The 111617-nt window shown below is 67.1% G+C and carries 112 protein-coding genes, 4 tRNA genes, 1 pseudogene and 1 riboswitch (1 of these 118 cut by a window edge); of the genes and pseudogenes, 66 read left to right on the forward strand and 51 right to left on the reverse strand.

What is annotated here, in order from left to right:
* The 4 genes in view from NDI86_RS07580 to NDI86_RS07595 are tightly spaced (each overlapping or abutting the next) and all read right to left on the reverse strand, a layout consistent with a single transcriptional unit that may run on beyond the window.
* On the reverse strand, positions 1-64 hold the 5' end (the start) of the coding sequence (locus NDI86_RS07580) for a HEAT repeat domain-containing protein (protein ID WP_310899812.1). The gene continues 1169 nt to the left of window position 1, outside the view; 64 of the gene's 1233 nt are visible here — the first part of the coding sequence; the start codon lies at positions 62-64; its stop codon lies beyond the left edge, outside the window.
* Positions 61-867 (reverse strand): CheR family methyltransferase, encoded by an 807-nt coding sequence (locus NDI86_RS07585; protein ID WP_310899813.1) that lies wholly within the window; start codon positions 865-867, stop codon positions 61-63. The genes NDI86_RS07580 and NDI86_RS07585 overlap by 4 nt, the downstream gene beginning before the upstream one ends.
* Positions 864-2807 carry a chemotaxis protein CheA gene (cheA, locus tag NDI86_RS07590; protein WP_310899814.1) on the reverse strand — a complete coding sequence of 648 codons (1944 nt, stop codon included), beginning with the start codon at positions 2805-2807 and terminating at the stop codon, positions 864-866. Before cheA ends, NDI86_RS07585 begins: the two co-directional genes overlap by 4 nt.
* A complete protein-coding gene (locus NDI86_RS07595) occupies positions 2807-3880 on the reverse strand; it encodes a protein-glutamate methylesterase/protein-glutamine glutaminase (protein ID WP_310899815.1) in 1074 nt (357 codons plus the stop codon). The genes cheA and NDI86_RS07595 overlap by 1 nt, the downstream gene beginning before the upstream one ends.
* Before the next feature lie 170 nt (positions 3881-4050).
* Between NDI86_RS07595 and NDI86_RS07600 the strand changes: the two genes are divergently transcribed.
* The 19 genes from NDI86_RS07600 (at position 4051) to NDI86_RS07690 (ending at position 21611) form a co-directional block, all read left to right on the forward strand.
* A complete protein-coding gene (locus tag NDI86_RS07600) occupies positions 4051-4485 on the forward strand; it encodes a chemotaxis protein CheW (RefSeq protein ID WP_310899816.1) in 435 nt (144 codons plus the stop codon).
* Between the two features lie 71 nt (positions 4486-4556).
* The gene (locus tag NDI86_RS07605) at positions 4557-5282 is read left to right on the forward strand and encodes an RAD55 family ATPase (protein WP_310899817.1); all 726 of its coding nucleotides are present in this window, start codon (positions 4557-4559) and stop codon (positions 5280-5282) included.
* Between the two features lie 149 nt (positions 5283-5431).
* Complete coding sequence (locus tag NDI86_RS07610) at positions 5432-5767, forward strand: helix-turn-helix domain-containing protein (protein WP_310899818.1); 336 nt, start codon at positions 5432-5434, stop codon at positions 5765-5767.
* A 103-nt stretch (positions 5768-5870) separates the two neighbouring features.
* Positions 5871-6146, forward strand: a complete 276-nt coding sequence (locus tag NDI86_RS07615; protein ID WP_310899819.1) for a DUF7521 family protein — start codon at positions 5871-5873, stop codon at positions 6144-6146.
* A 275-nt stretch (positions 6147-6421) separates the two neighbouring features.
* Complete coding sequence (locus tag NDI86_RS07620; RefSeq protein ID WP_310899820.1) at positions 6422-7063, forward strand: archaellin/type IV pilin N-terminal domain-containing protein; 642 nt, start codon at positions 6422-6424, stop codon at positions 7061-7063.
* A gap of 239 nt (positions 7064-7302) precedes the next feature.
* Positions 7303-7944: an archaellin/type IV pilin N-terminal domain-containing protein gene (locus NDI86_RS07625; RefSeq protein ID WP_310900167.1), complete on the forward strand. Its 642-nt coding sequence runs from the start codon at positions 7303-7305 to the stop codon at positions 7942-7944.
* A 76-nt stretch (positions 7945-8020) separates the two neighbouring features.
* The gene (locus NDI86_RS07630; protein WP_310899821.1) at positions 8021-8578 is read left to right on the forward strand and encodes a DUF7500 family protein; all 558 of its coding nucleotides are present in this window, start codon (positions 8021-8023) and stop codon (positions 8576-8578) included.
* Between the two features lie 41 nt (positions 8579-8619).
* Complete coding sequence (locus NDI86_RS07635) at positions 8620-9087, forward strand: hypothetical protein (RefSeq protein WP_310899822.1); 468 nt, start codon at positions 8620-8622, stop codon at positions 9085-9087.
* Positions 9084-11111 carry a hypothetical protein gene (locus NDI86_RS07640; RefSeq protein ID WP_310899823.1) on the forward strand — a complete coding sequence of 676 codons (2028 nt, stop codon included), beginning with the start codon at positions 9084-9086 and terminating at the stop codon, positions 11109-11111. The genes NDI86_RS07635 and NDI86_RS07640 overlap by 4 nt, the downstream gene beginning before the upstream one ends.
* Before the next feature lie 84 nt (positions 11112-11195).
* On the forward strand, positions 11196-11555 hold the full coding sequence (cheY, locus tag NDI86_RS07645; protein ID WP_220588638.1) for a chemotaxis protein CheY: 360 nt from the start codon (positions 11196-11198) through the stop codon (positions 11553-11555).
* Entirely contained in the window at positions 11556-12773 is a 1218-nt protein-coding gene (locus NDI86_RS07650) for a chemotaxis protein CheC (RefSeq protein ID WP_310899824.1), read from the forward strand.
* Entirely contained in the window at positions 12773-13294 is a 522-nt protein-coding gene (locus NDI86_RS07655; RefSeq protein ID WP_310899825.1) for a chemotaxis protein CheD, read from the forward strand. The genes NDI86_RS07650 and NDI86_RS07655 overlap by 1 nt, the downstream gene beginning before the upstream one ends.
* A gap of 253 nt (positions 13295-13547) precedes the next feature.
* Positions 13548-15140 (forward strand): FlaD/FlaE family flagellar protein, encoded by a 1593-nt coding sequence (locus NDI86_RS07660; RefSeq protein ID WP_310899826.1) that lies wholly within the window; start codon positions 13548-13550, stop codon positions 15138-15140.
* Positions 15124-15552, forward strand: coding sequence for an archaellum stator protein ArlF (arlF, locus tag NDI86_RS07665; protein ID WP_310899827.1), 429 nt, complete (start codon positions 15124-15126; stop codon positions 15550-15552). Before NDI86_RS07660 ends, arlF begins: the two co-directional genes overlap by 17 nt.
* A 1-nt stretch (position 15553) precedes the next feature.
* On the forward strand, positions 15554-16003 hold the full coding sequence (gene arlG / locus NDI86_RS07670) for an archaellum stator protein ArlG (protein WP_310899828.1): 450 nt from the start codon (positions 15554-15556) through the stop codon (positions 16001-16003).
* Positions 16000-16761: an archaellum protein ArlH gene (gene arlH / locus NDI86_RS07675; RefSeq protein ID WP_310899829.1), complete on the forward strand. Its 762-nt coding sequence runs from the start codon at positions 16000-16002 to the stop codon at positions 16759-16761. Before arlG ends, arlH begins: the two co-directional genes overlap by 4 nt.
* A 14-nt stretch (positions 16762-16775) precedes the next feature.
* A complete protein-coding gene (locus NDI86_RS07680) occupies positions 16776-18449 on the forward strand; it encodes a type II/IV secretion system ATPase subunit (protein ID WP_310899830.1) in 1674 nt (557 codons plus the stop codon).
* 2 nt (positions 18450-18451) lie between these two features.
* Complete coding sequence (gene flaJ / locus NDI86_RS07685; RefSeq protein WP_310899831.1) at positions 18452-20200, forward strand: archaellar assembly protein FlaJ; 1749 nt, start codon at positions 18452-18454, stop codon at positions 20198-20200.
* Positions 20201-20288: 88 nt separating this feature from the next.
* On the forward strand, positions 20289-21611 hold the full coding sequence (locus NDI86_RS07690; protein WP_310899832.1) for an ATP-grasp domain-containing protein: 1323 nt from the start codon (positions 20289-20291) through the stop codon (positions 21609-21611).
* 118 nt (positions 21612-21729) lie between these two features.
* Here NDI86_RS07690 and NDI86_RS07695 read toward each other — a convergent pair whose 3' ends face one another.
* Positions 21730-23703 (reverse strand): aconitate hydratase, encoded by a 1974-nt coding sequence (locus NDI86_RS07695; RefSeq protein ID WP_310899833.1) that lies wholly within the window; start codon positions 23701-23703, stop codon positions 21730-21732.
* 136 nt (positions 23704-23839) lie between these two features.
* On the opposite strand from NDI86_RS07695, the gene NDI86_RS07700 reads away from it, so the two are divergent.
* The 4 genes from NDI86_RS07700 to NDI86_RS07715 all read left to right on the forward strand — a co-directional run bounded on the left by NDI86_RS07700 (position 23840) and on the right by NDI86_RS07715 (position 26059).
* Positions 23840-24304 carry a deoxyuridine 5'-triphosphate nucleotidohydrolase gene (locus NDI86_RS07700; RefSeq protein WP_310899834.1) on the forward strand — a complete coding sequence of 155 codons (465 nt, stop codon included), beginning with the start codon at positions 23840-23842 and terminating at the stop codon, positions 24302-24304.
* Between the two features lie 258 nt (positions 24305-24562).
* Positions 24563-25225: a helix-turn-helix domain-containing protein gene (locus tag NDI86_RS07705; RefSeq protein WP_310899835.1), complete on the forward strand. Its 663-nt coding sequence runs from the start codon at positions 24563-24565 to the stop codon at positions 25223-25225.
* Positions 25226-25363: 138 nt separating this feature from the next.
* Positions 25364-25630: a HalOD1 output domain-containing protein gene (locus NDI86_RS07710; protein ID WP_310899836.1), complete on the forward strand. Its 267-nt coding sequence runs from the start codon at positions 25364-25366 to the stop codon at positions 25628-25630.
* A gap of 45 nt (positions 25631-25675) precedes the next feature.
* A complete protein-coding gene (locus NDI86_RS07715) occupies positions 25676-26059 on the forward strand; it encodes a methylglyoxal synthase (RefSeq protein WP_310899837.1) in 384 nt (127 codons plus the stop codon).
* Positions 26060-26062: 3 nt separating this feature from the next.
* Here NDI86_RS07715 and queC read toward each other — a convergent pair whose 3' ends face one another.
* From queC to NDI86_RS07730, 3 genes are read right to left on the reverse strand one after another with little or no spacing between them, the layout of a single operon-like run.
* Entirely contained in the window at positions 26063-26764 is a 702-nt protein-coding gene (queC, locus tag NDI86_RS07720; protein WP_310899838.1) for a 7-cyano-7-deazaguanine synthase QueC, read from the reverse strand.
* Positions 26765-26775: 11 nt separating this feature from the next.
* Positions 26776-27561 carry a 7-carboxy-7-deazaguanine synthase QueE gene (locus tag NDI86_RS07725; RefSeq protein ID WP_310899839.1) on the reverse strand — a complete coding sequence of 262 codons (786 nt, stop codon included), beginning with the start codon at positions 27559-27561 and terminating at the stop codon, positions 26776-26778.
* Complete coding sequence (locus tag NDI86_RS07730) at positions 27561-28010, reverse strand: 6-pyruvoyl trahydropterin synthase family protein (protein ID WP_310899840.1); 450 nt, start codon at positions 28008-28010, stop codon at positions 27561-27563. The genes NDI86_RS07725 and NDI86_RS07730 overlap by 1 nt, the downstream gene beginning before the upstream one ends.
* A 98-nt stretch (positions 28011-28108) precedes the next feature.
* Between NDI86_RS07730 and NDI86_RS07735 the strand changes: the two genes are divergently transcribed.
* On the forward strand, positions 28109-28801 hold the full coding sequence (locus NDI86_RS07735; RefSeq protein WP_310899841.1) for a hypothetical protein: 693 nt from the start codon (positions 28109-28111) through the stop codon (positions 28799-28801).
* A gap of 1 nt (position 28802) precedes the next feature.
* On the opposite strand, the gene NDI86_RS07740 is transcribed toward NDI86_RS07735, so the two are convergent.
* From NDI86_RS07740 to gnd, 5 genes are all read right to left on the reverse strand, one after another.
* Entirely contained in the window at positions 28803-29507 is a 705-nt protein-coding gene (locus NDI86_RS07740) for a DICT sensory domain-containing protein (protein WP_310899842.1), read from the reverse strand.
* Positions 29507-29905: a winged helix-turn-helix domain-containing protein gene (locus NDI86_RS07745; RefSeq protein WP_310899843.1), complete on the reverse strand. Its 399-nt coding sequence runs from the start codon at positions 29903-29905 to the stop codon at positions 29507-29509. The genes NDI86_RS07740 and NDI86_RS07745 overlap by 1 nt, the downstream gene beginning before the upstream one ends.
* 829 nt (positions 29906-30734) lie before the next feature.
* Positions 30735-30807: transfer RNA gene (locus NDI86_RS07750), tRNA-Arg, on the reverse strand.
* 40 nt (positions 30808-30847) lie between these two features.
* Positions 30848-31429 (reverse strand): 2Fe-2S iron-sulfur cluster-binding protein, encoded by a 582-nt coding sequence (locus NDI86_RS07755; RefSeq protein ID WP_310899844.1) that lies wholly within the window; start codon positions 31427-31429, stop codon positions 30848-30850.
* Positions 31430-31503: 74 nt separating this feature from the next.
* Entirely contained in the window at positions 31504-32403 is a 900-nt protein-coding gene (gene gnd / locus NDI86_RS07760; protein WP_310899845.1) for a phosphogluconate dehydrogenase (NAD(+)-dependent, decarboxylating), read from the reverse strand.
* Positions 32404-32521: 118 nt separating this feature from the next.
* On the opposite strand from gnd, the gene NDI86_RS07765 reads away from it, so the two are divergent.
* Together NDI86_RS07765 and rimI are read left to right on the forward strand one after the other, a co-directional pair.
* Positions 32522-33604, forward strand: a complete 1083-nt coding sequence (locus NDI86_RS07765; protein ID WP_310899846.1) for an aminopeptidase — start codon at positions 32522-32524, stop codon at positions 33602-33604.
* A gap of 309 nt (positions 33605-33913) precedes the next feature.
* On the forward strand, positions 33914-34405 hold the full coding sequence (gene rimI, locus NDI86_RS07770; protein WP_310899847.1) for a ribosomal protein S18-alanine N-acetyltransferase: 492 nt from the start codon (positions 33914-33916) through the stop codon (positions 34403-34405).
* A 122-nt stretch (positions 34406-34527) separates the two neighbouring features.
* Here rimI and NDI86_RS07775 read toward each other — a convergent pair whose 3' ends face one another.
* Complete coding sequence (locus tag NDI86_RS07775) at positions 34528-35232, reverse strand: hypothetical protein (protein WP_310899848.1); 705 nt, start codon at positions 35230-35232, stop codon at positions 34528-34530.
* Positions 35233-35544: 312 nt separating this feature from the next.
* Here NDI86_RS07775 and NDI86_RS07780 point away from each other — a divergent pair, with 312 nt between their 5' ends.
* From NDI86_RS07780 to NDI86_RS07805, 6 genes are read left to right on the forward strand one after another with little or no spacing between them, the layout of a single operon-like run.
* Positions 35545-35973, forward strand: coding sequence for a DUF5810 domain-containing protein (locus NDI86_RS07780; RefSeq protein WP_310899849.1), 429 nt, complete (start codon positions 35545-35547; stop codon positions 35971-35973).
* 24 nt (positions 35974-35997) lie between these two features.
* Positions 35998-36411: a DUF5809 family protein gene (locus tag NDI86_RS07785; protein ID WP_310899850.1), complete on the forward strand. Its 414-nt coding sequence runs from the start codon at positions 35998-36000 to the stop codon at positions 36409-36411.
* Positions 36411-36917, forward strand: a complete 507-nt coding sequence (locus NDI86_RS07790) for a hypothetical protein (RefSeq protein ID WP_310899851.1) — start codon at positions 36411-36413, stop codon at positions 36915-36917. Before NDI86_RS07785 ends, NDI86_RS07790 begins: the two co-directional genes overlap by 1 nt.
* Complete coding sequence (locus NDI86_RS07795) at positions 36914-37456, forward strand: NUDIX hydrolase (protein ID WP_310899852.1); 543 nt, start codon at positions 36914-36916, stop codon at positions 37454-37456. The genes NDI86_RS07790 and NDI86_RS07795 overlap by 4 nt, the downstream gene beginning before the upstream one ends.
* Complete coding sequence (locus NDI86_RS07800) at positions 37453-38130, forward strand: NUDIX hydrolase (RefSeq protein WP_310899853.1); 678 nt, start codon at positions 37453-37455, stop codon at positions 38128-38130. The genes NDI86_RS07795 and NDI86_RS07800 overlap by 4 nt, the downstream gene beginning before the upstream one ends.
* A gap of 39 nt (positions 38131-38169) precedes the next feature.
* Positions 38170-38595, forward strand: a complete 426-nt coding sequence (locus NDI86_RS07805) for a rhodanese-like domain-containing protein (protein ID WP_310899854.1) — start codon at positions 38170-38172, stop codon at positions 38593-38595.
* A 107-nt stretch (positions 38596-38702) separates the two neighbouring features.
* On the opposite strand, the gene NDI86_RS07810 is transcribed toward NDI86_RS07805, so the two are convergent.
* Positions 38703-39485 (reverse strand): HpcH/HpaI aldolase family protein, encoded by a 783-nt coding sequence (locus NDI86_RS07810; RefSeq protein WP_310899855.1) that lies wholly within the window; start codon positions 39483-39485, stop codon positions 38703-38705.
* Between the two features lie 235 nt (positions 39486-39720).
* On the opposite strand from NDI86_RS07810, the gene lpdA reads away from it, so the two are divergent.
* The gene (lpdA, locus tag NDI86_RS07815) at positions 39721-41136 is read left to right on the forward strand and encodes a dihydrolipoyl dehydrogenase (protein WP_310899856.1); all 1416 of its coding nucleotides are present in this window, start codon (positions 39721-39723) and stop codon (positions 41134-41136) included.
* A 90-nt stretch (positions 41137-41226) separates the two neighbouring features.
* Positions 41227-42246: a type I glyceraldehyde-3-phosphate dehydrogenase gene (gene gap / locus NDI86_RS07820; RefSeq protein WP_310899857.1), complete on the forward strand. Its 1020-nt coding sequence runs from the start codon at positions 41227-41229 to the stop codon at positions 42244-42246.
* A gap of 24 nt (positions 42247-42270) precedes the next feature.
* Here the strand turns inward: gap and pyk are convergent, their stop codons facing one another.
* The 5 genes from pyk to NDI86_RS07845 form a co-directional block, all read right to left on the reverse strand.
* Positions 42271-44022: a pyruvate kinase gene (pyk, locus tag NDI86_RS07825; RefSeq protein WP_310899858.1), complete on the reverse strand. Its 1752-nt coding sequence runs from the start codon at positions 44020-44022 to the stop codon at positions 42271-42273.
* 1 nt (position 44023) lies between these two features.
* Entirely contained in the window at positions 44024-45220 is a 1197-nt protein-coding gene (eno, locus tag NDI86_RS07830) for a phosphopyruvate hydratase (protein ID WP_310899859.1), read from the reverse strand.
* A 352-nt stretch (positions 45221-45572) separates the two neighbouring features.
* Complete coding sequence (locus tag NDI86_RS07835) at positions 45573-46799, reverse strand: FAD-dependent oxidoreductase (protein WP_310899860.1); 1227 nt, start codon at positions 46797-46799, stop codon at positions 45573-45575.
* A gap of 270 nt (positions 46800-47069) precedes the next feature.
* Positions 47070-47477 carry an HVO_A0114 family putative DNA-binding protein gene (locus NDI86_RS07840; protein WP_220589411.1) on the reverse strand — a complete coding sequence of 136 codons (408 nt, stop codon included), beginning with the start codon at positions 47475-47477 and terminating at the stop codon, positions 47070-47072.
* 23 nt (positions 47478-47500) lie between these two features.
* Positions 47501-47797 (reverse strand): toxin-antitoxin system TumE family protein, encoded by a 297-nt coding sequence (locus NDI86_RS07845; protein WP_310899861.1) that lies wholly within the window; start codon positions 47795-47797, stop codon positions 47501-47503.
* A 517-nt stretch (positions 47798-48314) separates the two neighbouring features.
* Between NDI86_RS07845 and NDI86_RS07850 the strand changes: the two genes are divergently transcribed.
* Entirely contained in the window at positions 48315-49580 is a 1266-nt protein-coding gene (locus NDI86_RS07850; RefSeq protein ID WP_310899862.1) for a Fic family protein, read from the forward strand.
* Positions 49581-49739: 159 nt separating this feature from the next.
* Here NDI86_RS07850 and NDI86_RS07855 read toward each other — a convergent pair whose 3' ends face one another.
* The 3 genes and pseudogenes from NDI86_RS07855 to NDI86_RS07865 all read right to left on the reverse strand — a co-directional run bounded on the left by NDI86_RS07855 (position 49740) and on the right by NDI86_RS07865 (position 52315).
* Complete coding sequence (locus NDI86_RS07855; RefSeq protein WP_417936250.1) at positions 49740-50147, reverse strand: HVO_A0114 family putative DNA-binding protein; 408 nt, start codon at positions 50145-50147, stop codon at positions 49740-49742.
* A 23-nt stretch (positions 50148-50170) separates the two neighbouring features.
* Positions 50171-50466, reverse strand: a pseudogene (locus NDI86_RS22095) (toxin-antitoxin system TumE family protein).
* A gap of 214 nt (positions 50467-50680) precedes the next feature.
* A complete protein-coding gene (locus NDI86_RS07865; protein WP_310899864.1) occupies positions 50681-52315 on the reverse strand; it encodes an alpha-amylase family protein in 1635 nt (544 codons plus the stop codon).
* 549 nt (positions 52316-52864) lie between these two features.
* Between NDI86_RS07865 and NDI86_RS07870 the strand changes: the two genes are divergently transcribed.
* The 6 genes from NDI86_RS07870 (at position 52865) to NDI86_RS07895 (ending at position 60102) form a co-directional block, all read left to right on the forward strand.
* Complete coding sequence (locus NDI86_RS07870) at positions 52865-53941, forward strand: substrate-binding domain-containing protein (protein WP_310899865.1); 1077 nt, start codon at positions 52865-52867, stop codon at positions 53939-53941.
* 51 nt (positions 53942-53992) lie between these two features.
* Positions 53993-55114: a phosphate ABC transporter permease subunit PstC gene (gene pstC / locus NDI86_RS07875; protein WP_310899866.1), complete on the forward strand. Its 1122-nt coding sequence runs from the start codon at positions 53993-53995 to the stop codon at positions 55112-55114.
* Positions 55111-57759 (forward strand): phosphate ABC transporter permease PstA, encoded by a 2649-nt coding sequence (pstA, locus tag NDI86_RS07880; protein ID WP_310899867.1) that lies wholly within the window; start codon positions 55111-55113, stop codon positions 57757-57759. Before pstC ends, pstA begins: the two co-directional genes overlap by 4 nt.
* A complete protein-coding gene (pstB, locus tag NDI86_RS07885; RefSeq protein ID WP_310899868.1) occupies positions 57752-58684 on the forward strand; it encodes a phosphate ABC transporter ATP-binding protein PstB in 933 nt (310 codons plus the stop codon). Before pstA ends, pstB begins: the two co-directional genes overlap by 8 nt.
* 5 nt (positions 58685-58689) lie before the next feature.
* Positions 58690-59745: an AbrB/MazE/SpoVT family DNA-binding domain-containing protein gene (locus tag NDI86_RS07890; protein WP_310899869.1), complete on the forward strand. Its 1056-nt coding sequence runs from the start codon at positions 58690-58692 to the stop codon at positions 59743-59745.
* A gap of 234 nt (positions 59746-59979) precedes the next feature.
* On the forward strand, positions 59980-60102 hold the full coding sequence (locus tag NDI86_RS07895) for a hypothetical protein (RefSeq protein WP_310899870.1): 123 nt from the start codon (positions 59980-59982) through the stop codon (positions 60100-60102).
* 658 nt (positions 60103-60760) lie between these two features.
* On the opposite strand, the gene otsB is transcribed toward NDI86_RS07895, so the two are convergent.
* Both otsB and NDI86_RS07905 read right to left on the reverse strand, forming a co-directional pair.
* Positions 60761-61561 (reverse strand): trehalose-phosphatase, encoded by an 801-nt coding sequence (gene otsB, locus NDI86_RS07900; RefSeq protein ID WP_310899871.1) that lies wholly within the window; start codon positions 61559-61561, stop codon positions 60761-60763.
* A complete protein-coding gene (locus NDI86_RS07905; RefSeq protein ID WP_310899872.1) occupies positions 61558-63108 on the reverse strand; it encodes an alpha,alpha-trehalose-phosphate synthase (UDP-forming) in 1551 nt (516 codons plus the stop codon). Before NDI86_RS07905 ends, otsB begins: the two co-directional genes overlap by 4 nt.
* 197 nt (positions 63109-63305) lie before the next feature.
* Here NDI86_RS07905 and NDI86_RS07910 point away from each other — a divergent pair, with 197 nt between their 5' ends.
* The 4 genes from NDI86_RS07910 (at position 63306) to NDI86_RS07925 (ending at position 65933) form a co-directional block, all read left to right on the forward strand.
* The gene (locus tag NDI86_RS07910; RefSeq protein WP_310899873.1) at positions 63306-64052 is read left to right on the forward strand and encodes an MBL fold metallo-hydrolase; all 747 of its coding nucleotides are present in this window, start codon (positions 63306-63308) and stop codon (positions 64050-64052) included.
* Positions 64053-64127: 75 nt separating this feature from the next.
* Positions 64128-64526: a CBS domain-containing protein gene (locus NDI86_RS07915; RefSeq protein WP_310899874.1), complete on the forward strand. Its 399-nt coding sequence runs from the start codon at positions 64128-64130 to the stop codon at positions 64524-64526.
* 91 nt (positions 64527-64617) lie between these two features.
* Positions 64618-65358 (forward strand): cyclase family protein, encoded by a 741-nt coding sequence (locus tag NDI86_RS07920; RefSeq protein WP_310899875.1) that lies wholly within the window; start codon positions 64618-64620, stop codon positions 65356-65358.
* Between the two features lie 305 nt (positions 65359-65663).
* Positions 65664-65933 (forward strand): hypothetical protein, encoded by a 270-nt coding sequence (locus NDI86_RS07925; protein ID WP_310899876.1) that lies wholly within the window; start codon positions 65664-65666, stop codon positions 65931-65933.
* A gap of 42 nt (positions 65934-65975) precedes the next feature.
* Here NDI86_RS07925 and NDI86_RS07930 read toward each other — a convergent pair whose 3' ends face one another.
* The 4 genes from NDI86_RS07930 to NDI86_RS07945 all read right to left on the reverse strand — a co-directional run bounded on the left by NDI86_RS07930 (position 65976) and on the right by NDI86_RS07945 (position 72129).
* The gene (locus tag NDI86_RS07930; RefSeq protein WP_310899877.1) at positions 65976-67265 is read right to left on the reverse strand and encodes an eIF2B alpha/beta/delta subunit family protein; all 1290 of its coding nucleotides are present in this window, start codon (positions 67263-67265) and stop codon (positions 65976-65978) included.
* 59 nt (positions 67266-67324) lie between these two features.
* Positions 67325-68317: a ribonucleotide-diphosphate reductase subunit beta gene (locus tag NDI86_RS07935; protein ID WP_310899878.1), complete on the reverse strand. Its 993-nt coding sequence runs from the start codon at positions 68315-68317 to the stop codon at positions 67325-67327.
* A 2-nt stretch (positions 68318-68319) separates the two neighbouring features.
* Entirely contained in the window at positions 68320-70719 is a 2400-nt protein-coding gene (locus tag NDI86_RS07940; protein WP_310899879.1) for a ribonucleoside-diphosphate reductase subunit alpha, read from the reverse strand.
* 294 nt (positions 70720-71013) lie between these two features.
* Entirely contained in the window at positions 71014-72129 is a 1116-nt protein-coding gene (locus NDI86_RS07945; RefSeq protein ID WP_310899880.1) for an aminotransferase class V-fold PLP-dependent enzyme, read from the reverse strand.
* 83 nt (positions 72130-72212) lie between these two features.
* Positions 72213-72294: riboswitch (Fluoride riboswitch) on the forward strand.
* A gap of 8 nt (positions 72295-72302) precedes the next feature.
* Between NDI86_RS07945 and NDI86_RS07950 the strand changes: the two genes are divergently transcribed.
* The 3 genes from NDI86_RS07950 to NDI86_RS07960 all read left to right on the forward strand — a co-directional run bounded on the left by NDI86_RS07950 (position 72303) and on the right by NDI86_RS07960 (position 73565).
* Positions 72303-72689 (forward strand): CrcB family protein, encoded by a 387-nt coding sequence (locus tag NDI86_RS07950; protein WP_310899881.1) that lies wholly within the window; start codon positions 72303-72305, stop codon positions 72687-72689.
* Positions 72683-73048, forward strand: coding sequence for a fluoride efflux transporter CrcB (gene crcB / locus NDI86_RS07955; RefSeq protein ID WP_310899882.1), 366 nt, complete (start codon positions 72683-72685; stop codon positions 73046-73048). The genes NDI86_RS07950 and crcB overlap by 7 nt, the downstream gene beginning before the upstream one ends.
* A 70-nt stretch (positions 73049-73118) precedes the next feature.
* Positions 73119-73565: a DUF7382 domain-containing protein gene (locus tag NDI86_RS07960; RefSeq protein WP_310899883.1), complete on the forward strand. Its 447-nt coding sequence runs from the start codon at positions 73119-73121 to the stop codon at positions 73563-73565.
* Between the two features lie 77 nt (positions 73566-73642).
* Here NDI86_RS07960 and NDI86_RS07965 read toward each other — a convergent pair whose 3' ends face one another.
* Together NDI86_RS07965 and NDI86_RS07970 are read right to left on the reverse strand one after the other, a co-directional pair.
* The gene (locus tag NDI86_RS07965) at positions 73643-74371 is read right to left on the reverse strand and encodes a protein-L-isoaspartate O-methyltransferase family protein (protein WP_310899884.1); all 729 of its coding nucleotides are present in this window, start codon (positions 74369-74371) and stop codon (positions 73643-73645) included.
* A gap of 70 nt (positions 74372-74441) precedes the next feature.
* Positions 74442-75095 carry an HVO_0476 family zinc finger protein gene (locus tag NDI86_RS07970; RefSeq protein ID WP_310899885.1) on the reverse strand — a complete coding sequence of 218 codons (654 nt, stop codon included), beginning with the start codon at positions 75093-75095 and terminating at the stop codon, positions 74442-74444.
* Positions 75096-75209: 114 nt separating this feature from the next.
* On the opposite strand from NDI86_RS07970, the gene NDI86_RS07975 reads away from it, so the two are divergent.
* Positions 75210-75629, forward strand: coding sequence for a DUF1648 domain-containing protein (locus NDI86_RS07975; protein WP_310899886.1), 420 nt, complete (start codon positions 75210-75212; stop codon positions 75627-75629).
* Positions 75630-75911: 282 nt separating this feature from the next.
* Here NDI86_RS07975 and NDI86_RS07980 read toward each other — a convergent pair whose 3' ends face one another.
* Positions 75912-76868 (reverse strand): aminopeptidase, encoded by a 957-nt coding sequence (locus NDI86_RS07980; RefSeq protein WP_310899887.1) that lies wholly within the window; start codon positions 76866-76868, stop codon positions 75912-75914.
* Positions 76869-77022: 154 nt separating this feature from the next.
* Here NDI86_RS07980 and NDI86_RS07985 point away from each other — a divergent pair, with 154 nt between their 5' ends.
* On the forward strand, positions 77023-78093 hold the full coding sequence (locus NDI86_RS07985; protein WP_310899888.1) for a type II glyceraldehyde-3-phosphate dehydrogenase: 1071 nt from the start codon (positions 77023-77025) through the stop codon (positions 78091-78093).
* A gap of 454 nt (positions 78094-78547) precedes the next feature.
* On the opposite strand, the gene NDI86_RS07990 is transcribed toward NDI86_RS07985, so the two are convergent.
* Both NDI86_RS07990 and NDI86_RS07995 read right to left on the reverse strand, forming a co-directional pair.
* Entirely contained in the window at positions 78548-79162 is a 615-nt protein-coding gene (locus tag NDI86_RS07990) for a DUF309 domain-containing protein (protein WP_310899889.1), read from the reverse strand.
* A gap of 43 nt (positions 79163-79205) precedes the next feature.
* Positions 79206-80744, reverse strand: coding sequence for an alkaline phosphatase family protein (locus tag NDI86_RS07995; protein WP_310899890.1), 1539 nt, complete (start codon positions 80742-80744; stop codon positions 79206-79208).
* 96 nt (positions 80745-80840) lie between these two features.
* Here NDI86_RS07995 and NDI86_RS08000 point away from each other — a divergent pair, with 96 nt between their 5' ends.
* The 5 genes from NDI86_RS08000 to NDI86_RS08020 all read left to right on the forward strand — a co-directional run bounded on the left by NDI86_RS08000 (position 80841) and on the right by NDI86_RS08020 (position 84242).
* The gene (locus NDI86_RS08000) at positions 80841-81518 is read left to right on the forward strand and encodes a glycosyltransferase family 2 protein (RefSeq protein ID WP_310899891.1); all 678 of its coding nucleotides are present in this window, start codon (positions 80841-80843) and stop codon (positions 81516-81518) included.
* A gap of 2 nt (positions 81519-81520) precedes the next feature.
* The gene (locus NDI86_RS08005) at positions 81521-81877 is read left to right on the forward strand and encodes a DUF2304 domain-containing protein (RefSeq protein ID WP_310899892.1); all 357 of its coding nucleotides are present in this window, start codon (positions 81521-81523) and stop codon (positions 81875-81877) included.
* Complete coding sequence (locus NDI86_RS08010) at positions 81870-82748, forward strand: polysaccharide deacetylase family protein (RefSeq protein ID WP_310899893.1); 879 nt, start codon at positions 81870-81872, stop codon at positions 82746-82748. The genes NDI86_RS08005 and NDI86_RS08010 overlap by 8 nt, the downstream gene beginning before the upstream one ends.
* Position 82749: 1 nt before the next feature.
* On the forward strand, positions 82750-83760 hold the full coding sequence (locus NDI86_RS08015; RefSeq protein WP_310899894.1) for a lysylphosphatidylglycerol synthase transmembrane domain-containing protein: 1011 nt from the start codon (positions 82750-82752) through the stop codon (positions 83758-83760).
* Positions 83761-83879: 119 nt separating this feature from the next.
* Positions 83880-84242, forward strand: coding sequence for an SHOCT domain-containing protein (locus NDI86_RS08020; RefSeq protein WP_310899895.1), 363 nt, complete (start codon positions 83880-83882; stop codon positions 84240-84242).
* A gap of 1 nt (position 84243) precedes the next feature.
* On the opposite strand, the gene NDI86_RS08025 is transcribed toward NDI86_RS08020, so the two are convergent.
* The 3 genes from NDI86_RS08025 to NDI86_RS08035 all read right to left on the reverse strand — a co-directional run bounded on the left by NDI86_RS08025 (position 84244) and on the right by NDI86_RS08035 (position 87351).
* A complete protein-coding gene (locus NDI86_RS08025; RefSeq protein WP_310899896.1) occupies positions 84244-86022 on the reverse strand; it encodes an ArnT family glycosyltransferase in 1779 nt (592 codons plus the stop codon).
* 112 nt (positions 86023-86134) lie between these two features.
* Complete coding sequence (locus NDI86_RS08030; RefSeq protein WP_310899897.1) at positions 86135-86959, reverse strand: DUF7537 family lipoprotein; 825 nt, start codon at positions 86957-86959, stop codon at positions 86135-86137.
* Between the two features lie 319 nt (positions 86960-87278).
* A tRNA-Arg gene (locus tag NDI86_RS08035) sits at positions 87279-87351 on the reverse strand.
* A gap of 134 nt (positions 87352-87485) precedes the next feature.
* Here NDI86_RS08035 and NDI86_RS08040 point away from each other — a divergent pair.
* The 4 genes from NDI86_RS08040 (at position 87486) to NDI86_RS08055 (ending at position 91040) form a co-directional block, all read left to right on the forward strand.
* Positions 87486-87971 carry a hypothetical protein gene (locus tag NDI86_RS08040; protein ID WP_310899898.1) on the forward strand — a complete coding sequence of 162 codons (486 nt, stop codon included), beginning with the start codon at positions 87486-87488 and terminating at the stop codon, positions 87969-87971.
* 126 nt (positions 87972-88097) lie between these two features.
* Positions 88098-89540 (forward strand): single-stranded DNA binding protein, encoded by a 1443-nt coding sequence (locus tag NDI86_RS08045; RefSeq protein ID WP_310899899.1) that lies wholly within the window; start codon positions 88098-88100, stop codon positions 89538-89540.
* Between the two features lie 54 nt (positions 89541-89594).
* On the forward strand, positions 89595-90032 hold the full coding sequence (locus NDI86_RS08050; protein ID WP_310899900.1) for a histone: 438 nt from the start codon (positions 89595-89597) through the stop codon (positions 90030-90032).
* A complete protein-coding gene (locus tag NDI86_RS08055) occupies positions 90033-91040 on the forward strand; it encodes a histone deacetylase family protein (protein ID WP_310899901.1) in 1008 nt (335 codons plus the stop codon). It abuts the gene before it with no gap.
* Here NDI86_RS08055 and cca read toward each other — a convergent pair.
* Positions 91019-92476 carry a CCA tRNA nucleotidyltransferase gene (gene cca / locus NDI86_RS08060; protein WP_310899902.1) on the reverse strand — a complete coding sequence of 486 codons (1458 nt, stop codon included), beginning with the start codon at positions 92474-92476 and terminating at the stop codon, positions 91019-91021. The genes NDI86_RS08055 and cca overlap by 22 nt on opposite strands.
* Before the next feature lie 93 nt (positions 92477-92569).
* Here cca and NDI86_RS08065 point away from each other — a divergent pair.
* From NDI86_RS08065 to NDI86_RS08075, 3 genes are all read left to right on the forward strand, one after another.
* A tRNA-Asn gene (locus NDI86_RS08065) sits at positions 92570-92642 on the forward strand.
* Between the two features lie 314 nt (positions 92643-92956).
* Positions 92957-93031, forward strand: a tRNA-Ile gene (locus tag NDI86_RS08070).
* A gap of 325 nt (positions 93032-93356) precedes the next feature.
* The gene (locus NDI86_RS08075; protein ID WP_417936251.1) at positions 93357-94598 is read left to right on the forward strand and encodes a hypothetical protein; all 1242 of its coding nucleotides are present in this window, start codon (positions 93357-93359) and stop codon (positions 94596-94598) included.
* A gap of 27 nt (positions 94599-94625) precedes the next feature.
* On the opposite strand, the gene NDI86_RS08080 is transcribed toward NDI86_RS08075, so the two are convergent.
* The 12 genes from NDI86_RS08080 to NDI86_RS08135 form a co-directional block, all read right to left on the reverse strand.
* Entirely contained in the window at positions 94626-95489 is an 864-nt protein-coding gene (locus tag NDI86_RS08080) for an SDR family oxidoreductase (RefSeq protein ID WP_310899904.1), read from the reverse strand.
* Between the two features lie 108 nt (positions 95490-95597).
* The gene (locus tag NDI86_RS08085) at positions 95598-96833 is read right to left on the reverse strand and encodes a P-loop NTPase (RefSeq protein ID WP_310899905.1); all 1236 of its coding nucleotides are present in this window, start codon (positions 96831-96833) and stop codon (positions 95598-95600) included.
* Positions 96830-97681, reverse strand: a complete 852-nt coding sequence (locus NDI86_RS08090; protein WP_310899906.1) for a HEAT repeat domain-containing protein — start codon at positions 97679-97681, stop codon at positions 96830-96832. Before NDI86_RS08090 ends, NDI86_RS08085 begins: the two co-directional genes overlap by 4 nt.
* A complete protein-coding gene (locus NDI86_RS08095; protein WP_310899907.1) occupies positions 97678-98502 on the reverse strand; it encodes a DUF8068 family protein in 825 nt (274 codons plus the stop codon). The genes NDI86_RS08090 and NDI86_RS08095 overlap by 4 nt, the downstream gene beginning before the upstream one ends.
* A complete protein-coding gene (locus NDI86_RS08100; RefSeq protein WP_310899908.1) occupies positions 98499-99167 on the reverse strand; it encodes a molecular chaperone TorD family protein in 669 nt (222 codons plus the stop codon). The genes NDI86_RS08095 and NDI86_RS08100 overlap by 4 nt, the downstream gene beginning before the upstream one ends.
* Positions 99167-99988 (reverse strand): ethylbenzene dehydrogenase-related protein, encoded by an 822-nt coding sequence (locus NDI86_RS08105; protein ID WP_310899909.1) that lies wholly within the window; start codon positions 99986-99988, stop codon positions 99167-99169. The genes NDI86_RS08100 and NDI86_RS08105 overlap by 1 nt, the downstream gene beginning before the upstream one ends.
* On the reverse strand, positions 99981-101072 hold the full coding sequence (gene narH, locus NDI86_RS08110; RefSeq protein ID WP_310899910.1) for a nitrate reductase subunit beta: 1092 nt from the start codon (positions 101070-101072) through the stop codon (positions 99981-99983). Before narH ends, NDI86_RS08105 begins: the two co-directional genes overlap by 8 nt.
* Positions 101069-103984 (reverse strand): nitrate reductase subunit alpha, encoded by a 2916-nt coding sequence (gene narG, locus NDI86_RS08115; RefSeq protein ID WP_310899911.1) that lies wholly within the window; start codon positions 103982-103984, stop codon positions 101069-101071. Before narG ends, narH begins: the two co-directional genes overlap by 4 nt.
* Positions 103977-104159, reverse strand: coding sequence for a DUF8120 family protein (locus NDI86_RS08120; protein ID WP_310899912.1), 183 nt, complete (start codon positions 104157-104159; stop codon positions 103977-103979). The genes narG and NDI86_RS08120 overlap by 8 nt, the downstream gene beginning before the upstream one ends.
* Positions 104152-105525: a cytochrome b gene (locus tag NDI86_RS08125; protein ID WP_310899913.1), complete on the reverse strand. Its 1374-nt coding sequence runs from the start codon at positions 105523-105525 to the stop codon at positions 104152-104154. Before NDI86_RS08125 ends, NDI86_RS08120 begins: the two co-directional genes overlap by 8 nt.
* Positions 105525-106196, reverse strand: a complete 672-nt coding sequence (locus tag NDI86_RS08130) for a QcrA and Rieske domain-containing protein (RefSeq protein ID WP_310899914.1) — start codon at positions 106194-106196, stop codon at positions 105525-105527. The genes NDI86_RS08125 and NDI86_RS08130 overlap by 1 nt, the downstream gene beginning before the upstream one ends.
* Positions 106197-106198: 2 nt before the next feature.
* Entirely contained in the window at positions 106199-106780 is a 582-nt protein-coding gene (locus NDI86_RS08135; protein WP_310899915.1) for a hypothetical protein, read from the reverse strand.
* Positions 106781-106887: 107 nt separating this feature from the next.
* Here NDI86_RS08135 and NDI86_RS08140 point away from each other — a divergent pair, with 107 nt between their 5' ends.
* From NDI86_RS08140 to NDI86_RS08155, 4 genes are all read left to right on the forward strand, one after another.
* A complete protein-coding gene (locus NDI86_RS08140; RefSeq protein ID WP_310899916.1) occupies positions 106888-107589 on the forward strand; it encodes a helix-turn-helix domain-containing protein in 702 nt (233 codons plus the stop codon).
* 6 nt (positions 107590-107595) lie between these two features.
* On the forward strand, positions 107596-107874 hold the full coding sequence (locus tag NDI86_RS08145; RefSeq protein ID WP_310899917.1) for a hypothetical protein: 279 nt from the start codon (positions 107596-107598) through the stop codon (positions 107872-107874).
* 241 nt (positions 107875-108115) lie between these two features.
* A complete protein-coding gene (locus NDI86_RS08150; RefSeq protein ID WP_310899918.1) occupies positions 108116-108559 on the forward strand; it encodes an SRPBCC family protein in 444 nt (147 codons plus the stop codon).
* Between the two features lie 447 nt (positions 108560-109006).
* Positions 109007-109849, forward strand: a complete 843-nt coding sequence (locus NDI86_RS08155; RefSeq protein ID WP_310899919.1) for an alpha/beta fold hydrolase — start codon at positions 109007-109009, stop codon at positions 109847-109849.
* Positions 109850-109911: 62 nt separating this feature from the next.
* Here the strand turns inward: NDI86_RS08155 and NDI86_RS08160 are convergent, their stop codons facing one another.
* Positions 109912-111306 (reverse strand): TIGR00341 family protein, encoded by a 1395-nt coding sequence (locus NDI86_RS08160; RefSeq protein ID WP_310899920.1) that lies wholly within the window; start codon positions 111304-111306, stop codon positions 109912-109914.
* Positions 111307-111617 lie beyond the last annotated feature (311 nt).

Raw genomic sequence — 111617 nt, forward strand, 5'->3', positions numbered from 1 at the left:
TCTCGCGCAACACGCGGATGAGCTCCTGGACGTCGCCGTCCCGTTCCAGTTCGTAGAGGCTCATACCCGGCGGTAGATTCGGTGTTGCTTGTCGACGGGCTCGAAGTCGCCCCGGCACTCCGCGGGCAGCGTCTCGGTCATCCCTATCATGAGGTAGCCGCCCTCGCGCAGCGACCCGCGGATGGTCTCGAAGATGGGCACCTTGAACTCGGCGTCGATGTAGATGAGCAGGTTCCGACAGAACACGAGGTCGAAGTCCCGCTTAGGCCGACCGCGGATGAGGTCGTGCCGTTCGAACGTGACCATGTCTCTGACGCTCTTCTTGACGGTGAAGGTGGTCCCGTCCTCCTCGACGTAGTTCGCGTAGTCGTCGAGCGGCGCGAGTTCCTCGGCGATGTCGGTCGTGTGGGACGTCTCGTAGGTCGCCTCGCGGGCCACCTCGAGGATGTCGGCGTTGATATCGGTCCCGAGTATCTCGACGCGCCGGGCCTCTATCTCCGGGTCGTCGAGGGCCAGCATCGCCGCCGAGTAGGGCTCGCGCCCGTCGGCGCTGGGGGCCGACCAGAGCCGCACCCGGCGGTTGTTCGCGGTCAGCTCCCGCAACACCGGTCGCAGCGCCTCCCACGCCTCCGGGTTCCGGAAGAACCCGGTGACGTTGATAGAGAGCGAGTCGAGCAGGGCCTCGCGCTCGTCGCCCTCGCGCTGGAGCAACTGCTTGTACGCCCGGTAGCTGTCGGTGTCGGTCCGGCGCATCCGCGCGGTGATGCGCCGGTCGAGGTAGGCGTCGTTGTAGAAGCCCGACTCGAAGTCCATCTCGGACTCGATGAAGCCGAGCAGCCGCTGGAACTGCCGGCTCTCGGCGCTCATAGGGTCACCACGTCGAGGATGTGGACGATGTTGCCGTCGCCCAGCACCGCGGTTCCCGACAGGCCGGGCGTCCCCGAGAGGATGCCCTCCAGGGGTTTGACGACCACCTCCTCCTGGCTGTTGACCGAGTCACAGTGCAGCGCGACCTGACGCTCGGACTCGCGGATGCGCACGAGCATCCCGTCGCCATTGGCGGTCTCGCCGGGCACGTCGAAGGTATCGTCCAGGTGAATCACGGGGTAGATGTCGTCGTTGTGCTTGATGACCTCGGTCCCGTTGACCTGCTTGACCGACGACGTGGCGGTTATCTCGTCGACGTTCTTGATGGGGACGCCGTACTCCTCGTCGCCGACCTCCACGAACAGCACCTTCACGATGGCCATCGTCACCGGCAGGCGCAGCGCGACGGTCGTTCCCTGTCCCGGTTCGGAGTCGACGTTGACCGAGCCGTCCAGTTGCGTGACGGTGTCGTGGACGACGTCCATCCCGACGCCCCGGCCGCTGGTGTCGGTCACCTCGTCGGCCGTCGAGAAGCCCGGGTGGAAGATGAGGTCGTAGATGGCGGAGTCGTCCATCGCCTCCAGCTCCTCGGGCGAGCGGACGCCCTTCTCTATGGCCTTGTTCTTGATGCCCTCGACGTCCAGGCCCGCGCCGTCGTCTTCGACCTCGATGATGACGTGGTCGCGTTCGCGTGAGGCGCGCAGGGTGATGTGGCCGGTCGGCTCCTTGCCGGCCTGCTGGCGCTCAGCCGGCGACTCGATGCCGTGGTCGACGGAGTTCCGGAGGATGTGCATCAGCGGGTCGGAAATCTCGGTGAGAATCGTCCGGTCGAGCTCGATGTCCTCGCCCTCTATCTCGAACTGGATGTCCTTGTCCAGCTCGCGGGCCAGGTCCCGGACCAGCCGGGGGAACTTCCCGACGACTTTCTTCAGCGGGATGAGCCGCATGTCCATCACCGTGTTCTGGAGGTTCGCCGTTATCTTGTCCAGTTCGTTGAGCGTCTCGCCCGCCGAGTCGAGGTCCTCGGTCTCGACGGAGCGGCGCAGCTTGATACGGCTGGTAACCAGTTGCTCGACCAGCCCGTGTAAGTCGTCGAGTTGGTCGACGTCGACGCGGACCGACTTTATCTCGTCGACGCTGTGTTCCTCCTCGCCGCCGTCGCTGTCGCCGGCACCGCCGGTCGCGGCCGCGTCGGTCGTCGACGGGGTGAGGCTGTCGGTGACGTCCGTCGCGGTGAACGACGCTATCTTGCCGACCGACCCCAGCTCCGCGTCGACCGTCGCGGCGTCGCCAGCGTCGAGATACAGCTCGAACGTGTCCTCGAACGCGCCGTCCTCGATGTCGGCCCGGCTCGGCTCGAAGACGAGGATATCGAAGACGTCCTCGACCGCCTCCAGCGCCAGCATCGCGTCCACGCCGAGCATGTCGGAGTCGCCGATGTCGACGGTCGCGTGAACCACGCGGCCGTCGGCCTCGCTCGCGTCGATGTCGACGTCGATATCACCGCCGCCTCCCGCGGCCGACTCCGTGGCCGCCCCGCCGCCACCGCCGGCGGCGTCGGCCCCCTCTTCGAGGACCGTTCGCAACTGGGCCACGAGCTCGTCGGAGTCGCTGGTCGACTCGCCCTCGGCCTCTATCTCGTTGACGATGACCTCTATCTGGTCGACGCCCGCGAAGATGAGGTCCATCACGTCCGGGTTCACCCCCATCTCGCCCTGTCGCATGGCGTCTAGCAGGTCCTCCATCGCGTGCGCGAGGTTCGCCGCGTCGTCGAAGCCCATCGCGCCGAAGTTCCCCTTCAGCGTGTGGGCCGTCCGGAAGATGGAGTCCATCGCCGCCTCGTCGGCGGGGTCCGATTCCAGGTCCAGCAGGGAGTTGTTCAGCTCGGTTATCGCCTCCTCGCTCTCGCGGATGAATGCGTCGAGATACTGGTCGTCCATTATGAGGTCACCTCAGTCGTTATGGTGTCGAGAATTCCGTTCGGAATCTCGTCGATGGGCAGCACGCTGTCCACACAGCCGGTCTCGACCGCTCGCTTGGGCATCCCGTACACCGCGGACGTGGCCTCGTCCTGTGCGATGATGCGGGCGCCCGCGTCCTTCATTCGCACGACGCCGTCGGCGCCGTCCCCGCCCATCCCCGTGAGGATGACGCCGACCAGCGGGTCGTCGACGACGGCGGCGGCGGTCCGCATCGTCACGTCGACGGCGGGCCGGACGCTGTTCTCGGGCGGGTCCCGTGTCAGTTTCACCCGGAGCCGGCCGTTCCGGTAGTTCTTCACCGACATGTGTCGGTCGCCGGCGGCGACGAGCGCCTCTCCGCCGGCGAGTCGGGCGCCGTCGGCCGCCTCCCGCACGTCGTAGTCGCTCCGGTTGTCGATGCGTTCGGAGAACCGACCGGTGAAGCCCTCCGGCATGTGCTGGACGATGAGGACGCGCAAATCCGCCTCGATTGGGAGTTCGGCCATCACCTGCTCGACCATCTTCGGTCCGCCGGTCGAGGAGCCGATGACGAGCGTCGGGTCGCCGACGTACGACCGGCTCTCGGTCCCCGCACCGCTCGCTGGCCCGCCCGCTCGGGACGGCGACGACCGCGTGCCCCGCTTCCCGACGTCGACCTTCGCGACCGACGTGACGATGTCGACGAGCTGGTCTTTCAGTCGCGACATCTCCATCGACACCTCGCCGCCCGGTTTCCGGAAGAAGTCGACAGCGCCCTTGTCCAGCGCCTCGAAGGTCACGTCCGCGTTCTCGTCCGTGTGCGCGGACAGCATGAGGACGGGCGTCGGTCGCTCGGCCATTATCATCTCGGTGGCCTCGATACCGTTCATCTCCGGCATCTCGACGTCCATCGTCACGACGTCGGGTTCGTGTGCGAGGACGGCATCGACGGCCTCCCGGCCGTTCCTGGCCTCTGTGGCGACCTCGATACCCCCCTCTTCGAGGATGTCCGAGATGACACTCCGCATGAAATGCGAGTCGTCGGCCACCACGGCACGCGTCCCACCGGGCATCGTCAGCTCGGTCCCTGCGGGGTGGCTCTCGTCTGCGAGCGGAACATCTGCATAGCTACGCCGAACTCCCAACTGGCCCAAAATAAAGACTCCGCCCACGTAATCAAAGTTGATAGCCCAGCACACAGCCTTTTATAGACATACCGACCACGTTCGGGTATCCGGCAGCCATGTCAGCCCAGTCAACCACAACCGGCCAGGTGCTCGAATTCAAGCTCGGCGAGGAGACGTACTGTGTCAGTATCGGCTACGTGACCGAAATCGTCGACGTCGGCGAGCTGACCCAGGTGCCAAACGCGCCGGCTCACGTCGAAGGTGTGATGGACCTCCGCGGGCGGACGACCTCCATCGTCGACCCGAAGACCGTCTTCGGCATCCGAGCCGACACCGACGGCCAGCGAATCATCGTCTTCGACCCGGACATCGTCCAGGACCAGGGCGCGGCCGGCTGGCTCGTCGACGAGGTGTACCAGGTGGTCCAGGTCTCGCCCGAGCAGATAGACCAGTCGCCGGCCAACGACTCGGGCTCGATTCGCGGCGTCGTCAAGCGCGACGACGAGTTCGTCATCTGGGTCGACCCGGCTATCGTCCACAGCACCCAGTAACGCGGAGCGCCTGTCGGGCAACAAGAGTTTTTAACAACCGAGGACGACCAAGAGGTACCTAACTGACCATTATGATACAGCTAACCAAAACCGGCATCGACGGTCTCGACGACATCCTCAACGGTGGCATCGTGACGGACTCCACGACGTTGATAAGCGGCAATCCCGGCGCGGGGAAGTCCATTCTCTGTCTCCAGTACATCTACAACGGCGTCGAGATGTTCGACGAGAAAGGCATCTACCTCTCCTTCGAGGAAAACGAGGAGGACCTCCGGCAGGCCGCCGAGTCCATCGGCTTCGACAAGTGGCCCGAGTACGTCGACAACGGCGACATCAAGGTGTACGACAAGCAGGTGCTGCTGCGGGAGAACGACTTCTCCTCCTCGCTCGAAATCCTGCTGGAGGACCTCGAAGACGACGATTACGACCGGCTCGTACTCGACTCGCTGGCGATGTTCCAGCTCTTCTTCGAGAACGAGAAGGAGAAACGCACCTACCTGCTGAAGCTGACCGACATCCTCCGGGCCAACGGGTTGACGACGCTGATGACGAACGAACAGGGCGCGGTCTTCCCCGACACCGAAATCGGGCTGGAGAACTACCTCACCGACGGGAACATCTACCTCATCCAGACGCCGACCGACTCCGGTGTCAGCCGGTACGTCTGGGTCGCCAAGATGCGCAAACAGAACATCGAGACGGACATCTACCCGATGGAGATTGACTGGGGTGGCCTCAAGGTCCATCAGAACGCCAGCGCGTTCTCGATGATGAGTGAAGAGGAGTCGCCGATATAGATAGTTGGTCGTTATTGCGAGCTGAAATAGCGCCGAGGGCGCTCGTAAACTTTGATATCACTGCTTCGGCGAAAATTCTATCGTCGTCAAAATCGGGTAGTATCATCGCCGATAGCTTTATTAAAGTCTGAATTTATGATTTGATAACGATGGCATCCGCGGAGCTTCTCCAGACGCTGGGAAACAAATACAGCGCCGAGATACTCGACGCGACCGACGAGCCCATCTCGGCACAGGACCTGAGCGACGAGCTCGAGATTCCAATCGCGACGTGCTATCGGCGGATCGACGAACTCACCGAACACGACCTGCTCGAACTCCACGACAACATCCTCTCCGACGACCGCCGACGTATCAAGGTCTACCGGCGCAACGTCGACGAGGTCAGGGTCGATTTCGACGACGGGCTGACGGTCGACGTCGAGGAGCGCTCCGAGGTCACGAACAAACTCGACGAGGCCTGGCGGACGCTTTCGGACAGATAGGGCCGCCCGAGCCTGATTATCAGCTTTTGCGACCCCGTTATCAGCAGGGATATTTTCGAGCGTGGATTTAATACAGGTGTTCGTCTACCTACTCACAGCGCCGATGATAGAACTTATCTACGCCATCTCGACGCTGGTCTTCGTCGTCGCCGGACTCACTATGGTCGGGATGGCGATGCGGGCGTACGTCCAGACGTCACGACAGGCGATGCTCTACCTGTCGATCGGGTTCTCGCTCGCTGTCGCGGGCGCCGCCGCAACGATGATCAGTGCCTTTATCAACGACTTCGAAGGGGTCCGGTCGCTCCTGCTGGTCAACAGCGGCCTGACGACGTTTGGCTTCCTGTTCGTGATGTACAGTCTCGTCACCTACGAGTAACCACCCCGAAGCAGCTTGCTACCGGGGCCACATTTCCCGCTGTCGATTCTGACTACTCAGTCGGTTCGATAGCCATCCGATGGGTCCAGTGGGAATCACAGAGGTCCGACACGGTAGCGGCCCAACGTTTGCTGGCCGACTCTCTATCGCTTCCTTTCTCGGAAATAGGGCTCAGAGGCTCTCAGACGCTCGTTATCAGTAGAGATATTTCGGGGAGAGGTATTATTACTCACGAAAAACAGCTTCCGATAGGGTCAGACAGACCTGGAATATCCATGTTCGACGAATTCAACCGAGACGACGACCGCGGACAGGTCGGTATCGGCACGCTCATCGTGTTCATCGCGATGGTGCTGGTGGCGGCCATCGCGGCGGGCGTCCTGATCAACACGGCCGGGTTCCTGCAGAGCGGTGCCGAGGAGACCGGCCAGCAGAGTAGCGACCAAGTGACCAACCGACTCCAAGTCGTCAGCGCCGTCGGTGAGGACATCGGCTCGAACGGCGTCGATACCGTGCGGATTACGGTAAAGAAGGCGCCAGGTGCGAACAACATCGACCTGAGCACGACGACGCTGCAGTTCGTCCACACGAGTGGCTCCTATGACTTGGTGTTCGGTGACTACAATACCGATGCCGGCTCGATCGCTTACGGTACTGTAGGCGGAAGCGATGGATCCGACTCGTTCGGTGTGGTTGACGTTCAGGACGAGGATGATTCAATCGACGCGGATACCAACGTCGTACTGAACGACCCTGCCGACCGAGCGCAGATCATCCTCGATACCAGCAGTATCACTGGCGGTCTGGAAGAAGGTGACACGGCGACGATCCAGATCAACACGCAGTCAGGTGGGAACACCGAACTCCGACTCGTTGTCCCCGAGACCCTGTCTGGTACGTCTGCGGTCAACCTCTAAGCCCGCACACCTTTCTCTCTCATTCTCCACCCCGGTTAGCGACAGCGGCGTACCGCCTCTCGGCTGTCCGCAGTTGTTCGTGATATCACCCGCTCTCAGAGCGAACGATACCTGACAAATAGAGAAACTCGGAGATAGAACGACTGAAACGTCTGTTATCAGCAGAGATATTTTGGGGAGAGGTATTATTACTGGTGAAAAGTAGACTGGGAGTAGGGTCAGACAGACCTGGAATATCCATGTTCGACGAATTCAACCGAGACGACGACCGCGGGCAGGTCGGTATCGGCACGCTCATCGTGTTCATCGCGATGGTGCTGGTGGCGGCCATCGCGGCGGGCGTCCTGATCAACACGGCCGGGTTCCTGCAGAGCGGTGCGGAGGAAACCGGACAGCAGAGTAGCGACCAAGTGACCAACCGACTCCAAGTCGTCAGCGCCGTCGGTGAGGACATCGGCTCGAACGGCGTCGATACCGTGCGGATTACGGTAAAGAAGGCGCCAGGTGCGAACAACATCGACCTGAGTACGACGACGCTGCAGTTCGTCCACTCCACGGGTTCCTCTGACTTGGTGTTCGGTGACTATGCCACCGATGCTGACTCGGTTACTTACGGTACTGTAGGCGGAAGCGATGGATCCGACTCGTTCGGTGTGGTTGACGTTCAGGACGAGGATGGTTCAATCGACGCAGACTCCAACGTCGTACTGAACGACCCTGCCGACCGAGCGCAAATCATCCTCGACACCAGCAGTATCACCAGCGGCCTGTCAGAGGGTGACACGGCAACGATCCAGATCAACACGCAGTCAGGTGGGAACACCGAACTCCGACTCGTTGTCCCCGAGACCCTGTCTGGTACGTCTGCGGTCAACCTCTAAGCCTGCGCGCCTTTCTCTCCCGTTCTCCACCCCGACCAGCGACGGAATTATACCGTTTCCTCTCACACAGTAGGGTATGGACGGGGGCCCCGACGACCCGAATCCCGAGGACGGCAAGATTCTCTCCCCCGAAGAGCTCGACTTGGAAGACGACGAACACGTCACCCAGATCGACGAGGGCCGATTCGTCGTCTCGCCGGACGTGCGCGAGAACGATGACACCTACGGCGGGCAGCCGTCGATGCCCGAACCGGAGTCCGACCCGGAACCTGCGACGCCTGAGTTCACCGACGGGACGGTTCACGAGTGGCTCGCCGAGCAGATGGCCGATTCGAACGCCCGCTACGGCTTCGACGTGACCGCGAAGTTCGACGGCGAGGTCGACCAGCAGCGGCTCACCTCCAACGACATCGTCACGGTCTTCGAGACGCTCATGCTGTGGTACGGCCGCCAGATGGACGGTTCGACCGACGTCCAGGACGTGCTGGGCATCCTGCTCTCTGAGTCGAACGTACCGGTGAAGTACCCGCCCGGCAGCATCAAGTCCCTGGCCCGGTCGGCCGGGCTCAGTCCGGACGACTCCATCTCGGACCTCATCGACGCCGTCGAGGACCGCGACGGCGCCAGGCTGTAACGGCGGGGGGTTTAAGCCACGCGACGGTCGTTGGTAACCCGATGGACCGCTGGGTGCTCTTTGCCGGCCTCTTCGTCGTCTTCGCCCTCGTGGGAACCGGACCGCTTTCGGGCGTCGACGTGACGAGCGCCTCGGCGTCGACGTTTGGCGACGGTAACGCGACGGTCTCAGAGGTCACTGTCGACCGCTCGGGGCTGGCGCTTTCGCCCGGCCGCTTCGGGACCAACGTCACCTACCTCCGCGTCCCGACGGTCACGGCCACCGTCGATAGCGTCACCGACCGGCCGCAACTGCTCTACGTCGTCTCGGTGCCGGGGCTGGACATCGAACTGGTCGAGACACAGGTCGTGACCGGGGCCGGAACGTACCGCTTCGCGCCCGACGACCGGGCGATGCCGCCGGGGCGGGTCGAGGGGCCCTACGACGCCACGCTGTCGGTGCGCGTCCAGAGTTTCACGACCGACCGGACGCTGGCCCGAACGACCGTCACCGTGGGGGACGGACGGTGAGCGACGGCCTTCGGCGCCGACTGGTCGCCGTCGGGCAGTGGTGTTTCGGTGACCGGCCCGGGCTGGTGCTGTGGCTCGGGCTCGTCTGCTGGTTCGGCCTCACCTGGCGGGTCGGCTTCTTCATTCAGGACACCTACGCGATGGGGAACACGCTCGTCGCGCTGGCGGACGGACAGCTCCACGTGACCGAACTGCGCTACTCGCTGACCTTCGGCTCACAGCCGGGGTTGTATCAGTACCAGGGGCGGGCGTACGGTCGGAACTACGGGATGCTGGCGCTTGCGGTGCCGCTGGTGTGGGCACTGGAGACCGGAGCGACAGTCGTCGCTCCACGGTTGTTGCTGGCCGGACTCTGGACCGGGCTCGGTCTCGCGCTCGTGACGCAGGTCGCCGAGTTCGACCGGTTCGACCGCGACCGGACCCGTGCCGTGGGCTCGCTCCTCGTCGCGTTGCTGTTCGTCGCGAGCGTGCTGACGGCGACCGACCTCCCGGCCGACCGGCTCGCGCTCGCGGCGCTTCAGCTCTCGACGATGCTTGCGGCGGCGACGGCCGGACTGGTGCTGTACCGACTCGTCGACCGGTTCCACGGCCGTCGGGCGGGGCTGGCCGCCGGTCTCGCGCTGGGCATTGCTACACCTCTTGGCTTCTGGGCGACGCTGCCCAAGCGACATACGGTCGTCGCCACGCTGGTGCTGGGGGTCGTCTACGCCTTCGCTGTGAGTCGGACCCGCGAGGGTGACGCTGCGCTTCGGGCCCGGGCGGGGGCCTACGCGCTGGCCGGTTACATCACCTGGATACACGCCTTCGAGGCGCTGTTCGTGGTCGCCGTCCTCGCGGCCGTCGACCTGCTGACGGCGCGGGACCGGAGCGTCCGGACCCTGGCCGTCGTCGGACTCGTCCTCCTCGTCGCGTCGACGCCGATGCTGGCGACGAACTACGCCATCAGCGGGAACCCGGCTCAGCCCCCGCGACTGCTGCCCGGTATCGACTACGACGCCGAGTTCGCACCCGAGCAGGCGGACCCGGGTAGTGGCCCCGCAGACGGGGCCGGAGCGACGCCTGCGGGCGGCGGGACGCCGGTCAGAACCGAGACGGCCGCCGGGGGCCGGACCAACACCACGACGGTCGGGGGCGGCGCCAGTCCGAGTGAGACATCCAGTGGGACGGCGACTGGTGGGGCCGGCGGGCCGGCCCCGCCGTCGCCGCTGGACATCCTCGGGGGCGCCGTCGGAACGGTGTCGGCCATCGCAGCCACGGTGTCAGCGTTCGCCGGTGAGGCTATCGTCGGTGGGCTCGCGGTGCTCACCCAGCCCCAGCGGCTCTGGCACACGTTCGTCCGCAGCGGGACGATTCCCAGCGTCAACTACGCGAAAAACGGCTACGAAGTCATCGACCTCTCGGTGCTCGAAGCGATGCCGTTACTGGGTGCGCTGGTCGCGCTACCGGCGCTGGTGGGGCGTCGGCTCCGGTCGCTGGACACGCCATCGCTGGGCGCGTTCGACCCGCGGCGCTTGTCGGCGGTCCGCCAGACCGACCTGCTCGTCGTCTCGCTGGCCGCGGTCATGACCGTCGCCTACCTTCCCCGGCTCCCCCTGTTCAGCACGCTCACGGTCCGGTATCTCCACCCCGTCTTCGCCCTCGGTGCGTACGGTGTCTGGCGCGTCCCGGCCGTTCGCGCCGCCGTCTCGGACAGCCGGTGGGCCGTCGGCTCGTATCTCGGCGCCCTCGCTTTCGCGCTGGCCGTCCTGGTGGGCGGAACTGTCCGTCTCGACCTCGCGGTCGGCGAAGCGGTCCAGTACAACGCGCTCTGGAACCTGGCGGCCGCGACGGTGTGTGGGGCCGCGGTCCTCGGGCGGACCGCCGGCGTCGACCGCATCTCGGACCGTGTCGTCGCGGTCGCCGTCGCCTTGCCGGTCGGGTTCGCCAGCGCCTCTCTCCTCCTGTCGGCGCTGGTCTACTTCCGCTACGGCACGTACGCGCTCGACCTCGTCCGTGTGGTGGCCGACCTCTTGCCGGCGCTGTGACCCATTCAACCGGTCGCAGTCGGTGGTATCACACGCGATAATTTACGGGTCACATTTATCCCAGTCATTACGGTAGTAGCGCTCATGCCAGACGTACTGATTGCCGACGACTCGGAGTTCATGCGGAACCTCCTGCGGGAGATACTCGAGGAGGACCACACCATCGTCGGGGAAGTCGAGAACGGCGTCGAGGCGGTCGAAGTGTACAAGGAGCAGACCCCGGACCTGGTGATGATGGACATCGTGATGCCCATCCGGGACGGTATCGAGGCGACCAGCGAGATAAAGTCCTCGAACCCGAACGCCAACGTCATCATGTGTACGAGCGTCGGGCAGGAAGAGAAGATGAAGGAGGCCGTCAAGGCCGGCGCCGACGGCTACATCACCAAACCCTTCCAGAAACCGAGCGTCATGGAGGCAATCGAGGACGTCGTCCCCTCATAGATGAACGTCGATATCCAGTCGCTGGGTACGTTCAACCAGCTCGCCCACGAGGGGGCCAAGCAGGCCACGCAGTCGCTTGCCCAGATGACCGGCATCGACGCGGCCGTCGACGTGACCAAGATTACGCTGCTGGACCGTACCGACGTCGGTGAGGACCTCGCGGGGCGGGACTTCGTCGGCGTCCAGTTCGAGTACGAGGGCGTCCTGGAGGGCGACACCGTGCTGGTGTTCGAGGACGACTCGGCCGACACCATCGCCGACTCCCTGATGCCCGGTGCCAGCGACGACCCCGGGATGGCCCAGAGCGCCGTCAAGGAGATCGGCAACATCATGATGAGTGGCTTCATCGACGGCTGGGCCGACTACCTGGACTCGACCATCGACCACTCGCCGCCCGAGTACATCGAGCGGTCGGGGGCCGACGTGTTGCCGGAGGCCCCCGCGGCCGACGACCACCGGCAGGTGTTCGTCTTCAAGTCCGAAATCGAGTGGGTCGGGGAGTCCGTGAACTTCTACATCTACATGCTCCCCGAGTACGAACCGCTCGCGGACGCGATGGTCGACAGCGTCGACACCGAGGGCGACGCCATCCCCATCGACAAGCTCCAGACGTTCAACGAGATGACGACGAAGGGGACCCAGCAGGCCGCGGGCAACGTCGAGATGATGACGGGCATCCCGACCGAGGCCGAGGTGACCCAGATAAGCTTCGCGCCAATCGAGGACGTCCCGAAACAGATCGGGACGGAGACGTACGTCGGCACGGTCGTGGAGTTCACCGGAACCCCGAGCGGATACCTGATGGTGCTGTTCGACGAGGTGTCGGCGGTGAACGTCGCCGAGGCGATGATGCCCGTCGAGATGGACGGCGAGGAGCTGACCCCCCAGCACGAGGCCGCTATCGAGGAGCTGGGTAACATCATGACCAGCGGATTCGTCGACGGCTGGGCGAACGTCCTCCAGACCTCCGTCGACCACACGCCGCCCAAACTCGTCCACGACATGGGCCGGGCCATCGTGGACCCGCTGGCGGCACAGGTCGGCCAGCACCAGGAGCACGCCTTCATCATCGATTCGAAGATGCGGACCGAAGACATCGAGTTCAGTGCCGAGATTCACGCGCTGCCCAACGAGCGGGAGCTCCGGGCGGCACTCGACGACCTCGACGTCGAGCGCGCCGACGAGACCGAGGCCGACGTCGAACAGATATTCGAATAATGAAAGTCTACGACGGCAGCCAGACGGAGGACGGCCAGGAGACCGAGCCCGAGCGCCTGAAGGTCGGTATCGCGGAGTACGAGGTGACGACCGACGCGGCGGTGTTGACGACCAGCGGGCTGGGCTCCTGTATCGGTATCGCGCTGTACGACGAGCCGACGGGCGCGGCCGGACTGGTCCACATCATGCTCCCGACTGCCGAGGACGTGGAGGGCGGCAACAGAGCGAAGTTCGCCGACACCGGCGTCACCGAACTCGTCGAGGCGCTCGAAGCCGTCGGCGCCTCGCCGGCGACGATGCAGGCGAAGATAGCCGGCGGCAGCGATATGCTCGACTTCTCGGAGAACGGCTCCTCTATCGGCTCTCGCAACCTCGACCAGGTGCGAGCGACGCTGGGGGAGTTCGACATCCCCATCACGGGCGAGGACGTGGGCGGGGACCACGGCCGGTCCCTCCGGCTTGAGGCCGACTCCGGTGACCTCGTGGTCAAGAGCGCCAACACCGAGTCGGTGGTCCTCTGATTCCCGATATTGAAACTCACGCGGCGCCGTCGCGCCGGCACCGCGTCAGACAGATGGCAGTCGCCTGTCTGCCGCGAGCGCGCGTTTCAGGATCTCTATCGCCAAATCTCCAGTCGAAATCGGGGCCTGCGTAGCAGAACCGCCGGCACGGGACTTGATTTAACAAATACGGCATTTTAAATAACGTTCTTGTTATCAACCATGATAGGCTAGACGGAATATTCAAGGGTATCTGTGGGTATCATCTAAGACGATGAGTAGTTTCGCTCTCGTGCCGACGCTACAGGCGCTCGCGCCGGACGTGGCCGCGCTGGTTCCAGCGCTCGTCGTGCTGCTGTCCGGGGGCCTGGTCGGAATGAGCATCAAGAACATGTTCGACTCGATAATGTCGGACGACGAGAGCGACGAGGACGACGGCGGCGGTGACGACATGGGCGGTGGCGGGCTGATGGGCGACGACGGCGGCGGTGGCGACGACGGCGACGACCTCGGCGGGCTCGGCGGACTGGACGGCGACGACGACATGGGTGGCTTTGGCGACGACGAGTTCGGCGACATGGAGGACGCCACCGGCCCCGACACCGACGAACTGGAACACCGGCTCGACGAACTGGAAAACGAGGTCGGGAGCCTCTCCTCGACGGTCAACACCGTCCGCACCGAAAACGAGTCTATCTCCGAGTCCGTCGACGAGGTCCAGGAGAACGTCCGGAAGCTGCTGGATATCTACGAGATGGTCACGCGCGGCGTCAACCCGTTCGCCGACGACGTCGACGCCGGGATGGGCGGCGGCGGCATGGGGGATGGCTCTTTCGGCCTCTTCGACGACGACGGCGGCGACGACGGCGGCGAGGACATCGACGACGACGTCGCCTCGGCCGACGCCGAGGGCTTCTTCGACGAGGACCTGGTCGAGGACGACGGGATGTCGATGGACGACGGGATGTCGATGGACGACGGCGACGACATGTTCGGTGACGACCTCGACGACGGGTTCGAGGACGACGGCGGTTCGTTCGACGAGGAATTCGAGGAGGACGACGACATGAGTATGGACGACGGGCTCGATATGGACGACGAGAACAGCGACGACGGAGACTCGGACGGCGGCAAGTCCTTCGCCGAGCTGAAAGACGAGTACGAGTCGGGCGACGCCGAGTGGGCCGACGGCGAGGAAGAGGGCGAGGACCTGCTCGAAGACGACGGTGACGAGTTGATGGAGGGCGACGGTGAGGACCTGCTCGAGGACGACGGCGCCGATGACGACGAGATGCTCGACGGCGACGGCTTCGACGCCGACGAGGGCGCCCTCGAGGACGACGACCTCTTCGACGAGGTCATCGAGGACGAGGGCGACGAGGCCGACGCGGGCGCCGTCGAGGCCGAGCCAGAACCGGAACCCGTTTCGGAGCCGGAACCCGAGCCAGAACCGGAACCCGTGGCCGACCCGGAACCGGAACCCGAGCCGGCGACCGAGGGCACGGCGGACGCGACCGCCGAGAGCGACGACGGCAAGCCCTACCTGGCGACGATGCCGGAGGGCTTCGCCGCGGACCTGATAATCATCGAGTGGCTGGAGTTCCTGGTGAGTCAGGCCGGCTACCGCGAGGCGTCCCGCGCGATAGACTACTACGAGACCATCGGCTGGATAGACGCCGCCGTCGCCGACGACCTCGCGGACTACCTCCGCGGGTTCGACGACGTCGCTGATTCGGGCGACGGTCTCACCATCGACCACCACACCGAGAGCCTGCGCTACATCTCGCAACTCGACGAGGACAGCGGGGCGGAGGCCGTCGCGCTCTCGAAGCTCGTGGGAGGTGGCTCGGATGGGATTCAGCGTTAGCGGCTCGGCCGCCCTCATCTTCGTGGCCGCCTTCATCGGCTTCGGGATGTTCTACTCGGCGGCGGCAAACAGCACCGAGCTGGTCAACGACGCCCGCGAGGACCGCTCGGACCGACAGCTCGAACGGACCAACACCGAAATCGACGTGACCGACGTGACCTACAACGCCATAGCGCAGTACGTCAACCTCACCGTCGAGAACACCGGCGCTACCGAACTCACCGTCAGCGACGTCGACGTCCTCGTCGACAACAGCTATCAGACGGGCTATCGGACGGCCGTCGAGGGCGACACCGCGACGGACCTCTGGCTCCCGGGCGAGACGCTGACTATCAACGTCACGGTCGGTGGGACGCCCAGCCGCGTGAAACTCGTCACGGGGCCGGGCGTGGCGGCGACGGAGGTGGTCTGACGTGGCGAGCGTCTCGGCCTCCCATCTCATCCTCTTTATCGCCTCGATGATGATAGCCGCGAGCGTCGCCGGCGTGTTCACCGACAGCATCGGCCAGCTCAGCGGCGCTATCTCCGAGCAAGGGTTCGACGTCAGCAGCGAAGTTCGGACCGACGTGGAGATAATCTCCGACAGCGGCAGCGACGCCGTCTATCAGAACGGCAATATCACGCTGTACGTCAAAAACACCGGGACCGAACGGCTGGCCGCCGAATCCGGACAGCTCGACATCTTCGTCAACGGCCAGTTCGCGACGGCCTACGAGGTCACCCGGGCGGACGGCGACGGGGCCTGGCAGCCCGGCACCGTCGTCCGCGTCGACATCGACCCGCCACAGTCGTCGCTGAGTGGCGACGTGCGGGTCCAGCTCACCGTCAACGGTGACGAGGAGGTGTTTAACTTCCGAGTATGAGCATCGCAAGCACCGACCTGTTCTCGCTCGGACTGGACGACCACGACCGGCTGAACAAGGAACTGGGCGGCGGCATCCCGCCGGGCAGTATCATCCTCGTCGAGGGCGACTACGGGGCCGGCAAGTCCGCCATGAGCCAGCGGTTCACCTACGGGCTCTGCGAGGAGGGCCACGACGTGACCTACCTCTCGACGGAGCTTACCGTGGGGAGTTTCCTCGACCAGATGCACTCGCTGTCATACGACATGGTCGACCACATCCTAGACGAGAACGTCCTCTTTCTCCACGCCGACATCGGCGATTCGAACACGTTCTCCGGGGGCAACGAGGAGACGGAGCGCAAGGAACTGCTCCGCCGGCTGATGGAGGCCGAGGTGATGTGGGACGCCGACGTCGTCGTCATCGACACCTTCGACGCCATCCTCCGGAACGACCCCAAGTTCGAGGCGCTGGTGCGCCAGAACGACGAGCGCCAGGCCGCCCTGGAGATAATCTCCTATTTCAGGGACATCATCTCGGAGGGCAAATGTATCATGATAACCGTCGACCCGTCGACGCTGGACGAGGAGGCCATCGGCCCCTTCAGGGCTATCGCCGACGTGTTCATCGAACTGGAGATGATAGAGGTCGGCAACGACACCCGCCGTCAGATAAACGTCCTGCGCTTTGCCGGCATGGGCGAACAGGTGGGTGACACCGTCGGCTTCTCGGTGCGCTCGGGCACTGGCATCGTCATCGAATCGCGGAGTGTTGCCTGAGGAGGACTCAAGATATGACCGACCACGGACGCGCGAAACCATCGGACGAACTGCGCCAGATAGCGGCCCGGCGGCCCCACCTGCGGGACCACCTCAAGAAGTTCAAGCAGATTACCGGGGAGTTCCCGATGCTCATCGACGAGGCCGACGGCGACTACGAGTCCGACCGACCGAACGTCCTCTACCCGGTCGGCGGCCCCATCTTCTGTCACGTCTACGGCGACATCGGCCAGGACACGAAGTACTACGCCATCGAACCGGAACTCGACGAGGACGAGAGCGTCGTCTTCGACAAGGTCCGGAATCGCCTGCTCCAGAAGAGCGTCAACAAGCCCGCCCCCGAGAGCGAGTCCGAGTACGACGACCGCATCGAGGAACTGCTCCAGGAGACCACCCGCATCCGCAACGAGGACAGCGACAGCGGCGTCCTCACCCGTCTCCAGAACATCACCGACGTGGGCAGCGTCGAGGTGACCGAGTCCACGTACGAGAACATCCTCTACCGACTGAATCGGGACATCGTCGGGCTCGGTCCCCTGGAGCCGGTGATGCGCGACCCGGCCAACGAGGACATCCACGTCATCGGGCGAAGCGAGTGTCACGTCGACCACGGCGTCTACGGGATGCTCGAAACGACCGTCGAGTGGCAAAGCGAGGAGGCGTTCGACCAGTGGCTGCGCAACATGGGCGAGCGGATGGGTGACCCGGTCAGCGACTCCGACCCCATCGTCGACTCCACGCTGCCGGACGGCTCGCGTCTCAACCTCATCTACTCCGACGACGTGAGCCTGAAAGGCCCCTCGCTCACCATCCGTCAGGGCGACGAGATTCCACTCTCCATCTTCCAGATTACGAAGTGGATGACCCTCTCGCCGGAACTGGCGGCGTATCTGTGGCTCTGTCTGGAGAACGAGCAGACCGTCTTCGTCGTCGGGGAGACCGCGTCCGGGAAGACGACGACGCTGAACGCCATCACCTCGTTCATCCCCGACGACGCCAAGATATACACCGCGGAGGACACCGCCGAGGTGTTGCCCCCACACAACACCTGGCAGCAACTGCTGACCCGTGAGGGCGAGGACGAGGGGACGAGCATCGACATGTTCGACCTGGTCGCGGCCGCGCTGCGGTCTCGCCCCGACTACATCATCGTGGGCGAGGTTCGTGGGGAGGAGGGGCGGATGGCGTTCCAGGCCGCCCAGACCGGCCACCCGGTCATGCTGACCTTCCACGCGAGCGACATCGTCTCGATGATTCAGCGCTTCACCGGCGAACCCATCAACGTCCCGGAGACGTTCATGGACGTCGCCGACGTGGCGCTGTTCCAGAATCGCGTCAAGCAGGGCGACCAGGTCCTGCGCCGCGTGACGAGCGTCCAGGAGATAGAGGGGTACTCCAAGGAGATGGACGGGGTCGTCACCCGGCAGGTGTTCAACTGGGACCCCGTCGAGGACGAAATCGTCTTCCAGGGGATGAACAACTCCTACGTCCTCGAAGAGCAGATCGCGACGCTACTCGGCTACGAGGACACGCGTGACATCTACGACGACCTCCGGTTCCGGGCCGACATGATAGAGCGGGCCATCCAGGAGGGTATCCTGGGGTACCACGAGGTCAACGACTTCATCCGGGACTTCCAGCGCGACGGCGTCGAAGGCATCCCGTTCAACATCGCCCGCCCGGACTGATTATGGCACAGAGCGAGGCCGACAGCGCGATAGAGCTGACGATTACCGAGACCGTCCAGGGGCTCGTCGAGTCGTACCGCCAGATGACGATTCCGCTGGAGCGGTATCTCCTCTTCATCCTCGTCCCCTCCGTCGCGTTCTTCCTCCTCTCGACGGTGGCGGCCCTGCTGCTCGACCTCCCGATGATGATTCGGGCCCCCATTCCGCTGCTCGGTTTCCTGGCGATGACCTCGGCCATCTTCTACCCCAAGATTCTGCTCTCCCAGCGCAAGCGCGAACTCAACAACCGCTTTCACCTCATGATAACCCACATGACGGTGCTGGCGACGACGAAGATAGACCGCATGGAGGTGTTTCGCACCCTGGCGAAAGAAGACGAGTACGGCGAACTCGCCATGGAGATGCACCGCATCGTCCAGCTCGTCGACACCTGGAACCAGAGCCTGGACGACGCCTGCCGGCGCCGCGCCAAGCAGGTGCCAAGCGACGCCTTCGCCGACTTCCTCGACCGCCTCGCCTACACGCTCGGGGCCGGCCAATCGCTGGAGGACTACCTCCTCTCGGAGCAGGAACAGATTATCCAGCACTACACCACGGTGTATCGCTCCTCGCTGGACTCGCTGGAGGTCATGAAAGACCTCTACCTGTCGATGATTCTCTCGATGACGTTCGCGCTCGTGTTCGCCGTCGTCCTCCCGGTGCTGACGGGGACGAACCCGACGATGACCGTCAGCGCCGTCATCGTGATGTACATCTTCGTCCAATCGGGCTTCTTCCTCGCTATCCGGTCGATGGCCCCCTACGACCCGGTGTGGTTCCACCCCGAGGAGTACCCCTCCCCCGTCGAGGAACGCCTCGACAGGTCGATGTACGCCGGTGTCGCCCTCTCGGGTGTCCTGCTCTTTATCACGCTGGGGGGGATGTTCGGCGTCTCGCCGATTACGCTGAACGACATCTTCTTTTTCGCCGAAACGGTCCCACTGCCGTTCTACGCCGTCGTCCCCATCACCCCGATGCTCATCCCGGGCCTCGTCTTCCGGCAGGAAGAACAGAAGATAAAGGGTCGCGACGACGAGTTCCCCAGTTTCATCCGTGCGCTGGGGGCGACCGAGGGCGCCAAACAGTCCACCACCGGTCAGGTGCTTCGGACCCTCCGGAAGAAGGACTTTGGCTCGCTGACCCCGAACATCGACGACCTCTACAAGCGGCTCAACATGCGAATCGAACCCGTCGCAGCCTGGCGCTTCTTCACCGCCGACTGTCGCTCCTACCTCATCCAGACGTTCTCCGAGATGTATCTCATCGGCCGCGAGATGGGCGGCTCGCCCAAACAGCTCGGCGAACTCATCGCCGCCAACATGAACCAGGTGCTGCAACTCCGACAGAAACGCAAGCAGGCGACCACGACGATGGTCGGGCTGCTGTACGGGATTACGGCGGCCTCGACCTTCGCCTTCTTCATCGGCCTGCAGGTCGTCAACATCCTCGCGGACATGTCCTTAGACCTCAACGCCGGGAGCCGACTGGATGTCAACTCGCTCATCAACACCAGCGTCTACAACATCCCGCTCATCGAGTTCCTGCTCGTCGTTATCATCATGTTCTCGGCCATGCTGTCGGCGCTGATGATTCGGACCATCGACGGCGGCCACAAAGCGAATACGTATCTCCACTTCGTAATGTTGGCCTGGATTGGCGGCGTCACCGGCACCTTCACGAAGTGGCTGGTGACGCAGTTCCTGCAAATCTGAGACCACCGCGGGACTGCACCGGACAGGGTCAGGTTGCAAGTTCAAGCCGAAGCTTGTAACGCCCGAGCCGAGAACACAGCTGGACGACATGGAGAGTAGACGTGCGCCCGTTCGGGTAGGTGTCCTCAGTTTTCACAACAGCAAAGAGACGAAGGCGCTCTGTAACGCCGTCGCCGACCTCGGTCACGAGCCGGCCTGGCTCCGGCCGGAGAACACGAACATCCACGCCGCCGCCGACGGGTTGACGGTCGACCCCGACGTCGACGTGGTGATCAACAGACTGCTCCTCTCCCGTGCAGACCGACCGCTCGAGGAACTCGAACTCGCGAACTCGATCGCCTCGCTCCGCCCGATGGTGAACGAACCGCCCGCGGTGCTGACGGCGATCCACAAGTTCGCCACCGCCACGCGACTCTCGGCGAACGGAATCCCGACTCCCGAGTCGTATCTCGCTCTCACCGGGCCGGAACTGGAGGCGGGGAGAGAGCACTTCGACCAGGCCATCCAGAAGGCCGGAATCGGCACGCACGGCGAGACGATTCGACAGATTCGCGAGGGCACCTCGTTGCCGCCCAAGTTCGGGACGAAACGCACCTTCCTGCAGGAGTACATCGACCAGGAGGACAACCAGTCGGACCTGCGGGCGTACGTCGTCGGCGGCGACGTAATCGGTGCGATGGAGCGTGCCACCCCGGACGACGACTGGCGGGCGAACGTCGCCCGCGGCGGAACGACGAGAGACGTCACGGACGAGATTCCGTCGCCAGTCCTCACACTCGCGGCCGAAGCGACCGACGCGCTCGGGCTCGACGTCGCGGGCGTCGACTTCATGGAACACGAGGGTGACTGGAAGGTCCTCGAAGTCAACCCCACTGCGGGGTTCAAAGGCCTCTTCGGCGCGACTGGTCACAGTCCGGCCCCCTCCATCGCTCAACTGGCAATCGAACGGGTCGGCGGGCGGGTCGACGCGGACCGCGTCGCGGCGCTTGCCACCCAGCTCGACGACAGCGTTCCCGACTGCAAACCGACCCGGCGGGCGGCGTCGGGCCAGCCGACGGTCGGTCTGACCGAAGAGGTCGTCGTGAACGGCCAACAGTCGTCGACGACCACGACGGCGAAGGTCGACACGGGGGCGAAACGGACGAGCATGGGTATCGACCTCGCGAGCGATATCGGCGCCGGCCCGATTCAGAGCAGCACCAAGGTCCGGCACAGCAGCCACAGCTCGAGCAAGACGCGGCCGCTCGTCGACGTCGAGGTGCTCCTCGAAGACCGCTGGCACACGCTCACCGTGAGCGTCGAGAACCGGAGCCACATGAGTCACCAGCTGTTGCTGGGTCGGGACCTCCTCACGGACTACGAAATCGACCTCTCGGGAGACGAGGACGCGACGCCCACGAGCGAGGAGTGAGGCAGTCGGCTCACGGGGCGTGCGACACGCCGCAGTTCGTCACGGGCGTATAGCGCACCGGCGGCTAGTCCTCCCGCTCACGGACGCTGCAAAAGAAAATCGCGGTTAGATTACCCGATCAGTCGTCTGCCGGAGCCGCGCCACCCTCGTCGTGCTGGGCCTTCGTGTGGGGCAGCTTGCCGCCGGCGGCGAGAATCTCGCGCTCTCGGGCGGAGGCGTCCAGCGTCGCGGTGGCTTCCCAGTCGTCGTTGATGGAGATGGTGAACTCCTCCTGACCGGACTCGACGGCGTCGGCCACGTCGTCGACGATCTGGATGTCGTCGCCCTGCTCTATCTTCTCGTAGGTCTCCTCGTCGATTTCGAGCGGGACGATACCGAAGTTGAACAGGTTCGCCTTGTGGATGCGGGCGAAGCTCTGTGCGCAGACGGCCTCGATACCGAGGTACATCGGACACAGCGCCGCGTGTTCGCGCGAGGAGCCCTGTCCGTAGTTCTCGCCGGCGACCAGCACCCCGCCGTCGCTGTCGAGCGCGCGCTGGGCGAACGTGTCGTCGACCCGGGAGAGCGTGAACTCCGAGAGCTTCGGGACGTTCGACCGGTACATCAGGATGTCCTGCGTGGCCGGGATGATGTGGTCCGTGGTGATGTTGTCCTCCATCTTGAGGAGGGCCTCACCGCCGACCTCGGCCTCCAGCGGGTCCTTCAGCGGCACGTCGCCGATGTTCGGGCCCTTGATGAGGTCCTCGTCGACGGCCTCGTCGGGCGCGATGAGGTCCGACTCGGAGTTGCCGATGTACGTGTCGGGCATCTCCAGGCCGGGGGCCTCGAGGTCGCCCAGTTCCTCGGCGAGGTCGCGCGGGTCGACGATTTCGCCGGCGATGGCGGCGGCGGTGGCGACCTCCGGCGAACAGAGGTAGACGCTGTCGTCCTCGATACCGGAGCGACCCTCGAAGTTACGGTTGAACGTCCGCAGCGACACCGAGTCGCTGGCGGGGACGTGGCCGATGCCGATACAGGCGCCACAGGTCGCTTCCGAGAAGTTGACGCCGGCGGCCATCATCTCGGCGGTCCAGCCCTCGCGGGCCAGCATCTCGGAGGCCTGCTTGGAGCCGGGGGCGACAATCATCTCGGTCTTCTTGTCGATGTTCCGGCCTTCGAGCATCTTCGCGCTCGGGAGGATGTCCTCGTAGGCGCCGTTCGTACAGGAGCCGATGATGACCTGCTCGACGTCCGTGCCCGCGGCTTCGGAGACAGGGACGACGTTGTCGGGCATGGAGGGCTCGGCGATGAGCGGCTCCAGTTCCGAGAGGTCGACGACGATTTCGTCGTCGTACTCGGCGTCCTCGTCGGGGCCGATTTCGACGTACTCGTCGGCGCGGTCGAGACGTTCGAGGTAGTCCTTGGTGTTCTCGTCGGTCGGGAAGATAGAGGAGGTCGCGCCGAGTTCGGTCCCCATGTTGGTGATGGTGGTCCGCTCCGGCACGGAGAGCGTCTCGACGCCGGGGCCGGTGTATTCCAGCACCTTGCCGACGCCGCCCTTGACCGTGAGGCGACGCAGCAGCTCGAGGATGACGTCCTTGGCGGTGGCCCACTCTGGCAGTTCGCCTTCGAGGCGGACGTTGACGACCTCGGGCATGTCGATGTAGTAGGCGCCCCCGCCCATGGCGACGGCGACGTCCAGCCCGCCCGACCCGATGGCGAGTTCACCGAGGCCACCGGGCGTCGGCGTGTGAGAGTCCGAGCCCAGCATCGTCTTGCCGGGCGCGGCGAAGTTCTCCTTGTGGACGTTGTGACAGATACCGTTGCCCGGGCGCGAGAAGTGCGCGCCGAACGTGCCGGCAGCGGAGCGGAGGAACCGGTGGTCGTCCGTGTTCTTGAAGTCGAACTGGTAGGTCTGGTGGTCACAGTACTGGGCGGCAAGCTCCGTCTGAACCTCTTCGAGGCCCAGCGCTTCGAACTGCAGCCAGACGAGCGTCCCCGTCGTGTCCTGTGTGAGCACCTGGTCGATCTCGATGCCGATCTCCTCGCCGGGGGTAAGCTCCCCTTCGACGAGATGGTCGTCGAGAATCTTTTCCGTGAGCGTCTGTCCCATAACGTTCGACAATCGACGGTGCGCGGGTATAAATCCCGCGTATCCCGCCCTATTTTTCATCATCCGACAGGCCGCGACGGCCGGGCCTTTCAGGGTGGAACGGCAGCGTTTTCGCGGTGGCGCTCCGAGCGCGGCCATGTTCAAGAGCGGACGGTTCGTTGCCGACAGGCTCGACGACCTCACCGACGCACAGCTGCAACCGAACGGTGTCGACCTGACGCTCGGCGCGGTGTACGAACAGGTCGAGCCCGGCCGCATCGAACGGGACGGCAAGACCATCGGCGAACGCCGCGAGGTCGAGCCGACAGGGGGCGTCTACACGCTGGAGACGGGCGGCTACATCGTAGAGTACGGCGACCGGGTCGTCATCCCGGAGGGCCACGTCGGCTTTCTCTACCCGCGCTCGTCGCTGCTGCGAAACTCCTGTATGCTGGATACGGCGGTCTGGGACGCGGGCTACGAGGGCCGGGGCGAGGGGCTACTGGAGGTCCACCACCCTGTCGAACTCGAAGCCGGCGCGCGCATCGCCCAGCTCGTCCTCGCCGAGGCGGCCCACGAGGGGACCTACGAGGGGAGTTATCAGGGAGAGAACCTGGAGTAGACGGTCCAGTGTGCGACGTGGGACACCCAACCGACCGATGACAGCGCCCTGAACTGTCCGAGCGCGCGGCGTCTGACAGGCGTGTGACACTACGTCCCGATACCGGCTACGTATTTAAGTAGTAGCCGCGAGTAGAAGCCGGTGGTGGTGGTGCGGGCGAGCGATTGGTGCCTCTGACAGCCCGGGCTCGCGTCACACCACCCGATAACCGACGCCGTTTGCCAGAGTTTTATATAAGTTGCAGTCGCAATCTGTTACGTGATAGTCACATTTCACATAGAGACAGGGTTCCTTCGAGAGGCCGCGGGGCGACTGCCCGACGGCGCCGTCTCGATACAGCGACTTCACCGCGTCGACGGTGGCTGTCGGGTCGCCGTCTGGGTCGACGTCGCCGACCGCGACACCGTGGACGCGGCGCTGGCCGGCGACGACACCACCGGGCCGACGTCGCATCTGGGGCCGGAAGCAGAGGGTCACTGGTACGTCATCACGACGGTCGACGAGCCGCTGGACGCGATGAGCCGCGGGCTGCTCACCGCGAACGGCATGCTGGTTCGGGCCGACCTGGTCGAGGACGAGTGGGTCGTCCAGGCCCGGTTCCCCGACCGTAGCGCCTTGCTCACGTTCCGCGAGGACCTCGTCGCCGACGGCTTCGACGTGGAGGTCAAGCGGATGCGCCAGGACGAGGACGAGTCGTCCACGCAGTTCGGTGTGACCGACCCACAGCGGGAGGTCCTGTTGCTCGCGCTAGAGCGGGGCTACTACACCGTCCCGCGTAACGCCTCCCTCTCGGACCTGGCCGCACAGCTCGACATCTCGAGTCAGGCCGCCTCCGAGCGGCTCCGTCGGGGCACCCAGACGCTCGTCGCGAACACGCTCGCCGCACCCGCGCGCCCGTCTATCGGGTCGCGACAGCACTGAACCGGGACAGACGAGGGGTCGTCGCTGTCGGCGAGCGGCCTCAGGGGGGTCAACAGCCACTGCTGTGGGTCGCGGGGTTGCTTCACGTTCTGAAAGCGCTCGTAGGCGGTTATATGAGTAAGCTGTGTATATCTGCACATGAAATCGGACAACGGGACAGTGTACATGATACGGGGTCACGACGCGGACGAGTGGGTCAGCCCCGAGCCCGCCGAGGCCGTCATCACCGAGGCGCTGTTCGACGCCACCGACCTCACCGAGGACGACATCGACTACATCGGGTCGTACGTCGATGCGGCGCAACTCCGCGCGGTCGTCGGCGACGGCGACGACGACACCATCTCCTTCGACGTCGAGGGCAACGAGGTCACCGTGACGGCGGGCGGCGACGTGACAGTCGTCTGAGCGCCATCCAGTAGCGATATATCTCCCCGCGGTGTCGCGACAGGTGTGACACGAGTCGCACTCATCGCCCACGACGACGAGAAGCCGACGATGATAGACCTCGTCGAGGAGTACGAGGCCGTCTTATCGCAGTTCGACCTCGTCGCCACCGGGACGACCGGGCAGCGAATCAGGACCGAGACCGGCCTCGACGTCGAGCGCAAGGAGAGCGGCCCCGTCGGCGGGGACACGCAGATAGGTGCGGAGGTCGTCGACGGCGAGGTCGACGGCGTCGTCTTCCTGCAGGACCCGATGACCGCCCAGCCCCACGAGCCCGACATCGGCGCGCTGGTGCGCATCTGTGACGTCCACGACGTGCCGCTTGCGACCTGTCGGTCCGCCGGCGAGTACGTCATCGAGGGGCTCGCCCGCGACGCCGAGGAGAACTGACGTTCAGTCGGCGTAGTCGGGGCGTTGCTCGTACTCGATTGGGTCGCGCTCGCCCAGCGCCTGGAACGCCCCCAGCCGGAACGCGCAGGCGTCACAGGTCCCACAGGCGGGCTCGTCGCTCCGGTAACAGCTCCACGTGTCCGCGTAGGGCACCCCCAGTTCCAGGCCGCGCTCGGCGATGTCGGTCTTTGTCCACTCGACGAACGGTGCGACCAGCGAGACGTCCGTCTCCGGTTTCGTCCCCACGTCGACCACCCGCTGGAATGCCTCGAAGAAGGCGGGCCGGCAGTCCGGGTACCCCGAGAAGTCCTCGCTGTGGGCGCCGATGAACACCGCCCCGCAGTCGTTGGCCTCGGCGTAGGAGACCGCCATCGCGAGCAGATTGGCGTTCCGGAAGGGGACGTAGGAACTCGGAATCTCGTCGCTCTCGGTGTCGGCCTCGGCGACGGCCATCCCGGAGTCGGTCAGCGACGAGCCGCCTATCTGCTGGAGGTGGCTCGTCTCGACGTGACAGAAGTCCGCCGCGTCGACGTGGTCGGCCAGCGCGCGAGCACACACGTACTCGCGCTGTTCGGTGTTCTGGCCGTAGCTCGTGTGCAGGAGATACAGCGCCTCGTAGCCGCGTGCCTGTGCCTCGTAGGCCGCCGTGGCGCTGTCCATGCCGCCCGAGGCGAGCACGACAGCGCGGTCGTTGGTGGTCGTCATCGTGGTAGAGTTCAGGTGCCCGGCGCGTCGTTCCAGAGGTCAACGTGGAGCCGCGGCGTGTAGCGGTAGCCGTACTCCAGGGCCAGGTCCGCGACGACGCGGCGGCTCTCGTCGAGTTGCTCTCGCGTCTGTCCTTCGGGCATCAGCAACACCTGCGCGTCGGGCAGCGGTGCGTCGGCCGCTCCGCGGACGTCCTCGACCAGCGCCTCGATTTCGGCCATGTCGTCGGGCCCGGTGACGACGAATTTGAGTTGCGTCTCGTAGCTCTCGACGAACTCGGCCAGCACGTCGACGTCGAGCCGTCGCGCTTCGTGGCGGTCGGCCCACTCGCCGTCGCCCTTCGGGTCCCGCTCGGCGGTGGGCGTGCTCGACGCGAGCTTCGGGCTCACGCTCGCCAGGTCGACGTGGGCGTCCCGGTAGATGGTGCCGTTGGTCTCGACGGTCGTGTGATAGCCCCGCTCGCCCAGTTCGTCGAGCAAGGCGACGCTTCGCTCGTGGACCAGCGGCTCGCCGCCGGTCAGCACCACGTGGTCGGCGTCGTATCCCTCGACCGCGGCGACGATGTCCTCGACGCCGTACCAGTCGCCCGTCGGCTCCCAGGAGGTGTGGTACGAATCGCAGAACCAGCAACGCAGGTTACAGCCGCTGGTGCGTACGAAGACGCTCGGAACGCCCGCCAGTCGCCCCTCGCCCTGCAGCGAGCAGAACAGCTCGTTGATGGGCAGGTCGCCCTCGGCCGCGTCGCCGCTGCGTGCGACGGCCGCGTCCAGCCCGTCGGTGTCGCTGGCGACCGGCATCAGCGGGTACAGAGTTCGCCCGTCTCCCGCACCGTCACGCCCACGTCGGAGACGGTGTCGGGAAGCCGGTCGGTCAGGCGCGATTCCAGCACCGCGGCCATCACCTCGGCCGTCGGCGGGTGGTCGAGGACGACCACGCTGTCCCCGTCGCCGCTCGCCTCGAAGGCCTCGACCAGCGGGTCGCCCGCTTCGAGGAGGAAGCGGTGGTCCCACTCGTCGATGACCGCTGTCACGTCGCCCTTGTCGACGACCCACCCCTCGTCGGTGAGTTCGCCCGTGACCCGGACGGTGACCTCGTAGTTGTGGCCGTGCGGGCGCGAGCACTTCCCGTCGTGGTGCATGAGTCGATGACCCGACGAGATGCGGATGGGCCGGTCACCGCCGACGACGAGCTCCCGCTCGCCCGCCGCCACGACGGGGTCCGCCGACTGGGATAATCGCTGAGGCATATCCAGTGATTATCGGACGGCGGGATAAGTCGTTCGGCAGGTCGGCAGCGTGGCAGGTTGGCACAAACCATAGGGCAATCGAGTCCTCACGGTCAGGTATGACCCGAGACGCCGTCGAGCGGGGGTTCGAGCGCTACCTCTCGGACCTCGTGGACGAGACGTACGAGGCGTTCGACGTGGCGGCCGTCCTGCGGGGCTCCCGAAGCGGCGGTTCGCGCGCGGTGAGCAAACTGCTGAAGAACAGCCGGCCCCTGGAGCGCCACGTCGTCCGCCCCAAACTGCGGGAGTACCAGCGGACCATCCTCCGGCAGTTCGACCCGGTGCTCGACTACGCCGCCGACACCGAGGCGGACTTTGCGGCCTACGCCGACGACGTGCTGGCCCGGGACCTCTACTGGGACACGCTCAGGCGGGACGTGCGCGGCGAGCGCCGCGAGGCGATAAAGGAGCGCCTGCTGGCCCGCCAGCGCGCCTTCGGCGACGCCCTCGCGCCGCTCGTGGCGGCCGACAGCGACGACTTCTTCGGGGCCGTCGTCGCGGCCTACGACCGCGAGGCGGCGCTGTCGCTGGTCGAGGAGCACTTCGTGTTCACCACGCCGCTACAGGAGGACCGGGACGCGTTCGCGTTCGAACTGGCCATCGACCCCGGCGACGTGCTGGGCGGGCTGGCTCGCGCGCTGCCCAACCTGGAGGTGGAGTTTACCGACGAGGCGCTGCGGTCGATGCGCCGGGCCGAACAGCGGGTCATCCCGCGGGCGAAGACGGACATCGAGCGGGCCTACGAGGACTAGGTCACTCGACGGCGTCGAACGCCTCGGCGACCAGGTCAGCGTCGTACGTCCAGAGCCCCCGGTAGCGCCCGCCCTCGGTCTCCCTGGCGATGAGCGCGCAGTTCTGTGCGCCCCGCTCGCCGTCGTCGAACAGGATGAACCAGTAGCGGCCGCGGTCGCCGTTTTCCGTGTGGACTGTCACCGGCGTGTCCGCGAGCGGGTCCCCCGAGACGCCGCCGGGGACGTACAGATGAATATCGATATCCGTGGTCGCCAGCTCGCGATACACCGCCGTCTGTGCCGCGAAGGCGTCGGCGCGCTGGAATCCGACGTGGAGGCGGCCGCGGCCGGTGCGCCACGCTCGGTCCTCCAGTTCCCGGGAGGTGGCCAGTAACTGCCGGCGGTCCAGCGAGACGAACACGGTGTCGTCGAGCAGTTCGTACACGACCCGGTGTTTCCGGGCCAGCGAGTCGAGCTCCTCGGGGCGGCGAATCGGCGGGGTGAGAAACTCCAGCAAGTCTTCGAGTGAGAGCGCCCCCTGGAACTCGCCGTCGTCCCTGACGACGACGAACGCCTCGCTGCTGAGCGCGGGGAGCCGTCGCTGGTCGACGGTCAGGTTACGCGTCGCCAGCACGTCCGCGAGTTCGCCCCCGCTGTCGTCGGGCGCGTAGACGATGACCCGCTTCTCCCGGTCGGCGACCTCCGAGAGAATCCGCCCGAAGCTCATCAGCGGGGGTCGCGTTCCCCTATCGCCGTCTCGTACTCGCCGGCGAACGTTACGAGTTCCATGACGGGCTCCGGATACGTGGCCCGCGCTATCTCCTCGTCGTCGCAGGTGACCAGCCCGGCGTCGACGAGCAGCGGGATGTGTGCGTGGACGAGCTCTATCTTGACTTTCGCCCACTCGTCGGGGCCCGCGGGCCCGTCGGCGGTGCTCTGCCAGCCGACCAGTACGTCGGTGAGTTCGTCCAGCGTCATCGCCGAGTCGGCCGGCAGCGCCGCCAGCAGTCGACGGCGCGTGTCACTGGCCAACGCCTTGAACAGGTCGTCGGGCGGCGGATAGTCGATGTCACCGTCACCGGTGTCGAACTCCAGCCCGGTCGCGTCGTTTTCTCGGGCAGTCATATAGTTGTCACCTCTGTTTTCGTCCACCCCGCTAATATATGTTGTTCAAAAGCAACTGCCGATTTGGCGGCCCACTGCTGGCGGATGGTCACGTCCAGTTCACCACTCTCCTCGACCGCAGGCGACTCGTTTCGGCGTCGCTGCCCGTATCCGGTCGTACGCCCGGTAAACGTGTACAATCGAACGGTGTAACGCGGCGCTCCCCCGTTCCGTTCGCCGCGCGCTCGCGCCACTGTCAGTTCGTCAACTACTGTTGGGGGCGGCCACGATGTCTCACCCCCGGACCCGTGGCCTACGCCCAGTCCCGGAGGTCGGCTATCGCGTCCGAGGCCAGCCACTCGCCGTCGATATCGCTCTCCAGCACCGCGGTCTGTTCGCGCTCCTCGTAGTGTACGTCGTCCATACCCCTCCTCTCGCGGCGACGGGCTTCCCGATACTGCCTAATAAGTTTGGTACTCCCGACGGCGGGCGGCGAGGGATTCGAACTCGATGGCGAGACTCACGGCGTTCGTCTCGCGTGGTTCTGACTCCCTCGTATCGCTGTCGCCCCTCACGGCGAGACGTTCCCGTCGGTCACGTCTCGTGTTCGTCACAGACAACGGGCGGCGAGGGATTCGAACCGCCTGCACTTCGCTCCCGATGGTCGCTCGTGCCGTGCTTCGAATCCTCGGCCCGTTTTCACGGCTCACTGTCGTTCGCCGGAAAACGGGCGGCGAGGGATTCGAACCGGAGCCAGACGTGCTCGCTCACTCCGTTCGCTGTGCGCGACTGGCAGGGTTCGGAATCCCTCGTACCGCTGTCGCTCCTCACGTCCGTTCGTCGCAGACAGCGGGCGGCGAGGGATTCGAACCCCCGACCATCTGGTCCGGAACCAGGCGTTCTGTCCGCTGAACTAGCCGCCCTCACAGGCTATAACCGCGACGGGCAAAAGAAAATTGCGCCCTACGGCGATTCGCTCGTCTCCAGGGTGAACTCCTGGGTCGGGTAGGCCACGCAGGTCAGGCAGTAGCCCTCTTCCATGTCGTCGTCCATGAGCGAGTCGTTCTGGCTGTGGCGGATGTACTCCTCTGCGGGACCGTCGGTAATCTGGCCCGCACAGGAGATACACTGGCCCTCGCGGCAAGCGTAGGGGAGGTCCCAGCCCTCGTCCTCGCCGGCCTCCAGCAGGTTCTCGTTGCTGGCGACCTCGATGGTCTCGCCCTCCTTCGCGAACTCGATTTCGTAGTACTCGACCTCGTCCTCGGCGATGGAGTCGGGGTCGAAGCCGGTCTCCTCTTCCTCTGTTTCGGCCTCGCCGAGTTCGCCCTCGGCCTCGCCGGCCGGGATGGCCGCCGCGCTGCCGCCGCCGATACCGCGGTTGTACGGCTCCGGGAAGTCCGTCTCCGGAACCGTGGCGGCCCGCTGTTCGAGGACCTCCTGCGAGATGTCCTCCGGTGCCTCCCACCCGGTCCCCTTCGCGTAGTGTAAGGCTACGACGATGAGGGTAAGCGTGAGCCCGGAGAGGACGCCTACGAGTGATACCATATCGGTGGCTTTGGAGTACTGATTTAATTAGCTGTTGTTTCTCCGGTCGCCGCGGGCGGCCGATAGCCGTATCCTCACTCCCTGCGGGGAACCTCGTGCCGACCGAAGCCGTACCGGAGCCGGTTGGCGAGCCGCCGCGAGAAGCGACCGTCGTCGGCCCGCGAGCCGAACCGCTCGCCCAGCGCCTGGTAGATGAGCGGCACGGGAACCTCCTGTTCCAGCGCCTCCTGGACGGTCCAGGTGCCGGTCGAGCCGCCCTCGACGCGGTCGGCCACGTCGCCGAGGTCGGTGCCCTCCTCGCGGAACGCCTCCTCACAGAGTTCCAGCAGCCACGAGCGGATGACGGCGCCGTTGTTCCACGTACGCGCGACGGCTTCGAGGTCGAGGTCGTAGCGGCCGTTGGCCAGCAGTTCGAACCCCTCGCCGTAGGTCTGCATCAGCGCGTACTCGACGCCGTTGTGGACCATCTTCACGTAGTGGCCCGACCCCGCCGGCCCCATGCGGTCGTGGCCCGCTGGCCCGGTGGCGACGGCGTCGAACACCGGCACGAGTTCGTCGTAGGCCCACTGCTTGCCGCCGACCATCAGCGAGAAGCCGTGTTCCGCACCGGCGGGGCCGCCGGAGGTGCCACAGTCCAGATACGCCGCATCGGTTTTGGCTGCCCGCCGAATCGAGTCCTCGAAGTGGGAGTTGCCGCCGTCGACGACGACGTCGTCGCGGCCGACGTGGGGGTCGAGTTCCTCGAGCGCCGCGTCGACGGGGTCGCCCGCGGGGACCATCAGCCAGATGCGTTTCTCGCCCGACAGCGACTCCGCCAGGTCCGGAATCGAGTCCGCCGGCCGCGCGCCCGCCTCGGCGGCGTCGGCGACCGCGTCCTCGTCGATGTCGAAGACGACCACGTCGTGGCCCGCGTCCAGCACGCGGTCGACGACGATGCGCCCCATGCGTCCCAGTCCGATGACGCCAAGTTCCATACTCTGCCCTCAGCGACCGGGCAGGTAGGGGTTGCGGTTCTGGCCGTCGTCGGCGCTATCCGATTGGCAGCACCTCGTCGGCGGTACCCTTTCGACCCCCGCCGCCCTCTCCACGGTCATGGACGACCGGACACGGGACCACGCACGCACGCTCGTCGAGTGGAGCGCCCGCATAGAGGCCGGGGATAACGTCGTCGTCGAAGTCGGCGAGGGCGCCCACGACCTCGGCGTCGCCGTCGCCGAGCAACTGGGCGAGAAGGGCGCGAACCTGCTCGCGACGTATCGCTCGCCGGAGCTCCAGCGGGCCTACCTCCGGGCGGGCGACGGCGCGTTCGACGCCGACCCAGACTACGAACTGGCGCTGTACGAACGCGCCGACAGCGTCCTCGTCCTGAAAGGGTCGAACAACACCGCCGGGAGCGCCGACGTGTCCGGCGACCGCCGGCAGGCCCACTCGAAGGCCCGACAGGCCATCCGCGAGGCCCGCCTCGACACCGACTGGGTCTCGACCCAGCACCCGACGCGGGCGATGGCCCAGCAGGCCGGGATGGCCTACGAGGCCTACCGGGACTTCGTCTACGACGCCACCCTCCGGGACTGGGAGGCGCTGGCCGAGGAGCAGGCCCGCCTGAAGGATATCCTCGACGACGGCGAGACCGTCCGCATCCGAAACGAGGGGACGGACCTCACGCTCGACATCTCGGGACGGCGCGCCGTCAACTCCGCCGCCAGCGTCGCCTACGACTCGCACAACCTCCCCTCGGGCGAAGTGTTCACCGCGCCCGCAGACACCGCTGGCGTCGTCACCTTCGACGTGCCGATGACCATCCAGGGCCGCCGGGTCCGGGACGTGAAACTGACCTTCAAGGACGGCGTCGTCGTCGACTTCGAGGCCGAGCAGGGCGCCGATGTCATTCAGGAGGTCGTCGAGACCGACGGCGGTTCGCGCCGGCTGGGCGAACTGGGTATCGGGATGAACCGCGGCGTCGACCGCGTCACCGACAACATCCTCTTCGACGAGAAGATGGGCGGGACCGTCCACCTCGCGCTGGGACGTGCCTACGACGCCTGCCTGCCCGAGGGCGAGACGGGCAACGACAGCGCCGTCCACGAGGACCTCATCACAACGATGGACGAGGGCTCGCTGCTGGCGGTCGACGGCGAGACGGTCCAGGAAGACGGGACGTTCGTGTGGGAGTGAGCAATCGCGCAGCGATTGCGAACGCCGATGGACGAAGTCCATCGGGAGTGAGCGAAACCGCAGGTTTCGCGAGCATCGACAGACGCGCAGCGCGGACGTAGTATCGGACCGACAGCGCCGCCGCTTCGGCGTATCAGGTCCGCGAAAGGGGTGGGGGTGGGGGGTGGTGGCACCCAAAGTGGGTGCAGTCGGAGCTTCGACAGTGGTAGTAAAGAAGGTTCCGGCCGACACATCCCGATGTCGTCGCTCGACTGACGGGTCGGCCTCGCGGCGATAACACCTATGTGGGGCCACCCCATACCTCCTCGCGTGACGACGGTGTCGTCGGACGGTGCCGAGAGCGCCTCCGACATCCGTATCCGCACGGCCGAGCGGGCCGACCTGCTGGAGATACACCGCATCGAGCAGGCGGTGTTTCCCCAGCCCTGGCCGTTCTCGGCGCTGGAGAGCTATCTGGGGGAGTCGGGCTTTCTCGTCGCCGAGGCCGACACCGACGACGGCCCGCGCGTCGCCGGCTACGTCATCGCCGACACCGTCCCGAACCACGGGACACCGCTGGGCCACGTCAAGGACCTCGCGGTCCGCGAGGACAACCGTCGCGAGGGCGTCGCGACGGCGCTGTTGCGGCGGGCGCTCTCCCTGCTGGCGTCGGCCGGCGCGGGGTCGGCCAAACTGGAGGTTCGGGCCGACAACGAGGGGGCGATTCGGCTCTACCGCCAGTTCGGCTTCGAACACCGCAAGACCATCCCGAACTACTACAGCAACGGCGAGGACGCGCTCGTGATGGTCCGACTGCTGTAGTCGCGTGGCCGTCCCCGTCCCGAGTCCAGCGGCCGGAAAACTCCGGACCGCTTGCGGCCCAGTCGGCCTCGTCGAACCCCGTACTCGGCTATCGGCTTCGAGCGTGCTGCATACGGGGCACGCTATCGAGACAGGTGAACGAAATACCAGTCGCCGTCGTACCGCGCGAGTAACCTGTGCCTGTCGTCCGCTTCGGTGAGTTGTTCACGGAGCGCACTGAACGCGTCCGAAGCCGTTCCACACTCGGTGTACGTCCCTTCGATTGCTTGCGTGACGATGTCTCGCTGTTGGTCCGTGAGCGGGCCGAGGACAGCGCCGCGTTCCCCGCGGATATACTCGAAGAACTCCGCCGGCGATTCGGCCACACGTGTCGTAGAGACTGTCGTGCTCGTAATCTCGACCGTTCGTCGCTCGTCGAAGACCAGTCGTAGCAGCACGTCGCTCCATGCGAGATAGTGGCTCTCAGCCTCCGGGACGAACGTCGAACGCCGTCGCAGCGCCGCGTTTTCGTACGCGAACACGACCGAGAACGAGTAGTGTGGTGCGTGGAGGAGGTGTGGATTCCCGACAGCGTCGCGGAGCGATTCGCGGTCGTGCGCCGGGAGGGCAGCGAACGAGTGGATGCGGCCGGTGGCCGGGACTGCTGTGTCGTCGATATCGATGTCGACCGCGTACTCGTACCCCGTCGTCTCCGTCGCGTCGAAATCGGTCGTTTCGACGTGGTAGTACTCTTCGGACTCCGTGACGACGTAGTCTTTCGACGTGTGTGGCGAGTAATAGCCCCGAGACGTGGCTTCACCACCCTCCGCTTCGAGTGCGTGAGTCACGGCCGTCTGTGTGGCGTGTGGTACCGATTCGATATAGGTGCTGAACGCGTTCGAGACGCCGGGCACAGTCACCTTCTGTAAGGAAAAGTGGGTGCCCTCGGCGCACGAGCCCGATTCCCAGACACGACCTGGCGCGCCGAGACACCCCGCAATCGGGAGACTCGTCACCCCGATGGCTGCGAGAACTGCTCGGCGTTTCATGCGAGCGTCTACCGGACAGACTCGTAAGTTCCTGTCGTACGGTCAAACTCCCCCTTGAGCCATCTCCCAACGACACCTGTTATACGGCTTCAGCCACTCCGTTCAGCCACGATGGGATACGCCTGTCCAGTCTGTGCCGACCCGCAGGCCGACGCCGCGCACCTGGCGAACCACCTCGCCTTTACCGCCCTGACCGGCGGCGACGACCACGAGGCGTGGCTGGACGAGCACGTCCCCGAGTGGGGGCAACTCGGCGAGGCGGACCTGGCCGAGCGCGTCGTCGACCACGCCAAACAGCGGGAGTTCCCGCAGGTGTTCGAGGAGAGTGGCACGGACGACCACAGCCACGCGCCCGACCACGGTGAGGACCTGCCGCCGGGGACCGACAGCCACCGCGGCCCGGCCTCGATGAGCGACGACGACGCCGCGGTGCTTGCGGAGGCCCGCGAACTGACGAAGGCGATGCTCGACGAGGCCGAGTCCGGCGACGAGACGGGCGCCGACTCCGGCGGACCCGACGCGGAAGACGAAACCGAGTAATCCCGCGAGTGCCTACGACCGGCCATGGAGACCGAGGGGCAGTTCGCGCCGCCGACAGTCGCCGCGGCGCGTGACCGCTACGAGTCGCTTGGGTCGACCGCACAGGTCGTCGTCAAGGAGGTCGCGAAGGCGATGGGCCTTTCCGCCGACGAGTACCGCGAGCGCGTCACCGGCGAGGTCGTCGAGACGGCCAGGGACGTCCTCTTCGCCGAGTCGCTGGCGGTCACCGTCGGCAGCCGCGAGGAGTTCGACGAGTGGCGCGCCGGGACCGACCACGACATCGAGGTCATCGGGGCGGACAACGTCGACAACGTCGTCTGGCACGCGCCCGACTTCGCCGACGAGGCCGTCGCCGCGACCTACCAGTCCGAACGGGACGCCGCCGTCGGCACGCTCCGCAGGCAGGCTTTCGGCCGCCTCTACCGCGAGGTCGTCTGATGCGCCGGGTCACCCGGAACTTCCTGCTCGCGATGGGGGTCATCGTCGTCCTGTTGCTCGCGCTGGGCGCGCTGCCGAGTTACCTCCGGAGCGGCGACCCCTACTACATGACCGCCACGCCCGTCGGCGAGGTCGGCAACGTGACGGCCGGGAACGCGACGGGCGGGGGAGGGGCCGGCGGGGCTGTGACGCCCGGCGGAACCGCGACACCGGCCGGGACCGCCACGGTCGCCCCGGCGACCGTGACCGTCGTCGACGCCGCCGCCCTCTCCGAGCGGCGCTACCCCTACACGACCGAGGCACTGGGGAACGCCACGGCCGACAGCGCGGGCCAGTCGACGCCGTACTACCGCGGCCCGGTCGGCCTCAAGGGCGCGTTCACCCACTCGCCGTTCGACGAGTACGACTCGCTCGCCCAGCAGTACCCCGCGGCGGTCGACGGCGACGCGGTGCGAATCAGCCAGGGCGGAACCGTTTACCGGCTGGCGGTCAACCGGGAGACATGAGCCGCGACCCGACCCACGAGTGGCCCGTTCTGGAGAGCGAGGCCGAGTACGAGACCGGCTGGTACACCGGTGGCTACGACCGCGTGCGCCAGCCCGACGGCTCCGAGAAACAGTACTACTGGGCCGAACTGCCCGACGCCGTCGTCGTCGTCGCCCGAACCGGCGACGAGTTGGTCATGGTCGACCAGTACCGCCCCACCATCCGAAAGCAGTGTCTCGAACTCCCCGCCGGCATCGTCGAGGACGGCGAGTCCTACACGACCGCCGGCGCCCGGGAACTCCGCGAGGAGACCGGCTTCGACCCCGCCGGGGTCTCCCTGCTGGAGGAGTTCGACTGCGCGACCGGCGTCCTGCGCCACCGCCGGGGCATCGTCTTCGCCGAGGGGCTGACCCCGACCGACCGGGAACTCGACGACAACGAGTTCCTCTCGGTGACGACGGTCCCCGTCGAGGACGCGCTGGACGTCGCTCGCCGCGAACCCGCCAACGACGCCACCATCGAGGGCGTGTTGCTCGCACAGGCCGAGGGGCTCCTGTGACCGGGTCGGGGGGCGACGCGGACGGCGGCGACGACCCGTCGCCAGCCGCGGACTCGGATTCGGCGACCGCCGAGGACCGCGCCGACGAGCCAGACGCCGGGTACCCGCCCGGAACCGGGCCCGACGCGTCGTGGACCACCGACGACCCCGCGTGGCCGGTCCACGAGACGGCCGTCACCTGGGAGACGCCCTTCTTCACCGCCGGCTACGACGCCGTCGAGCGCCCGTCGGGCGAGCGCGCCGACTACTACTGGCTCGACCCGGACGACGCGGCGACCGTCGTCGCCGTCGACGACGGTGACGTGCTCTTCGTCGAGCAGTACCGGCCCCGCCACCGGACGACGACGCTGGAACTCCCGACCGGCGGCGTCGACGCGGGCGAAGCACCGCGCGAGGCGGCCCGCCGTGAACTCCGCGAGGAGACCGGCTACAGCGCCGACTCGCTGACCCACCTCGAATCGTACGTCCCCTCGGGCTGGGTACGGTATCACCGCCACGTCTTCGTCGCCGAGGGGCTGACAGCGGGCGAGACGGAACTCGAGGCCGGGGAGGCCATCGAGACGGTTCGGGTGCCGGTCTCGGCGGCCCTCGCGCGGGCGCGAGCCGCCGACGGCGACGTGATGGAGAACGCGCTGACGGCGCTGTTGCTCGCCGCGGCCGACGGCTGGCTGTAGTCCGGTGGGGATTTATCGCTCGACCCCCACCACTCGCGCATGGACGGCGAAATCGGGAACGACGAGCTGCGAGAGTTACTCGACGCCGACGACGCGACGGTCGTCGACATCCGCTCGGAGGCGGCGTTCCGGCGCGGGCACATCCCCGGCAGCGAGAACGTCCCGTTCCCCTCGCTGGTCGACAGCGTCGAGCGGTTCGACGACGCCGAGCGGGTCGTGACGGTCTGTCCGAAGGGCCAGTCCAGCGTCCAGGCCGCCCGGCTCATCGCCTCCTACGAGGGATTTGACGGCCGCGTCGAGAGCTTCGAACCGGGACTGACGGGCTGGGACGGCGGCTTCGAGGACGGGGCGGCCAGCGACGGACCCACCGGAGAGGTGGGGGCGGGCACAGACACGACGCCGGCCAACGAGGGGGCGGGCGCAGACACGACGCCCGCCGACGAGGGACCGGACGCGCCGTTCTGAGTCCGGCGGGCGCTATAGACTACTGGGGGGTGTTTCGTTCGCGGCCACTCGTTCCCGAGCGACGGCGCTATCCGGCGGTTCTCCAGGCGAACTGCGGGGGTCCTCACTCACCGCAGTTCGGCCAGCCGACTACTCAGTACCTCCCGCATCGCGCCGGCGTCGCCGCCGATGCGGACGATTTGATAGCCCGCGTCGATGGCCTCCTGGGCCGCCATCGGGTCGTTGCGGATGCGGCCGATGGGGACGTCGGCGTCCAGACACGCATCGAGGGTACGGTCGACGGCCCGCTCGACGGCCTCGTCGGTGTCCGCGAGCGGTTCGCCCCCCGACAGCGACATCGAGAGGTCCGCCGGACCGACGAAGGCGAAACCGAGGTGGGGAACGTCGAGAATCTCTTCGACGTTGTCGACGGCGCGCTGGTTCTCTATCATCGTCCCGACCAGCACCTCCCCGTCCTCGCCGCCGATGAAGCTGTCGACGTAGCCGGCCCACTCGCCCGAGCGGCCGACGCCGACGCCGCGGTCGCCCACGGCCCCGTCGTAGGCGAAGTAGGCGGCCTCGACCGCCGGGCGCAACTGCTCGGCGGTCTCGATGCGGGGCAGCAGGATGGTCCGGACGCCCGCGTCGAGCACCTTCCGGACGAGCGCCGGTTCGGGCTTGGGCAACCGGACCAGCAGTTCGATGTCGCCCGCCTCGGCGGCGCGGGTCAGCTCCGCCAGCGCCGTGCTGTCGTAGGGACTGGGGCCGCCGTGTTCGAGGTCGACCCAGACGTAGTCCAGTCCGATAGCGCCCAGTATCTCGATGGTCGTCGGCGAGTAGGTCGCGGCGCTGGCGCCGAGGACCGTCTCGCCCGATTCGAGCGCCCGCCGGAGCCCGTTCTCGGTTCTCATACCGCTCCCACCGCGGTGGTCCCTGTCGGCGCGCGGGCGTTCACTGCCGGGTCGCTCCGTGGCGACCGGTCGAAACGCCCGCCAGACGCGTTCTCCGTACGTGACATGCGCTAACGTATCAGTGGAACTGACTTAAAATGTCGCCCGAGAGACGGGTCGCGTGACTGTCATCCTCGCACGGACTGCATGTGGCTGGCTCCCAAACCATAATGTGGCCAAAAATGTTACACAAATTATGAGTCTTTCAGACAGCGCGCTCGCGGCGGACCTCGTGGTCATCGGGGCCGGGCCGGGCGGCTACACGGCGGCGATTCGGGGCGCCCAGCGGGGGCTGGACGTGGTACTGGTCGAGCGCGAGACGGTCGGCGGCGTCTGCATCAACCACGGCTGTATCCCGGCGAAGTCACTCATCCACGCCGCCGGCTTCCAGAAGGACATCGAGCACTGGAACGACATCGGCATCGAGACGGGCGAGGTGTCGGTCGACTTCGAGGCCGTCCAGGGCTGGAAGGGAGACGTCGTCGAGCAGTTGACCGACACCATCCGGGCGGGCCTGGACGACCACGACGTGCGACTGCTTCCCGGGACGGCCCGGTTTCGCGACTCCTCGACGGTCGTCGTCGAGGGGTCTCGCGGCGACCGCCTCGTCGAGTTCGACCACGCTATCGTCGCGACCGGCTCCCGGCCGCTCGAACTCCCCGGCCTGGAGTTCGAGCAGGAGGGCGTCATCTCCTCGCGGGACGTCCTCCAACTCGACGCGGTGCCCGACGAACTCGTCGTCGTCGGCGGCGGCTACATCGGGATGGAAGCGGTGACGAAGTTCGCCAAGTTCGGCTCCTCGGTCAGGGTCGTCGAAGCCCGCGACCGCGTCCTGGGGGCGTTCGAGGCGGAGGTCGTCGACGCCATCCAGGAGACCAGCGAGATGTACACCGACGGTATCTACACGAACGCCCTGGCGACGGGGCTGGAACACGACGAGGAGAGCCGGCCGGTACTCGTCGTCGACCACGACGGCACGGAGCGCCGGTTCGCGGCCGACTACGTCATCGTCGCCGCGGGGCGGGACACGACGGCGGCCCGCGAGCGCCTCGACCTGGAGAACACCGAGGTCGAACTGACGGAGACGGGGTTCATCGCGACGGACGACCAGTTGCGGACGGCCGACGAGAACATCTTCGCCGTCGGCGACGCCGCGGGCGAACCGTTCCTGGCCCACGTCGCCTACCGGGAAGGGAAGGTCGCGGCCGCCGCCGCGGCCGGTGAGAACGTCACCGTCGGCGAGCGGTACTTCCCGTCGGTGATGTACACCGACCCCGAGGTCGCGGTGGTCGGGCAGACGGAGGGCGAGGCCCGCGAGACGTACGACGACGTGCTGGTCGGGCGGGTCCCGATGTCTTCCTCGGGGCGGGCCCTCTCGGCCAACAAACCGGCGGGCTACGTGAAGGTCGTCGGCGCCCCCGACGGGACGCTACTGGGCGCACAGATTGTCGGCGCCCGCGCGTCGGACACTATCGCCGAGGCGACGCTGGCGCTGGAACTCGACGCCACCGTCGACGACCTCAGGGGGACCGCCCACGCCCATCCGACGTTCCCGGAGGCGCTGGCCGACGCCGCGGACGACGCCGTCGGCGAGTCCATCCACTCGCACTGACCACCTCGATGGCAGTCACGGCTAGTTTCACGGGCTGGGGATTGCTAACGTATCCAAACAGCTATGGACATTTAGTCTTATAGTCATATCATGCAGTCTACAGACAACGAGGCAGTACGCATCGGACTCAACGGCTTCGGACGCATCGGTCGCACCGTCTTTCGCGCGGCGCTTCACGACGACCGCGTCGACATCGTCGGCATCAACGACGTCATGGACGACGAGGAGATAGCCTACCTCGCGAAGTACGACACCGTGATGGGGACCCTCGACGGCGTCGAACTCCGAGACGGCGAACTGGTCGTCGAGGACGCCGATTTCGCCACGCCCCTGTACGGCGAGACGTCGCCGGCGGACCTCCCCTGGGGCGACCACGAGGTCGACGTCGCTTTCGAGTGTACGGGCATCTTCCGCACCCGCGACGACGCGAGCCAGTATCTCGACGCGGGCGCGGACAAGGTGGTCATCTCCGCGCCGCCGAAAGGCGAAGAGCCGGTCAAACAGATAGTCTACGGCGTCAACGACGACGAGTACGACGGCGAGGACATCGTCTCGAACGCCTCCTGTACCACCAACTCCATCGCGCCCGTGGTCCACGTCCTCGACGAGCAGTTCGGTATCGAGACCGGGCAACTGACGACCGTCCACGCCTACACGGGCTCGCAGAACCTCGTCGACGGGCCAAGCAGTAAACCCCGTCGCCGCCGCGCCGCCGCCGAGAACATCATCCCCACCACGACCGGCGCCGCACAGGCGGTCACCGAGGTCCTCCCGCAACTGGAGGGCAAACTGGACGGGATGGCCATCCGCGTCCCGGTCCCGGCGGGCTCTATCACCGAACTGACGGTCAACCTCGAGGGGGACGTGACCGGGGGCGACGTCAACGCCGCGTTCCGCGAGGCGGCCAACGGCGACCTCGAAGGCGTGCTGGGCGTCACCGACGAGGCGGTCGTCTCCTCGGACATCGTCGGGCTTCCCTTCTCGACGTACGTCGACCTCGACCAGACCAACGTGGTCGGCGGGATGACCAAGATTCTCACGTGGTACGACAACGAGTACGGCTTCTCCAGTCGGATGCTCGACGTGGCCGAGCATATCACCGAGCGCTGACGGGGTGACGGCCGACGCTCGCCGTTACCGCTCGTCCCGGTCGTGCAACGCGTCGTCGTAGATGACGCCCCGCTCGGCGTCGAGGGTCACCACGTCGCCCTCGGTGGCGTCGTCGGAGACGTTCGCGGCCGAGACCATCGGAATCGACAGCTCCCGGGCGACCATCGCCGCGTAGCCGGTCGTGCCCTCGTGGGCGTCGACGATGCCGGCTATCCGGTCGGTGTCACCGGTGAACTCCCCGTCGAAGTGCCGGGGGACGCTGAGTATCGCGCCCTCGGGCACGTCGTCCAGACTTCCGTCGCCGACCCGGTGGAAGGGCCCGGAGACGAGCCCCGGAACCACCGACTGCCCCCGGCCGATAGTCTCGGCGGCGACGTGAATCTTCAGCATGTTCGAGGTGTTGACCCCTTCCAGTTCGGTCATCATCCCCGAGAGGACGACGACGGTGTCGCCGCTCTCGGCCGCGGGCGTCTCCAGGGCCGACTGGACGGCGCTGTTGATGACGGCGCCGGCTCCCTCCGTGGTGTACGGTGCCGTCGCCGGCGTGATACCCCACGAGAGCGTCAAGCGACGGCGGACCGTGTCGTTGGGCGTCGACGCGACGACGGGAATCGAGGGCCGGAACTTCGCGGCCTTCAGCGCCGTGTAGCCCGACTCGCTGGCGGCGACGATGGCGTCCGCGCCGATGTCACGCGCCAGGAACCGCGCCGAGCGCGCCAGCGCGTCGGCCCTTGACTCGTCTGCCACGGGCACCCGCTGTTCGACCGTCTCGCGGTACTCCGGCGCGCTCTCGACGTCCTGGACGATGTTCGCCATCGTCTCGACGACCCGCACCGGATGGTTGCCCATCGCCGTCTCGCCCGAGAGCATCACGGCGTCGGTGCCGTCGAGGACGGCGTTTGCCACGTCGGAGGCCTCCGCGCGGGTCGGCCGCCGGGCCGTCGTCATCGAGTCGAGCATCTCCGTCGCCGTGATGACCGGCACCCCGGCCTCGTTGCACTTGCGGATGATGCGCTTCTGTATCATCGGCACGTCTTCGAGCGGGAGTTCGACGCCCAGGTCGCCCCGAGCCACCATCACGCCGTAGGCGGCGTCGATGATGGAGTCGATGTTGTCGACGGCGATGTCGCGCTCTATCTTCGCGATGATGGGGATGTCGGCCCCGAGGTCGTTCAACGTGGCCTCAATCTCGCGGACGAAGTCGCCGTCGCGGACGAACGAGGCCGCCACGAAGTCGACGCCCTTCTCGGCGGCGACCTCCAGTTCCGTCCGGTCTTTCTCGGTGACCGTGGGTAGCCCCAGTTCGACGCCCGGGACGATGACGCCCTTGCGACCGCCCAGTTTCCCGCCGTTCCCGACCGTGGCTGTGATGGTCCCCCCGTCGACCGACTCGACCGTCGCCGCGATGCGGGCGTCGTCGAGCAGGATGCGGTCGCCCGGTTCCACCGCGGTGATGTCGTGTGAGAGGCCGACCTCCTCGGGTGTAGCTTCACTTCCGACGACGAACCGCACCGTCGACCCGCCCTCTAGCTGGATGGGCTCTTCCAGGGGTGCCGTCCGGACCTCCGGGCCGGGAAGGTCGTGCATCACCGCGACGGGTGCCGCGGTGTTCTCGTCGACCTCGCGCACCCGCTCGATGACGGTCCGGCGGTGTTCGGGTGTCCCGTGGCTCGCGTTCATCCGGGCGACGGCCATCCCCGCCTCGGCCAGCCCGGTCAGCGTCTCCACCGAGTCCGAGGCCGGGCCGATGGTACAGACTATCTTCGCCGAGCGCATCTCAGGCCTGCCCCTCGATGCGCAGCAGTTCGTTCAGCTTCGCGGTCCGCTCGCCGCCCACCGTCCCGGTCTTGATGAAGGGCGCGGCGGCCCCGACCGCGACGTGGGCGATGGTGGTGTCCTCCGTCTCGCCGCTGCGGTGGGAGACGACCGACTCGATGCCGTGTTCGGCCCCCAGTTCGATGGCGTCGACTGCGTCTGTCAGCGTCCCTATCTGGTTTGGCTTGATGAGGATGCTGTTCGAGGAGCCCAGGTCGATGCCCTCCTGTAGTCGCGAGACGTTGGTCACGTAGAGGTCGTCGCCACATATCATCGTCTCCGAACCGACCTCGTCGGTGAGGTCGGCCCACGCCTCGAACGCGTTCTCGTCGAGCGGGTCCTCGACGTACACCAGGTTGTACTCGCGGACCATCTCGGCGACGTACTCGATCTGCTCCGCGGTCGATTTCACCCCGTCGTCGTAGACGTAGTCGCCGTCCTCGTACAGCTCCGCGGCGGCCATGTCCAGCCCGAACCCGATTTCGAAGCCCAGTTCCTCGGAGACGGCCGTGGTCGCCTCGTCGACGATGTCGAACGCTTTCGCGTCGCCGATGGGCGGCGCCCACGCCCCCTCGTCGCCTTTGTTCGTCGGCACGCCCTCGGCCTGGAGCAGTTCCTTGATGCGGTCGTGGACCGCCGCGTTGGCGAGGACGGCGTCCTCGACGCTCGGCGCGCCGACCGGCGCCGAGAGGAACTCCTGGATGTTCGTCGCCTCCGCCGCGTGCTCGCCGCCGCCGATGACGTTGCCAAGCGGCGTCGGCATGTCCTGCCCGCGGAAGGTGCCCCCGAGGTGGCGGTACAGCGGAACCCCGTTGCTGTCTGCGCCCGCCTTCGCCGCGGCCATGCTGATAGCGACGGCCGCGTTGGCGCCTATCTCGGAGAAGTTCTCGGTCCCGTCGGCCTCGTGGAGCGCGGCGTCGACCGCCCGCTGGTCCTCGGCGTCGACCTCGCTCTCAAGCAGGGGCAGCGCCGCTTCCTCGGCCCGCTCGATGGCGTCGGCGGCGTCCAGTTCGATGGCCTCGTGTTCGCCGGTCGACGCCCCGCTGGGTGCCGCCGCACGGCCGAAGCCGCCGCTCGTCGTCGCGACGTCCGCCTCGACGGTCGTGTTCCCTCTCGAATCCAGTACGCGTCGCAGTTCGATGTCAGTGATGCGTGTCATGTGTTCTCCGAACGGGAGACGTGACCGGTGTCGAACGGGTCTATGTAATATCGACACAGCTGAATTTCTCTCCCGTTGTCATACAACTTCAGACAACGCGATGAAAGGTTTTCCGGTGGTTCTGCCCACTCTCAGCCGCTCACATGCCTGTCTCCGTAGCAAGCTAGCCCAGCGGCACCGCGGTCGGCCGCCCGGTTCGTGACGTGTGTCGCTTCGTCTCGGCTTCGCTCACTCCGCGGCTCGCTCGGCGTCGAGGTCACACGGCGACCTCACCTCCCCGCTTCGCCTCGAGGGTACCTTCGCTTCGCCTCGAGGATGCCCTCGCTTCGCCTCGAGGATGCCCTCGCTTCGCTCAGGCATCCTCGCCTACCACGTCCTCGTCGGTCGGACCTTGCCCGTCGAACTCGGCGACGACCTCGTCCAGCCGCTCGGGGTCGTCGACGTGGGGCAGACGCTCGTCGGCGGTCGTCGACTCGGCGTCGACGCCGAGGCGCTCGCAGGCGAGGTCGGCCGCCGCCGCCGCCATCTGCCGGTAGGTGGTCAGCTTCCCGCCGACGATACTGGCCATGTTCTCGACGCCGTCGTCCTCGTGGTCCAGCAGGAAGAACCCGCGCGAGATGCCGCGACCGCCCCGGGCCTGCTCGTCCGGCGCGAACAGCGGCCTGATTCCCCACCAGGTCCGGATTTCGGCGGCGTCCTCGACGGGCGGGAGCATAGCCCCGCACTCCCGTCTCGTCCGGTCCTTCTCGGCCTGGTCGGTCTCGTAGTCGTCGGGGTCGTCGACGTCGATGCTGGTCGTTCCCAACACCACCTCGCCCTCGTGGGGGACGACGATGTCGCCGTCGTCCGGGTCCCGACAGCGGTTCAGCACCGGGCCCAGGTCGTCGTACTCGACGGAAATCATCACGCCACGGTTGGGCTGCATCTCGACCTCTAAGCCGGCCATCTCGGCCAGTTTGCCCGCCCACGCCCCGGTGGCGTTGATAACGTAGTCGGCCGCGATGGTGTCGTCGACCGAGCCGCCGACCTCGACGCCGGTGACGGTCTCGCCGTCTCGCGTGATGCCCTCGACGGGCGCGTGGGTGTGGACCGTCGCGCCGTGGTCGCGGGCGTCGGCGGCGTTGGCCGCACAGAGCCGCGAGGGGTAGATGACCGCGTCGGGAACCTCCATCGCCCGGACCGTCTCGTCGGCCAGGTTCGGCACCCGCTCGCGGGCCTCGTCGCCGTCGATGGTCTCGACTGGGATGCCGATCTCCTCGCAGGCGGCCCGCTTCTCCTCGAAGTAGTCGGGGTCGTCCTCGGCCAACTGGACGAACAGGCCGCCGGTGTCGCGGATACACGCACCCGCGATGTCGCGGAGAATCTCGTTCTCCTCGAGACATTCCTCGGCGCCCACGCGGTCCGCTTCTGCGTAGCGGGCCCCACTGTGGAGCAGTCCGTGGGAGCGACCGGAGGTCCCGCTGCCGATACCGCCGCGTTCGACGAGCGTCACGTCGACCCCGCGGAGTGCGAGGTCGCGAGCGATACCAGCGCCGGTGGCACCGCCACCGACGACGAGTACGTCTGTCTCGTGTGGCATACTCTGCCATTAGGACAATTGACATATCACTTTATCGCCGGTGCTGCAACTGCTAGCTACCCGGCGAGTACGTGGGCTAAGGTACTTTCTGAGGGTCTCCGACGCTGTCGATGGTGGTGTAAGTGGTGGCTCAGTTTGAGTTATCGTCACAAGGGGCTCAGCGGGGGTAACTGCTCGTCATCGCCACCGTCAGAGAATAGATTACCCCCGGTGAAAAATCCGTTTGTTGCCGGCCGTGTGGACCTCATCTTCTGACCTCCAATGGACGACCTACGGCGCAACTGGTGCGTCACTGTCGGTGTCGAGCCCGTGCAACGGGACATCTCCGGAGAATTCGAACTCGTCGTACCAGACCGTCGGTCGTTTTGCCCGCCCTTCGTCTTCCAGTTCGATGAGCCCGTAGTCGGCGAGTTCGTGAACGTTTTCGGTTACTTCCGGGGGATGCCGGTCGACGATACGTGCGAGTTCGCGGATGCTCGCGGGTTCGTATTCGACGATAGCTTCGAGCAGTTCGAGATTCGTGGGCCGGAAGATACGGCCGAACGTTGCGAGGCTCTCGATGCTGAGTCGGGACGGGTTCGGGTCCACCTCTTCGCCGTCGTCGATGGATGCGAGCGTCTCCTCGAGGCCGGTGCGGTTGGGGCGCGTGCCGATCGTGATGTGGAGCGTTTGGGTCATGGATAGTGTATTGCTGTGGGTGGCTACCATTCGATGCGTTTCTCGGGCGGGAGCGCGGCACGCCAAGCCTGATAGAGCGGCTGGAGACCTTCGTATTCGATTTCGAATAGCTGTCCCGCGATATGCAATTCGTGCGGACCGTGATGGTTATCGAAGCGGATGATGGGCTCGTCAGCGCCGGCTTCGCCGTAGTGGAAGGCGTACTTGACACCCTCGGGATACTGGTCGGAGTCGGGCACATCGAGGATGCGTATCCGGACGACAGTTCCGTCGTCATAGGCTTGAATTTCATCTTCCAATACCTCGACCTCGTCTCCCATCGATGATTGTTAGTCTGAATCCTAACAACATGAGTGTTAGGGTGTTGACTAACAGTCTATCAACGAACGGCCCGCCGGCCAAATCGCGATCTGGTGAATACAGAGGGCCTATTCAGCGAAGCGAACTAATCGACAGGCACCCAATCTATTAATAGAAAATAGGTCTCAGCGGGGGTAACTGCTCGTCATCGCCACCATTGGACCGTAGCAGAGCGGGGCTGAAAAGCAGTCCGTTCCTGGAGTGATGTCCACTGGGTGGTTTATACCTCGTTGCATAGTCTCGGACAGTGTCCGGGCTAGCGAAATAGGCCCCCACTGGCGTCGGTGGGGGACCGACGTGTCCCCTCGTACACGACTGAACTGATACCATCGATCTCGGTTTGGACTGCAACAGTCGAAATTCATCACTACGACAATCCCAATTTTCAGAAAGATATTGTCATACTCTCTCTCAAGTGAGGTTGCAGTTCTAATAATATGCAGAAATTTTTAATCAGACCGGGTTCAAGCATGTGCAATGAGAGACGGATACGATCTCCCTTCAACTGCACCCGGGCAGTACATGCCACTCCGGACCGATGAGCATCTCTCGAAGGCGTACTTCCCGGATAAACTTCCTCCGACACTGGAACTACCGGATGCTGTTGTTGCGGAAGTCTCGAGAGCGATGTGGTCCCTCGGTCGGCTAGAGGGGCTCGGCAGTGAGATCGACAATCCCGGCGCTGTGTTCAGTTCGTTTGTCTACAAGGAGGCTGAGCAGTCGTCCCAGGTGGAAGGGACAGCCGTGACTGTGTCTGATCTCTACCGATACGATGTCGACGAACTCCAGATTCGAGAGACAGTCGAGAGTGACCACGAAGCCGATGTGAGAGAAGCTCGAAACTATATCACCGCTCTTGACGATGCTATCTCGTTTCTCCAGACCGCCGGTATCGAACGGCAGAGCATCACGACGGAACTCGTCAAGTCGCTTCATGAGCAGTTACTGATTAAAGGAAGATCAGATGGTGACGACCCACTGCCTGGCGAGTTTCGACCGGGATATACTGCGATAGAAGAGGAGGGGCCGCACGGAATCGGGAAGCAGATTCGGTTCGTTCCTCCGAAGCCAGATATGGTTCCGGGGCTGGTAGACGATTTAGAGCGTTTCGTTCAGCAGGGTTCTGATTGGCCCGATCTAGTCGATATCGCAATCACGCATTATCAGTTCGAAACGATCCATCCGTTCAAAGACGGTAACGGACGGGTGGGACGACTGCTCGTGGTCCTCATGCTCGTCTCAAGTGGATTACTCCACTACCCGATGCTCTATCTCAGTTCGTATATCGAACGACACCGAACTGAGTATGCCGATCGATTGCTTGCTGTGAGTGAAGAGGGTGCCTGGGATGAGTGGCTCCAGTTCTTTCTCCGGGGAATCCGCGAGCAGGCAGAAGAGGCGTTCGTCCGAGCAAAGCTGCTCGTCGACAAGCGAAAAGAGTACGAGTCCCGATATTCGGACGCAGCGAAATCTGTCCGTCGCCTCTCCCTCGCACTGTTCGAAGATCCGTATTTTACTGTCCGAGAAGCTAGCGCACGAATCGACGTTGTCTATCAGACGGCAAACAACGCTATCGAAGCACTCGAAACAGACGGTGTTGTGGAGGAAATAACCGGAAACGATCAGAACCGCGTCTTCAGAGCTGCTGAAATCATGGATATCGTCGAACGGCCTGCGAACCAACTTCCCGAGCCCGGCGTACTTGTCGATGTCGAGCAAGCGTGGAAGCTCCCCGAGCGATAAGAGCATCTATTAATAGAAAACAGGGCTCAGCGGGGGTAACTGCTCGTCATCGCCACCAGCATTACGTTCACCTTCGCCGGTGAAAAATTCGTCTATTAACGAGGAACTGTTACCGAGATTCAAGACCCTACAGCGGGACCGTCTCCAGTGTGAGACGACCTACGGCACAACGGGGGCGTCACTGTCGGTGTCGAGCCCGTGCAACGGGACATCACCGGTGAACTCGAACTCGTCGTACCAGACCGTCGGTCGTTTTGCTCGCCCCTCGTCTTCCAGTTCGATGAGTCCGTAGTCGGCAAGTTCGTGAACGTTTTCGGTTACTTCCGGGGGATGTCGGTCGACGATACGTGCGAGTTCGCGGATGCTCGCGGGTTCGTATTCGACGATGGCTTCGAGCAGTTCGAGATTCGTGGGTCGGAAGAGACGGCCGAACGTTGCGAGGCTCTCGATGCTGAGTCGGGGCGGGTTCGGGTCCACCGCTTCTCCGTCGTCGATAGATGCGAGCCTCTCTTCAAGGCCAGTTCGGTTGGGGCGGGTACCGATCGTGATGTGTAGCGTTTGGGTCATGGATGGTGTATTGCTGTGGTTAGTTACCATTCGATGCGTTTCTCGGGCGGGAGCGCAGCACGCCAAACCTGATAGAGGGGCTGGAGGCCTTCGTATTCGATTTCGAACACCTGTCCCGCGATATGCAGTTCGTGGGGACCGTGATGGTTGTCGAAGCGGATGATGGGCTCGTCAGCGCCGGCTTCGCCGTAGTGGAACGCGTACTTGACACCCCCGGATACTGGTCGGAGTCGGGCAGATCGAGGATGCGTATCCGGACGACAGTTCCGTCGTCATAGGCTTGCATTTCGTCTTCCAACACCTCGACATCGTCTCCTATCGATGGTTGTTAGTCTGGAGCCTCACAATACGTGTGTTAGGGTATAGCCTAACAGTGTAGCGACGAACGGCCCGTCGGTCAAATCGTGATTTGGTCAAGCCGAGACCGACGCGTTCCGCCTCAGTGTGGCCGACGAGATACTCGACCTGCTGGTGGACGCCCACGAGACGGAGTTTTCGGCTCCCAAACTCGTCGACGCGACGGGTGTCGCCCGCTACCGCTTGGCTTCGAGCCAGACGTAGTCACACGGTTCGAGCAGGAAGGTCACGTTGTCGTCCTCGACGTGGCAGCCGCCGGCGCCCACGACTGTCTCCGCCGTCCCGTCCGCCTCGAACTCACAGACGGACTCGCGGTACTCGTCGGCGAAACTGTGCGCACACAGCAGGACCGTCTCCGCCGTCTCGAGACGGTGGACGAAGACGTCCCTGTGTCCGGAGTCGACGATGGTGTACTCGCCCTCGTTTATCTCGGGACGCTCCTTGTGTGCGGCGACGAGTCGCTGGACGCGGGTCAGCAGCGAGTTCGGGTCGTCGCGCTGGGCGGCGACGTTTATGTGCTCGTAGCTGAACCGGCCCTCGTCGACGACGGGGTTGTACAGGTCGCTCGGGTCGGCCGACGAGAAGCCACCGTTCTCGCTGTCGTCCCACTGCATCGGCGTCCGGACGGCCTCCCGTTCCGGCAAGGAGAGGTCCGCACCCATCCCGATTTCGTCGCCGGCGAGCAACACGGGCGTCCCGGGCATCGAGAGCAGCAGGCTGTGGACCATCTCGATGCGGTCGTGGTCGGCGTCGTAGAGGTCCGCCAGCCGGAGTCGGTGGCCGCGGTCGAATATCCACGAGTCGCCGGCGTCGTCCCCGAAGAACTCGCGAGCGAACTCGATGTCCTCGTCGGGGAGTTTGAGCAGGTTCCACTCGTCGTGGTTCCGCAGGAAGGTGGCCCACTGCCCGAGCCCGTCGACGTCGGGCATGAGTTCCTCGGCGCGGTAGAGCGGCCACGTGTCCTTGATGCCGACGCCGTAGGTGAGATGCGCGTTCCCGACGAAGTCGAACATGAGGTCGAACGCCTCGCCGTTGCCGAAGTACTCGGCGAGGTCATCGGGCTGGTCGTCGGCCTCGGCGAGCAGGATGGCGTCGGCCTGTTCCTCGCGGACGACGCGGCGCATCTGCTTGAACAGGTCCATGGGGTCGGCGAGCCGGTGCCCGTGGTGGCCCTTGGGCTGTTGCATCGGGTGGGCGGCGTCGATGCGGAAGCCGTCCGCGCCCTGGCCTAGCCAGAAGCGCAACACGTCGAACATCTCTTCTTGAACAGCGGGGTTGGCGACGTCGAGGTCCGGCTGGTGGCCGTAGAACTGGTGGAAGTAGTGTTTGTCCGCGATGTCGTCGTACGTCCAGACGCCGTCCTCGCGGTCCGGGAAGATGTTTACCGTGTGGTACGCGTCGTCGAGGTGGCTGGTCCACAGGTAGTAGTCGTGGTACTTTGACTCGGGGTCCTCGCGGGCGCGCTGGAACCACTCGTGGTCGGTCGAGGTGTGGTTGAACACGAGGTCCGTCAGGATTCGCAGTCCCCGCTCGTGCGCCCGGTCACACAGCGTTCGGAAGTCGGCCAGCGTCCCCAACCGGTCGTCGACGGCCCGGTAGTCGGCCACGTCGTAGCCGTTGTCCCGGAGCGGGCTCGGATAGAACGGGCGCAGCCAGAGGCAGTCGACGCCCAGGTCCGCCAGGTACTCCAGCCGCTCGACGACGCCGCGGAAGTCACCCCAGCCGTCGCCGTCGCTGTCGTTGAACGTCTTTACGTCTATCGAATATACGACCGCGTCCTCGTGCCATCCGGTGTCCTGGGTTGTCGTCATGCTCGTGGTTCACCTGTGTCGGTCCGCTGTCGCGTTCGGTCGGAACGCGGCCGACGGCCGCCGTGACCGCATCCGCGACGACCCCCGCGTCGCGACCCGTGCTCACCGCGAGCGAGACGGACACTCCCCCAGCGAGATGCCGTTTCTGGCGCCGAATCGCGAGTGGCCGACCGCGCCGCCATCCCGGTAGTCGGCCCCCGAAGCGGCGCAGAACGCAGCATACCTGCTCTATCGTTACCAGTTATAAATAATTTGCAGTTCACTACAACACCTATTGTAAACTCGCTGCCAGTCGAGGAGACGGGGCCAGACAGGACCGGGACAGCGACGCCGGGGGTCGTCTCACGCGGGCACGGGGACTACCAACCAAACACGGCCAGATGGTCACGCTCGGTTCGAACGCCCGACTCGTTGCCGGTCGGTTGTTGCTCCGTAACTCTATATACCGAACTATACCGGTATTTGCACTCGGTATCTAGACCGAGCGCTCATACCCGGCTATACCCCTATTATAAACGAGTTTAATACTCCTTGCGCCTGTATCTGGTGATGACGCAGGACCCACAGCGGCTCTCGGACAGCATCTCACGACGAAAGTTCATCGCGGCGGCCGGCGTCGCCGGTGCCGGTGCGGTCGCCGGTTGTTCGACCGGCCAGAGCTCGGGCGAGAGCGGAACCCCGTCGGGCGCTGTCACACCACTGCAGTCCGGTGGCTCCTCGACGGTGTACCCCATCATGAACAAAGCGGCCTCCTACTGGAGCGCCAACCGGCCCGCGAGCGACTCCGAGTACTGGCCATACGGCGAGTACGACATCGAGACGGACAAGAACCTCGCCGATTACTGGGGCAGCCTCTACGGCTTCGAGGCCAAGGAGGGCGGCGACCCGCCGTTCGAGTTCACCGTCGGGCTCTCCCACTCCGGGACCGGTGTGGAGAAGGTGATGAACGGTCAGCACGACATCGGCAACTCCAGCGGGAACGTCGAGGACGAGCTGCCGGACCGGGACTCCTACGAGAAGTTCATCAACCACGTCGTCGGTGTCGACGGCCAGCCCCTGGCCGTCTCCCAGGAGATAGCCGACGCGGGTGTCGAGAAGATAACCGGCCAGCAGCTCAAGGACCTCTACAAGGGCCGTCTCACAAACTGGAGCGAACTCGGCGGGCCGGACCGCGAGATTCAGGTGCTGGGCCGCGTCAAGGGCTCCGGGACGCGAACCTCGTTCGTCTCGAACGTCTTCGGTGACCCCGAGGCCGAGACCACCGTCGCGAACCGCTTCGGCCAGAACCAGCGTCTCGCGGAGGCCATCGCACAGGCCGACAACGCCATCAGCTACCTCGCGCTGGCGTTCATCGAGACGGACGGCCTCGCCCCCGTCGCTCTGGAGTGGGAGGGGACGACCTACGCCTACCAGGACGACCAGAACGGCCTCGACTCGACGGAGTACCCGCTCTCGCGCGACCTCCACTGTTACACCTGGGACGGCACCTCGAAGAAGGAGGCCGCCATCCTCAACATGGTCCTCTCGGACTTCGGGCAGGACACCTTCGTCGGCCCGAACAACTACTTCAAGCTCGGCGGGCGCCGCCAGCAGGAAGAACTCGACAAGCTGCCCGAACAGGCCTGAGACCGCGAACGCCGTCGTGTGGCCGCTGTCACTTAATTTTCATACAACTACATGATACAAGACGTAGGGAAAAACGTTCGAGAGACACTGTTAGGACGGGATACGGCCGACGGGTCGGCCGTCGCCGTCGGCGCGTCGGCGGCGCTGCTGGTCGCGACCATCGCCGTCTTCCTGGTCGCGCCGGTGTTCGCGCTCCCGACGGTCGGGGCCTTCTGCTTCGTGACCGCGCTGGGCTGGGTCCGGTTCCAGGCCGAGATGGCGCGGTTCCTGACGCTGGTCGCGACGCTGTTGACCGTCCTGACCGTCGCCTTCATCACCGTCTTCCTCTTTGCGAGCGCGCTACCGGCCATCCGCGAACACGGCCTCGGGCTCCTCCTGATACCGATTCAGGACGGCGAAGTCCGGTGGTTCTTCTGGCTGGAGTCGGTCCTCCCGGCCGGCAGTACCTTCTGGAACCCTTCCTCGGGCGCGTACTCGCTGATTCCGATGATATGGGGGACGGTCGTCGTCACCGTCATCGCCGGGGCCGTCGCGGGCCCGCTCGGGCTCTTTGGCGCGCTGTTCATCGCCGAGGTCGCGAGCGACGGGCTGCGCGAACTCATCAAACCCGGCGTCGAGGTGCTGGCCGGTATCCCCTCTATCGTCTACGGGTTCATCGGCTTCCAGGTGCTGAACGGCTTCGTCCAGACCGCCTTCCTGGACGACGGGGCGAGCTTCCTCATCGCGGGGCTGGTCGTCGGTGTGATGGCCCTGCCCACGGTGGTCTCGGTCGGGGAGGACGCCCTCTCCAGCGTGCCCGATAACATGGGTGATGGCTCCATCGCGATGGGCGCGACTCGCTGGCAGACGATGCAGAGCATCTCCATCCCGGCGGCCTTCTCGGGCATCTCGGCTGGCATCATCCTCGGGCTGGGCCGGGCCATCGGCGAGACGATGGCCGTCGCCGCTATCCTGGCCGCGGGGACCCAGTTCGCGAACCCCCTGTTCGACATCTTCGACGCCAACGTGACGCTGACGAGCCTCATCGCCACGCAGTACGGGAGCGCCTCCGAGAGCACCCAGGCCGTGTTGTTCGTCGCCGGCGTCCTGCTGTTCGTCATCGTCGCGGGGATGAGCGTCCTCTCGCTCACCATCGAGCGCCGCATGAAGGCCAAACTCCGGGGGCAGGCATGAGCGAGGCCTACGCCACCGATGCCAGTCTCGTCACCGCCGACTCGAGCGGCTACGACCGTGCGCTCGACGGGACCATCGCGCTCGGAATCGTCGGGTTCGCGCTCGGCCTGCTGACCCTCATCGACCTCGTCGCGCTCGAAAGCGGCGGCGCGGCGCTGGCCGAGACGCTCGCGACGTTGCTGGTCGTCGTCGCCGGTGCCGTCGGCACCGTCGGCCTCTCGTCGTGGGCGAAGGTCACACCAGTCGACTCACAGCGGGTGCGGGGTGTCGCCGGCGGGTTGCTCGTCGCTCTGCTGGGGCTGACGGTGGCCGCCTACGTCCTCCCGGTCAACCTGGCGACGCTGCTGGGCGGCCTGCTGCTCGTCGAGGCCGCCGCCGTCGCCGCCGCCGGCGTCGTCTCGAACGCGGGGCTGGTCGACACCGAACCGAACGCCACCGCCGGCCTGCTGGCGGGCGTCGCCTTCGGGACCTTCGGACTCGTGCTCGGGGCCGTCCTGGGCGGGACGCTGCTGGGCTTCGGTGGGTTCCTGTGGGTCGTCGCGGCCCTGCTCGCCGGCGCCGCGCTGTTCGCGCTCGCCGTCGTCCCCCGCGAGGACCTCGGGTCGACGCTGCCGGCCGCCGTCGTCGTCGGGACGCTCGGCGCCACCGTCGCCACGGCGACCGTCGGGGTCGGCTGGCAGTGGGACCCGGCGGCGGTATCGGGCGGCTTCACCGGCGGGGCGGTCATCCCCGTCTTCTTGCTGTTCGGGACGCTCGTCGCCGCCTGGTCGGCCGCGAAGTGCCGGGCCGGTTTCGGCGCCCGCGGGCGCGAGTACGGGGCCTTCCTCGTCATCAACCTCAACGCCGTCCTGATGGTGGCCATCATGGCGACCATCGTCGTGTTCGTCACCATCAAGGGCGTCGGCTTCGCGTTCCACGGCGCGACCGTCGGCGCGCTGTCGGCGCTCGTCTTGCTGTCGCCGCTGCTCGTCCTCGCCGTCCGGCTGGCCCGTCGGCCCGCCGGGAGCGAGGACTGGCACCGCGGCGCCAGGCAGCTGTTCCGCCTGCTCCCGCTCGCGGCCGTCGGCTCGGTCGCGGCGCTGCTCGCGTCGGTGGTGGCCAGGGGCCAGCCGCTGGACTACGCCTACACCTACACCGTCCTGCAGAACCGCGAATCCGTCGTCCTCGACACCAGCGTCGCGATTACGCCGGAGACGACCGTCGGCTCGCTGGTGCTCGTGGTCCCGGCGCTCCTGCTCTGTGCCTTCTTCTTCCGACAGTACGGCTCGCTGCGAGACGTCGGCTCGACGTTCGAGCGCGCCGAGACGGTCCGCCGGCGGCTCCCGCTGGCCGTCGCCGCCGTCGCGGTGCTGACCGGCGCGCTCGTCCTGCTCGGGGCCGCGCCCTTCGGCCTCCCGCTCGGACTGGTGGTCGGACTCACCGTCGTCGGCGCCGGCGCGGCCGTCGCCGTCGGGCTGGCGGTCCTGCCCCTGGCCGGCCTCCTCGTCGGGTCGGCACCGCTGCCCGAGCGCGCCGTCGACCGGGCGCGGCTGTTCACGCTCTCCGTCTTCGGCGGGCTCCCGCTGCTCGCCGCGGTCACGGTGTTGCAGGCGCCCGCCAGAATCGCCCCTGCTGTACTCGGGCGCGGTATCGTCCCGCTCGCGGCGCTGGTCGGGGCCGTCGCCGCCGCCGCGAGCGCTCTCCTGCTCGCGGTCGCCAAGCGCGACGCCGACGAGACGATTACCCGCCGGCTGCTCGGCGAGGAACTGTCGCTGGCGCTCGCGGCGACGGCGGGCTATCTGGCCCTGCTCGGGGGCCACGTCGCGCTGACGAAGCAGGACTTCGCGCTCGGAATCTCCGTGGCCAACGCCGGCTCGCTGTCGGTGCCGATGGCGATGGAGCCGTACATCCCGCTGGGGGCCGAACCCGGCGGCATCTTCCCGGCCATCGTCGGGACGGTGTGGCTGGTCGTCGGCGCCACGACGTTCGCGGTGCCGCTGGGCGTCGGCGCGGCGGTCTTCCTGACCGAGTACGCCGACCAGGGCCGTCTCACGGCGGTCGTCGAGGTGGCCACCAACGCGCTCTGGTCGACGCCGAGCATCGTCTTCGGCCTCTTCGGCGCGACGTTCCTCATCCCCCGCATCGGCGGCGACGAGTCGCTGCTCGCGGGGATGCTGGTGCTGGGCTTCATGCTGCTGCCGCTGGTGCTCATCACCTCGCGGGAGGCCATCAAGTCCGTCCCCGACGAGTACCGCGACGCCAGCGCCGCACTGGGCGTCAGCCAGTGGGAGACCATCCGCAGCGTCGTCCTGCCGGCGGCGATGCCCGGCGTCATCACCGGCGTCATCCTCGGTGTCGGCCGCATCGCCGGCGAGACCGCGCCGCTCATCCTGGTGCTTGGCTCGACGCTGAACTCGACGGCCGCCGTCGAGGTGCTGAACGGGTTCCGATTCACCACTTCGCCGCCGTTCGTCGCCAACGAGGCGCTGTTGTCGGCCTCGGCGTCGCTGCCCACGCAGGTGTGGGCGGTCATCGCCGCCGGGGTCAGTGGCTCCCCCTCGATGGGGTGGGCGACGGCCTTCATCCTGCTCGTCGTCGTGTTGACCTTCTACGCCGTCGGTATCACCGCGCGAACCTACTTCCGGAGAAAGCTGAACTATGAGTAACGCTCTAAACGACGAAGACCGAGAGGAACAGACCGCAACCGGCGGCGTCGACACCGACGCCGGCGGCGTCACGACCAGCGGCGAGAGCGAGGAGGAGGTCCACGACGAGTGGACCGACTACGAGTTCGACGGCGAGGCCAAACTCTCCGTCACCGACCTCGACGTCTGGTACGGCGACGACCACGCGCTCAAGGGCGTCTCGATGGACATCCCCGAGAACAGCGTCACCGCGCTTATCGGTCCCTCGGGCTGTGGGAAATCTACCTTCCTGCGGTGTCTGAACCGGATGAACGACCGCATCAAGGCGGCCCGCATCGACGGCTCCGTCGAACTGGAAGGCACCGAGATATACGACGCCAACGCCAACCTCGTCGAGTTGCGCAAGCGCGTCGGCATGGTGTTCCAGTCACCCAACCCCTTCCCCAAGTCAATCCGGGAGAACATCTCGTATGGCCCGCGAAAACACGGCGACATCGAGAAGGGGCTGCTGGCGCGACTGTTCGGCCGCGACGACACCGACGAGGAGGCCGACCTCGTCGAGCGGTCCCTGAAGCAGGCGGCGCTGTGGGAGGAAGTCAGCGACCGGCTGGACGACAACGCGCTCGGGCTGTCGGGCGGCCAGCAACAGCGCCTCTGCATCGCCCGCTGTCTGGCCGTCGACCCCGAGGTCATCCTGATGGACGAACCGGCCTCCGCGCTCGACCCCATCGCCACCTCGAAGATAGAGGACCTGGTCGAGACCCTGGCCGAGGAGTACACCGTCGTCATCGTCACCCACAACATGCAACAGGCAGCCCGCATCTCCGACCAGACGGCGGTCTTCCTCACGGGCGGGGAACTCGTGGAGTTCGACGACACGGACAAGATATTCGAGAACCCCGAGAGCCAGCGCGTCGAGGACTACATCACCGGGAAGTTCGGATGAGCGCGATGGAGACACGCAAGATACAGCAGGTCGGCGGCGGCACCTACACCGTCTCGCTCCCGAAGGAGTGGGCCACGGCGGCGGACATCGAACCGGGCGCGGTCGTCGCCCTGCACAGCCACATCGACGGCACGCTCGTCGTCCAGACCGGCATCGAGGAGCGCAACGGCGAGCCGCTTTCGCTCTCGGTCGCCGACACCGAGCCGGCCTCCCTCGAACCCATGCTCCGGGCGGCCTACGCCGCCGGCATCGACAGTCTCGAACTCGACGCGCCCGACGGCGTCACCGACGAGACCCACCGCCGGGTCGACCGCCTCACGCGCGCCCTGACCGGCGTCACCGTCACCGACTCCAGCGACGACGCCATCCAAGTCCGGTCGCTGCTCGACGTCGAGGAGGTCTCTATCACGCAGTCGGTCCGACAGCTCCAGTTCGCGGCGCTGTCGGCCCACCGGGAGGCGACGGCCGCGCTGACGGCCGCCTCCGCTGCCCCGGCCGGGGGCGACGACGGCACCGACCGCATCGCCGCGATGGTCGACCACTACTTCCAGCGCGGGCTGGACTCGCTGTCGGTGATGGACTCGCTTGGCCTGACCCGCCCGGAGCTGTTCGACCGCTGGGTCACCGCCCGCGAACTCGCCCGCGTCGCCGACCACGCCGACCGGATGGCGAGCGTCGCCGACCGGCTGGACGACCCCGTCGACCCCGACTTCGCCGCCGACGTCGACGACCTAGCCGACCGCAGCCGCGACCTGGTCGAAGACGCTGTCAGCGTCGTCCTCGACGCTGGAGACGGGGGCACGGGGTCGGCGGCGCCCGACGACGCCGACGTGGCTACCGCCCGCCGCTGCCTCGACGAGCGCGACGACCTGTGTGCCGTCCTCGACGACTTCGACCGCCGGCTGTTCGAGGCCGACGGCGCCGACTACCGGCTCACCCACGCCGTCGACGCGCTTCGCGGGACGACCGAGGCGGCCGGCGCCGTCGCCGAGGTCGGCCTGCAGTCGCTGCTGCGCGAGCGGTGTTCGCCTGGCTCGGTCGACGTCGGCCAGACGCTCTAGCTGTTGCGTTGCTAGGAGGACTGACCGTGCTGCCTGGTTGGTGTGGCGGTGCCACAGCCGTAGCGCGTATTCAGTACGCCTCGACGACGGTACGAGTAAACGAGGCGGCGGGACTTTCGACGCCAGCGTCGACCCTGGTAGCAGCACCGAGGCGTGACGGTTCCCCGTCTCTGCATCGCTAAATCACCTGGTAAATACTCTATAACAAAGTGGTACCGGACTCTGGCTACGGATATGAGCTGTGCCAACTGTGACACCGAGCTCAAGGCGTACACGCTTCGGGTACACCCTGAGGAGTCCGACTCGGACGTCGACATCTCGTTTTGCTCGACCGACTGTCTCGCGACCTGGGTGTAAGCCGCTCTCCGTTTCCTGCACCCTGTTTGCGCTGGTGGGCAGACGACATCGGTTCTCTGGGAGAGACATCCGCTCCGTTCGGCAGGCCGTTCCTCCCAGATTCAGGGACAGGCGCCCGCTTCGTATGAGATAGCCGGACTTCGTTCCAGATGGTGAACGACGGGCCCGATAACTAGTTCACGGAGTCGTTTGTCCACGAACGACCACGACAATTTATCACTTTTGTAACACTTATCAGTCGCTATCGCCTACGACAGTTGCAATGAACTGGAAGCACCCCCGAAACGAAACGACGGCCGCGGCGAAGCAGCGAGAGACCACCAGCGGGACGCGCTGGAGCGTAATCGCTGCGCTCGGTACCGCTGCGTGAAGACACGTCGATGGGAGCGGCAGTTCGATAGTCTCGTCTCACGACGTTTCCACCGTGACTGGGCGCTACTCCGCGACGCGATTGAGGCCGACCAGCAGGTTCCCCCGCGTTCGAAGGCGTAGTTGTTCTACCCCCGAACTCGACGGGCGGTCACGTACCCGATTCGAGAGACGGCCGACTGTGACGAGTGAGTTGACCCGATGATGACCACTCTCTGTTCAGCGCACCACACGTTTCGAAGTCGGCCGATTCCGGAAGCGCCGCTCTATGGACCCGAGCCCGACCGGTCTACTCCTCGGGCATCTCGCCGCCGAGGACGCCGACGAGCCAGTTCAGCAGTCGGGACACCTCCGCCTGGTCCTGCACGCGGTAGTCGGCCGCGGTCGCGCGCTCGCCGACGAGCACGCCGAAATCGTCCTCGCCGAGCACTCGGAAGGCGTCCTCGTCGGTGGTGTCGTCGCCGACGTACACCGTCTGCCAGGACGCGGGCACTTCGTCGCGCAGCCGTTCGACGATGGCTCCCTTGTGCCACTCGACGGTCGGCTTGACCTCGACTATCATCTTGCCGTTGCTCGTCTTCAGCCCCTCGACGGGCTCGACCACGTCCTCGACGACGGCGGTGACTTCCTCGGCCGAGACATCCCTGGCGCGCCGGTAGTGGACGGTGAGGGTGACGGCCTTGTCCTCGACGTGGACCCCCTCGAACTCCGTCAGACGGCGTTCGATCTCCTCGCGAGCGTTCTGGAGGTCCTCCATCTGGGCCTCGGCCTCGGGGTGGACCTCGCGCTCGCCGTCGACGGTGTACTCCAGACCGTGGTTGCCGACGTAGCGGATACCCTCGATGCCGACCCGCGGGCGGAGGTCGGCGAGCTGGCGGCCGGAGACGACGGCCACGAGCGTGTCGGGGTGGTCGACGAGCCGTTCGACTGCCCGGAGGTTGGCCTGCGTTATCTGCGGAGCGTCGGGGTCGTCCATGATGGGGGCGAGCGTCCCGTCGAAGTCCAGCGCGACCAACAGTCCGTCGGCCTCGCCGAGCTGTCTGTCGACGCTGTAGACGTTCGCGACGGGCGTGTGTTGCTGGGCCGTCACGGCTGCCCCCCCGTCGGGACCCCCGGCTCGGTGACGGAGCCCTCCCCGTCGCGCAGCGCCACCGCCGCCCGCAGGTTCAGCCCGGTCCACGTCGCGAGGTCGTTCTCGGAGACCTGCTCTCGCAGTCGATGCATCCGGGCGCGGCGCTCGGATTCGGGCATCGTCACCGCCGCCTCGATGGCGTCGGCGAATGCGCCGGTGTTCTGTGGTTTCACCATGACCGCGGCGTCGAGCAGCCGGCCCGCCCCGGCCTGGTCGCTGAGGACGAGTACGCCGTCGTCGTCTATCTGGGCCGCGACGTACTCCTGGGCGACGAGGTTCATCCCGTCCCGAATCGGGCTGATGAGCGCCAGGTCGCTGTGGCGGTACAGGCTCGCCAGCGCCTCCTTCGAGATGTACTCCTCGAAGGAGAGGACGGGCGTCCAGTCGTCCGTGCCAAAGCGGTCGTTGACGCGCTCGACGCCCGCCTCGATGCGGTCCTGGATGTCCTGGTAGGCGTCGATTTGGGAACGGGTTTCGCTGCCCTTCTCGACGTAGGTGAGTTTCCCCTGCCACTCGGGGTTGCGCTCCCAGAACTGCTCTAAGGCCCGGAGGCGCTCGGGGATGCCCTTGCTGTAGTCCAGTCGGTCGACGCCGACGGCGACGGTGTCGGCGACGTTGTACGACTCGGTGAAGTCGGCCCAGAACTCGTCGGCCTCGTCGGTCGCCGCCCGCTGGGCTATCTCGTCGACCTGGACCCCCATCGGGAACTCGGTGACCTGGGTCGTGTGGCCGTCGTAGGTCACCGTCCCCGCCTCGTGGTCGACGGTCGCGTCGCCAAGCGCCGCTTCGACGCAGTCGAGGAAGTTATCCCGGTATCGGGGGACGTGAAAGACGAGTAGGTCGTTCCCGAGCAGCCCCTCGATGATGGCCTCGCCGTGGGGACAGCCCCGGAAGGTGTCCCAGGCCGGCCACGGGATGTGCCAGAACTGCATCAACACGGTGTCCTCGTCCACTCGCTCGCGTGCGATAGCCGGGGCGAGCGCGAAGTGATAGTCCTGGAACCAGACGATGTCGCCGGACTCGGCGTGCTCCTCGACGCGGTCGACGAACCGCTCGTTGACGGACTTGTACCGCTCCCAGTAGGACTCCCACTCGGTGACGTTCGTCAGCGCCGAGTGACAGATGGGCCACAGCACCTGATTGCTGAACCCGTAGTAGTAGTCGTCGACCTCCTCCTCGTCGAGCCAGACGCGACAGAGCGTGTAGCCGGGGTCGTCGGGCGGGGCCGGGACACAGTCGTCCTCGTCGACGACTTCCCTGTCTGCGTCGCCGTCGCCCCACGCTATCCAGGTCCCGCCGACAGACTGCATCACCGGGTCGAGTCCGGCCGTCAGGCCGCCGGCGTGGACCTCGACGGTGATGTCGTCGCCGTCGTAGGTGTGGCTGTAGGGCTGGCGGTTCGATACCACGACGAGGCCACCGTCGCCGATGACCTTCCCCCAGTCTGTCGGGGTCTCCACCTCCGTCTCGCCGTCGTCCGCGTCCGCGCTCTTACTGTTACTCATCTGACGTGAAGTGTCGTACCGAACTGACAAATACGAACGGCTTGCAACTGCCACTTCAGCCGGCGAACAAGCCATAGAACTGCTCAAACCGCCATCGAGCGGGGCGGGGGTCGTCGCCGCGCGTTCGCTCGTCGCGCTCTCTCCGACGCCGGGCGAAAACCACCGGTTTATCCCGGTGGCAACACGACGTGCCGGCAATGACCGTCCGCCACGAGGAACTGACCATCGACTGGCTGGGCTACGCCACGATACGCGTCGCCGGCGCGGACCGTGTCGTCTACACCGACCCCGGCCGGTACGGTGTCCTCACCGGGGAGTGGGAGCCCCACGCCGACGGCATCGGCCACCCGCCGTCGACCGACTACCGGGCCGAGGACGCCGACGTCGTCTGTGTCACCCACGTCCACCACTACGACCCCGACGGTATCGAGCGAGTCGCCAACGACGACACCACGGTAGTAGCCTTCGAAGGTATCGACGGCCGGGACGTCGAGCGGGACCTCCCGCCCATCGTCGACCTCGACTACGAGGTCCGCCAGGTCGGGGACAAGGAACACCTGGAGGTCGACGGCGTCGAGGTCTGGACCTCGCCGGCGCACAACGAACCCGACGGACCGCACACGCTCGCGGACGGTACGCCGTACCACCCGGCGGGCTTTGGCTGTGGGTTCATGGTCGCCCTCGACGGCACCCGCGTCTACTACCCCGGCGACAGCGACGTGTTGCCGGGTCATCGCACGCTCGAAACCTCGGTCTTCTGTCCCCCTATCGGTCCGCGGGCGACGATGGACCGCCACGAGGCCGCCGCGCTCGCCGCGACGATGGACCCGCGCCTCGTCGTGCCGGTCCACTACAACACCTTCTCCAACCTCGAAGCCGACTCCCGCGCGTTCGCCGCCGACGTGGCCGAGGCCGGCGTCCCGGTCGCGCTCGACGAGCGGTGAGCGCCCCTCGCCCGAACAACGCCAATGTATTAATTAATCAACAGGTTTACCCATCTCGGTCGTGTACGTCCGGGCATGGAGAACACAGGCGTCTCCGTGGACGGTCTCATGACCGACGACCTCGTGACTGCGACTGCCGACACCGGTATCGAGGAGGCCGCAAAGCGCCTCCTCGAACACGACATCGGCTCGCTCGTCGTCGTCGATTCCGAGGGGCACCTCGAGGGTGTCCTGACCAGCACGGACTTCCTGGAGCTGGCCACTGGCGAGCACGACTCGGCGGCCGGGTCCGTAGAGCAGTACATGACGACGGACGTCGTATCCGTCAACGCGCACGCCACGTTGGGAGAGGCCGCCGCCAGGATGATGGCCCACGACGTCCAGCACCTGCCGGTACTGGACGAGGACGGCGCCGTCGTCGGGATGCTCTCAACGACGGACCTGACCGCACACCTCGCGTATCTCGACGCCTGAGAGGGATTGCCGCGCGTTGGGTCGACACGGTCGTCGCGCCGCTCTCCGGCTGCCCCGCCACAGCTAATCGCCTGGCGCCGCAACCGTGGGTATGCCACTCGCCGACCTCTCTCACCCCATCGAATCCGGGATGCCGGTCTTCCCCGGCGACCCGCCGGTCAGCGTCGACGCCCACGCCACCATCGACGCGGACGGCTACCGCGTCTCGTCGCTCTCCTGTGGCAGCCACACCGGGACGCACGTCGACGCGCCGAGTCACACCGAACCCGACGGCCCACCGCTCGACGCCCTCCCAGTCTCGCGGTTCGTCCGCGACGCCGTCCGCGTGGACCTCCGCCATCTCTCGGCCCGCGAGGCAATCCGACCCGCGGACCTCCCGACCGTCGAGGCCGGCGTCGTCGTCCTCCGGACCGGCTGGGACCGCCACTGGGGCGAACCCGCCTATCTCGACCACCCCTACCTGACGCCCGCTGCCGCCCGCCACTGCGTCGACCACGGCTACGACGTGGCTATCGACGCGCTCAACGTCGACCCGACGCCGATAGTTGGTACGGGCGGGAGCGGCGACCCGCACGGGACCGACGGGGCGGGCGGGAGCGGCGACCCGCACGGGACCGACGGGGCGGGCGGGAGCGGCGACCCGCACGCGACCGACGACCACCCCGTCGAGGGAGTGCCTGCCCACCACGAACTGCTCGGAAACGACCGGCTCGTCGCCGAGAACCTGACGAACCTCGCCGCCGTTCCGGAGCGGTTCGAACTGACCGCGCTCCCGCTGGCCATCGCCGACGGCGACGGGGCTCCGATGCGCGCTCTCGCGCGCTGGGACTGAGAGCCGGCCCGGCGCCGCAGATGTCCGTCACGACTCGCTGCGCGGTACCTGTCGTCGAACGGTCGCTCCCGGGCCCGGCGCTCCGCCTATCTCACCACGCCAACTGTTTAATTTAACGTAACATTTAATATAAATCATCCGCTGGGTAACGATTGACGACTGCAACTACGCACCGCGGGGAGTGGCCGTCGGTGTGGGGTCGTCTACCTATTACCGATGATGAACTACGACACCACTGCGGACACGCGCATCGAAGTCGGGCCAGCCAGCGACGCGGACGGCGGGACACTCGGGGGTGGGGGCCGGTGAAGCGTCTCGGACTCCTCCTCGTGGCGCTCCTCTGTGTCGGCGCGCTCGCGTCGCCCGTGGCGGCCCAGCAGACCGGCACGCCGACCGACGACGGGACGACGCCCGAGGAGACGGAGACGCTCCCGCTCCAGTCGCCCAGCGGCTCGCCGGTGTCGTACGAGTCGCCGACGCCGACGAGTTCCGGCTCCGGGCCGGGCTTTGGGGTGGCGGTCGCGCTGGTCGCCGGACTCGTCGGTGCGGGGTTCGCCGTCCACCGCCGGACGTAATCTCGTGTGCGAGCGTGCGACATCGCGACCGCCGGCGCCCCGCTACGATTCCCAGGCCGCCCACTCCCGGTGTGGGGCCGCTACGGCCGCGACCTCGTCCGTCGAGAGTCGGCCCTGTTCGGTCAGGACGGCGGTGACGGCGTCGGCCGGCGTCACGTCGAACGTCGGGTTCGCCACCCCCACGTCGGCGTCCCCGTCGTACAGTTCGCCCGGGCAGCGGGGTTCTAAGTCGTAGTCGCCCCCGCCGGCGACCTTGTCGCTGGCCGCGACGACGAGACAGTCGACGCCCGCCGCGGCCGCCGCCAGGGCGGCCCCGCGGGTGCCCACCTTGTTGACGACGCCGCCGTCGGGCAACACCCGGTCCGCGCCGACGAGCACCGCGTCGGCGCCCCACTCGTCGAGTTCGAACGGCAGGGCCGCGTCCGTCGTCAGCGTCACCTCGGTGGCGTCGGCCAGCGACTCGGCGACGCCGACGCCCTCGCCGCCGGGCCGTGACTCGGCCACCAGCACCGCCTCGGGTTCGGCGGCCCGAATCGCCGCTGCCACCGTCCCCGACCGCGAGAGCGTCGCCACCCGCTCGCCTATCGCGTCGGCGGCCAGCGCCGCGGCCTCGCGGTCGGCACCGACGGCCTGCTCGACGGCCCCGCGGGCCGCGTGTTCGACGGCCGCGGGCGTGCGCTCGTCGCTCGCGGCCGTCATCACGCGGTTGATGCGGTTCTCCAGCACCGCCATCGAGGGCCGGGCCTCGCGAAGCCCCCGGGCCAGTTCGGCCAGCGCCGTCCAGCCGTCGCCGTCTCGTTCGGCCGTCTCCCGGTCGCCGCCTCGTCGCTCCACTTCGAGGGCCGCCTCGTCCCGGAGCGTCTCCAGCCCGCGCAGCGAGAGCCACGCCGACCCGTGGGTGTGGTCCTCGCGCAGCGTCGCCACCCGCGGTCGGACCCGGTCGTAGCTGGTCCACAGGCGCGGGACCGTCTCCCGGCGCAGGATTTCGGGGGCCTGGACCCACTCGTACTCGGCCGTCTCCTCGTTCGCCTCGACCGCTCGGGAATCGCAGTCGAACAGGAACGGGTGGACCAGCCACCGGCGCTCGCCGTCCTCGACCGGAAACGGCTCGCCGGCCCGGACGAGCGTCACCGCGTCGGCCAGCCCTGTCTCCTCGGCGATTTCGGCCCGCGCGGCCGTCCCGGGGGGCTGGTCTTGGCCCGCATCGTCCGCAACGTGCCCGGCGACGCCGCCCCACTGCCCCCGATAGCTCCCGACGGCGTCGCTCCGTCGGAGGAGGAGCACCTCGCCGTCGTTGCGCAGGAAGCAGGTGACGACCGGCCGTTCGTCCATATCGGACGGAGGGTCGGCGCGCCAATCAAGCTACGGGACGAACGCCGCCACTCCCGGCGTTACCAGTCGAGGCTCCCGCCGCTCTGGTACTCGGTCACCTGCGTCTCGAAGAAGTTCTTCTCCTTGTTGAGGTCGACCTGCTCGGACATCCACGGGAACGGGTTCTCGGTGTCGTACTGCGCCGGGAGGTCGAGCTGGCCCAGACGACGGTCGGCGATGTGTTCGACGTACTCGGCGAACTGCCCAGCGCTCAGACCAAGTATCTCGTCCGGGCAGGCTTCGTAGGCGTATATCTGTTCGAGCTCGACGGCCTCGGTGACGAGGCCGATTACCTCCTCGCCGAACTCGTCCGTCCACACATCGGGGTTCTCGGACCGAATCTGGTCGATGAGGTCCACGCCGAACCCGAGGTGGAGCGACTCGTCGCGCATGATGTACTCGAACTGCTGGCCGACGCCGACCATCTTGTTCTGGCGCTTCAGGCCCAGCATCATGGCGAAGCCAGCGTAGAAGAAGATGCCTTCCATGATGACGTAGAACCCGATGAGGTCACGCAGGAACGCCCGGAGGTCGTCGTCCGTCTCGATGGTGAAGCCGTCCTCGGTGATGACCCGCGTCAGGTCGACGACGAACTCGTCTTTCTCCTGTATCGAGGGCACGCGGTCGTACATGCCGTACAGGTACTCCGGGTCGAAGCCCAGCGAATCACAGCAGTAGATGAACGTGTCCGTGTGGATGGCCTCTTCGTAGGCCTGTCGGAGGAGGTATTGGCGACACTCGGGGGCAGTGACGTAGTCGTACACCGCCAGCACGATGTTGTTCGCGGTGAGCGACTCGGCCGTCGAGAAGAAGCCGAGGTTCCACTCGACGAGCTGTCGTTCCGCCTCGGAGAGCGCGTCGCCGTTCCACTGGGAGACGTCGTCCTGCATCGGAATCTCCTCGGGCACCCAGTTGTTGTTCACCCCGGCTTCGTAGTACTCGCGGGCCCAGTCGTAGTCGATAGGCAGTATCTTGTTCGGGTCGTGTTCGGTGTCGGTGTCGAGTATCGGCATGGTTACTGGCAGGCGTCGCAAGTCGGGTCTTCGACGGTCGCGAGCTCTCCGTCGTCGGTCACATCCCGGTGCTGGGTCTTTCCGTACTCGGCCATGTCGAGTGTCGACTTCTCTATCTGGGAGGCGCCGAGCGTCCGGAGATAGTAGGTGGTCTTCAGTCCCAGTTCCCACGCGGTCTTGTACACGTCGTCGAGTAGCGAGCCGTCCGTCGACGGGAAGAAGACGTTGTGCGAGACGGACTGGTCTATCCAGGTCTGGCGGTGGGCAGTGAGTCGAAGCTGGTGGCGCGGGTCGATTTCGAAGGCACCGCGATACAGTGCCTCGAGGTCGTCCGGGATGGCGTCTATCTCCTGTACAGAGCCGTCGTGGTACTTGATTCGGTCGACCATCTCCTCGTCCCACAGCCCTCTGGCTCGCAGGTCGTCGACGAGGCGGTCGTTGATGACGGTGAAATCCCCGGACATGTTCGATTTGACGTAGAGGTTCGAGTACATCGGTTCGATGGAGGCGGTCGTCCCGTTGATAGTCGAGACGGTCGCCGTGGGCGCGATAGCCATCGTGTTCGAGTTTCGCATCCCGTGTTCGGCGACATGTGTCCGCACCGCGTCCCAGTCGAGGCTTTCCTCGCGGTCGGTCGGAATCTCGCGGCCGCGCTCCGCCTCCAGCCGGTCGACGGTGTCCTGTGGGAGGAGGCCGCGGTCCCACTTCGACCCCTCGTAGGACGGGTACGCGCCCCGCTCGGCGGCCAGTTTCGAGGAGTTGTGGATGGCGTGGTAGGAGACGAACTCCTGCCAGCGGTTGGCCGCCTCGACGGCCGCCTCCGAATCCATCGGAATCTCGAGTGCCATCAGGGCGTCGTGAAAGCCCATCGTCCCAAGCCCGACCGGACGGTGTCGCATGTTCGAGCGTTCGGCCTCGTCGGTCGGGTAGAAGCACAGGTCGACGACGTTATCGAGCATCCGCATCGCCGTCTCGATAGTATCGGCCAGGTAGTCGCGGTCGAGTTCGCCGTCGACGACGTGGGTCGCGTAGTTCACGCTGCCGAGGTTACAGACGGCGTGTTCGTCCGCGCTCGTGTTGAGCGTTATTTCGGTACAGAGGTTCGAGGAGTGGACTGTCCCGACGTGGTCCTGCGGGGAGCGGACGTTACAGGGGTCCTTGAACGTCAGCCACGGGTGACCGGTCTCGAACAGCCGCGTGAGCATCTCGCGCCAGAGCTCCGCGGCGTCGACGCGCTCGAACTGTCGCAACTCGCCGGCGTCGGCCTGCCGTTCGTACTCGCGGTAGCGCTCCGCGAAGGCGGCCCCCGACAGGTCGTGAAGGTCCGGGACCTCGTCGGGGCTAAACAGCGTCCATTGCTCGTCGGCCTGAACGCGTTTCATGAAGAGGTCCGGAATCCAGGCAGCGGTGTTCATGTCCGGCGTCCGTCGGCGCTCGTCGCCGGTGTTGCGCTTCAGGTCGATAAATGCGGGAAAGTCCAGATGCCAACACGCGAGGTACGCACACGCCGCGCCTCGTCGCTTCCCCGAACGGTTGATGGCCGCAGTCACGTCGTTGCTGATGCGGAGGAACGGGACGACGCCGGTCGATTCGACGCCCGTGCTCTCGATGAGCGACCCGGCCGCCCGCAGGTTCGTCCAGTCGTTCCCGAGCCCACCGCTCCACTTCGAAAGCTGCGCGTGGGACCCGTACGCATCGAAGATGTCGCCGAGGTCGTCCGCCACGGTGGTCAGGTAACACGACGAGAGCTGCGGGTGAGTCGTACCGCTGTGAAACAGCGTGGGCGTCGACGGCGTGAACTCCAGTTTCGAGAGCACGTCGTAGAACTCTTTGGCACGCCGCTGTGGGTCATCCTCTTCGATTGCCAGCCCCATAGCGACGCGCATCCAGAACGCCTGTGGCAGTTCCAGGTGCTCGCCGCGCTGTTCGGTCTTGAGGAAGTAGCGCTGGTACAGCGTCTCCATCGCCATGTACTCGAACTGCTCGTCCCGGTCCGGTTCGAGGTAGCCCGCCAGGTCGTCGAGGTCGAAGCGTTCGCGCAGGCGCTCGTCCAGCAGTTCCTCGGCGACGGCCCGTTCGAGGTTGTTGACGAACGTCTCGCGGTACGCCTCGTCGAGGGCCGCACCGGTCCGGTCCGCGTCGAGCACCTCGCGGTAGTAGCGCTGACGGAACACCGCAGCAGCGATACGCTTGAACGCCGGTTCGCGCTCGATTCGCTCCGTCAGTGCCTGCAACGCGGCCTGATAGACCTCGTCGGGACTCGCGTCGTCGTAGAGCTTCCGTTCGATTTCGGTGACCAGACGGTCCCGTTCGTCGGGCGGCAGGGCGGATTCGTGGCCGGTTCGCGCTCGGTCGAGTATCGATACGACGTCGGGGGTCGTGGCTGTCGATTGGTGGCTCATGGTTCGGCAAAGCGACCGGTCCGCGGTGGCGGCCTGCGCGCCTACCACGCCGTCGCCCCCGTCTCGGAGGCGTCGCGATAGTTGTCACTAATCGCCCTCTCAGCGGCTTTCGCCCGTGTATAGGGGTCGACTGCTCCCGGCCGCACTATCCGGTGCCAGCCACATCCACATAAGCTCTTCCTAGTACAGTTGATGTAATACAAATTCAGTTGTCTACGCCGTGGCATCAATACTGCTACACATTCACACCTGTCAAACCGAGCAGGAAGAATCGCAGAGCGCTGTCGCCGCTTCTCAGGCTTCCCCGACGGCCGCGAGAACTTCGTCGATTTCCTCGGGGGTATTGAACACGTGAATCGACGCCCGCACGGCCTCGGGGTGGGGGAGCGACCGGACGACGATGCCCTGCTCGCCTAACCGCTCGACGGTCGCCTCGGGGTCGTCGGCTTCGAACGTGACGAGACCCGACTCGTACTCGCGAGGGCTCAACAGGCGGTCGCCCAGCCCCTCCTTCAGCCGGTCGGTCAGGCCCGCGATGCGGGACTCTATCGCGTCGAGCCCGACCGACTCCATCGTCTCGATGGCCTCCGCGAGCGCGACGTAGGGCGCGGGCGAGGTGGTGCCGACCTCGAACCGGCGCGCGCCCTCGTGGTAGGCGTACTCGGCGGCGCCCATGTCCTGGACGCTCCGGTAGCCGATGCGGGTCTGTCGGAGCGAGCCGAGCGCGTCGGGGTCGGCGTACAGCAGCCCGCTGCCCCACACTCCGAGCAGCCACTTGTGGCCCGCCGTCGCGACGAAGTCGGCGCCCCACTCGCGCACGTCGACGGGGTGTTGCCCGACGGACTGGACGGCGTCGACGAGCACCTGCGCGTCGGCGTCGTGGGCGATATCGACCATCTCGCTGACCGGCAACTGCGTCCCGTGGCTCCAGGTCAGCGAACTCGTCAGGAGCAGTCGGGCGCCGTCGACGGCGGCTTTCACGTCGTCCATGTCCACTCGTCCGGCCTCGGTCTCCAGCACCCGGACCTCGACGTCGTGCGTGTCTTCGAGCCGGTCCCAGGGGAGCGTCCCGGCGGGGTGTTCGAGGTCGGTCCGGACGACCACGTCGCCGGGCTGCCAGTCGACGGCGTTCGCGACCAGGTTGATGCCGTCGGCGGTACTCCGGGTGAAGGCCACGTTTTCGGGTGCGCCGGCGCCCAGGTGGGCAGCCGCGACCTCGCGGGCGGCTTCCAGCGCGTCGAACGCGACGGTGTAGGGCCCCTCGTCGGCGGGGGCCTCGAAGGCGTGGTGCTCCAGAAAATCGGTCGCCGCCCTGACGACGTTGCGCGGGCTGGGGCCGCTCGCGCCCGTGTTGCAGTACGTACAGCGTGCGAGCGCGGGTATGGCCGCGCGAAGCTCCGCGGGGTGCATACCGAATGCTGGGAGAGCGGCGTCTTATGCCCTGTGTCCGCGGGCGTTCCGGAACCGATATGTCGGGACTCGCGAAAGGCAGAGCCAAGATGGGCGATGGAGTCCGCCCGACCCAACTATCGAACCCCACGACGCCGGGATTCGGTTGATGACTCCTTCTTTAGCCAGTCGCTATGACAGAGTCACACCCACTGTTGACGGTCGAAACGGTCGTGTTGATAGGCATCGGCGGCTTCGCCGGCTCGAACCTCCGGTACTTCGTCGGTTCGCTGCTCCCCGGACTGCAGGGCACGCTCGCCGTGAACGCCCTGGGCAGCTTCGCGCTCGGCTTCCTGCTGTACGAGGCGATGCACATCGGTATCGTGGCCGACGAGACAAAGCTCGCCGCGACCACCGGCTTCCTCTCCTCGTTTACCACCTACAGCACGTTCGCGGTCCAGACGGCCCTGACGCCCGGATGGGCCGCGGCGAACGTCCTCGCCAGCTACGCACTGGGCTTTGGCGGCGTACTCCTGGCTCGCCGGGCCGTCGACGTCTTCGAACGGAGGCCGGCATGGTGAGCGTCGAGCCCGCCCACCTCGTCGGGACCGGCGGCGCTATCGGCGCCCTCTTGCGGCACTACCTCGGGTCGGCGGTCGACGTCGATGGGTTCCCGCTTGGGACGCTCACGGTGAACGTCGTCGGGAGCTTCGTCCTCGCGCTGGTCACCTTCGCGAGCCTCGACAGCGACCTCCTCCTCCTCGTCGGCACCGGCGCCTGTGGCTCCTTTACTACCTTCTCCTCGTTCTCGTTCGACACCGTCCGACTCTGGGAGGTCGGCGCTCGCAAGAAGGCGACCGCCAACGCGGGCGTGAACCTGGCCGGCGCACTGGCGGCCATCGGAGCCGCCTGGGGCGTCGTCGCGCTGGCCGGGCTCTGACCCTTCTCTCGGCATCGGATTTGAACTCTCGCACGAGCCTTCAAGTACCAACCCGCGACCAGCCCGGCCTATGAGTCGGACACTGTGGCGTGACGAACGGGCGATAGAGGGGCTCCCGATACGGCTGGTCATCGCGCTGGTCGTCGGCGTCGCCTGTCTCGGGGTGATGATGAGCACCATCTCCGGCGTGGCGACGCTCCAGGTGACCGAGGTCGACGTCGAACCGGCGCCCGAAGTGACGGGGACGGGCGACACCGACGTGACCGTCACGGTCGTGGACCCGAAGGGGTCGCCGGTGTCGGGGGCGACCATCGTCGCCAAGAGCGGGACCGCGACGCTCGACAGCGTCACGACGGCCTCGACCGGGGACAACGGCAAGGCGACGCTCTCGCTGTCGCCGTCGCTGGGACCGAACCAGCGGGAGGGGACGGTGACGTTCGCGGTGAAACCGCCCGCCAGCGGGAACTACCGGGACGAGCAGTCCAACACCGAACTGCTGGTGGTGCAAAACCAGTAGCGTAGCCGTCGCAGCGAATCGGACACCGACCGCACGGCTGTGGTGCGGTCGGCTGTGCGACGGCCGCAACGGCGACGCTAGTCCCAGTCTATCCAGTCCTGTTCCCAGCCGGTTCGGGACTGGGCCGCCCGCTGGGCGTGTTCGCGGTCCTCGCGGTGCGTGCGGTTGCGCTCGACCGTGTCGGCCTGTTCGCCTTCGACGAGCATCGGCTGGAAGGCGACGCTGCCCAGGCGCTCGGCCTCGCCGTCGGCGTCCACGATAGCCAGCGTCTGCTCGTTGGCGCCAAGGGGCATCACGAGCCGGCCGTCCGCGGCCAGCTGGGCGAGCAGCGCACGCGGCGGTTCGATAGCGGCCGCCTCCAGCAGGATGCGGTCGTAGGGGGCGTACTCGGGCAGCCCCTCGGCGCCGTCGCGGCGGTCGACGAGCACGCCGCCGTAGCCCGCCTCGGCGAGGTTCGAGCGCGCCTCGTAGACGAGCCGCCGGGTGATGTCGATGGCCTGGACGCTGGCGGCGCCGACCCGCTCGGCCAGCACGGCGGCGGTGTAGCCGACGCCGGCGCCGACGACGAGTACCTCGTCGCCGTCCTCGGGGGCCAGCGCTTCCAGCAGCCGGGCCGCGGTGCTGGGCGAGAGGACGCGCGTCCCCAGCCGCTCGAACGGTCGGTCGGAGTAGGCCTGCTGCTCACCGACGAAGGCCTCTCGCGGGACCGCTCGCATCGCTGCCGAGAGCCACGCGCTCTGGACGACGCCCTTGCTCTCGTGTTGCAGGCTGTCGACCATGTCGCCCCGGAGCACCGCTGGGTCCATACCCGAGGTTCCCACCGGAGCTATAAGAATGGCCCGCCCGCCGTCGAATCGGGGCCCCGCCGTCGGCCGATTACCAGGCCGACCAGGCCGTCGAGGACTCGTCGCGGACGTAGAGGCGGTTGATGTCTTTCGCGAACACCATGTCGCCGTCGAAATCGAGCTTCTCGTGTTCGTACCCCGTCGCGTCGTCGCGGACGTGGATACCCTCGACCGTGAACTCCTCCTCGCCGAACCCCTCGGTCTGGCCGACAGTGAACTCGTAGTCCCCGGGGACCTGCAGCTTGAAGCTCTCGGTCTCGTCGTGGCGGCCGTCCTTGGGGTGCATCGTCACGTTGACCGCGACGTTCCCGACCGCGCGCGACCAGATGGTCCCGACTTCGCCGACGGGGGCCTCCTCGACCCGTCCGTCGTCGGTCTCTAAGCTGGTGATACGTGCGGAGACGACCGCTTCCTCGGTTTCGAGCAGGAACTCCTCACCGACGGCCAGCTGTTCGCCCTCGGGCACGTCGACCTGTGCGGAGAACGACTCGCCGTCCTGCGAGACGACCACGTCGCGCTGGAGCGTGGTGTCCTCGGGCAGTTGCTCCTTGTGGACGTGGTCACAGTCCGTACAGCGGACCGTGACGTGGCCGCCGGGCTTCAGTACCTCGTGAACCGTCTCGATGTCCGGCGAACAGGCCGGACAGGGGAGCCCGATTCGCTCCCCGGGTGTGGCGTCGCTCATGCCGATGCGTTCGACGCGGGGGCGTAAATGGTCGTCGCACCGTCGCTACGCGTGGTTCTCGTTCCCAAGCTATTGGGTCAAGACACTTGCCGTCTCAGACCGAATACGTCCAGTATGTCCCCCTCCTGGTCCCGGACCGACGGCCTCGCCGTCGGCATCGTCGCCCTCGCCGCGCTGGCCGGGGTCGCCCTCTGGCCACAGCTACCCGCCGAGGTCGCTATCCACTTCTCGGCGTCGGGCACGCCGGACAACCACGTCCCGAAGGCCGTCGGCGTGGTCCTGCTGCCGGGGCTCATGCTGGGGCTGCTGGTGCTCGTACAGGCCGGCCTGGCCGCGGACCCACCGTCACACCCGCAGACGGGCCCCGTCGTCGTCCTCTCGACCACGGCTTTTCTCGGTGTGATTCACGTCCTCGTTATCGCCTGGAACGCCGGCTATCCGGTGCCCCTCGACGGCTTGCTGGTCGGGACGCTCGTCTTCGCCGCGCTGCTGGTCGGCTATTCCGTCTGGCGCGAAGGGACTTCGCTTGGCTGAGCAGCCCTCGGCACCGCTCGGGAGAACTCGAAGCCCTCGGACCGCTCGCGGTCGCTGCGCGGCATATCCTCGCTACACTCGGATAGGGGCCGCGCAGGCGACCAGGTAAACGCGACCGGTCCTCGCCCTTCATCCGCCAGGCGGGGTATCTCCTCGCTCGCAGTGACGCGGCGGCTCACTCGCCGCGTGGCAGTTCTATCTCTTCCTCGCGGCTCACTCCGTTCACGGGTCGCTCCGCTCCCCGTTCACGTTCGAGGGCCTCACTTCGTTCGGCCCTCACTCTCACCGCTCGTCTTGTGGGAGGTCTACGACCTCCCCATCCGCGTACACGGTCGGTTCCGTCAGGATACCGTCTAAGTGGATGGGCGCGTGGGTGTCGCCGCCGATGGCGTGGTCGTCGCCGACGGCGATGTGGACGGTGCCACCGGCCTTCTCGTCGAGTAACACGGAGCCGACGAGGTCCGTGACGGCGACGTTGGTGCCGATGCCCAGCTCCGCGAGGTTGTAGGCGTCCCGGCCCACCTCCTCGGCGGCGGTCTCGACCTGCTCGCGGATGTCCGGGTCAGAGATGTCGGTGACTGTCCCGTCCTCGACTTCGAAGCTCAGTAACTTGCCGTCGAGTTTCCCGTGGGGCCGCATCGTCCCGTCGACGACGAAGGTGCCGTCGGCCGTCTCGGGCGCGACGAACACCTCGCCCGCGGGGAGGTTCGACATCTCGCCGGCCTCGTGGACGATACCGGTGTCCATGAGCCACTCGCGGTCGCCGACGCCAAAGGTGATGTCGGTGCCCTGGGGCGTCGTCACGCGAATCTCTTCGGCGTCGCCGACCTGTGCGAGCACGTCCTCGCAGTGGCCCTCGATGGCCTCGTAGTCGGCGTCCAGCCCCATCAGGAACACGCCCTCGGTGATGCCGGGGAGCGTGGCGACGCGGGCGCCGGCGGCGTTGGCGTCGCTGCGGGCCTCAGTGTGGGTCAGGCTCTTGGTGGTCGGCGCCAGCACCACGTCGGCGGTCCGCATCGCGCCGGCGACCGGTCGCGGCGGTTCCGCCCCGTGCTGGCTCCCCGGCGGGTAGCGCACGAAGACGGTGTCGTCGGTGATTTCGCTGGCGACCCGGTAGAGGGCTTCGCCGATGGCCTTCCGTTTGTCGTCGGTGACGACCGCACACGACTCACCTGGCCGGAGATCCATGCACTGCTTGACGGCGGTTTCCGCGGGGACGCGGAGCGAGGAGTTGTCCATACCCGCCTCTGGCACTCGGCGGGATTAACTCTTGGTGGCTGTCGACCGGCGCCGGCCGCGTCACGTGGTACCAGGCGACGGGTACAACTATCCGAGTAATTTTCTTTAATTATTAATCACAACAAATATATCCCGCCCACATCAACGCTTTTCCATGCTCCATGTGGGCATCAACGGCTTCGGCACGATCGGCAAACGGGTCGCCGACGCGGTGCGTGTCCAGCCGGATATGACGGTCGCTGGCGTCGCCAAACGCTCGCCGAACTTCGAGGCAACCATCGCCGTAGACCGCGGCTACGACCTCTTTGCCGCCGGCGAAGACGGTGCCGACCCGTTCGACGCGGCGGGGCTCCATACCGCCGGCACGGTCCGGGATATGGTCGCGGCGAGCGACGTCGTCGTCGACACGACGCCGGGCGGCGTCGGCGAGACCAACGCCGCCCTCTACGACGACTGTGACACGCCGGCCATCTTCCAGGGCGGCGAGTCGGCCGACGTGGCCGAAGTCAGCTTCAACGCGCGGGCCAACTACGACACCGCCGTCGGCGCCGACACCGTCCGCGTGGTCTCCTGTAACACGACCGGACTCTCGCGGCTCTTTGCGCCGCTACAGGAGTCCTACGGCATCGAGAAGGCCCGCGTCACGCTCGTTCGCCGCGGCGGCGACCCCGGCCAGACGAGCCGCGGTCCCATCAACGACACCTTGCCCGACCCGGTCGAGATTCCCTCCCACCACGGCCCGGACGTCCAGACCGTGTTTCCCGACCTCGATATCGACACGATGGGCATGAAGGTGCCCACGACGCAGATGCACACCCACTCCGTCAACGTCACGCTGGAGTCGGCACCGACCGCCGGGGAGGTGCGGGACCTGCTCGCCGACGAGTCCCGCCTGTTCCTCATCCCCGAGACGCTCGGTATCGACGGCGCCGGAAAGCTCAAGGAGTACACCCGCGACGCGGGTCGGCCCCGCGGCGACGTCTGGGAGAACTGCATCTGGGCCGATTCCGTGACCGTCGAGGGCCGGGACCTCTATCTCTTCCAGGCCATCCACCAGGAGGCCGACGTGGTGCCCGAGAACATCGACGCGGTGCGGGCGCTCTCGGAGCGGACCGCGAGCGCCGAACAGAGCATCCGGCGGACCGACGACGCCCTCGGTGTGGGCGAGGGACTCGTCCAGCACGAGTCCGAACCGGTGCGGGCCGAGGGGACGGCGGACGACTAGGCGTTTCGGCAGGATTGTCTGGCACTTTCAGAACTGCTTCCAACAGCCCGAAAGCCCCCGACCGTTCGAGTGCCGGGACTCGCTGCGCTCCTCGCCTCCCGAAGGTCGGCTGCGGTGCTTACGTCGTCCGGGCTACTCGAACGGTCGGCCCCTTTCGTCCACCCGTAGCCGGTTGGTCAAACAGCGCTGGGTGGGACTGAGCGGAGCCGGAGGCTCCGCGAAGGTCGGGAGACGCGGAGCGTCTCCAGGGGCTGAAAGGGGCGGCCGGCTTCGGGAACCTCGACGATATAAGCACCGGGACGAGCGAAGCGAGTGAGGAGCGTCGTTCGAAAATCGAAGATTTTCGTGATCACGAGAGAGCTCTGCTCTCTCGGACGACAGCGAGTCGCGGGACCGAAGCCGGCCGGGGCTTTCTGGCTATACAGAGTGGCCCACTCAGAACGAACTATCGTCGCTAGTCGAACAGCCCGGCCACGTCCTCGTCCTTCTGGCGCTCGCGCTCGACGTGTTGGACGAGATGGCTGTAGACGAACGGCCGGTTCTCCGCTTCCTGCACGAACGCGAAGAGCTGGCCGACGAAGCGGCCCTCGCCCCGGTCGTCCAGTTCCCGGTGAGCGTAGTCGACGGCGTCCGCGACCACCGCCTCGTCGTAGCCGTCGGCCTCCGCGAGTACCCCGGCCGCCACCGCCGTCGCCTCGAAGTCGAGGTCCGCGTAGCCCACTGGCTCCCCCTCGTGGGTCAGCGTCGGTGGACTCTCCCAGTCCACGGCTTCGGGCTCGTCGGCCACTCGCTGCAAGAACGGCCCCAGGTCGTCCAGGTTCACGCCGCGGTAGTCCGCGGGCAGGTCAGCGAGGTACTCGCCCGCGCTCTCGGCGAGCCCCTGCGCGCCCGACCAGTTCTCGTTCCTGCCGTGATGCACCACGGCGGTGAACTGGATGAGGCCGTGGAGGAACCGCTCGTCCGCCGTGCCCGACTCCAGGTCGAGCCAGCGGTCTTCCCAGGCGTCGTGAGCGGCGTGGTACCGGCCGGCGTCGTAGACGGCGATGCCGGCCCGGAGGTGAGCGTCCATACCGACGTGTAGCGGCGAGTCGCTGAAAAGTCCCCGTTCGACGCTACTCCATGTAGCCCAGTTGCTGGAGTCGGTCGGCCACTTCCTCGCTGGTCCCCTCGCCGCGCGCGCCGATGTCGATGGGGTCGCGCTCGCCGACGTCGGGGTCTTCGGCGTGGATGGGCAACACCTCGCCGACCATGTCGGTCGGGATGTCGACGCCGTGGGCCGCGAGAATCGTGGGCGCCATGTCCGTGATGGAAATCTGCTCGATTTCGCCAACGCTTGCGAAGTCCGGACCCGAAGCCAGGAAGATGCCGTTGCGGGTGTTCTCGGCGGCCCAGCGGTCCGGCGCGGTCTGGATCTGCCCGCCGCCGATGCCGTCGTTGACGTGGACGCCGTCGCGCATGTCGACGACCACCTCGGGACCCTCGTCGACGTACGCGCCGCTGTAGACCTCTTCGCCCCTGTAGACGCCGTCGAACACCTTCCCCTCGCTGTCCTCGACGGCTCGCAGGTCCTCGATGAGCTGGTCCCGGACCGATTCGGGCGTGCCGGGCAGCAGGTAGATGGGCCCCTGGCCGCTGGCGACGGCCCGCGTGTTCGCCAGGTCGATGGCTTCGAGCTTTCGGGCTCGTTTGGCCCCCGCGCTCTGGGGGACGAGTTGCTGGACGGACTCCGGGACCGTCTTCGCGAGCAGGTCGACGACGCCGGCCTTCTTCGCCACGCCCAGCAGGTTCTCGCGGGTCAGGCCGAGCGGTCGGAAGAAGTCCTCGACGGTCCGCTCGTGGGCCTGGTAGCCGTGCTCGGCGAGCCACTCGTTGATGTAGAACTCCGTCGTCGTCGGGCCGCTCCCGTGGTCCGACATCAGGACGAGGTTCAGGTCGTCCATCGCGGCCAGTTCGCCCAGGTGCTCGTCGACCAGTTCCCAGGCGCGTTTTGTCGGCTCGTCGTCCCAGAAGAAGTGCTGGAGGACGTTCAGGTAAAACAGCGTCACGTGGACGAAATCGAGTTCGTTCTCCTCCAGCAGGTGCAGCGCCACCTCGAATCGGCTCTCCATGGCGTCGAGGATGGCGTCGACCTCCGCGCCGCGTTCCTCGTTCGAGGAGAGCAGCGGGTCCGGATGCACGCGATAGTCGAACAGCTCCTGGAGTTCGTCTTCCAGCCCCTCGGGGGCGGCGTAGCCGCTGTCGATAGAGCGGTACTCCCCCTGGACAGCGTCGGGGCCGCCGGCGACGACGGGGCCGCCGATGTCCCGGGGCGGGTACATCGTCGGCATGTTGACCACGCCGGGCGTCTGGCCGTCGTCGGACAGATAGTCCCACAGTTCGGCCGTCTTGAAGTCACCGCCCTTTGCCACGTCGATACGCTCCGCTTCGAGGTCGATATGCTCGAACCAGAACACGCCGAGGCCGCCGGGGTCCTTCCCGGCCGAGTAACACTTCCAGTTGGGGAAGGTCACGGGCGGGAGACAGCTCTCGGTCTCGGCCCAGGTGTGCTCGGCCCGCAGCGCGGCCAGATTCGGCAGGTCGCCGGCCGCTATCCACGGGTCGAGCAGCCGCCAGCTCGCGCCGTCGAGGCCGACGACGAACGTCCGCGTCATATCCCAACAGCCCGCGAGCGCGCCAATAGGTCTTTCCGTCTCGTCGCGGTCGCGTGACACAACGCATATATACGGTTGCTGAATACCGGGCAAATAGTGCGTACCGTCGCCGTCATTCCCGCCTACAACGAAGCCGAGACCATCGGGCCGGTCATCGAGGAGACCGGGGCGTACGTCGACCGGGTCGTCGTCGTCGACGACGGCTCCAGCGACGACACCGCCGCCATCGCCCGCGACCACGGCGCCACGGTCGTCGAGCACGTCTTCAACACGGGCGTCGGCGGCGCGGTCAGGACCGGCTACCAGTACGCTATCAAACACGGCTACGACTGGGTCGTCCAGGTCGACGCGGACGGCCAGCACGACCCCGCGAAGATTCCCGAACTCATGGACGTGGCGACCGACGGCCACGACATGGTCATCGCCAGCCGCTACCTCAACGAGAGCTACCAGGACTACTCCGCGACCCGCAACGCCGGCATCCAGTTTTTCACCCGGCTGACCAACTATCTCGGCGGCATCGAGATCACCGACGTGACCAGCGGCTTCCGCGTCTATCGGGTGTCGATGCTCGAACGGATTCTTCACCGCGGGGACAAACACTGGGCCATCGAACAGACCCTGGAGGCCGCCAAGGGCGGCTACCGTATCGCCGAGGTCTCCACGGAGATGCCCACCCGGGAGGAAGGGGAGTCACAGTTCACCCTCGACACCTTCGCCCTGTACCCGATTCGCATGACCGACACCATCCTGCGGGTCCTGCTCTTTCGCTAACCATGGTCGAGTACACACTCGTCAACCTCATCGCGCTGGTCGTCGGCGTCGCCTTCCTCGTCAACGGCTACATGCTGGTCAAGCAGGGCCGGGAGGCCATCGCGCTGTTCGTCGTCTCGCTGGCCATCGGCGGGGGGCTCATCTTCGTCGCCGTCTTCCCCAACGTCTTCCAAGTCGTCGCGACGGTGCTCGGTCTGGAGCTGAAGGCCCGCGCCATCCTGGTCATCTCGAATCTGACCCTCTTTGTCGTCGCCACCTACCTGTTCAACCGCATCGGGAAGCTCTACGACCGACTCTCGCGGCTCAACGAGGAGGTCAGTCTGCTGCGCAGCGAGGTCGAGGAACTCCGCGATGAGTGACGCCGTCGGCCGCGCGGTCCTCTCTATCGACGTCGAACTGTTCGACCAGACGCCCGCCTACCGGTCGGCCGCGGGCACCACCGACCAGCGCGGTGTCGGTCTGAACGGCCTCGAGTGGTTCCGGGAGACGCTGGGCGAGCGCGGCGCGAGCACGACGTGTTTCGTCGTCTCGTCGCTCCTCGACCGGTATCCCGACCACGTCGAGGCGCTCGCTGACGCCGGCTTCGAAATCGCCTCGCACACCCACTCACACGAACTGCTCTCGGAGCTTTCGGCCGACCGTCGACGCGAGGAACTGCGCGACTCACGCGAACGGCTCGAATCGCTCACCGGCGAGCCCGTCACGGGCTTTCGCGCGCCGGCGTTCGACATCACCGACGACCACTTCGACCTGCTCGCCGAGACGGGCTACGGCTACGACTCGAGCGTCGTCGCCAGCCGCGCCATCCCGGGCTGGTACGGCGGCGAGTACGACCTCGAAGCGCCGGCGCCGGCGACGGCCGTCGACCCCGACGCCCCCGCCGACGTAGCCGAACTGCCCGCCAGCGTGATGCCCGGGCTGCGACTCCCCCTGACGGGGACCTGGCTGCGATTCTTCGGCCCGCGCTACACCGCGCTGGGAATGCGCCTGCTCGCCCGTCGTGGCATCGTCCCCGTCCTCTACGTCCACCCCTGGGAACTCGTCGGGCTCCCGAACGTCGAGGGCGTCCCCGCGCGAGTCTACTACCACACCGGCGAGTGGATGCGCGAGGCCCTGACCTACCTCCTCGACCAGCCCTTCGACTTCGTCACCGCCCGCTCGGTCGTCGCGGACGCCGTCCCCGACTGGGCGCCACCAACCACCAGCGCCGACGGACACCGGGAGGGCTGACGTGACGGCCAGTCGACGCGACGTCGCGATTTCGGTGCTGCAGTACGGCGTCGGCCTCGCCGCGCTCGCCTTCCTGCTCTCGCAGGTCGACGTCCAGGCAGTGAGCGCGCGGCTCCGTGCGACGGAGCCGACCGTCCTCGTCGCCCTGGTCCTCGTCACCGTCGGCGGCGTCCTCGCCCGCTTCGACACGTGGCGCGCGGTGCTTTCGCCCTTCGCTCGCGTCCCACTGCTCACCGCCGGGCGCGTCGATTTGGCGGTCAACTTCGTCAACCAGCTCCTGCCCTCGCGGCTCTCGGGCCGGCTGGCTGCCCCCTTCATCCTGCGAGCCGAGACCGGCGTCGACTACGGCGACGCGACCGCCGCCGCGGGCGCCCACACCGGTATCTACGCCGTCTGGTACGGCGTCGTCTCGGCCGTCGGCCTTCTCGTCATCGTCGGTCGGGTCTCGACCGGCCTCCTGCTCCTGCTCGCCCTGTCGACGGCGCTGTATCTCGTCGCCGGCGCCGTCGTCCTGCTGGCCGGGCTGAACCTCACCGCGCTGGACCGACTGGTCGGGTCCCTGGCCGCGCTGGCCGAGCGAGTGCCCCGTATCGGGAGCGCGCTCGCTGGCCGCGTCCGCTCCGTTCCCGACATCACCGAGGCCTCCGCGGACGCGTTCGGGCGCATCTCGACGAACCCCCGCGTCTGGCTGCGCTACGCCGCCGGGTGGGTCCTCGCGCTGGTCGTCGCCCCCGGAATTCGGGTCTGGCTGCTGTTTCTTTCCTTCGGCGCCGCGGTCGACCCCCTCCTGCTCCCGCTCTATCTGGTGACGGCCTACAGCATCACCCTGCTCCCGCTCACTCCCGGCGGTATCGGCGTCACGGAGGCGACCGCCACCGCCGTCTTCGTCGGCCTGGGCGTCCCCGAGGCCGTCGTCATCCCCGTCATCTTCCTCGACCGCTTTCTGGGCGTCTACCTGCCCGCCCTCGCCGGTTGGTACCCCACGCTGGACATGGACCTGTCCGTGCTGTAGTACGGGCCGCTCGTGTGGACCGGCCCGGACACAGCCGGCCGTCCCGACTCTCGGCGGCCGTCCCTCCTCCGCCCGCGACTCGGGCAAAGACATATCGACCCGCGCTCTCACCATCCACTATGGCCGAGGACGAGGACGACGAACTCGAAACCGTCGTCGCCGGCGCCGTCACGATGCTGACGCTCACCGTCGCCTTCGGACTCATGTTCGCCGGCGTCCCCTACTTCTGGGTCGCCTTCCCCGTCGGTTTCGGCGGATTGCTCCCGATGGCGCTCGCCGCGACGCGGCGCTACCGGCGCCGACGGGACGGGGACAGCCGACCCGCAAGCGACGAGGACGACGCCCTGGCGACGCTGCGGGAGCGCTACGCCCGCGGCGACCTCACCGACGCGGAGTTCGAACGGCAGGTAGAGCGGCTACTGGAGACGGAGGATTCGGCCACGGCTCGCGAGCGAGTCGACCACGAGCGAGAGGCCGAGTGAGCTAGAACGGGTGTCCGTGGGGGCTGGTACAGCGCTCGGTGCGCTGTAAGACGAGCGTGTACTGGTTGGCCCGCAGTTCCTGCTCGTCGGCGAACTGGTCGGTCTGGGGGACGACGCCGTAGCGCAGCAGGTCCGTGTAGTCGCCGGGGGTCGCCCGCTGGGGGACGAAGTTGGGCGGCCGCTCGCCGAACTCCGCGACGATTTGGTAGTCGGTCTCCTCCTCGACCAGCGAGCGGATGTACTCGCGCTGTGACTCGCCGTTGCGGTAGTAGGTGCCCGGCTTCAGGTAGAGGAGGTCCCGGTAGCCCAACTGGATGTACTCGGGACAGGGGTTCGTCTCCGCGCGCGTCTCGAACCGGTGATTGATGTCCATCTGTCGTGGCACCGCGGTGTCCTGGAGGTTCACGCGGTACACCTCCACCGTGGCGTCCTCGTCGGCGTTTTCGACCAGCCACTCCTCGGCTTCGTCTCTGGGCATCGACGCGAAGCCGACGGTGCCCATCCCGGCGTATATCGCCGTCGTCACCAGCAAGAGGGCCATCACCGGGCGGGCGACGGCGGGATTCCACTCGCGCAGGTCCCGCAGCGCGTTCGCTACCAGCAGCGCCAGCAGCGGGAAGGTTGGGAGGAGGTGGTGGACCCGGAAGTCGTGCCACTGGGAGAACAGCCCGACGTAGAGGCCGAGCACGACGAGCACGAGCGCGATGCCGTATCGGCTCTCGCGGCGCTTGCGAAGCCCCGCGACGCTGGCGAGGACACCGGCGACCGACGCGAAAAACAGCGGGAGCCCCAGCCCGCTGAAATAGCCCCGGAGGAACCACCACGTGATGGGGGCGTCCGGCCCCGTCGGCCAACTCATCCGCGAGGTCGACCCGCCGAAGATGCGCGCCACTATCTGGTCGAACCCGCCCATCACGAACGTCGGGAAACCGACCAGTATCGTCACCAGCCCGACGGCCGCACCGATGACGAGCAGCCGCGGAGCGAGCAGCGTCCGCAGGGTATCCTCGGTCTTCAGCGCCCGGAGGAGGTGGGCGACGCCGACGGCGAGGATCACGGGCGCGGCGGTGAGTTTAAACGCGATGGCGGCTCCGCCACAGGCCGCGCCGACGTAGAAGGGGAGCCGCTCGCCGCTGCGGACGTAGACGTAGAGGAAGTTCAAGGCGAGCAGGACGAAAAACAGCGCCGGCATGTCCTCGCCCCCCTCGTGGGCGATGGTGAGAAAGCCGAAAGTGAGCGTGAGGACGGTCGCGGCCAGTCGCCCGGTCAACCGGTCGACGACGGCGGTACCGAGCCGGTAGGTCAGGTAGACCGACCCCACGGCGAAGGCGACGTTGAACAGCCGCACGAAGGCCAGACTCCAGGTCCACACCCAGCCCGGGGTCCCGGTCCAGAGGTTGTAGTAGCCAAACGCCGGGTTGGGGTAGCCGATAGACGTGAAGATGTCCCCGCGGCCGGTCACCAGCGCGACGACGACGACCGGCAGCATAGCCAGCGCGAACAGGTACAGCGTCGCGCCGAACGGGACCCGACTCCACGTTACGCCGTTCTGTAGCGACTCGACGCTCGGGTCGGCCAGCACCCTGCCGTAGGGGACCATCGCGTCTATCAGCCGGTCCTTCTCGTCCCGCGTCGCGAAGTTCGGCAGGCGGTGGAAGAACCAGAAACTCGTCAGCAAGGTCGCCGCGACCATCACGTAGGGGAGGAACGGGTCGGCGCGGAAGTCCTCGCGGACCTGCGACCGCACCCGGTCGAACGACTCTCGCCCGGGACCAACCATACCTCCACTAACCCCCAGGGGCGACAAAAGTCGTCTGGTCTCCGGTTGCCCCCGTCACTCGGCGGAACCTCACGGACGGCGTCCCGCTTCGAAGGAATCGACCCGCCCGCGACTACGGCGCCTGCGACTCGTCGACCCAGCCGGGCGTATCGACCGTGATGTCATCGTAGCCAAACGAGACGTCGCTGCCTATGGTGCCGTCCGGTGTCTCTATCTGCACGTTTACCGAGTGAACTCGACCGTCGGTACCGATGACCATCCGGCCGTCGACCGACTGTACCGCGCTCTGTTGGGACCCGGTTTCGAAGTTCGGGTCCTCGTTCAGCGCGGTCTGGTTCAGCGAATCGCTCTCGAACACGAGCGCACTCTCGCCGTCGACCGTCGTCGTTCCGGTCTCCTCCCACTCGACGAGGTCGACGTACAGGAGGGCCCGGATAACAGTGAACTCCGCACTGATGCTTACCCCGGTGCCGACGTAACTATCCGGTCCGCCGTACTCCACGTTCCCGGTGGTGCCGTTCCGGTAGGCCACGTAGTCGTCCGTGGTGTACAGCGACGCCGTCCCCGTCGACGGCCGCGTGTATTCGACGAGTTCCGCACCGGCGGTCTCGTTTCTGATGAGCACGTCGGTCTGTTGGCTCCCGTTGTACACTGTCGCCTCGGTCACGGTCGCGTTGTCGAGCGGGTTACTGTTGGCTGCCGCCGACTGCGGCGTCGGCTCGCCCGGCCCCGACCCGGTATCGGTCTCGTCCCCGTCCGCTGTCGGGGTGCTCGTCGGCTCCATCGGCGTGTCCATCGAACCGCCGTCCGTCGGCGTCCCGCTGGCTGACGCGTCGGTCCCGGACTCTTCGGTCGGTGACGCCGCGCCGCCCCCACCGCCGCTACAGCCGGCGAGGAGTATCACCACGGCAACCACTACCACTGTCGCTTTTCTCATGAAGATGTCATCAACATGATATCGTAAATAATCTTTGGCCGTTGGGGCACAAGATAAATTCACGATGGAGGGTAAATTTTCCCGTTCGCGCCCCTCGTGGTGTACAGAACCGACCGTAGTGAACGACGTGACCGTCCAGCGAGATTTGAACCGAGGCGGGACGGTCGCTCCCTGCTCGCGGTTCCACCGCTCGCTTTCGAGGCGCTCCGGTCGTCGCGCCTCGCACCGCTCGCGCTGCGACTCGCGTGTTCAAATCTCCGTGAGAAGTGACGCCGACGCAGCCGCCTCGCTGTCGCTCGGCGGTTTGCGTCGGCAGAAACGTCCGGACGGAGATTTGAACTCCGGTCCCTGGCTCCGCAAGCCAAGAGGATAGTCCACTACCCTACCCGGACTCATGTTGAGGGAGGGTGGTCGGTATGAAAAGGGTGACGGTTCGACCCCCGCCACGCGAGGGGTGCCCACACCACGCTCAAAGGTCCCTTTGACCCACCGAAAGGCCCTTTCTTTCAGGGAGATATCGGTGACTATGAACAGACGGACCCTCCTCGGAACCGTCGCTACGACCGGTATCGTCGCCCTCACGGGCTGTCTCTCGGACGGCAGCGGTGGCGGGACGCCGAGCGATACGGCCACGGCTACGGATACACCGACGCCGACACCGACCCCGACGTTTACCGACTCCGACTTCGAGGTGCTCTCGACACGGGGCGGCACGCAGGTCGACAGCGCGACGGTCACCGTCGACGGCACCGATATAGTCGTCGAGGGAACGGTATGGGGGCGAGACGGCTGTCGGACCGCCGAACTAGCAAGCGTCAACTACAACGCCGACGAACTCACCGTCGCCGTCGCGACGACCCGACGGGCGGACGCCGGCGAGGCGTGTACGCAGGGTGTCGTCGAAATCGACTACCGGGCGACGGTCGAATTCGACGACGCGGCCCCGGGAACCGTCGTCGTCACGCACGACCGCGGCGACGGCGCCGAGACGGTCGTGAATACCTCGCCGTAGGTTTATATACGGGGGCGCGGCCACCCCGTCGCATGGCGAGTTCGAGGACGGAACCGAGAGACGGCAGCGGGCCGCTGGACCAACGACAACGCTTAAGCGCGCCCCATCCCTGCGTCCCATAGATAGATGGGCTCGATAGCAGATATCTACGCGGACCTGGAGACCGACGTCTCCGAGGAGGAGTTTCGCGAGGCCGTCGAAGAGAAGGTCGAACAGATGGGTGGCCTCGCCGACGAGGAGACCGCGGCGATGTTGTTGGCCCACGAACTGAACGAGGGGGAAGTCGAGACCATCGCTGACATCGAACCGGGGATGGACGAGGTGAAGTTCATCGCGAAGGTGATGGCCATCGGCGACCTGAAGACGTTCGAGCGGGACGGCGAGGACGAGGACGGCCGCGTCATCAACGTCGAGGCGGCCGACGAGACCGCGAGCGTCCGACTGGCCTTCTGGGACGGTCAGGCCGTCGACATCGACGACGGGATGCTTTCGGTCGGCGACGTGTTGCGCGTGAAAGGGCGACCGAAGGACGGCTACAACGGACTGGAGGTCTCGGTCGACAAGGCCGAACAGGACGACGACGCCACCATCGACGTCGAACCCGGCGACGGCTCGACCGTCGATGCGCTGACGATGGGCCAGTCCGACGTGACCCTGCGCGGACTCGTGCTCGACACCGACAGCGTCCGCACCTTCGACCGCGACGACGGCAGCGAGGGGAAGGTGTCGAACCTGACGCTGGGCGACGAGACCGGCCGCGTGCGCGTGACGATGTGGGACGACCGGGCCGACCGCGCGACCGAAATCGAGGCCGGCACCGCCGTCGAGGTGGTCGACGGCTACGTCCGCGAGCGCGACGGCGCGCTGGAACTGCACGTCGGGGACGACGGCGCCGTCGACGAGATAGACGAGGCCGTCGACTTCCAGCCCGACGCCGACCCCATCGACGGCGTCGAGCTAGACCAGACCGTCGACATCGCCGGCGTCGTCCGCTCGGCCGACCCCGTCCGCACGTTCGACCGCGACGACGGCAGCGAGGGACAAGTGCGCAACATCCGCATCCAGGACGCCACCGGCGACATCCGCGTGGCGCTGTGGGGCGAGAAGGCCGACAAGGACATCCAGCCCGGCGACGAGGTGCTGGCCGCCGACGTGGAGATACAGGACGGCTGGCAGGACGACCTCGAGGCCTCCGCGAGCTGGAACTCGACTATCGTCGTCCTGGGCGACGGCACGGGTCCCGCGCCCACGCCCGAGGAACAGGCCGACGACCAGCACGCGGGGCTGTCCTCGTTCGGCGACGGCGAGGACAGTGGTGGGAGCGACACCGGCGCTGACTCGGCGGCTGCGGCGGGTGCCGACGGCACCTCGACGGCCGACGGCGGCACACAGGCCGCCGAACAGGTGGAGTTCACCGGGACGGTCGTCCAGACCGGCGACCCCGTCGTGCTCGACGACGGCGAGCAGACGATGAGCGTCGAGACGGGCGAGCGCGTCCAGTTAGGCCAGGAAGTCACCGTCCGCGGCGTCGTCGAAGACGGGCGTCTGGACGCCGACGACGTGTTCTGACCGAGAAACGACGCTACGGAAACTCTTAAGACCGCAACACTCCCGTTTGTGGGTATGAGCGTCGAGCTACCGTTCGCGCCCGTCGATGCGGTCATCCGACGGAACGCGGACGGGTTGCGGGTGAGCGCCGGCGCGGCAGAGGAACTGGCACGCCGAATCCAGGACCGGGGCGCCGCGCTCGCCACGACGGCCGCTGAGGAGGCGACGCGGGACGGTCGCAAGACGTTGATGCCGTCCGACTTCGGCGTCGAACGCGTCCCCGACAAGGACGGTCTGGAGCTGCCGGTCGCCCCGGTCGACCGCATCGCCCGCCTCGACATCGACGACGACTACCGCGTCGCGATGGACGCCCGCGTGGCGCTGGCCGACATCCTCGAATCGTTCGCAGACGACGTCGCTGCCGCCGCGGCCGACCTCGCCCGCCACGCCGACCGGCGGACGGTGAAGGCAGCAGACGTCGAGACGTACTTCGAACTCGCCAAGTACTACTGAATGAACTTCGGCTACCGCGAGGTCTGTCTCGACCACGATACCGGCGAGCGCCACCCCGAGAGTCCCGACCGCCTCCGGGCGGTGCGGCGCGCGCTCAAGGAGTGCCACGGCGTCCAGTACGTCGACGCCGACGACGCCGACCTGGACCTCGTCCGAGAGGTCCACGACGCCGACTACGTCGAGGAGTTCCGCGAGTACTGCGCCGACGGCGGCGGTCACTGGGACGCCGACACGGTCGCCGTCGAGGCGACCTGGGACGCCGCGCTCGCCTCGGCGGGGCTGGCCGTCTGGGCGGCCGAGACCGCCGGCGTGGACGTGCGTGACCGCGAGACCCCCTTCGCGCTGGGCCGGCCGCCGGGCCACCACGCCGTCGGCGACGACGCGATGGGCTTCTGTTTCATCAACAACGCCGGCGTGGCCGCCCAGGCCGCCCTGAACCGGGGCGCCGACAGCGTCGCCATCTTCGACTGGGACGTCCACCACGGCAACGGCACGCAGGACATCTTCTACGACCGCGGCGACGTCTTCTACGCCTCCATCCACGAGGACGGGCTGTACCCCGGTACCGGCGAAATCGAGGAGACCGGCGTCGGCGACGGCGAGGGGGCGAACGTCAACGTCGTCTACCAGCCCGGCGCCGACACCGCCGACTACCTGACGGCCATCGACGAGGTCGTCGCACCCGAAATCGAGGCCTTCGACCCCGACCTCCTGCTCGTGAGCGCCGGTTTCGACGCCCACGAACACGACCCCATCTCGCGGATGCAGGTGAGCACGGAGGGGTACGGCGTGATGACCGAGCGGATGGTCGACCTGGCCGAGGGCTGCGAGGCCGGCCTCGCGTTCGTCCTGGAGGGCGGCTACGGCCTCGACACCCTGTCTGATTCGGTCAAGATGGTCCACGAGGTGTTCGACGGCTACCAGCCCGTCGCCCCCGACGACGAGGTGAGCGAGGCGGCCCGCGAGGTGCTCGACGAACTCGCGGCTCAGGGACTGGGCTCGAAGTAATCGGCCAGTTCGACACCGAAGCTATCGGCGAGGCCCGCGATTTCCGCCCCCGCGAGCACCTCGTACCCGTCTTCGAGCGCCGACGCGACGTGTGGACCCAGTCGCACGTCCAGTACGGCGTCGCTGTCGAGGAACGCCCGTGCCGTCCGGAACTCGCGGGGTCGTTCGACCACGTAGCGGTCGCCGTCGATGTACGGGCCCGCGACGTCGGGGTCGTCGGCGTAGGCTTCGTAGAACCCAGTGGCGTGGTCGCGCACGTGGACCGGCGGCCCCTCGTGGCGCTCGACGGCCGGCCGCTCTGCGACCGCCAGTTCGACCAGCAGCGCGGCCGTGCCGCGCTCACGCTGGTCGGTCGCCTCTCCATCGGTCGCGTGCGGGTCGTCACTCCCGCCCGCCCCGTCGGTCGCGTGCGGGTCGTCACTCCCGCCCGCCCCGTCGTCCGCAAGCGCCGTCGCCCGGAACACGTCGAATCCGCGCCGGTCGAGTTCCTCGGTCAGCCCCGCCAGCGACTTGCGGAGCTGGGGCCAGAGCTGGTCCTCGACGACGTCCGGCCTGGCGAAACGCACGGCGACCGGCGTCGTGTCGCGGCGAGCGACGGCAGCCGCGACGGCGTCGGCGTCGTAGGCTGCGGGCTCGCTGGGCTCGAACAGCGACTCGCGCGGGTCGGCCAGTAGCTCCCGCGCGTAGTGTTGCAGCCGTGCGACGTTGTCGGCCGAACAGACCGCAGCGACGTTGCGCTCGGGGTCGGTCGGGTCGACCACGACGAGCGGGTCGTCGAACGCGACGGTCCCGTGGGCTTCGGGGTCCAGTTCCACCGGCGGGTGCCAGTCGGCCGCCGCCTCGACGAACGCCCGGAAGCCGCCGTACTCCACGGTGAGCAGTTCCGTCAGATAGCCCGAGAAACCCCGCGTCCGGAGGTCGCTCCCGTAGACGCCGATGCCCTTCAGGAACTGCTTGGTGACCCGGACCTCCGCCGCGAGGGCGTCGTCCAGCCGCCCCGCCAGATACCGCGTGTGAAACGGCGTCCGGTCGACGGCGGACTGGATGGCCGTCGCCTCGTCGACCGCGTAGCAGGGGACCAGGTCGACGGCGTAGCCGTCTACCTCGCCGACGACGTAGGGGTGTTCGGCGTACTCCTCGTGGCCGTCGGGCAGGACGGCGTGGCCCACGTCCAGCCCGTGCTGCTCCAGTTCCCCACGCTCCAGTCCGGGCGGAAAGGCGACGAAGACGTCCACGTCGCGGTCCCCCGCAGTCCAGGTCCCTCTCGCCGTCGAGCCGACCTGGAGCACCTCGGCCTCGACCGGGAGGTCGGCCACCGCCTCGCGGGCCCGCGCCATCACCGTCGCCGCCGCTCGCTGTAACCGACGCCGCTCTCCGTCGCCGGGCGAGGCCCACTCGCGGACCCGGGAGACCACGGCGTCGAACTCGTCACTCATTGGCCGTGGCTTCACTGAGAGTGCGTGAAAGCGTGTCGATGGCGACCCGAAGCGAAAGCCCTAATTACCAACTCGGATTACCAACGGTTGCGAGCCGCCGTAGCTCAGTTGGTAGAGCACCTGGTTGTTACCCAGGTTGTCCCAGGTTCGAGCCCTGGCGGTGGCGTACTTTTGCTGCGAACAGGACGGTGAGCGTAGCGAACCGTCCACGAGTAGCGATGACGCGATTTAGAAGGGATCGAACACGCAAATCGCAGCCAGCGAGTGAGCGGAGCGAACGAGCAGGATCGTCTCGCACCTGTTCGAGCCCTGGCGGTGGCGTCACGTCCTTCGGAAGTTACGGCCCATCAGACGAAGTCTGATTTCGGCGCTTCACTCGGTTCGCTACCAGACGACCGCGGCGGACTGTGTCGGTCCTCTCCGGACCCCGTCGACGCTGACCCGACAGGCTAAAGACGCGGACCGCAGAAATCCCGGTACGGGCCCTTAGCTTAGTCTGGTTAAAGCGATCGGCTCATAACCGATTGAGCGCTGGTTCAAATCCGGCAGGGCCCACTTCTGAGGCCGACTGCGACGAGCGAAGTGAGGAGACAGCGGCGTCTGTGTGGCAAAACCGGATTTTAACCCTGGAAGCCGAGCGCAGCGAGCCTTCCACCGGTTCACAATCCGGCAGGGCCCACTTGCTGTCGCGAGCACTACCGCGAGCGACGGCACCATTTACCGGGAGTCGACTCGCAAAAGACGAGCGTATCGAGTCCACAGCCGCTTCAAAACATGACACAACGGCTGGACCGTCCCCTCGTCAGAAATAATCCCGGCACGGACAGCCACAGACTCTCGACCCGTCGTTTTCATTAGCGCCGCTCCCATTGCTGTGTCCATGTCGAGCGCGGCGCTGCCGGAACCCCAGGTGCTCGCCCACGCGAAGCGGCGGCTCTTCCCCGAGGACGACCAGTCCGAGACCTACGCCGTCGTGGATACCCAGTTCGCGGGCGGGGAGTGGCTCGCCGGCCAGCCCATCGACGAGGCGGTCAGGGAGGCGCTCGCGCCGTTCAACCACGTCCGCGTGGGCAGTGGCTACCCGGACCTCGTCGGGGTCCGAGCCCTCGAATCGGACCTCCTCGCGGTCGAACGGCTGGGCGAGGACCCGCCCCTCGTCGCCGTCGAGGCGAAGGGCGTCACCGAGCACGGCGGCGTCGACACGCAGCGCGGCATCGTCCAGGCGTACGACCGACTCGGCGAGGCCAACGCCGCCTACGTCGCGGTGCCGGCCGCCGCCGTCACGGGGGCGGACCGCACGCTCGCCAGGGAACTCAACGTCGGGGTCCTCGGGGTCGACGCCTCGGGCCGCGTCGACCCGGTCGAGACACCCCGCGTCGTGGGCAACCGGTCGTCTCCCGAGGCGACGGCGATTCGGTACCAGGCGAGCGCACAGGGGGTCGCCGACAAATCGTTCGGCCTGAACCACCCGAAGAACTACCTGGGCTATCCGCTGGCTCACTACGCCGACGGCTCGACCGAGCAGTTGCTGGCGGACAACGAGGTCGTTCGCGCCGTCGACGACGCCCGTCGCGGCGCGGCGTTTCTGGGCCTTGTGACGGAGGGGGCCGCGGGCGTCGACCTGACGCCGCTCGGCCGGGAGGTCGTCCGATTCGCGAAGGCTCGCTACGGCTCGGTCGAACGCGCGCTGGCAGAGTTCCAGTCGTGGTACCGCTCCTCGCGGTGTTTCTACGACCTCGCGCCCGACTGGGCCGACCTCGCCAGACGCGTCGTCTTCGCGTATCCGGCGACACGGCTGCTGGTCGAGGAGCTACAGACCATGCACGACGACGGCTTCGAGCGGCCGACGCTGGTCGAACTCGTCCGATACCTCCACGAGGTGCATCCGACTTTCGCCGTCGAGGTGTTCCTGCGCGGTGACGAGGACGTCCGGTCGCGTGCGCTCACGGCCGAGGGGGACCTCCGTACGGGGCCGCTCCGGGAGGGGCGAAGTTACCACGCGCCGACGGTCTTCCAGTTGAAGGCGATGCTGTACCACACCGGCATCCTGACCGAGCGCGGGGCCGAGCCGAGCAACCTCGACCCGACGGCGGACGTGTGGGCGCTGCGCGAGCGGGTGTAACTCCGTGACGCTCGCCGCTCTGGATGCTCACTCATAGGTGTGCGTGTATCCCCCGTCGAACAGCAGGTCGCCGCCGTTGAGGTGTCTCGCGTGCGAGGAGAAGCCGAAGACGAAGAGGTTCGCGACCTCGGCGGGTGTCATCATCTCCTTCGTCCTCGCCTGGCCGAGCATCACGTCCTCGACCACTTCGCGCTTGGAGAGACCGCGTTCCGCGGCGGTATCTTCTATCTGGTTCACCATCAGCGGCGTCAGTACGTAGCCGACGCTGACCGAGAAGCCCCGCAGCGTCCCCTCACCCTCCGCCGCGATAGAGCGAGTCAGTCCGGCCAGCCCGTGTTTCGCGGTGATGTAGGCCGCCTTGTCCTTGGTCGCGTAGTGGCCGTGGACCGAGGCCATGTTGCCGATAGCACCGACGCCGTCGTCGGTCGCTTCGATGTGGGGCATCGCCTCCTGAGCCATCTTGAACGGCGCCCGCAGCATGATGTCGAGCAGCAGGTCGTACTTCTCCATCGGGAACTCCGGGATGCCGGCGATGTGTTGCATCCCGGCGATGTTGGCGACGAAGCGCACGTCGCCCTCGTCGGCCGCGGCCTCGACGACGGCCGCCACGTCGCCGTCGTCGGTCAGGTCGGTCTCGACGCCGTGGAAGCGTCCGGACGCGTCGAACCGCTCGGCGATGGCGTTCGTATCGTCAAGCCCCTCGCCGTCGATGTCGGCCCCGACCACGGTCAGCCCGTTGGCCGCGAGCCCCACGGCGGTCGCTCGGCCGATGCCCGATGCTGCACCGGTGACGACGGCGACGTTGTCGGTGTCGAAGTGCGGGTCGTCGATGCGGAGGAAATCGCCCTCGCTTAGCTCTGGCGCCGAGAGCTCCATGTCGGAATCAGCCATTTCGTATCACTCAAGCTGCACGTTCGGCGCCGGGGGTGTTAACTGCACCCGGCTGACGGCATCACGACAGCGGCCCCGCCCGCATCTGGCGGCAGCCACCGGACCGCGTCAGGGCCGTACCGTCTCCAGGACCCAGTCCTCGGGCGTGGCCCGGCGGACCTCGAAGGGGTCGAACGCCTCCCGTGGCGCGTCGGCGAGTCGCCCGAGGAACGCGCCCACGGGCGTCGGGTCCCGGTCGCTGACGAGGGTGAACTCGTCGCCGCTCCCCAGGGCCTGGAAGGCCTCTCGGACCCGCTCCTTGCGCTCGGCGGGCGGGCGCCCGCGGATGTCGACGGCGCTCTCGGGCACCGACACCGTCCCGGCGGTTTCCAGCGCCTCGCTGACGGCCGCGCCGAGGTCGGCCACCGCGGCGGGCACATCACCGGGGCGGGGGGTACCCTGCAGCGACTTGGTGAACGGCACCTCGGCCAGCACCGGCGCGTCGAGGTCGCCCAGCGCGTCCTCGGCGAACAGCGCGTTCGGTTCGCCACAGCAGTCACAGACGTACTCGGCCATGTTGACGACCGTCCCCAGCACCGGGACGCCGTTGTCTCGGAACAGTTCGACGGTGCGGGCGGTGTCGCTGACCGCGGCGTGGAAGGGCGTGGTCACCACGCAGACGCCGTCGACGGGGACCTCTTGCAGGGTCGTCAGCACCACGTCGCCGGTCCCCGGCGGGAGGTCCACCACCAGCACGTCGTCGTTGCGCCAGGCGGTGGTGGCAAAGAGGTCGTCGACGGCGTCGTGGGCCATCGCGCCGCGCCAGGCCAGCGGGGCCCCGTCCTCCATCAGCCCGACGCTCATCACGTCCATCCCGCCGGTCCGGACCGGGAGCGGGTCCCCCTCGTCGCTGGAGTGGATGGGCCCCGACACCTCCAGCAGGCTCGGCACGTTCGGGCCGTGGACATCGGCGTCGAACAGCGCCACGTCGTTCGCTGCGGCGAGCGCACAGGCCAGATTGGCGGCGACCGTCGACTTGCCGACGCCGCCCTTGGCGCTGGCGACCGCGACGACGTGGTCGAACGCCGCGACGCTCGCCCGGTCGGCCGCGGAGGGTGTCGTCCGCTCGACGTGGACCGACTCGACGCCGTCGACGTCGTCGGCCGCCCGGAGCATCGCCTGGACGACCTCGGTGCCGGTGTCGCCGTCGAGCGACGTCAGGTCCGTCTCGATAGTCACGGCGCCGTCGTCGACGGCGATATCCTCGACGAAGCCGGCCTCGAAGACCGAGAGGTCGGCCTGTGGGTCGCGGACGGCCCGGAGCTGTGCTTCGACGCGGTCGGAGAGGGTGTCGTGCTGGCTCATAGCTCTGGCATTCTGTTGAGTCGGTCTTCGCCGGGCAACAGCCGGCTGTCCGTCTCCAGGGCGCCGCCGAACTGCCGGCGGAACCGGCCCGGCTCCGCTTCGAGGGAGCGCTCGGCCGTCTGGCGGACGACGGTTGCGGGGTCGTCGGTCAGCTCGCGGAGCCGCTCGCGGGCCCGGTCGCTGTCGACGCCGGCGAGCATGTGGGCGCCCCACTCCCGCAGCCGTTCGCTGTCGGCCCGGCTCAGCACCAGGAGCGTCTCGGCCATCGACTCGCCCCGCAGCTTGAACAGCGAGATGGCCGCGTTCCGCCGGACGGCGTGGTGATCGTCGGTCTCCAGCGCCGCCTCGATGTCCGCGGCGTGGGCCTCGCGGTCGATGGCGTCCAGCGCCACGAGCGCCTCCGCGCGCACCCACGGGTCGGGGTCGTCGAGCAGTTCGACCGCGACGGCCGCGGCCCGCTCGCCGCCGTGGTCGGCCAGCGCCTCGGCGGCGAACTGGCGGACGTCGCTGTCGTCGTCGGTCGTGGCCGCCCGGGCCAGCCCCGCGACGACGGCGTCTGCCGTCCCCGCGTCCGCGAGAGCCAGGGCGGCCCGCCGGCGGGCGACGTGGTCGCCGTCCCGCAGGTCGGCGAGCAACTCCGCGACCGGCCGTCCGTCCACGGGTTCGGTGTCGGTCGCGGCGAGTTCCTCGGGCGTCGCCTCGCCGATGGTCACGTCCTCGCGGCTCACCTCGATGTCGGAAAGGGCCTCGATGTCGGCGTGGAGCCCGGGACTGCGCTCGGGGTCGAGCTGCGGGTCGGGCTCTTCCCGAAGATGGTTCTCGAACTCGTCGGCCGGCTCCTCGGTCATCGCTCTCCCTCCCACGCGACCAGCGTGACGGCGCCCAGCGCGAACGGGACGGCCCGGGCGACCGTGGCGGGTACGCCGGCACAGGTCACGAGCGCGACGCCGGCGAGTAGGCCCCAGTCGCGACGGCTCAGCGCCGCGCTGGCGGTCGTCACGCTCCCCCCGACGGCGATGGCGACGACCGGGAGCGGGCTCCCGACAGCCCCGACCGCGACGAGCGTGACGGCCCCGGTCGCGAACGGGAGCGCGAGCCCCGTGGCGACCACCACACCGAGGGCCACGCAGCCGGCCACGAACGCCCGGCCGTCGGCGCCAGCGAGGAGCGGCGTCGTGCCCAGCGCCAGCAGCGTCGCCGTCGACGCGACCGGCCGTAGCGGGGCCACGCCCCCGACGCCGCTCGCCAGCGCCAGCCCGAGGGCGGCGAGGAGCCCGCACACGAGCAGCCCCGGCCCGGTCCCGACGCGCTCGCGGGCGGCGACGGCAAACAGCGCGAGTCCGGTCGGAACGGCGACGGCCGCCGGGACCGCGGCCGCGCCGGCTAGCGACAGCAGGCCGAACACGCCGGCAAACAACAGCCCGATGCCGGAAAGCGGGTCGGCCCGGTCCGGCCCCAGGGCCACCAGCGCGGCCCCGCCAGCCGCGGTGGCGGCCACGGAGAGCGTCGACAGCGGTGCCCCGCTAACCGTTCCGGGGGCGTTGACCACCAGCGCGAGGGCGAACCGGCCGGCAACCGCCACCGCGGTGAGCCCGGTCAGCGCGGCGGCCACAATCCGTGCGTCGACCGCGGACTCGCCCGCTCGCAATCGGCCGAGGCGGGTGCTCATCGCTCGCCCTCCCTGGTCGCGAGGTCGGCCCGGTCGGCGCGGACGAGCCCTTCGAGGAACCGGCCGAGCGGGCCGTAGATACCGGTGCCGGGTTCGTCGGCGAGGCGGTCGGCGACACCGGCGGCGAGATGGCCCAGGTGACGGTCCTGAAAGTCCAGCCGGGCGGCCGCGGCGCCCGACCCGACGGTCGCCTCCCGCCGGGCCAGATAGCCGGCGAACTCCAGTTCGTAGGCCAGCGCGTCGTGGTTGTCCCGCTCCTCGCCGTCTATCTCCAGGCCGTAGAAACGGTACGCCCGCGCGAGGTCCAGATTCACGTCGTTCCACGAGGCGTCGGGCCGGTACTTCGACTCGTACAGCGGGACCGGCGGGCCCGAGGCCTCCAGCGAACCGTCGGTCCGGTCGGTGTACTCGCTGTAGCCAAGCTCGAAGATGTCGTTGTAGCGGGCCGCGAGCGTCTCGTAGTCGTCGTCGGTCGTGAGGTCGGGGACGTCGATATCGAGCGTCGTCCGGGCCACGCAGTCCCGCACCTCGCTGTCGAGGCGGCCGTCGGCCGCCGCCGCGTGGAACCGTTCCTCGGGGTAGCGGACGGCTGTCGCGAGGGTCCGGTAGAGGACGCCCCTGGTCCCCGCGTCGCGGTCGAGGTCCTCGGGCACCGCGCCCGTCATCAGTTCCCCCCTCCCGTCCGGGAGACCCCGTAGGCGGTCACGGCCAGCACGGCGACGATGGCGGTACCGGCGACGGCCCACAGCAGCGTCTCGTAGGGCGGTCCCTGCGGTCCGGCGCCGAAGGGGAAGTAGTACCACTCGCTGACGGCCTTCTGGCCGGCCCGCTCGCCGTTCGAGCCGTTCCAGACGGCGAAGGCGACGTCGAGGTCCCGGTCCTCGGGGACGGTCGTCCGGTTCTCGCCGGGGCCGTCGAGTGGCCGGCTGTACTGGACGGTCCACGTGTCGTTGCGGTAGCTGGCGTTTGCCTCGACCGTCGCGTCGGCCATCCGCGTCGTCGAGCCGGCCCCGCCGGCCAGCAGTTCCTGGCCGCCCGTCGCACCGTTCCAGTACCAGACGTTGACGCGGTTGGTCGGTCCGCCCATGGCGATGGGCGGACGGGCGCTGGTGTTTACCGGCATCTCGACGGCGACGGCGTCGGCGAACGCGCGGGTGCTGTTGGCCGCCGTGTCCCGGGTCGCGTCCGCCCACCGTAGCCGGAGGTAGAGCCGGCCGTCGCCGCGGGCCGCCTGCACCCGCACCTGCTCGACGGTGGTGTCGTTGGCGTTCGGGACGCTGCTTGGCGCGCTGGCCAGCGGAACCGTCGCCGTCGGCACGTCCGACCAGCCCGCCGCGTCGGGCCCGCCGAGGTCGCCGCTGGCCGACTGGACCGGTATCTCGTAGGCCGGCCGCGCGTCGGCGGGCGGGACGCTCACCGCCGCCACCGCGACGAGGGCGGCGACGACCAGCCAGGCCACCAGTAGTCCGACTCGGCGCTCAGCCATCCTCGAAGACCTCCAGCCGGTACTGCTGGGCCGGGTTCTTGTCCTGGAGCATCTCCATGAGTTCGCTGTCGCCGCCCTGTTCGACGCGCTGGCGCTCCCGCGAGATGGTGTCGAGCGCTTCGTTGACCCGGTCCCCGAAGAGCTGTTCTAAGTACTGCCGCGGGATGCGGTCGACGTCGACCGTCTCGCCGTCGTCGGTGTGCTGGGGCGGGGCGTAGGGCGGGATGTAGTAGACGTTGGGCTGGGTCCGGAACTCCGGATGCAGCGGCAGGGCCACCTCGTACTCCTCGACGAGCTTGTAGATGGGGCCGTCCTCGTCGTCGAGAAAACCCACCAGCCGGAGTTGTGGCGGACACTCCTCGGCGCAGGCCGGCGCGAACGTCTCGCCCTCGGGGCCTTCGCCCTCGATGCGCGGGTAACAGAAGATGCACTTCTCCGACTGCTTCGTGGCGGTGTTGTAGTACACCTTCTTGTAGGGACACCCCTCGACGCAGTACCGATAGCCGCGACAGCGGTCCTGGTCGACCAGCACGATACCGTCCTCGGCGCGCTTGTACAGCGCCGACCGGGGACAGGCCTCGACACAGGAGGGGTGCGTGCAGTGGTTGCAGATGCGGGGCAGGTAGAAGTAGTAGCTGTTGGGGTACTCCCCGGCGCCCTGGTCCTCGTCCCAGTTGGGGCCCCACTCGGCGCCCTCGCGGGGACGCAGCGGCTCGTCGCTGCCCTCGTACATGATTTCGGAGTGGTTGAACTCCCAGGCGCGGCCGTACTCCTCCTCGCTCGGTATCTCGCCGGTCTCCCGGTCGCTGTGGTCGTCGGACTGCCAGCCACCGCCGGACTCTTCCCAGCCGCGGGGGTACCCCTCGCCGGGCTTGGTCTCGACGTTGTTCCAGTACATGTACTCGCTGCCGCCGTCCTCCGTCCACAGCGACTTGCAGGCGATAGTGCAGGTCTGACAGCCGATACACTTGTTCAGGTCCATCACCATCGCGACCTGGTGGTCGATGCCGTCGGCGACGTTGATACGCGTGTTTTGCTCTCCGTGCCCCTCCGTTCCGCTCTCGGTCTGCTGGTCAGTGCTCATTGTGAGTCATCCTCCGCGAGTCGCACACCGGAAGAGTCGCGCTGCTCCTCTCCCGAGCCCGACTGCCCGTCGGCCAGTCGGACATCCACGTTCACGTCGCTGTTCACCCCGGTCGGCCCCCAGTAGTTCGGCGAGAAGTACAGGTGCCCTTCCTCGTCCTCCGGGTACTGTACCAGTTGCGTGGGCTTCATGTACAGCGGCACCAGCGAGTTGAAGTTCCCCTCGCCGGGGAACTGGAACCGCTCCCAGGCGAAGTACATCCGCGCCGTCCCGGGCTCGCTGGATGGGTAGATTTTGGCCTGGACCTCCACGCTGGCGAGGTCGTTGAACACCTCGACGGTGTCACCGTCCTCGATGCCCCGCTCTTCGGCGTCGTCTGGATGCAGATACACCAGGGGTTCCCCGCGCTGGAGCCGGAGCATCTTCGTGCTGTCCCGCCAGGTCGAGTGGATGGACCACCGGCCGTGGGGGGTGTTGTAGGTCATCGGGTGGTCACCGCCTTTCTCCGGCGGGACCGACTTGTAGGTCGGTAGTTCCTCGCCCAGGTCGAGGAACCAGTCGTGGTCGACGTAGTACTGCTGGCGACCGGTGAAGGTGGGCCAGGGCTCCTTGTCTTGGACGTAGTCCTGCCAGGGGACGTAGGCCTCCCCCTCGTCGATATCGGAGGTCCAGTGGTCCCCGGTTCCGAGCAGCCGCTGGGGCTGTTCGACGGTGTCCTCGAAGGTAATCTGCTCGTCGCTGTCGGGCGGGTTCGACTCCGCGGAGTTCTCGAGGATGAACTCGGCGGCCTCGCGTCCCTCGACGAGGGCCTCGTCCTCGCCGGTCTCCCAGTCACGGACGAAGTCGTCGTACACCGTCGTGAGGTCGATACTCCGGTCGAACTCCCGGTCCTGCACGGGGTCGACACCGCGCTCGCGGGCCCGCTGTTGTATCTTCTCGGCCAGCAACCGGAATATCTCCCAGTCGGTCTTGGCCTCCCCCAGCGGTTCGACGGCCGGCGTAAAGGGGTGGACGTACGTGTGCATGTCCGTCTGCGAGAGGTCGTGTTTCTCGTAGTGGCTGGCCGCCGGCAGGACGATATCCGAAAAGAGCGCCGTCGAGTCCATCCGGAAGTTGACGTCGACCACGAGGTCGAGTTTGGGCCACAGTTGCTCCTCGACGGCGACGTTGCCCTTTGCCTGGTTGAAGTAGTTGCCCCGCCAGACGAACATCGTCGAGGGGTCCGGCCGTGAGCCGTCCTCGCGTTCGTCGGGGTAGACCGGCATCCAGTCCTCGTCGATGGCGGTTTCGACCCGCTCGCGCATCTCCCGGTCGGCGTTGTCCAGTACGTCCGAGTGGTAGTAGGTCCACAGCGTCGTCGGGACCGCGCGCTGGTTCGTACGTGGGAACGAGAGCTGCTTCCAGCCGTTGTAGGTCCATATCTTCTCCTGGCCGACGTAGTGGTCCAGCCCGGTGCCGGGCTCGCCGAGGTTGCCGGTCAGCGTCACGAGCAACTGGATGGCCCGGTTCCCGAGGTCGTTGTGGTAGTAGTCGTTGACGCCCTTCCCGTGGATTATCTTGGCCGCGTCGGCCTCGGCGAACTCCCGGGCGATTCGCTGGTAGGTGTTCTCGCCGACGGTGGTCTCCTCGTGGACGAACTCCGGCGTGTACTGGGCGAGTTCCTCGGTGAGCCGGTCCCAGACGGAGCGGACCTCGACCGGTCCGTCGGCCGTCTCGACGGTCCGCTCGACCCCGAGTTGCGGGTCGAACGCCAGTTCGATGCTCGCCTCGGCGTCGTGCTGGCCGTCGCGGTCACCCAGCGACCCCGGCATCGCCCGCAACTGCCCGTCGGCGTCGACGCCGACGAACACCTTCGCCGCGTCCCTGGCGTCGGTCGCCAGTCCGACCTCGCTCGCCCGCAGGAACTTGGCCGTATCTTCGCGGACGAGCAGCGGCATGTCGGTCTGCTCCTTGAGGTGGGCCTCGTCGTAGAGGCCCTCGGAGACGATGGTCCGGGCCATCCCCAGCGCCAGCGCGGCGTCGGTGCCGCCCTTCGGGGAGAGCCACTCGTCGGTGTGGATGGCTGTCTGGGAGTAGTCGGTGAAGATACCGACCCGCTTGGTGCCGTTGTAGCCCGCGTCGAGGAAGTACTTCGCGTCCGGGATGCGGGTGACGTTGACGTTCGACCCCCACGCGATGAGGTAGTCGGCGTTGTACCAGTCCGCGGACTCGGCGTTGTCCGTCTGGGTGCCCCAGGTGATGGGCTGGCCCGGCGGCAGGTCCGAGTACCACTCGTAGAAGCTGTGCGAGACGCCGCCGACGAGGTTCATCAGCCGGGTGCCACTGGCAAAGGAGACCGGCGACATGGCCGGGATAGGCGTGAACGCGGAGATGGCGTCGTACCGGCCCGCCTGGACCTCGTCGATGACGTGGTCGGCGATCTCGGTCAGGGCCTCGTCCCAGGAGATGCGCTCCCACTGGCCCTCACCGCGCTCGCCGGTGCGCCGGAGCGGATGGAGCACCCGCTGGTCGGCGTTGACGTAGTCGGTGTAGCAGGCCCCCTTCTGACAGCCCCGCGGGTTCGGGTCGGGGAGGTCCTCGTCGAAGGTGGGGTAGTCGCCCGCCTGCTCCTCGCGCCAGACCTGGCCGTCCTTGACGTAGACGTCCCACGAACAGGAGCCGGTGCAGTTGACGCTGTGGGTCGACCGGGAGACGGAGTCCCAGTCCCACTCCTCCCGGTAGAGGTCCTCCCACCCCCGGTAGGGGTACTCACCGATGGGGTCTTCGACCGCTTTGAGCCCCTGCATCCCGTCGTCGGCGAAGGAGAGCCCTATCGCCGAGAACAGGGAGGCGGCGCCGAGTCCCCGGACGAAGTCCCGGCGGCTGATTCGTGAACTGTCCCTCCAGCGGTCGTCGTCGGTGTGTCTACTCATGGCTCAGAAACACGGTCAGGGTTGCGCTAGCGACGCCGGCGACGGCCAGCGCGAGGCCGGTCGGGGTCGACCCGCCGGCCTCGAGTCCGCCGGCCACCAGCGCGACGCCCAGCAGCTTGGTCGTCGTATCGAGGACGCGGTACCGTCGCTTCGGTAGCACTCGTCGGTCAGTCATCGCTCTCGCCTCCCTGTGAGGTCCCCGTCGGGAGACTCTCCGGCGGGGTGTCGGCCCCGCCATCGCGCAGCAGGTAATACGTTATCGCGCCGTACAGCAGCGGTACCCCGAGCAGTGCTGCCGACAGCCACGGGTTGACGACGCTCGTGGTCGTTCCCAGCACCTGCTCGGCGAGAATGTTGTTCATCCCCGCGATGGAGGCTATCATGATGAACGCGACGGCGGCGACGCCCACCGCTGTCTGGCGCGGTCGCTCCAGCGGGTCCGCGGTGAAGTGGGTCGGCTCGGGGACCCGGTCGACGAAGGGCCAGGCGGCGACGGCGGCGAACACGAGTCCCGGCAGGACGATGCCGCCGATGAACTCGCCGCTGACGTGGACCGGCCCGACGGTGAAGCTGGCCCACTGGGGCAGGAGCTTCAGGAACCCGTAGACCCACATCAGGAACCAGTCGGGCATGATGAGCGACGGCGTGCCGGCGGGGTCGTTGGGGCCGTACTCGGCGATGTTGTGGACCGGGAGAAAGCCCGCCAGCGACGACAGCGTCGCGGCCGTCAGGAAGAACACGACCGCCGAGACGGCCGCCTGGTTCGGGAACGCCGGCAGTCCGACGATGACGCTGTCGTCCTCCTGGTCGACGGTCTCCGTGGCTGTCTCGACATCGCCTTCGCGGGGGGCTTCGGTGTGTTTCTGGCGTATCAGGATAGCCATGTGAACCGCCAGACCGACGGCGATGGCGCTGGGGATGACGAGCACGTGCAGGAAGTACAGCCTGGGGATGGTCGCGCTGGAGGGGAACTCGCCCCCGAAGACGACCTGACCCAGGAAGTCCCCTAGCAGGGGGACCGACACCGTGAGGTTGTAGCCGATGCCGGTGGCCGTGGCGGCGAACTCGTCGAACGGCAAGGCGTAGCCGGTGTAGGCCGCGCCCATCGACAGGGCCGCCAGTCCGGTGCCGACGACCCAGTTGGGTTCTCGGGGGTTGCGGTACGACCCCGTGAAGAAGACCCGGAGCATGTGTAACCCGATGGAGGCGACGAACAGGTGCGCCGCCCAGTGGTGGAGCCGCCGGATGAACATCCCGAAGGGGACGTCGTAGGTGATGTGTAACACGGAGACGAACGCCTCGGGCATCTCCTCGCCCTGGTACTCCTGGACGCTGCCGTCGTACGCCACGTCGGAGGTCGACGGCTCGAAGAAAAAGCCCAGGAAGACCCCCGACAGCACCAGCAGGAGGAAACAGAACAGCGCCACCTCCCCCAGCAGGAACGAGTCCTCGGCGGGGAAGGCCTTCCCGAGGAAGTTCTGGGCGCTCTCCACGTCGAGGCGGGTGTCTGCCCAGTCGTACAGCTGTCTGGCGCGGGACATCACTCACCCCCGGGGCCGATGGGCCCCTCGAAGTCGCCCGTCGCCGCCAGGTAGCCGTCGCTGGTCAGCGTAATCGGTAGTTGCGGGAGCGGTCGGCCCGGCGGCCCGCCTCGGACCGCCGCGCCCTGTGTCGGGTCGAACTTCCCGAAGTGACACGGACAGACGAACAGGCCGCCCTCCTCGTTGGACACCATACAGCCGGCGTGGGTACAGACCTTCGAGAACGCGGCGTAGCCGCTGACGGTGAATCCCTGCTTGATGTCGCCGCCGTAGGCGGACTCGGCGTGGCGCACGAGCAGCGTCGGGGCGTCCTCGATGCCCGGCCGCGGTTCGGGGAAGACGGTTATCTGCTCGCCCTCCGAGAGCCGGCTCTCGGAGATGCGTTCGCCCTCGCCGTCGACCAGGTAGACGCCGTCGGAGTAGACGGGCCCCTCGTAACTGCGCTCGAACACCTGGGTGGTGCTTGCAAGCGGCGCGGTGAGGCTGGCGACGGCGGTCAGTCCGCCGACGCTCGCGAGGAACTTCGCGAAGTCACGACGCCGGAGTTCGGCCCGGGCGTCGCTGTACAGGGTCGACGGCGAGGCGTGACCGTCCTCGTCCGTCGTCGAGGTCCGCGAACACTCACAGTCGTCGGTCGTCGCGTCGTCGCCGTCGGCTCTGGGGTACTCCACGGCTAGTGCCCCCGGTGTTCGGCGACCTCGATATGTGGCATGAACCACGCGTAGTACGCGACGGTCGACAGCGCCAGCGAGAGGAACATCCCGGTGGCGTACAGCCCGAAGTACTGGGTGCGCGCGAGCGTGAGATACTCGCCGGTAAAGAGCGCCGCGAAGGCGATAGCGAGTACCGTCAGCCCGGCCATCGCGACCAGCCCCTCGATGGCGTCGGAGGCGTCGTGGTACTCCACGACCCAGCGGTCGCCCGTCGCGAGCCACGGCAGCGAGACGCCGGCGCGCCCCGTTCCCCCGTCCGCGACCGCCGCGTCGTCGGGCGGGCGGACCGCGCGGTTCATGAACTGGTGGACCGCCGCGAGAACGCCCAGCAGCGCGAACAGGGCGACCCAGACGACGACGCCGACCTGGCTCGGTGAGAGTTTGTTCGGCGTGTCGACGACGCCGTCGAGCGGTCGAATCTCGCTGACGCTCTCGTCGATGGCTATCTCCTCCGAGGGCGGTTCACCGTGCAGCGCGACGTACCACATCGGGAGCAGAACTGACACGACCAGTAGACCGATGAGCAGTGTGTTCCGTTGCATGTGTTGGGGCCCCGACAGCAGGAGGCTACGTCTCTCGGTTACGCTACTGGTACCCTGAACGACCTCCCTGACATCTGTGGTCCTTTTTATCGAGCCGAGTGACGAACATGTTCGCATCAGATTCGTTCCGTCGTCGCCCCGAACACTCGTCTATGGGCGACCACATCCTCTCCGAGGTGGCGGTGTTCGGTCCCGAATCCTGTTGTGTCGAGCCACACGCCACCGATAGCTGGACCGTCACGGACGTCGACAGGAGTCGCCTCGGTGGGGACTCGAACGAGGTCCACGCGGTGTTCACGCTCACCGGCGACCCGGGAGCGACGTTGCCGGCGAGCGTCGACCGCGCCGGCGTCGAGCGGGTGTTCTCCTACGACGACCGGCACGTCTTCCGCGTCACTCGACCGGACGGCCAGGGCTGTGTCTGTGACTGTCTCGAACGGGCCGGCTGTGTCGTCCGGGACATCACTGTCGAGCCGGAGTCGCTTGTCGTCACCTTCCTCGTCGAAGACGCCGACCTGCTCGGGACTGTCCTCGATGAGCTGCGGGCGACGGCCGATTGTATCCAGCTTCGCCGCCTCGTCGAGAGCGCCCGCGCGAACGACGAGGCCCGTCCTATCGTCTTCGACCGTGCCACGCTGACCGACCGGCAGGAGGAGGTCCTCCGGGTCGCCCTGGAGATGGGCTACTTCGAACACCCCCGCGACGCGACTGCCGGCGACGTGGCCGCCAAACTCGATATCACCACGACGACGTTCACCGAGCATCTGGCGGCCGCACAGGGGAAGCTCCTGACCGGGGTACTGGGGTGACAGCGGATGGCCGACCCGCACTGTCTCTGTCTCACGCCGACGATGGTCGAGGCCGTCCGCGACGACGCCGTGGCGCGTGCACACCAGCGGCTCGGAGACGCCGGACGGCCAGGGGGCCCGGAGCGGGCCGCTGTGGCGTCACTGGCTGACCGCCTCGCCGTCCGGCTGCTGGTGCTGACCGTCGCGTCCTGTCCGAGACACGGCTCGACGCCGTGCCGACCCGACGGCGACCGCGGCGGCGCTGGGGTCGCTGATCGGCGCGCGTCCGGCGCCGTCGACCGCTAGCCGCCCGCCTGTCCGGACTCGCCGCGAGGACCGGAGCCGGGTGTCGACGTGTGGCCGCGTTCCCAGCCACACGTCCGGCGGAGTCGGCGACTCATTTCGAGGTGAGGCCTCCGACTTCGAGGACGGAAGGGCAAAGCGCCGAGGGTGGGGTAGTTCACGCGTAATCTGGTCTCGGACCGCTTTGTCGTAGCCACGCACCGGCCGCTGCTGTCGAAACCCTCGACTGGTCGCGGGCCGACGTATGGAGTCAGTCACGGTGACGAGCGAGTTCGACACTCCCGCCGGGACCGTCCGGGACGCCATCACCGACCTCGGCCCGTTCATGCGTGCTGCCGGCTTCGACGCGGTCACCGTCGCGGAGGACGTCTTCCACATCGCCAACCACGTCGGACTCGTGAGCATCGAACTGACGCTCGAAGTCGTCGCCGACCCCGACGCCGTCCTCGCGTACCGGCAACGCGAGGGCGTCTTCTCGGAGATGGAGACCCGGTACGTCCTCGGCGAGCGCCCCGGCGGCGTGTCGGTCCGGGCGACGACCGACTTCGAACTCGAGGCGCGGCTAGTCGGGCCACTGCTTGACGCGACGGTCGTCTCACGGCAGCGTCGGCGCGAGTTCAGGGGGCAGTTCGACTACCTCGACTCGGTCGAACGCGGCCCGACACCGTCTGAGACTGGCGACTGGTAGCCCCGCTCTTCGGGCGTGTGACCTCCGAGTGACGAACGGGCCATCGAGTAACCACTCTCTGTGACTCGGTATCACCCACGCCCCCCGCGGGGACGGACACCGGGTGGATTCGATACAGCCCAGGAGGCCCGCGATACTACGACCCACAGTGGGACCTGACTACCGCAGTTACTGGGCGAGGGCCACAGCGGGCCCCGCTCGACTACCGCGGCGAGTCCGACCCGGCGAGGAGTCGCCGTCCGGCCTTCGCGGAGCGGACTGCTCCACGTGTCGCTATCCCCCGCCGTCGAACCCGGCGGGTGCGCTGACAGTCGGTGCGGAACGATTTTGATATAGCGGATGACGATTTACGCCGTGTTTCGGTTCGCAGACACAGTCGAGCGCGAACTGTGTCGTCGGCTTCCCAGGCGGCGAAATCCTTCAGTAGCCGGCGTGCCGAGTCCGCACATGGTCACTGACGGCGCCGTGACGGTCGACGGGTCCCGAATCCACTACCGAGACGCCGGTGACGGACCGCCGGTCGTCTTGCTCCACGGCGGCATCATCGACGCCGCAGAGGTCTCCTGGCCGCCCGTCATCGAGCGGCTGGCGCCCGACTGTCGCGTCGTCGCGCCGGACCTGCTGGGCTACGGCGACAGCGACCTGCCGCCCGGACCGTACTCCATCCCCCGTCACGCGGGGGTGGTCGCCGGCTTCCTCGACGAACTCGACCTGGGCCCGGTGACGCTCGTCGGGCTCTCCGTGGGCGGGGGCGTGGCGATACAGGTTGCGCTCGACCGCCCGGACCTCGTCGACCGCCTGGTACCCATCGACGCCTACGGGCTCGGGCGCGACCTGCCGAACGGGCGCCTCTCCTATCTCCTCGCGCGGGTACAGCTACTGAACAAGCTAGCAATCGCGGCCTTCCGACGGAGCCGACGACTCACGCGCGCGAGCCTCGCCGGCCTCGTCTACGACCTCGACAGCCTGCCCGCGGCGGCCGTCGACGCCGTCTACCGGGAGGTTCAGCGGCCGACCGCGGGCGCCGCGTTCCGTCGGTTTCGGGACGCCGAGGTGACATTCGAGGGCTACCGGACGACCTTCACCGACCGCTTTGGCGAGCTCTCGATGCCGACGCGCTTTCTCCACGGCGCCCACGACGGGCTCTTTCCGACGGCGTGGGCGCGGCGGGCTGCCAAGCGGGTTCCCGACGGCGACCTGGTGGTGCTGGACGACTGCGGGCACTGGGCGCCCCGCGAGAAGCCGGCCGCGGTCGTGGCCCACGTTCGGAGTGCGATTTCCGACGCGTGAGGCTCTCGGGCGGGATTTTACGTGCCGTATGGGCAGACGACTGCCAGACTGTATAAATCGTATTACGCTATATCTAATGGGCGTGGCCCGGAACCGTCGCCCGGTCCCGCCACCGGTGTCGCGAGGATGGTCAGCGAGGACCACTCGAAGGGCGGCTCCCGGGGCTCTGCTTCGGAGACCTGTGCCTCGACGAACCCGACGCGGACGACGACGTCTCTGTCGAGTTCAGTCGTCAACTGGTCGTCCCACCGCTGTGCGAGGTCGGGCGGGGCTTCGAGGCCGCGCGGAATCCCGATGAGGACGTTCACCTGTGGCTCCCGCCCCAGGAGCATGTCGACGGGTTCGTAGTCGACGGTAACATCCACGAGTTCGACCCCCTCGATGTTCGCCTGGTCGACGTCCTGGCGGAGTATCTCCTGGGTCTCCTGTTCGAACGACTGCGTCTGGAACGTCGTCCAGGTGACGGCTCCGAGGACGAGCGAGAGCACCGCGATGCCAAACAGGATAGTCGCGACGCGGGAGAACACCGCCGACCGGACCGTCCGTCGGTCAGTCGTCTCCAGCGGTCTGAAGCCGGCGGCGTAGAGCAACAGCAGCGCCGAGAGGTTGATGGCGAGCAGGTTCACGACGACGAGGACGGCCGCGGCGACGAAGACGCCGGGCAGGCCGAAGGCGATGCCGAGCCCGGCGGTGGCCGCCGGCGGGATGAGCGCCACGGCGATGGCGACGCCCACGAGGGCCGACCCCGCACCGCGGATGATGCTGATTGCACCGGCCAGCCCGGAGCCCAGCGCGAGAAACAGCGAGAGGACGTTCGGACTGGTGCGCTCTGCGACCTGTGGGATGGTCCGGATGTCGAGCCCCGGCGGGATGAGGACGGTCTGCTGGAGGAGCCAACCCATGACGGCGGCCGTCGCTATCGCAGCGAGTAGCCCGGTCACCTGTAACGCCGACCCGCGGGACCGCATCTCCGGCTCGTCGAGTACGGCCCCAACGCTCGCGGAGATGGCCGGCCCCATCAGCGGGGCGACAACCATCGCACCGATAATCGTCGCCGCGGAGTCGAGCAGCAGTCCGGTGGTGGCGATGACGGTACTCAGGAGGAGGAAAGCGAAGAATGTCGAGTTCGCCGGGGCGAGGTCCTCTGCGCGGGCGAGCAGTTCCTCGCGGGAGATACGGAGTCCCGGGAACCGTTCCTTGAGCGCCGGCAACCGCCGGGAGACGACCGTTTCGGTCGGCAACACGATAGTGTAGGCCCCCTCGTGGATGCCGGCCTCGCTCCGCAGGTGTTGCATCACTGGCTCGACGCCGCTTGGCGGGACCGGAAACTGGACCATCGCCTCGAAGTCGCCGCGGCCGACCTCGTCGAAGACGGCGTAGTCGATACCCTCCTCGTCGAGGGTTTCGAGAACTACGGGGCGTGCCCCTTCGGGAATCAGCACCTGGACGAGACGCATTCGTCCTCCTGTCGCGTGTGTTGCCCGGCGTGAGGGGGTAGCGATGCTCCGCTCCGGAGACGTGAGAGCCGCGATTTCACACAGCAAATTTCGATTTCCTAACGTTTAGTAACGTATCCGCTGCCGGGCGGAAAGGCCGGCTGAATCGTCGCGCACGCATCGCCGTGACGCCCCGCGCGAACCGCCCCAAGCCGTCGGCCGCGGCCGACCCGCGTAGTGTCCGGTGACTGCCAGACGGAGACGTAGTACGTACGTGAGTGTGACCCGGCGGCATCTACTCAGCTTACTGCTCGGATAACGCACATCATACT

This window comes from Haloarcula onubensis, from assembly GCF_031624605.1.
In the GTDB taxonomy this organism is placed as follows: domain Archaea; phylum Halobacteriota; class Halobacteria; order Halobacteriales; family Haloarculaceae; genus Haloarcula; species Haloarcula onubensis.

Excerpts from the sequence above, each read along its gene's own strand:
- NDI86_RS07585 (WP_310899813.1), bottom strand. The coding sequence starts at position 867 with ATGAGCGCCGAGAGCCGGCAGTTCCAGCGGCTGCTCGGCTTCATCGAG.
- cheA (WP_310899814.1), bottom strand. The coding sequence starts at position 2,807 with ATGGACGACCAGTATCTCGACGCATTCATCCGCGAGAGCGAGGAGGCG.
- NDI86_RS07595 (WP_310899815.1), bottom strand. The coding sequence starts at position 3,880 with ATGCCCGGTGGGACGCGTGCCGTGGTGGCCGACGACTCGCATTTCATG.
- NDI86_RS07600 (WP_310899816.1), top strand. The coding sequence starts at position 4,051 with ATGTCAGCCCAGTCAACCACAACCGGCCAGGTGCTCGAATTCAAGCTC.
- NDI86_RS07605 (WP_310899817.1), top strand. The coding sequence starts at position 4,557 with ATGATACAGCTAACCAAAACCGGCATCGACGGTCTCGACGACATCCTC.
- NDI86_RS07610 (WP_310899818.1), top strand. The coding sequence starts at position 5,432 with ATGGCATCCGCGGAGCTTCTCCAGACGCTGGGAAACAAATACAGCGCC.
- NDI86_RS07615 (WP_310899819.1), top strand. The coding sequence starts at position 5,871 with ATGATAGAACTTATCTACGCCATCTCGACGCTGGTCTTCGTCGTCGCC.
- NDI86_RS07620 (WP_310899820.1), top strand. The coding sequence starts at position 6,422 with ATGTTCGACGAATTCAACCGAGACGACGACCGCGGACAGGTCGGTATC.
- NDI86_RS07625 (WP_310900167.1), top strand. The coding sequence starts at position 7,303 with ATGTTCGACGAATTCAACCGAGACGACGACCGCGGGCAGGTCGGTATC.
- NDI86_RS07630 (WP_310899821.1), top strand. The coding sequence starts at position 8,021 with ATGGACGGGGGCCCCGACGACCCGAATCCCGAGGACGGCAAGATTCTC.
- NDI86_RS07635 (WP_310899822.1), top strand. The coding sequence starts at position 8,620 with ATGGACCGCTGGGTGCTCTTTGCCGGCCTCTTCGTCGTCTTCGCCCTC.
- cheY (WP_220588638.1), top strand. The coding sequence starts at position 11,196 with ATGCCAGACGTACTGATTGCCGACGACTCGGAGTTCATGCGGAACCTC.
- NDI86_RS07650 (WP_310899824.1), top strand. The coding sequence starts at position 11,556 with ATGAACGTCGATATCCAGTCGCTGGGTACGTTCAACCAGCTCGCCCAC.
- NDI86_RS07655 (WP_310899825.1), top strand. The coding sequence starts at position 12,773 with ATGAAAGTCTACGACGGCAGCCAGACGGAGGACGGCCAGGAGACCGAG.
- NDI86_RS07660 (WP_310899826.1), top strand. The coding sequence starts at position 13,548 with ATGAGTAGTTTCGCTCTCGTGCCGACGCTACAGGCGCTCGCGCCGGAC.
- arlF (WP_310899827.1), top strand. The coding sequence starts at position 15,124 with ATGGGATTCAGCGTTAGCGGCTCGGCCGCCCTCATCTTCGTGGCCGCC.
- arlH (WP_310899829.1), top strand. The coding sequence starts at position 16,000 with ATGAGCATCGCAAGCACCGACCTGTTCTCGCTCGGACTGGACGACCAC.
- NDI86_RS07680 (WP_310899830.1), top strand. The coding sequence starts at position 16,776 with ATGACCGACCACGGACGCGCGAAACCATCGGACGAACTGCGCCAGATA.
- flaJ (WP_310899831.1), top strand. The coding sequence starts at position 18,452 with ATGGCACAGAGCGAGGCCGACAGCGCGATAGAGCTGACGATTACCGAG.
- NDI86_RS07690 (WP_310899832.1), top strand. The coding sequence starts at position 20,289 with ATGGAGAGTAGACGTGCGCCCGTTCGGGTAGGTGTCCTCAGTTTTCAC.
- NDI86_RS07695 (WP_310899833.1), bottom strand. The coding sequence starts at position 23,703 with ATGGGACAGACGCTCACGGAAAAGATTCTCGACGACCATCTCGTCGAA.
- NDI86_RS07700 (WP_310899834.1), top strand. The coding sequence starts at position 23,840 with ATGTTCAAGAGCGGACGGTTCGTTGCCGACAGGCTCGACGACCTCACC.
- NDI86_RS07710 (WP_310899836.1), top strand. The coding sequence starts at position 25,364 with ATGAAATCGGACAACGGGACAGTGTACATGATACGGGGTCACGACGCG.
- queC (WP_310899838.1), bottom strand. The coding sequence starts at position 26,764 with ATGACGACCACCAACGACCGCGCTGTCGTGCTCGCCTCGGGCGGCATG.
- NDI86_RS07725 (WP_310899839.1), bottom strand. The coding sequence starts at position 27,561 with ATGCCGGTCGCCAGCGACACCGACGGGCTGGACGCGGCCGTCGCACGC.
- NDI86_RS07730 (WP_310899840.1), bottom strand. The coding sequence starts at position 28,010 with ATGCCTCAGCGATTATCCCAGTCGGCGGACCCCGTCGTGGCGGCGGGC.
- NDI86_RS07735 (WP_310899841.1), top strand. The coding sequence starts at position 28,109 with ATGACCCGAGACGCCGTCGAGCGGGGGTTCGAGCGCTACCTCTCGGAC.
- NDI86_RS07740 (WP_310899842.1), bottom strand. The coding sequence starts at position 29,507 with ATGAGCTTCGGGCGGATTCTCTCGGAGGTCGCCGACCGGGAGAAGCGG.
- NDI86_RS07745 (WP_310899843.1), bottom strand. The coding sequence starts at position 29,905 with ATGACTGCCCGAGAAAACGACGCGACCGGGCTGGAGTTCGACACCGGT.
- NDI86_RS07755 (WP_310899844.1), bottom strand. The coding sequence starts at position 31,429 with ATGGTATCACTCGTAGGCGTCCTCTCCGGGCTCACGCTTACCCTCATC.
- gnd (WP_310899845.1), bottom strand. The coding sequence starts at position 32,403 with ATGGAACTTGGCGTCATCGGACTGGGACGCATGGGGCGCATCGTCGTC.
- NDI86_RS07765 (WP_310899846.1), top strand. The coding sequence starts at position 32,522 with ATGGACGACCGGACACGGGACCACGCACGCACGCTCGTCGAGTGGAGC.
- NDI86_RS07780 (WP_310899849.1), top strand. The coding sequence starts at position 35,545 with ATGGGATACGCCTGTCCAGTCTGTGCCGACCCGCAGGCCGACGCCGCG.
- NDI86_RS07785 (WP_310899850.1), top strand. The coding sequence starts at position 35,998 with ATGGAGACCGAGGGGCAGTTCGCGCCGCCGACAGTCGCCGCGGCGCGT.
- NDI86_RS07790 (WP_310899851.1), top strand. The coding sequence starts at position 36,411 with ATGCGCCGGGTCACCCGGAACTTCCTGCTCGCGATGGGGGTCATCGTC.
- NDI86_RS07795 (WP_310899852.1), top strand. The coding sequence starts at position 36,914 with ATGAGCCGCGACCCGACCCACGAGTGGCCCGTTCTGGAGAGCGAGGCC.
- NDI86_RS07805 (WP_310899854.1), top strand. The coding sequence starts at position 38,170 with ATGGACGGCGAAATCGGGAACGACGAGCTGCGAGAGTTACTCGACGCC.
- NDI86_RS07810 (WP_310899855.1), bottom strand. The coding sequence starts at position 39,485 with ATGAGAACCGAGAACGGGCTCCGGCGGGCGCTCGAATCGGGCGAGACG.
- lpdA (WP_310899856.1), top strand. The coding sequence starts at position 39,721 with ATGAGTCTTTCAGACAGCGCGCTCGCGGCGGACCTCGTGGTCATCGGG.
- gap (WP_310899857.1), top strand. The coding sequence starts at position 41,227 with ATGCAGTCTACAGACAACGAGGCAGTACGCATCGGACTCAACGGCTTC.
- pyk (WP_310899858.1), bottom strand. The coding sequence starts at position 44,022 with ATGCGCTCGGCGAAGATAGTCTGTACCATCGGCCCGGCCTCGGACTCG.
- eno (WP_310899859.1), bottom strand. The coding sequence starts at position 45,220 with ATGACACGCATCACTGACATCGAACTGCGACGCGTACTGGATTCGAGA.
- NDI86_RS07835 (WP_310899860.1), bottom strand. The coding sequence starts at position 46,799 with ATGCCACACGAGACAGACGTACTCGTCGTCGGTGGCGGTGCCACCGGC.
- NDI86_RS07840 (WP_220589411.1), bottom strand. The coding sequence starts at position 47,477 with ATGACCCAAACGCTCCACATCACGATCGGCACGCGCCCCAACCGCACC.
- NDI86_RS07845 (WP_310899861.1), bottom strand. The coding sequence starts at position 47,797 with ATGGGAGACGAGGTCGAGGTATTGGAAGATGAAATTCAAGCCTATGAC.
- NDI86_RS07850 (WP_310899862.1), top strand. The coding sequence starts at position 48,315 with ATGAGAGACGGATACGATCTCCCTTCAACTGCACCCGGGCAGTACATG.
- NDI86_RS07855 (WP_417936250.1), bottom strand. The coding sequence starts at position 50,147 with ATGACCCAAACGCTACACATCACGATCGGTACCCGCCCCAACCGAACT.
- NDI86_RS07865 (WP_310899864.1), bottom strand. The coding sequence starts at position 52,315 with ATGACGACAACCCAGGACACCGGATGGCACGAGGACGCGGTCGTATAT.
- NDI86_RS07870 (WP_310899865.1), top strand. The coding sequence starts at position 52,865 with ATGACGCAGGACCCACAGCGGCTCTCGGACAGCATCTCACGACGAAAG.
- pstC (WP_310899866.1), top strand. The coding sequence starts at position 53,993 with ATGATACAAGACGTAGGGAAAAACGTTCGAGAGACACTGTTAGGACGG.
- pstA (WP_310899867.1), top strand. The coding sequence starts at position 55,111 with ATGAGCGAGGCCTACGCCACCGATGCCAGTCTCGTCACCGCCGACTCG.
- pstB (WP_310899868.1), top strand. The coding sequence starts at position 57,752 with ATGAGTAACGCTCTAAACGACGAAGACCGAGAGGAACAGACCGCAACC.
- NDI86_RS07890 (WP_310899869.1), top strand. The coding sequence starts at position 58,690 with ATGGAGACACGCAAGATACAGCAGGTCGGCGGCGGCACCTACACCGTC.
- NDI86_RS07895 (WP_310899870.1), top strand. The coding sequence starts at position 59,980 with ATGAGCTGTGCCAACTGTGACACCGAGCTCAAGGCGTACACGCTTCGG.
- NDI86_RS07905 (WP_310899872.1), bottom strand. The coding sequence starts at position 63,108 with ATGAGTAACAGTAAGAGCGCGGACGCGGACGACGGCGAGACGGAGGTG.
- NDI86_RS07910 (WP_310899873.1), top strand. The coding sequence starts at position 63,306 with ATGACCGTCCGCCACGAGGAACTGACCATCGACTGGCTGGGCTACGCC.
- NDI86_RS07915 (WP_310899874.1), top strand. The coding sequence starts at position 64,128 with ATGGAGAACACAGGCGTCTCCGTGGACGGTCTCATGACCGACGACCTC.
- NDI86_RS07920 (WP_310899875.1), top strand. The coding sequence starts at position 64,618 with ATGCCACTCGCCGACCTCTCTCACCCCATCGAATCCGGGATGCCGGTC.
- NDI86_RS07930 (WP_310899877.1), bottom strand. The coding sequence starts at position 67,265 with ATGGACGAACGGCCGGTCGTCACCTGCTTCCTGCGCAACGACGGCGAG.
- NDI86_RS07935 (WP_310899878.1), bottom strand. The coding sequence starts at position 68,317 with ATGCCGATACTCGACACCGACACCGAACACGACCCGAACAAGATACTG.
- NDI86_RS07940 (WP_310899879.1), bottom strand. The coding sequence starts at position 70,719 with ATGAGCCACCAATCGACAGCCACGACCCCCGACGTCGTATCGATACTC.
- NDI86_RS07945 (WP_310899880.1), bottom strand. The coding sequence starts at position 72,129 with ATGCACCCCGCGGAGCTTCGCGCGGCCATACCCGCGCTCGCACGCTGT.
- NDI86_RS07950 (WP_310899881.1), top strand. The coding sequence starts at position 72,303 with ATGACAGAGTCACACCCACTGTTGACGGTCGAAACGGTCGTGTTGATA.
- crcB (WP_310899882.1), top strand. The coding sequence starts at position 72,683 with ATGGTGAGCGTCGAGCCCGCCCACCTCGTCGGGACCGGCGGCGCTATC.
- NDI86_RS07960 (WP_310899883.1), top strand. The coding sequence starts at position 73,119 with ATGAGTCGGACACTGTGGCGTGACGAACGGGCGATAGAGGGGCTCCCG.
- NDI86_RS07965 (WP_310899884.1), bottom strand. The coding sequence starts at position 74,371 with ATGGACCCAGCGGTGCTCCGGGGCGACATGGTCGACAGCCTGCAACAC.
- NDI86_RS07970 (WP_310899885.1), bottom strand. The coding sequence starts at position 75,095 with ATGAGCGACGCCACACCCGGGGAGCGAATCGGGCTCCCCTGTCCGGCC.
- NDI86_RS07975 (WP_310899886.1), top strand. The coding sequence starts at position 75,210 with ATGTCCCCCTCCTGGTCCCGGACCGACGGCCTCGCCGTCGGCATCGTC.
- NDI86_RS07980 (WP_310899887.1), bottom strand. The coding sequence starts at position 76,868 with ATGGACAACTCCTCGCTCCGCGTCCCCGCGGAAACCGCCGTCAAGCAG.
- NDI86_RS07985 (WP_310899888.1), top strand. The coding sequence starts at position 77,023 with ATGCTCCATGTGGGCATCAACGGCTTCGGCACGATCGGCAAACGGGTC.
- NDI86_RS07990 (WP_310899889.1), bottom strand. The coding sequence starts at position 79,162 with ATGGACGCTCACCTCCGGGCCGGCATCGCCGTCTACGACGCCGGCCGG.
- NDI86_RS07995 (WP_310899890.1), bottom strand. The coding sequence starts at position 80,744 with ATGACGCGGACGTTCGTCGTCGGCCTCGACGGCGCGAGCTGGCGGCTG.
- NDI86_RS08005 (WP_310899892.1), top strand. The coding sequence starts at position 81,521 with ATGGTCGAGTACACACTCGTCAACCTCATCGCGCTGGTCGTCGGCGTC.
- NDI86_RS08010 (WP_310899893.1), top strand. The coding sequence starts at position 81,870 with ATGAGTGACGCCGTCGGCCGCGCGGTCCTCTCTATCGACGTCGAACTG.
- NDI86_RS08020 (WP_310899895.1), top strand. The coding sequence starts at position 83,880 with ATGGCCGAGGACGAGGACGACGAACTCGAAACCGTCGTCGCCGGCGCC.
- NDI86_RS08025 (WP_310899896.1), bottom strand. The coding sequence starts at position 86,022 with ATGGTTGGTCCCGGGCGAGAGTCGTTCGACCGGGTGCGGTCGCAGGTC.
- NDI86_RS08030 (WP_310899897.1), bottom strand. The coding sequence starts at position 86,959 with ATGAGAAAAGCGACAGTGGTAGTGGTTGCCGTGGTGATACTCCTCGCC.
- NDI86_RS08040 (WP_310899898.1), top strand. The coding sequence starts at position 87,486 with ATGAACAGACGGACCCTCCTCGGAACCGTCGCTACGACCGGTATCGTC.
- NDI86_RS08045 (WP_310899899.1), top strand. The coding sequence starts at position 88,098 with ATGGGCTCGATAGCAGATATCTACGCGGACCTGGAGACCGACGTCTCC.
- NDI86_RS08050 (WP_310899900.1), top strand. The coding sequence starts at position 89,595 with ATGAGCGTCGAGCTACCGTTCGCGCCCGTCGATGCGGTCATCCGACGG.
- NDI86_RS08055 (WP_310899901.1), top strand. The coding sequence starts at position 90,033 with ATGAACTTCGGCTACCGCGAGGTCTGTCTCGACCACGATACCGGCGAG.
- cca (WP_310899902.1), bottom strand. The coding sequence starts at position 92,476 with ATGAGTGACGAGTTCGACGCCGTGGTCTCCCGGGTCCGCGAGTGGGCC.
- NDI86_RS08075 (WP_417936251.1), top strand. The coding sequence starts at position 93,357 with ATGTCGAGCGCGGCGCTGCCGGAACCCCAGGTGCTCGCCCACGCGAAG.
- NDI86_RS08080 (WP_310899904.1), bottom strand. The coding sequence starts at position 95,489 with ATGGCTGATTCCGACATGGAGCTCTCGGCGCCAGAGCTAAGCGAGGGC.
- NDI86_RS08085 (WP_310899905.1), bottom strand. The coding sequence starts at position 96,833 with ATGAGCCAGCACGACACCCTCTCCGACCGCGTCGAAGCACAGCTCCGG.
- NDI86_RS08090 (WP_310899906.1), bottom strand. The coding sequence starts at position 97,681 with ATGACCGAGGAGCCGGCCGACGAGTTCGAGAACCATCTTCGGGAAGAG.
- NDI86_RS08095 (WP_310899907.1), bottom strand. The coding sequence starts at position 98,502 with ATGAGCACCCGCCTCGGCCGATTGCGAGCGGGCGAGTCCGCGGTCGAC.
- NDI86_RS08100 (WP_310899908.1), bottom strand. The coding sequence starts at position 99,167 with ATGACGGGCGCGGTGCCCGAGGACCTCGACCGCGACGCGGGGACCAGG.
- NDI86_RS08105 (WP_310899909.1), bottom strand. The coding sequence starts at position 99,988 with ATGGCTGAGCGCCGAGTCGGACTACTGGTGGCCTGGCTGGTCGTCGCC.
- narH (WP_310899910.1), bottom strand. The coding sequence starts at position 101,072 with ATGAGCACTGACCAGCAGACCGAGAGCGGAACGGAGGGGCACGGAGAG.
- narG (WP_310899911.1), bottom strand. The coding sequence starts at position 103,984 with ATGAGTAGACACACCGACGACGACCGCTGGAGGGACAGTTCACGAATC.
- NDI86_RS08120 (WP_310899912.1), bottom strand. The coding sequence starts at position 104,159 with ATGACTGACCGACGAGTGCTACCGAAGCGACGGTACCGCGTCCTCGAT.
- NDI86_RS08125 (WP_310899913.1), bottom strand. The coding sequence starts at position 105,525 with ATGTCCCGCGCCAGACAGCTGTACGACTGGGCAGACACCCGCCTCGAC.
- NDI86_RS08135 (WP_310899915.1), bottom strand. The coding sequence starts at position 106,780 with ATGCAACGGAACACACTGCTCATCGGTCTACTGGTCGTGTCAGTTCTG.
- NDI86_RS08140 (WP_310899916.1), top strand. The coding sequence starts at position 106,888 with ATGTTCGCATCAGATTCGTTCCGTCGTCGCCCCGAACACTCGTCTATG.
- NDI86_RS08145 (WP_310899917.1), top strand. The coding sequence starts at position 107,596 with ATGGCCGACCCGCACTGTCTCTGTCTCACGCCGACGATGGTCGAGGCC.
- NDI86_RS08150 (WP_310899918.1), top strand. The coding sequence starts at position 108,116 with ATGGAGTCAGTCACGGTGACGAGCGAGTTCGACACTCCCGCCGGGACC.
- NDI86_RS08155 (WP_310899919.1), top strand. The coding sequence starts at position 109,007 with ATGGTCACTGACGGCGCCGTGACGGTCGACGGGTCCCGAATCCACTAC.
- NDI86_RS08160 (WP_310899920.1), bottom strand. The coding sequence starts at position 111,306 with ATGCGTCTCGTCCAGGTGCTGATTCCCGAAGGGGCACGCCCCGTAGTT.